This window comes from Flavobacterium potami (assembly GCF_020026915.1).
In the GTDB taxonomy this organism is placed as follows: Bacteria; Bacteroidota; Bacteroidia; order Flavobacteriales; family Flavobacteriaceae; genus Flavobacterium; species Flavobacterium potami.
Genome location: NZ_JAINUY010000002.1, coordinates 403,700 through 519,042 on the forward strand (window position 1 = coordinate 403,700; position 115,343 = coordinate 519,042).

Genomic DNA, 115,343 nt, shown 5'->3' on the forward strand with positions numbered 1-115,343 from the left:
AATTCCAGGAGGAAGCATTGGTTCCCAGCCTGTTTTTCCTTGGTTGATCATTTTTAAAACTTCTCTAGAGAATACTTCTAGAATATTCGGATCGTAATCTTCAATGTCAACCACTTTTCCATTGAATTTAAAGAATTTGTACAATTCTTTCATTCTTGGGTGAACTTTCAAGTTGTTAGAATTCATTAAACTTCCATCTTCATCCAACATTGGATATAAGAAAACTTTCATATCGCGATAGAATAATTTTCCAAAAGCCTCCAAAATTCCTCCACTTAAATGGCGATAGTATTTCTCGTCAAAAATATCAACAAGGTTGTTTACACCCATCGCTAATCCCATACGTGCTTTGGTATAGTTGGCAAAGTATTCTACAACTTTATAGTATTCCTGGAAATTTGAAATCATAACCGTTTGACCCAATGAACAAAGTAATTCTGCTCTATCCATAAAGTCGCGCTCGTCAATTTCACCATCCGAACGTAAATTCGAAAGTGTGATTTCAAAAATAACAAGTGTGTTATTTTTTTCAACCTTATTTTCTTCGAGAAACATTTTTAGTGATTTCTCATACATGTCCATGTTTACTTTTGTAACCGGACGGAAACTTCCTCTTAAAGCTAAAAGGTTCTTTTTGTATAAAATTGCTGCCGGAAGAATGTTTTTTCCTTCTGGATTAAACATTACGGCATCTGTCATTCCGTTCTTAACCAATTGCAAACTCATCAAACGATTGTCTACATCGGCAAAACGAGGACCGGAAAAGTTGATGGTGTCAATCTCTAACTGATCTTTGTCTAAGTGATCATATAAATAACGCAGTAAACGTTTTGGATCATTATATTTGTAAAAAGCACCATAAATTAAGTTTACACCTAAAATTCCAAGTGTTTCTTGCTGTAATCTGGCGTCGGTTTCTTTAAAACGAATATGAAGAATAATTTCGTTGTAAGCTTCGTCTGGCTCAATTTGGTATCGAATTCCGACCCAACCGTGGCCTTTAAATTGTTTGGCAAAATCTATTGTAGCAACCGTATTGGCGTAACTAAAGAAAAGTTTTGTAGGGTGTTTTTCACGACTTAAACGCTCTTCGATGATTTGGCCTTCATGCGTAAGCATTTTTTTCAAACGCTCTTCGGTCACATATCTTCCGTCACTTTCAACACCATAAACGGCGTCACTAAAATCTTTATCATAGGCAGACATTGCTTTTGCAATTGTTCCCGATGAACCTCCGGATCTGAAAAAATGTCTAACTGTCTCTTGTCCAGCTCCAATTTCAGCAAATGTACCGTAAATATTCTCGTTTAAATTGATGCGTAACGCTTTGTCTTTTATAGAAGGAATCTGTTCGATGACCTTGTCACCTTTGAGTTTTATTTCTGTACCCATTTTATTTTAAATAGATTTGTTACAAAGTTAGCAAATTAGGCTTCTAATGAAAGAGAAATAATCCTATTTTTGTAAAAAAATTAAGTTCAATTGAAGGTTTATTTTTTAGGTACAGGTACTTCACAGGGTATTCCGATAATCGGGATCGATCATCCAGTTTGTAAAAGCACTGATGCTAAGGACAAAAGACTTCGCGTATCCATCTGGATTACGTGGAATGATCATTCCTTCGTAATCGATTGCGGCCCCGATTTCAGACAACAAATGCTTTCATGCGGATGTCGAAAACTCGATGCGATTTTATTTACTCACGAACATGCAGATCATACTGCTGGTTTAGATGATATTCGCCCTTTTAATTTCAGACAGGGAGAAATTCCGATTTACGGACATCAACGCGTTTTAGATAACCTAAGACGTCGTTTTGATTATGTCTTTGAAACGGTAAACAAGTATCCGGGAGCGCCAAGCGTAAAAACTATCGAAGTGCAAAATAATGCACCATTTGCGGTTGGAGACAAAACAGCGATTCCTATAAATGCTATGCATGGTGATTTGCAGGTCTTTGGCTATCGCATTGATGATTTTGCTTATTTGACAGACGTCAAAACAATAGAACAATCTGAAATTGAAAAACTTAAAGGTTTAAAGGTTTTAGTTGTAAATGCATTACGTGTTGAACCTCATGATACGCATTTCAACTTGCAGGAAGCTCTTGGTTTTATAAATCTCGTAAAACCTAAAAAAGCCTATTTAACGCATATTAGCCACGTTTTAGGTTTTCATGAAGAAGTACAAAAACAACTTCCGGAAAATGTCTTTTTGGCTTACGATAATTTAGAAATTACAATTTAATTATACCACAAAATGAAAAAATCCTTAATGCTTTATCTTTTTATTCTTGCTATTCTAATGAACGTTTTTACTTATGCGTTTTATAGCGGAGAGGTGAAATTTGCACAGAATAGATACGATAAGACAACTAAGAAACTAAGAGATAGCATCAATATCGTAAAAACTCAATTGGCTGAAGCTGATTATTTTTCTTTAGAACATAACGAAAATGCACAAAATTACTTTGATAACAGTGCTTCTGGCGGAAAAGTTATTTTGTATGAAAAATTAATTCCAGTCGTAACTGAAAAGTTGTTAGATTTTAATGCAAATCCAAAAGGAAATCCTTACACAGGTCAAGACCAAATTGGACCAACGAAATTTATTATAAACAAAGTAAAAATCTTAAACCACAGATGGATCATTGCAGATTACAGTAATGGAGAATTATGGGGAGAAGTCTTGTTAAAATACTTTGTTGATAACGACGATAATATTACCTTTGAAGTAAATCAAACTTGGTTATATCAAAAATAGGATTTTTTAAATCCTATTTTTTTTGACCTTTAAATTAATTAGGATTATGAAAAAGATGTTTTTGTTTTTGATTATGGCAAGCGCGTTTTCTTGCGCTAAAAAAGTTTCACAGGAAAATGCAACTAAAACTCCTGAAGAACCAAAAAAAGAAGTTGCTGTGGGCGGAGATTCTGATGCTCATGGATGTAAAGCTTCTGCAGGCTATACTTGGTCAGCACTTAAAAAAGAATGTATTCGAATTTTTGAAGGAACAAAATTGTCACATTACGATGACGGAAAAACATATACAACTGCATCTTACGTAATTTTTGACGGAAATAAAGCCGAACTTTTCTTGGATACTCAAAAAGAATCCATCATTTTAGAAAGAAAGTCTGAAGGTGATTCTTGGGTTAACGGCGATTGGCAATTGATTCCGTGGAAAGGATATGTTTTGAAAAAAGGGGAGAAGATTCTTTATACTGGACAATAGTTTTAGTTTTCAGTCACAGTTTTCAATTCTGAAACGAAACGGTTATCTTGAAAAACTTTGTCAAAGTTTCAAACTTTGACAAAGTTCTACTGAAAACTGCGACTGCGACTGCGACTGCGACTGCGACTGCGACTGCGACTGCGACTGCGACTGAATACTGAATACTGAAAACTTACAAAGAAAGCCAATTCTTAAAATCAAAGAAATTCTGCGGTGCAACTCCATGTCCGACAGGATATTCTTTGTAAACTACTGGAATATTTAATTTTTCTAAAATTGCTGGAGTTCTTCTAGCCCATTCAATCGGAATGACTTGATCTACAGTTCCGTGTGAAGCGAATATTTTTAGGTTTTTGAAATTGTTGTTTTCAAAACCTTCTTTGATGATTTCTTCATTAAAATAACCGCTCATAGCCACAACGCGCTGAATTTTTTCAGGATAAGAAAGTGCAGTTGCATAACTTAAAATAGAGCCTTGGCTGAATCCAATTAAAGTTACATTGTTAGCGTCAATAGGATAATTTGCTACTAATTCATCTATAAAAGAAGCAATGACATCTCTTGAAGTTCTGGCTTGTTCGTTATCTGAAAATTTATTTTGGTCTGCATCAAAATTGATTGCGTACCAAGCATATGCGCCATATTGTAAATCGTAAGGAGCTCTTGCAGAAATGATGTAATAATTATCGGGAAGTTCAGAAGCAAATGAGAATAAATCTTCTTCATTGCTGCCGTATCCGTGTAATAAAAGCAATAAGGGGTTTTTATCTAAAATTACTTTTGGTTCTCTTATTTTATATTCTAAAGATAGATTCATTTTAATTGTAAATTGTTAGTTCTAAATTGTAAATTTTCAACTGCATGAAAGATTGGAATTTTAAAAATTAACCAATCTTTTTAAACCATTTTTGAAATAATTCTCCAACCAAAGGAATGGGTTTCATTTGTCCTTGAATGGCATTGAAAATTCCGAAAGTCCATAGGATTGAAATACAGATCCACATTGGAAAAGTAATAAAGAAACTATCAAAATTACTGATGATCGCTCCTAACGAAATAAAAGTTAAAGACAAGCCTAAAGCCTGACGAATATGAAAAGAAGCAAAACTGTTTTTGTTTTCAGAATTCATGCTCATGGCGATTAAAACACCAATAATTAGAATATAACTGGTAATGGCAATTGGTTTTCCTTCTTCGACTGAATTATTATTCATTGTATTATTTTGTAACTAATTGATTTTGATTGAAAATTCCGTACACAGAACCTTTTAATTCAGTTCCTAAAAAAGCAGAATTTTTAGATTTTGAAAGAATGTTTTCTTTACTGAAAGTTGATTTTCCTTCTGTTGAAAACAAGGTGAAATTGGCTTTTGCACCTTCCTGAATTGTGTTGTCTTCTAAACCGAAAATAGTTCTTGCCGCAGTTAACTTTTTAACAATAGTTTCAACGGGTAAAACCGTCATTAGAGCTCCGAAAGCACTTTCTAAACCAATTGTTCCGTTCTTTGCTGTATCAAATTCCATTTTTTTGAATTCAATATCGATTGGATTATGGTCAGAAGTAATCATGTCGATTGTGCCGTCAGCAATTCCGTTTAATAAAGCCTGTCTGTCAACTTCTGTTCTTAAAGGTGGCGTTACTTTAAATCTGGTATCAAAGCCATCTAATTTTTCATCCGTTAAAACCAAATGATGTACAGATGCGCTGCACGTTACGTGTAACCCTTTTGCTTTTGCTTCTCTTATTAATTCAACCGATTTTGCTGTAGAAATAGTCGGAATATGAAGTTTTCCGCCGGTATATTCTAATAGGAATAAGTTTCTCGAAATTTGAAGTTCTTCTGCCAAATTCGGGATTCCTTTTAGACCTAATCTTGTCGAAACGATTCCTTCATTTGCAACACCATTTCCTTTGATGTTTGGATCTTGCGAATAAGCAATTACTAATCCGTCGAAATCCTGAACATATTGTAAAGCAATTTTTAGAATGTTAGCATTGTCGATACTTTTGTTGTAATCTCCAAAAGCAATCGCACCAGAGTTTTTCATATCAAAAAGTTCTGCCATATCTTTTCCTTCGCTGGCTTTTGTCAAAGCACCAATTGGGAAAATTTCTGTAGCAAAACCATTTGCTTTGTTTTTTACAAAATTGACCTGAGATTGATTATCGATAATTGGTAATGAATTTGGTTGCAAAGCAATAGCTGTGAAACCACTTTTTGCTGCAACATTTAACCCGTTTGCGATGGTTTCTCTGTCTTCGTAACCTGGCTCTCCCAGCGAAACGCTACTGTCAAACCAACCTTGAGAAACATGAAGATTATCAAATCTCACAACCGTTTCATCATTATCGTGTGGAAGAGAAACGCCTATTTTTTCTATTAAACCATCTGCAAGTAAAAGATCAACGGTCTGATTGTGAAACGGACTTTTTGAGTCGATAATTTTGGCGCTTTTGATGATTATTTTCATATTTAAGATATTTATTTTATCAAACATTAAATGTTTTTGTTTTCTACCATTAAGAAAATAAGTTCATAAAGTGAGGAACTTAATTCTCTGGACATTAAAAATAAGATCATAAAGAAAAAAACTTAATAATCTTAATGCCTTAATGGTTTAAAAACTTATTTTATAAATTTTATAATGGCCATTTCTAATGCTAAAAACAACAGTGCAAAGATAACAAACCATTTCCAAATTTGGCTGTCAGTTCGCTCTGTTTGTAAGGTATTAAAAATGGTCGAAATCGTGTCGGCAGTTTTAAAATCGGAAACCACATTAGTGTTTACCTGACTCAAATCACTTTCGGTTCTTTTATAGTTAAAGCTGATATTTTCAACCCACTCTTTTTTGTCAAAAATGCTGTAGTTTCCAGCTGTTTCAGGAAAATCATTAAACGTTAGTTTGACTTTATTATTTAAAATTTGCTGAATTGGTATAAAGGAATCGTCATTGCCTTTTACTTCTAAAATCGCATCTTTCGTCAATAAAACATCAACAAAATAGGGCTGATTATTTCCGATTGTCAAAGCATTTACACCTGTTTTCTGATTGTATTGTCCGATTTTATAGAATAACGGAACAATTAAAGGGGATTGCTGAAAATTAGAATTGGAGCTATTTATCGGAGCTGTAAAAACAGTAATTCCAGAAACCTGATTTTGAACTGCAGTAACAAAAGCAGATTGATCTTCAAATGAAAGTACAGAAGGATATGAACTCGAAACGTTAAACGAACTGTTTACTTTCGGATATTGAAAATTCGTGATTTTGTTTTCGAAAACTCCTGAAAATAAAGGGTGATCGAAATTAATTTTTGTGATTAATTTGGAATTGCTTTCGAAATTTCCAAATTGAATTTTTCCAAAACCACCTAAAAATGTATTCAAATTTGAAATAGAACTTTTCTCTGATGGAATTACAACTAAATTACCGCCTTTAGAAACAAAAGCTTTTAAAGTCGTTTGTAAAGCTTGCGGAATATCAATTAATTCGTTTAAGATAATAGTATTTTGTTTTTCCAAACTATTATAATCCAAAGAACCGATAGGGTAATTATGATAATTGAATTCACCAGAAGTATAAATTCTTGACAAAAAATTGCTTTTTTCAGGTTCTCCAATGCTGATAACGTTTGTTTTTTTGTTTTTGGAAATACTGAAAAACAATTTGTTGTCGTAAGTTAATCCGTTGTCTTCAATCGAAACATATCCGTGAAAAGCTTCTTTTGGAATCGTAAAATTGATTTTTTTCTTCTTTGTGTCAAAATTCACAATTGTTTTGGCAACCAATTTGTTCTGATTGTAAAGCGCCGTTGAAACTGGTTTAAAATCTTCACCATATGCCGATAGATTAATTCCGATTTCGTAGAAGTTTTCCAAAGTTTGATTAATATAAACACTGTCAATCGAAACATTGTTTTTTTGTTCTGCCTCTGGAACTATGAAATAAGGTTTTTCGTCAAAATCTATATTCTTGATGTCTTTTTCTTTTAAGCCAACAGCATCTGTGATAATTACAATATCTTTTTTATTAGCCGATTTGTGTGCTTTTATTTTTGCTGTAATTGCTGAAAGATCAAAAGAAGAAGCGCTGTATTTTAGATTTTGTAAAGCACTTTTAGACGATTTAATGTCGGTATTCCAAAAATTTTCGGTGTTGGTTAAAAGTGAAAATTGAGCGTTTTCTGGCGTATTTTCAAGCAATTCCTGAACAGCTCTTTTTAGTAGTTCGCCTTTTTTGCCTTTTGCCTGCATACTAAACGAATTATCCAAGACAATATACATTTCGTTGGATGCATTTTTGCTGTCTTTTGCTTGAAAAAAAGGTTGTGCAAAAGCCAAAATTATAAAGGTCAGTAATAATAAACGAGTTGCTAGTAAAAGTCTTTTTTTGATTTTGGAACTTTTACGAGTCTGAATTGCGAGTTCTTTTAAGAAACGAACATTGGTGAAATAGGAAGTTTTAAAACGTCTTAATTGAAATAAGTGAACCAAAATTGGAACGATCAATAAAAACAGAAAGTATAGAATTTCGGGATGTTTAAAATGCATTCTGGCTTCGATTTACTTCACTACGTTTTGTTTTTCGCGAAGATGCTGGTCAAAAATACGAATTAAAAATTATTTAAACCATATAAGTTTATTTAAGTCGAAAGTCAAAAGTCGAAAGTCAAAAGTCGAAAGTCAAAAGTGAAAAGTTGAATTTGGAATTTCCAGCTTAAATAACTTACATGAACTTATATGGTTCAAAAAAAATGTAATTTTTGTAATTTCTTGGAATTAAGTTGTTACTTCAAAACGATATTATTGCTTATTTTAGCTAATTCAAAAAAACAAACTATGAAAAAAATATATCTAGTATTATTTTCAGCTTTATCATTAACCGCGGTAAAAGCTCAAAATAAATTCAATTTATTAATTGGAACTTACACCAATACTTGCCAAAGCAACGGAATTTATGTTTACGAATTCGATGCTAATTCGGGCGACTTTAAATTGAAAAATTCTTCAGAAAATGTAATCAGTCCAAGTTATTTATCGGTTTCGGCAGATAATAAATTTGTTTATGCTGTAAATGAAAATGGAAGCCAAAGTGCAGTAAGTGCTTTTGGATATGATTCGGCTTCAGGAAAATTGAAGTTTTTAAACAGTAATGATGCTTTAGGAGCAGATCCTTGTCATTTAATAAATGATGATAAAAATGTGATTGTTGCAAATTATTCTGGAGGAAACATTGTGGTTTTTAAAAAGAAGCCTGATGGAAGTATTACAGAAGTACAGCAATTAATTCAACATGAAGGAAAAGGGCCGAATGCAGCGCGTCAGGAAAAAGCGCACGTACATATGGTAGTTTTTTCCCCAGATAAAAAGTTTATTTTGTCTAATGATTTAGGTTTGGATAAAGTTTTTATCTATAAATATAATCCAGATTCTAAAAACGAAATGCTGACTTTAAAAGGAAGTGTTGATGTAAAGCCCGGAAGTGGCCCTAGACATTTGACTTTTAGCAAAGATGGTAAATTCGTTTATTTAGTTCAAGAATTAGATGGAAGTTTAACAACTTTAAGCTATGATAAAACAGGAAATTTAAAAGTTGTTGCAGAAACAAGCATTCTGCCAAAAGGTTTTAAAGGCGGAACAGGAGCAGCAGCAATTAAAATTTCTCCTGATGGAAATTTTCTATATGTTTCTGATCGTGTAGATGCCAATGCAATTTCGGTTTATAAAATTCTTAAAGACGGAAAAATCGAATTGGTAGAACAACAAAGTACTCTAGGAAAAGGCCCAAGAGATTTCGCAATTGATCCAACAGGAAATTACCTTTTAGTGGGACATCAATATACTAATGATATTGTTGTTTTTAAAAGAAATAAAACAACTGGAAAAATAGAAGACACTGGAAAAAGAATCGAGTTATGCTCTCCAGTTGGTTTGGTTTTTACGAAAATCTAAAAAAAAGTTGCTAAGATACTAAGGTTCTAAGTGTTCAAAATATAAAAGGGTAAAGATTCAAAGAATCTTTACCCTTTTATATTTTGCATTATGTGAAAAACTTAGAATCTTAGCAACTTAGTATCTTAGAATCTTAAAAAAGTTATTTCTTTTTCTTCTTCTCGTTTCTTGTCTTCAACATATTTCTGTTGACTGAACCATGTGTTTTCTTTTTTGTTTTTGAAGGACCACCAAGATTGACTTTTTGGTTCTTTTTGGATTTTTCGTGAAAAGCGCCTTCTCCTTCCAGTTTCGGTTTTTTCATTAAAAACTTTCTTGGTAATTTGTCTTTTTCAGCTTCAATCAGCTTTATTGAAATTTCAACTTCTTCAGGGAAATCAGCGATTTCAAGTTCCTGATTCATTAAAAGTTCTGTTTCTATTTTAAATTCTTCTTCTCTTGGAGTAACAAAACTAATTGCTGTTCCGGTTGCATCTGCACGACCTGTACGGCCAATTCTGTGCATGTACAATTCTGGTTCTTCTGGAAGTTCGAAGTTAATTACGTGCGTAATATTCGAAATATCCAAACCTCTCGCCATAACATCGGTTGTAATTAAACCGCGAAGATTTCCTTCCTGGAATTCAGCCATGGTACTCAAACGGTAGTTTTGAGATTTATTAGAGTGAATTACACCAAATTGTCCGTCAAAAAGCTCGTCAATGCGATTGAAAAGCATATCTGAAATCTTTTTATTGTTTACAAAAACCAAAATACGACTCATGCTTTCGTCAGTTTCCAGTAAATGTTTTAAAAGGTTAACTTTTGTATTGAAGTTTGGAACGTTATAGGTAATCTGCTTGATTTTTTCTAGCGGAGTTCCTGATGGAGCTAAAGTTACTTCTTCAGGAAATTCAAAATAATCATTTAGTAAATCATCAACTTCATCTGTCATCGTTGCAGAGAACAGAATATTTTGACGTTTGGTTTTCATCATCGCAAAAAGTGAAGTAAGTTGTGGTCTGAAACCTAAATTCAGCATTTCGTCGAACTCGTCGATAACTAATTTCTGAGTTTCGTCAAAACGAACTACAGCGTCAAGTGCCAAATCCATTGTACGTCCAGGTGTTCCCACTAAAATGTCGACACCTTCGTAAACGGCTTTCTTTTGTGTATTGATGTTTACGCCTCCGTAAATACCCAAAGTTTTAACCGACATATAAGTAGTCAGTTTTTCTACTTCTTCAACCACCTGAACCACTAATTCACGTGTTGGAACAAGGATTACGATTTTTGGCGTATTGGTATGTGTAAATTTATAAAGCTTTAAAAGAGGCAGTAAATAAGCAAATGTTTTACCGGTTCCGGTTTGTGCAATTCCCATCATATCACGTCCAGACATGATTACAGAGAAAGATTTTTCCTGAATAGGAGTAGGCGTAACAAATCCTAATTCGTCAACTGCTTTTTGTAATGATTTTGGAAGATTAAATTTTTCGAAAGTGCTCATTTGCTTTAAATTTTGTGCAAATGTACGTTAAATTCATGGTTTTTCTATCAAATTCTTAAAATGATCTGATAATTTGTTAATCTAACTATTTAATTTTCAATGTTAAAAACCTTCAAAAACGCCTAATCCAAATAAAGCAAAATCGTATTTTACAGGATCGTTTGGATCCATTTCTCTTAATTTTGTGTCTAGTTCTAATAAGGCTTTTGCATCATTTTGTTTACGCGAAAGAATTTCCAGTTTACGGGCAACATTTCCCGAATGCACATCAAGCGGGCAAGACAAAACAGAAGGAGAAATGCTTTTCCAAATTCCTAAATCTACACCTTTTGCGTCTTGGCGCACCATCCAGCGCAAATACATGTTGATTCGTTTTGCGGCTGAATTGTTTAATGGATCTGAAATGTGTTTTTGAGTTCTTGGAAGATGATCTGTTTCGAAGAATATCTTTTTAAATTCACTGATACTTTTCTGAAGACTGTCTTTTTCCTGATTTTTAGCAAATACAGATTCCAGTCCGTCGTGGTTTTTGTAAATGTGTTGCAAACCTTTTATAAAACCAGCGAAATCATGCCCGTTGAAAGTTCTATGGACAAAAGTTTCTAATCTTGCTAAATCTTCATCAGAATGCGACATGACGAAATCATAAGGCGTGTTGCCCATTAATTCCATCATTTTGTGCGAGTTTTTTATAATCATTTTGCGATTTCCCCAAGCGATAGATGCGCTAAGAAAACCAGCAATTTCGATATCTTCTTTCTGAGTAAAGAGATGCGGAATTTGAACAGGATCACTTTCGATAAAATCCTGATTGTTGTATTGAATGACTTTCTCGTCGAGAAAATCTTTTAGTTCTTGTTTGTTCATCTTAAAATGAAATCGTCTTATTTATTCGAGTGCCCTAGCCCTGATGGGAGGGAAAATCCTTTTGTGGCGGGGTTCGCCACAAAAGATTTGGAAGGACAGCAGGAAATAGCTCCTAATTACCCTAATTGCTAATTTGTCCGTCAACCATAACTAACTTTCTGTCAGCCATGTTCGCCAATTCTTCGTTGTGTGTTACGATTACGAAAGTCTGTCCGAATTCGTCTCTTAACTGAAAAAACAATTGGTGCAGGTTTTCTGCAGAATGTGTATCTAAATTTCCAGAAGGTTCATCGGCAAAAATTACATCTGGCTTGTTGATTAAAGCTCTTGCTACTGCCACACGCTGTTGTTCTCCGCCCGAAAGTTCGCTTGGTTTATGGTTTATTCTGTGCGAAAGTCCTAAATAAGTAAGCAATTTTACAGCTTCTTTTTCTGTTTCAGATGGTTTTTTGCCTGCAATATGCGCTGGAATACAAACGTTTTCTAATGCTGTAAATTCAGGAAGCAATTGATGGAACTGAAATATGAAGCCTAAATTTAAGTTTCTGAAATCAGATAATGTTTTGTCCTGTTTGCTTTTCTTTTTAAAATAACGACTGTAAAATGTCACCATCATTAGAATTGGCGCAGCAAGTATTGCCCAAGTGGCATAGCCAAAAATGTCATTTTCAATTTTGTTTCGAAAAAATAATAAAAATACGGCCAATATCACAACATAGAAAGCACTTAACCAAGTAATGATTTTGAATATTTTTTCTTGTTTAGAATTGTTGTCTTTGATGTCTTGTAGCTCCAAAACATTCTTACCATTTATAGTTAGTGAAGAATCCGGATTATGATCTGGTTTGTCTAAAGTTCCTAAAATTTGCAATAAAGTTGTTTTTCCCGCACCTGAAGCACCAACGATAGAAACAATTTCGCCTTTTTTAATATGTAAATCAACTCCTTTTAAAACTTCAAGTTTGTCGTAGAATTTATGTATGTTTTTTGCGTGTATCATGTAGTGAAACTGTTTTTACAAAGAAACGAAGATTATAGACAATAATCAAATTACAAAATCAATGTCAAATATCAATGTCAAAACTCAATGTCAATTTCAAAAATAAAGCCCGAATTCCAAAAATGAAAGTCGCATTTTTTAATAAAAACTAAAAACTCAATCGGCATATTTATTGGTGTGGGAATCTTGAAATTTTAATTTAGAAAAGAAATAATGTTATTTAGAGGATAATTTTTAATTTCGATTAACTTAAAAATGAATTTGTTATGCAGGATTTAGAGGTTGAAGAAGATAACAGGGTGTCAAAATTGATTATCGGATTGGTTTTGGATGGAATTGGTATGATTTCTTTTTCAATTCCTTTTTTAGGTGAGTTTTCAGATGTAATATGGGCGCCGATTGCAGCTTTAATTATGTCTAGAATGTATAAAGGACGAGTAGGGAAGGTTGCGGGTGTTTTGACTTTTATTGAGGAAATATTGCCTTTTACGGATATTATTCCATCTTTTACACTAACATGGATTTATACTTATTTCTTTCAGAAAAAATAAAAAAAGGACGGTTTTTAAGCCGTCCTTTTTATTTTATTTATTGTACAATTATTTTTTTGACATATTGTGTTTTCTTGGTTTGAGGGTTTGTTACTTTAATTACAAAAACTCCTTTAGAATGCAGTTGAATGGTTTCTTGTGTGTTTCCTCTAATTTTTTGTTTCAATACTTCTTTTCCAGCAATATCATAGATTTTGACATCTGCAACTTCTGTTTCTTCACTGTCAATAAAAACAGAAAATGCACCATTGCTTGGAACTGGCCAAACGCTAAAATTATTTCTGATTTCTTTAGTTATGTCTTCTGTTCCTAAATTAATGCTTTGTCCGCTAATAATGTTTACTTTTCTTTTCATTGTACCTCCTTCAGAATCGGTTACAGTAAATTCAAAAGAACATAATCCGTTTGAAGCTGGTGTAAATGCCACAACATTGGTGTTTAATGTTGCGCCTCCATTTACAACATTTGAAATAGAATAAGAAACACCGCTAGTAAAACCTTGTGATAGTTTTTGAATGTTGATGTCTATTTTATTGCCTTGAGGAGATTCGTAATGAGGTAGTGACATCCATTGTAAATATTTATCCAAATTTGTATAACCGTCTAAATCTGTATCTGCATTAGAATCTGAGAAATCACCAGCGCCAGAATTTATATTCGTTCCAATAAGTTTCTCCCACCAATCAGGAAGTCCGTCTTTATCTGTATCCCAATTTGCATCTCTTGTTATGATTGGGTAAATTTCAAAACCTCCAACGTCGGCCTCGTTATCTGGAAAACCAGGTTTTTTAGTAACGCTTCCAACAGAAGAAGTTGTTCCGTTTAAGGTTTCGTTTATAATTCTTTGGTCGTGATCATCAAAAACAGGTTGTGTACATCCAACATCTGATAGAACAATTTTGTAGGCATTTTTAGCAGATTGTGTTGTTACGTAAGAAGGGAAAAAGGGTGTGTTTACAAAGTTTTCATAAGAAACAGTGTTTCCTGAAGCTTTTCTTCCAGCAGTTTGGTTGTTTTCATCGAAATATCCGGGCATGACATTTCCATTGAAATAACATTGTTGCATTCCTGTTCCAACTCCTTCGTTTTGTTGATTAAAAGCAACGAATATTTTAGATCCTGCTCCTGGTTTGTAATAGTTATTTACGAAGTTTACCTCTTTCGTTCCTCCGTCGGTTGTTCTGCCTCCCCAGTTGTATACAACATTGTTGGTAATGTCCATTCTTCCGGTATAAGCGCCACTTCCGTCCAAGCCACCACCAAGACTCCAGTTACGGCCGTAGCAATGTGCAAGTAAATTATGGTGGAAACTTCCAATATCACCACCAATAGTTGCTGCATAACCGTGTTCTGTACCGGCTGGATAATTTTGATGATTAGCAGCATTTAAAGCTTCAGAAATTAGTGTTCTCTGAAGTGTTATGTTTTTTCCGGATCTTGAACTGAAAGATTCGTCAATTGTCCAGCTGATAGAACAGTGATCAATAATACTGTTATCGGCGCCTGTTAATCCCATTCCATCGTAAGTTGGTCCAGCTCCAATTCGTACTCTTAAGTTTTGTACAATTGCGTCATTTCCTGTTACTCCAAAAGGGGCAGAACGAATACAAATTCCTTTTCCAGGTGCGGTTTGACCTGCAACAGTTACATAAGGCTGGCTCAAGACCAAGCGAGAATTTAATTGAATGATTCCAGAAGTATTAAAAACGATTGTTCTTGGTCCGATGTCGTTCGTAACAGCCTCACGGAAACTTCCAGGACCGCTGTCATCCAGATTGGTTACATAGACGACTTTTCCACCACGTCCTCCTCTTGCAAAACGACCATATCCTTCAGCATCTGGAAAAGCAAGTTGTGCAGGGCGAAAACGCCAGACATTTCCTTTTTCTATTCCGTTTGCTAAAACTTCGTCAATACGCCAGTAGTACGTTGCTCCGGTATATAATCCGTTTACTTGATAAGAATTGCTTGCTAAAGGTTGATTTCCTTTGTATTCTGGTGAAGAGGTTGTAGCCGCATCTACCGCAGCCTGATCTGTTCCGAAATAAATATTATGAGAAACGGCATTGGCAGCGCCAGTCCATTGCAATAATTTACCGCCTGAAGTCAATTCAACATGCTCGTCATTTTGTTTCGGATTTGGATTTGTTGCCTGATAGAAAATATTTGGGGTATTCAGTTCAAAACCATTAAACATGATGTTTTTTATGTTTTCTGTTCCCGAAGTTTCGGCAGCCATTAGTATAACGACATCATTTCCTGTGGTTGCCTGAAATTTTAGATAAACTGATTTTGCATCTGCAGTTTTGAGAGCTCTCACCGTTGGGATCAAGTTGTCTACTACTAAATTTCCATTAATAGAAATATCAATCGGGCTAAAGTTGTTTCCTTGAGGACTGTCAACAGCATTAAAAAAAGCTAAAAAGGTGTGTTCTCCAGTTGTTAATCCACTTATTTTAAGCTCGATTTGAGCGCCTAAATTTGCAGTTGTGCCTTTTACGGTAAGTCCGTCACTCACTAATCTTGCATAATATGGAGCTTGAATTCCGGCTTTATACCAGTTGGTTCCGAGAGCATCACCTTTGTCTCCAATTCTGGTTACGGTAAATGTTACTCCGTTTTCGGTATAAGTGCTCGTGTTTCCAGAAGCAACTACCCATGTACTGTAATCTGGATCGTTTACTTCTGTTTTAGGTCTTCCTGACTGATCAAAGTCAATTTTTACAATTGGATTTTGGGCAAAAATCTTTGTTTTCGGCGAAATGAGACACAGGAATGTCGCCATTACGGAGAGTTTTAAGTAGTTTTTCAGCATTTCAAATTGTGGTTTGGTTAGTAAGTAATTTTAGTTAGAAAGAAAAAAAAGTTTAAAACCTTGAATATCAGTTTTGAAGTGTATTCTAACTATTGTAAAGTTTGTTATTACTTAAAATAAAACTATCCTGTAGCGTCCTGTTCTGGTTGCTGATATGCTATTAATTTTGGAATAAAAAAATGATATGTGTTTTTTTATTGTAAAATTTTTAAAAAGTCAATATTTGATAAATAGGGCGATTGCTTCAAAAAAAGCTAAAATTATTACTTTTAAAAAACTGGGTGTTTTTTAGATGAAGAAATCGAAATAAAGTAAAAAATCATGATTAAGAAAGTATCTTAACCAGAACGGATTTTTAAAATTAAAAGAAGTTATGATGAAGGGTTAGTCTTTAAATAAAAATCCAAGTCCCATTCTTTTGAGCATTTTCTTTTCGAAATTCCAAAAAAAGCGGAATTGCCCAAAAATGGTTCCAATAGCAACCAATAAAACTTGATAAACAGGAAGTATAATTAATAAACGTATTAAGGTAAACCAAACAACACCTAAATCTTCTTTGTGGATTCCTACCCAATCACAAAAAGGTCTGGAAATCCATGCAGATGCCGATCCTGTGATGGCAAAAACAATTAGTATGATGATGGCTTGTAGGTTGGAAGTAATTCCCCAGCGTTCTTTTAGTTTGTTCATTATTTATTTATAACCATTACAAATATACTAACATTATCTTAATGGGACATAGCCCGCGAGCTTTTGTTTGTAAGTATTTTGAAAATAAATCATGTAGTTATAAATCAAATAATTTACTTCGTATCCATAATGAATTTGTGGCTGATAATCGATTCTCATTTCGTACAAATTTGGATTGTATCGATTGGGTTGCAAAACTCGATTATTCCATTCTGTAACATATTGATAATTTTTATTTTCAAGAAAAGCTAAACTGTGGTAATTTCTTGGTAGCGCTGTCGAGCTTAACCAATAATTAAATCCGTTATCAATAATGATGACTTCGTATTCGAGAGAATCGTTTGCTATTCTAATAGTGTCGTTTTCTGTTTTATTTGAAGGTGTTTTATGATTGTCCGCGATATTTTGCGAAGCCGTAGAACACGCAATTATCGTTGCCAATATAAATAATATAGAAATGCACTTTTTCATGATTTAAATTTACGAAGAATAGGCGAGAATGAGGAGAGGTTTAACAAGATTTTGAGGTTCAAAGAGGCAAAGTAACAAAGTGACAGAGTAGCAAAGTAGCAAGATTAAATCTTTAATGACATAAAGAAAAAAGCTGTTTGCAATTTATTGCAAACAGCTTCAATTATTTTTTAAGCCTTTGTCACTCTGTTACTTTGTAACTTTGAGCCTTATTTACTTCCAAACAATTTCCCGATAAATCCGGCAATACCTCCTTTGCTTTTGGTTACAACTAAAACATCTGCTACATCAACTTTTCCGTCGTTATTTTGATCTAGGCCGAATTGCATTCCGTATTTAGAGATTGTATCCATTATTCCAGATGCTTGGCCGCTGTTTCCTGAAATAGAATTGATAATATCTGAAATTTGAAAACTGTTGTCGTTGGGATCTTTTGCTTTATTTACTAAAGAGCCTAAAATTTGTGGGATCAAATTGGAAGCAACTCCGTTTGAGTCAGCGCTGCTTAAACCGAATTTTTGTCCAAGACTTCCGCTCAATTGTTGCTGGATTTGCTGTACTACTGGATTTGAGCTGTCAATAGCCGAATTTCCGTTAAATAATCCAGCGATTTGATCAGTTCCGCCTTCAGAAACAATTTTCTTTAATCCTTCAAAAATAGAATTGCTAGTTTCGCTTATAACGGCTTCATTGTGTTCATTGGGAACTGCGTTATTGTTTACGACAGCACTACCTCCGTATTGCTGTACTAATTGGGTTAATTGTTCAAACATGATATAGAGAGTTTAAAATTACACGCCAAAACTAATAAAAAGAAAGGGATTTACTACAAAAATGTAGTAAATCCCTTTAAAGATAATCTATTTTTTAATTACTTAGCTTAACAAAGTAATAATTTGTGATGCTAGTTCGGTACCAATTCTGTCTTGTGCTTCTCCAGTTGCAGCTCCGATGTGTGGAGTCAATGAAATTTTAGAGTGCATTAAGATTGCCATTTCTGGTTTTGGCTCGCTTTCGAAAACGTCTAAACCTGCAAAAGCAACTTTTCCTGAATCTAAAGCTTTTACTAAAGCAACTTCATCAATAACACCTCCACGAGCACAGTTTACGATTCCAACACCGTCTTTCATGATTTCAAGTTCTTTTTCTCCAATGATGTATCCCTCTTGAGCAGGAACGTGTAAGGTAATGAAATCTGCTTCTTTGAATAAAGATTCTAAAGATTGAGAAACGATTGTTGTAGTGATTGATTGTCCGTCGAAAAATTCAACTTTTACATCAACCTGTGGAATAAAGCTGTCAGCAGCGATAACTTTCATTCCTAAACCAAGAGCCATTTTTGCAGTAGCTTGTCCGATACGACCAATACCAACAATACCTAAAGTTTTTCCTCTTAATTCAGTTCCGTTAGCGTAAGCTTTTTTCAAACCGTCAAAGTTTGAATCTCCTTCAAGAGGCATATTTCTGTTAGAATCATGTAAAAAACGAACACCAGAAAATAAGTGTCCAAATACTAATTCGGCAACAGATTCTGAAGATGAAGCAGGAGTGTTAATTACATGGATTCCTTTGCTTTTTGCATAATCCACATCGATATTGTCCATACCAACACCACCGCGACCGATGATTTTGATTCCAGGACAAGCATCGATAATATCTTTACGAACTTTAGTTGCACTACGAACTAAAATTACGTCAATGTTGTTTTCATTAATATAGTTAGCTACTTGTTCTTGAGCTACTTTTGTAGTGATAACTTCAAATCCACCTTTTTCTAAGGCTAGAACTCCACTTTTAGAAATTCCGTCATTTGCTAATACTTTCATTGTGTGTATGTTGTTTGTTTGGTTAATCGTTAAATCGTTTATTTGTTTAATCGATTAAACCAGCTATTTGATTTTTCTTTTTTTGAGTTTGACGTTGTATCGGTTAAACGATTAACCAAATAAACGATTAAACTTTGCTTTCCAATGCTTTCATTACATCAACTAAAACCTGAACGCTTTCGATTGGCATAGCGTTGTAGATTGAAGCTCTATAACCACCAACAGAACGGTGTCCTGGTAATCCAGAAATGTTAGCTTCTTTCCATAAAGCGTCAAAAGTTGCAGTATGATCAGGGTTTGTTAGTAAGAAAGTAACATTCATGTTAGAACGATCTTCTACTTTTGCAGCACCTTTAAATAATGGGTTTCTGTCGATTTCAGCATAAAGCAATTCAGCTTTTGCATTGTTTAATTTTTCAACAGCAGCGATTCCACCTTTTTCTTTAATCCATTGTAAAGTTAAAAGAGAAACGTAAACAGAAAAAACAGGTGGAGTATTGTACATACTTTCTGCTTTAATATGTTTAGCGTAATCTAACATACTAGGGATAGTTCTTCCGTTTTTGCCTAAGATTTCTTCTTTAATTACCACTAAAGTAGTTCCTGCAGGTCCCATGTTTTTTTGGGCTCCAGCATAGATAATGTCAAATTTAGAGAAATCTAATTCACGAGAAAAAATATCAGAACTCATGTCGCAAACAACAGGAACATTTGTTGTTGGGAATTCTTTCATTTGAGTTCCGAAAATGGTATTGTTACTTGTGCAGTGGAAATAATCAGCATCTGCTGGAATTTCGTAACCTTTTGGAACATAAGTATAATTGTCTTCTTTTGAAGAAGCTACGACAACAGTTTCACCGAAAAGTTTAGCTTCTTTGATAGCCGCAGTTGCCCACGTTCCTGAATCTAAATAAGCCGCTTTTCCGTTTTCTTTTAATAAATTGTATGGTGCCATTAAGAATGCTGTACTTGCACCACCTTGTAAAAATAAAGCCTGATAACCTTTTCCTTGAAGTCCTAATAATTCTAAAGCAAGGGAACGAGCTTCCTCCATAACTGCAACGAAATCTTTGCTTCGGTGCGAGATTTCAAGGATAGATAACCCTGAATCATTAAAATTTAAAATTGCTTTTGATGCCTTCTCAAAAACTTCCTGAGGTAAAATACTTGGTCCTGCGCTGTAGTTGTGTTTTTTCATGGTTGTTGTTAATAGTCGAAAATTTTAAAGACGCAAATTTCGGCAATAAGAGCCGAAAAAGCGTTAAAATATTCGAAATAATTAAACAATTTATTACTTTGTTGTTAACAAAAACGTTATAGTATCGACATTATCTGCGTAATCCCACAATTGCGGTTTTTGTGTTTCTCCGAATGCAATGCTATTTTGTGTTAAATCATTGCTGACAATGCATTGAATTTGATCTGAGTCTGTGTGAAGGCGTTTTTCTAATTCTTCAAGACTTTCGTAGTATTCATAAAAAACGCTTGAAATAGGCGAGGCGTAGCTTGCGTCTTCTTTTAATGTTAAAAATCCGTTGTCTAATAACTTGAAATTACTCATTAAAAAAACAGCCTTATTATAATCATAATTATTAGCATATTTTTCATAATGAATGACATCCTGATATTTGAACATGGCTTGAAAAAAAGCATCAAACGAATAATCTTTTGGAATAAAAAGCTTAGAAACATTTCGGCATCCTAAACCAAAATATCGAAAAATATCTTCTCCTAAATTTTCTAATTGTTCGTTTGTTTCTTTTCCCGTTAAAATAGCGGCTGAATTTCTATTTTTACGAATAATAGAAGGTTTGTCTTTAAAATAATATTCAAAATATCTAGCAGTATTATTACTTCCCGTTGCAATTACGGCATCAAAATTTTCTAATTTTCCTTCTACAAAAGTGATTTTATCTTTAAAATTTTCATCAACAGCAATTAAGTATTTAGCTAAAAATGGTAGTAAATGCTGGTCATTTGACGAAGTTTTGATTAAAGCGCTATAACCTGTTATTAAAACAGATAAAAAATCATGAAAACCTACTAAAGGAATATTTCCGGCTAAAATCAAAGCAACGGTTTTTGATTTGTCGTTGTCCGGATCAATTTTATATGCCGAAAGCCATTTGTCTATATTTTCTGCTGTAAGAGCTTCAGCCCATGACTGTATAGAAAAATAAACTTGTTCAGGTGTATACCATCCGTTATGAGATTGCGATAAATATATCAGTTTTTCAAAATCTTCAAAAAAGATGTCATTATGCAATACGTCAGATTTTCGCTCAGATGCACCTTCAGAAAACTGACTTAAAAATTTTCCTAATTCAACAAAAACACTTTTTTTTGTTTCTAATGTCATAATGTTTGCTTATGAATTGTTTTGATTGTAATTTTGCACAAAAATAAGCATAATTAAGTCGAAAGTCAAAAGTCATAAAGTCAAAAGCTATACTTGTCTTTATTTTACTTAGAACTTTCAGGCTTTTAACTTTAAGACTAAGAAAACGATGGCAATTATTATAACTGACGAATGCATCAATTGCGGGGCTTGCGAACCAGAGTGCCCAAATACAGCAATATATGAAGGAGCAGATGATTGGAGATATAAAGACGGAACAAGTCTTTCTGGAAAAATTGTATTACCTGACGGAACTGAAGTTGACGCTGATGATGCACAAACTCCAATTTCTGACGAAATCTACTATATAGTACCAGGAAAATGTACAGAATGTAAAGGTTTCCATGATGAGCCACAGTGTGCTGCGGTTTGTCCAGTTGACTGTTGTGTACCAGATGATAATCATGTAGAAGATGAAGAAACGTTGTTGGAAAGACAATCTTTCCTACACGGAGAATAATCTTTCCTTTATTCATAATATAATCCTGAGCCAAAACTCAGGATTTTTTTGTGCCCTGAAATCAGGTATTTTTAAAAGGTACTTTGTTGATAGCTAATGTTTTATTTTTGAAGTGTTGCTTAATTGTTAAAAAAATAATACTTTAGTTGAAAAATTAACAATGCCTATGAAGAGATTGCTACTTTTATTTGTTGTTTTACTCAACTATGTAAGCGTTTTTGCACAAAGCGAAGAGTATTCTATTATTGTTAAGGATATAGAAACCTTGGAGCCAATACAAAATGCTACGGTTAGAATAATGAAAACCCAGCAGATTTTATTAAGTAATGAAGAAGGAAAAGTTACTTTTATGCTGACAGGGGGATCTAATGTTCAGGTTTCTGAAGCTAATTATGAAGATCTGACTGTACGTTGGACTTCTTTAAATGGAGAGCAAAAATTTGTTATTTATTTAAAGAGTAAGAACAATAAATTAGATGAAGTAGTTTTATCTAAGGAATCTCCAGAAAAAATACTGCAGAAATTGGTTAACAATTCTACTAAGAAAATTAGTGTTTCCCATAGACAGAAAGTATATGTGAGAGAGTTTTTTATGCTCGACAATCAGTATACATATTATAATGATGGGTTAGTGAATTTTCAATTTGATAAAAATAATAATGCAACAACTTTATTGGTTGAGCAAAATCGCTCCTACGGATTGTTGGAAGTAGATGTAAGTGCCGATTTGAAAGGATATAATTTGAATAATATAATGGAGAATTATTCGAATTTTAAATATTTTGATCCATTATTAGATTCAAAGTCAAAAAAATCATACGATTTTACAATAAAAGGGCATTCAAAAAACAAAGATTATTATATAATGACAGTTGTTCCGTTGGATAAAGCCAAAGAAGCAATTGATAATTTCGAAATCATTTATGATCCTTTGAAAAAAATTATTGTAGAATTTACAATTTCAACTACGCCTGCAACTCTTGATAAAGTAGAAGAAAAGACAAAAGAAGGCGAAAAAAACTTAACAAAATCTTTTGTAAAAGTAAATTATAGATGGGACGGAACTGATTATTATGTATTAAGTTCTAATGAAGAAATTGGTTATGATGTTGTTTTAAAAGACAGGACTAAAAATATTCAAGTTAGAAATAGCTTTGTGACAACAGGTTTTAATAAACAAAATTTCACTTATAATGAAAGTGATGTTTTTAAAGAGAAATCGCTTTTTAATAAGAAAAATAAAATCTTGACCAATTATTGGGATACTTCTGGTTTTACGGCTACTGATGAAGAAAAAGCCATTATTGCATCTTTAGAATTTAAATTGTAATTAAATAAATAGGAAAGAAAAATCCTGAACAATTAAGTTCAGGATTTTTTGTTTATGCTAATTGATAGAAGTTGAAGTCTAGAAATTAAATCCAAGTCTCGCATAGTAATAAGCTCCGTTGAATCCCATTTGTACGGCATCCCAGTAACCACCTGCTTCAACCCAATCATCTTGTTGATCAGGATAAATATTTAATAAGTTATTTGCTCCAATGCTAATTTTAGTTGATTTAGAAAGTTTAAATCCTAAAGTTAAATCGGTTACTATTTTTGCTCCGTAAGTATCTGTAGCTGATTTTTTCTGAATTGCATACAATTGATCTTCTGTTTGATCTGGAGAAGTTCTAAAATCTTCTGGGGTTAAATCACTCATTTGATAATCTAGCAATTTAACTTCACTAAATCTTGTAAAAGCTAATCCTGCATCAAACCATTTTCTACCATAATTTAGGTTTAAACCAAATTTGTTTGGCGGAGCAGAAGCTAATAAAAAAGCCCTGTCACGCTCTCCAAAGAAAGTCTTTTCGTCTAGGTTACCGTTTTTTACTTTATCAATTTTCATGTGATTAATGTTTCCTACCAGTGTAGCGCTTAATCGGTTTTCATTAAAACTCTTTTTCCAAGAAACTACCACATCCATACCAGTCGTTTTTGTGTCTACACCATTGACAAAAAATTGCGCTTTATCAACATTTGTCCCCAGTTGCGATGCGTCAAAGTATCCAGTTAATACGATTCTGTCATTTACATTAATTAAATATCCGTCTAAAGTTGCTGTAAAATCACCAAAACTAGCTGTGAATCCCAAAGATGCATTTACTGCTTTTTCTTCATTAAGTTTCTGAATTCCAAATGCTCTTGTTATTTCGCTGTCATTTGGCGCCAAAAGAACTTCTGTTGCCCCGCCAGAGCTAAAGTTTGTAAAACGTAGATTATAGTAAATTTGGGCTAAAGAAGGAGCACGAAAACCTGTACTAACAGAACCTCTAAGATTAATTTTGTCTGTTAGTTTTAGTCTAGAAGCGAGCTTACCATTTATTGTACTACCAAAATCGCTGTAATTTTCATAACGTACCGCTCCACTTACCATCCAAGCTTCAGTAACATCTAATTCTGCATCTGTGTATAAAGAAAAATTGGTACGGCTTTTATTTACTTCATTCAAAGGACTGTATCCAGGAAAACCCTGAGAACCTCCTGGTCGTGAAATTGTTGGAGAAGAATCTGGATCTGTTGGGTCATAATCCGGATTTGGAATTGTTGGTGCACTCTGTGTTGCAGGATCAGTAATAGGTACTCCATTTGTGTCATAAGTTGCATAAGAGCCAATTTCTCCCGCAAAAATCTCGAATTGCTCTACTCTAAATTCGGTTCCAAAAGCAATATTTAATCCGCCTAAAACGTCAGCATAATTTTTAGAAACATCTAAATTTGTAGTATTTTGAAGTAAGCTATGTCCACCGGCATCAAATTCTGTTGGCGAATTTTCTTCAAGAGAAGCATTGAGTGTTCCTTTAATATCATAATGAAATTTATTTTTTCCTAAGGTATTGCTTAAATCCCATTTCCAGCCGCCAGATGTTTCAGTTCTAATTCCAGCTGCAATAGAATTGTCATTTATTTTAGACGTAATTCTTGGCGTATAACCTCCTGGGTAGATTTCTTCAACCACTCTTTCTCCATCATTTCTGGTAAAGGCGTAGGCATCAGTATCTCTGAAATTACTTCCTCCAAAAGCATAAAATTGTGTTTTTTCAGAAATTGGAATAGCAAGATTTACAAATAAGTTTACTCCTTGAATTTCGGCCTCACCAAATCCTTTTCTAAAATCAAAACCTGGTCTTAATGTTTTGTTTTTGTTTAAAAACTCTCCGGTCACATTTACGTATCCTCCTTTATTTCCAATTGAAGTACCGTAATTAGCGGCAATTTTTACAGAGCCTCCATCAAAATCCTGATCTTTACCAAAAGAATTTCCATATCCCTTTTGGTCTAATCGATAGCCTTTTGTGTTGGCAGTGCCTTCAGGAAAATCTCCTTTAGCATGTGTGTTAAATGCGCCATACGTAATAGAGCCAGTAAATTCATCAACATTATCATTTGTTACAATATTTACGACACCTGCAATCGCATCAGATCCATATTGGGCGGCTGCACCGTCGCGTAAAATCTCTATTCTTTTAATAGATGCAGCTGGAATTGCATTTAAATCTGTTCCTGTATTTCCGCGTCCGCGTGTTCCAAATAGATTAATTAAAGAGGACTGATGTCTTCTTTTTCCGTTAATTAAAACCAAAGTTTGATCTGGTCCCATACCTCTTAAAGAAGCAGGATCTACGTGATCGGCACCATCAGAACCAGATTGTTTATTGGCATTAAACGATGGAGCAACATATTGAAGTAATTCGTTGATCTCTAATTTTCCACTTTGAGTTACTACGTCTTTTACGTTAATTACATCGATAGGAACAGCCGAATTTACTACGGTTCTTTTTGAATTTCTAGAACCAACGACAACGACGTCATTCAAAATTTGTCCATCACTTTCGCTAAGTGTGATGTCAATTTTATTAGTTGAAGCTATTTTTTCTACCGTTGAAAATCCAACATAACTAAAAATTAATGTTGCACCTTCTTTTACTTTTATTCTGTAACTACCCTCAAAATCAGTAGAAACGCCATTTGATGTTCCCTTTTCTAAAATATTAACGCCAGGAAGTGGTGCGCCAGACTTGTCTTTGACAAAACCGGAGACTTCTTTCTGTGCAAACAGAAATGCTGAATTTAGCAGAAATAGTAATAATGCAATCTTTTTCATGGTAAATGGTTTTTTGGTTTGTTTTTTGTTGATTAGGTTTATAAAATTAGCGTTTTTTAACAAAAAATTAATAAAATGTTTAAAAATTTTAAACGTGAGCTTTAAAATTATATTATTGAACATTTTTACTTCGCGCAAGAGGTATTAAATCTTATATTTGCAAAATTTTAAAGCCAAAAAATATCATTTTGGCAGAAAAGAAAAATGAGCATTAAAATCACAAAACATTAAAACACACTATTTAATGTTTTAGACCAAAGCATAAAAGGTCGAATAAATACTATAGACACAAACAGATGAAAGCAGGAATTGTAGGATTACCAAATGTTGGAAAATCAACATTATTTAATTGTTTATCTAATGCAAAAGCGCAAAGTGCAAACTTTCCATTTTGTACAATCGAACCTAATATTGGTGTTGTAAACGTTCCAGATCCAAGAATCAACAAATTGGAAGAATTGGTAAAACCAGAACGCGTTCAAATGGCGACTGTAGATATCGTAGATATTGCAGGTTTGGTAAAAGGTGCAAGTAAAGGTGAAGGTCTAGGAAACCAGTTTTTAGGAAACATTAGAGAGTGTAATGCAATCATTCACGTTTTACGTTGTTTTGACAATGATAATATCGTTCACGTTGACGGAAATGTAAATCCAATTCGTGATAAAGAAACTATCGACATCGAATTGCAGTTAAAAGATTTAGAAACAATCGAAAAACGTTTAGAAAAAGTAAAACGTGCTGCAAAAACAGGAAATAAAGAAGCTCAAACTGAAGAGGCTTTATTAAACAGAATTAGAGAAGCTTTATTGCAAGCAAAATCTGCAAGAACAATCGTTCCTCAAAGCAATGATGAGGAGGTTTTGATGGAAGGTTTTCAACTAATTACGGCAAAACCTGTTTTATACGTTTGTAACGTTGATGAAAGTTCTGCTGTAAACGGAAATAAATATGTGGATCAAGTTCGTGAATTAGTAAAAGACGAAGATGCTGAAGTTATCATTCTTTCAGTTGGAGCAGAAGCTGATATTACTGAATTAGAAAGCTATGAAGAGCGTCAAGTTTTTCTTGAAGATATGGGATTAACTGAGCCAGGAGCTTCAGTTTTAATTCGTGCAGCTTACAAATTATTGAAACAACAAACATACTTTACAGCTGGTGTAAAAGAAGTTCGTGCTTGGACTATTCCAATTGGAGCTACAGCACCGCAAGCAGCTGGAGTTATTCATACTGATTTTGAAAAAGGATTTATTCGTGCAGAAGTTATTTCGTATGAAGATTACGTTCAGTACGGTTCTGAGTCAAAAGCAAAAGAAGCTGGAAAATTCAAAGTAGAAGGAAAAGAATACATAGTGAAAGATGGTGATGTAATGCACTTCCGTTTCAACGTTTAATCTTTTTTTAGATAATAGAAGAAAGAGAATAGAAAAACTGCTGGAGAGATTCAGCAGTTTTTTTATGCTTTGAAATTTGTTAATAGGTTTGTCAGGCTGAGCGGAGTCGAAGCCCACGCAAAGATTGTCGATTTTCTTTGTTGCTTTTTGTAGTGTGATTGCTTCGTTCCTCGCAATGACAAAAAATCCGTGTAAATTCGCGCTTTTGCGAAAGCGAATCAGTAAAATCTGCGTTCCATTTCGCAAAACAAAATTTTTGGCTCAAAAATTGGTTACAGAAAAATAACCAATTACTAATCTAAAATCAACCAATTAAAATGCTAAAAAAATCATTCAAATTTCTAGGCTGGACACTTTTCGGAATCTTCGCTTTTCTGGCGCTTTACATTTCATCTGTTTTAATTATTTCAAAAATCACGGTTAATTCAGATGCAGATTTGATAAAACAAGAAAGAACAGTTCCTATTTATATTCTTTCAAACGGTGTTCATACCGATATTGTCGTTCCAATTAAAAATGAAATCAAAGATTGGCGCAATGCAATTCAGTTCAACCAAACAAAATCAAAAGATTCTTTAATGAATTATATCGCATTTGGCTGGGGCGACAAAGGATTTTATTTAGATACACCAGAATGGTCAGATTTAAAAGCAAGTACTGCCTTAAAAGCTGCTTTTGGAGTAAGTTCATCAGCAATGCATACGACTTTTTTTAAACAATTACGAGAAGGAGAAGATTGTAAGCGTATTTTAATTTCTAAAGAAAATTATCAAAAACTGGTAACTTATATTTCAGAAAGTTTTAGTGATCCAGTTCATCCACAATGGATTGAAGGCCATAGTTACGGTATGAAAGACGCTTTTTATGAAGCAAAAGGAAGTTATAGCCTTTTTTATACTTGTAATACTTGGGCAAACAATGCTTTAAAAGCGGCAAATCAAAAAGCAAGTTTGTGGACGGTTTACGACAAAGGGATTTTCTGTCATTATAAATGATAGAATAATTTACATGGAAAAAATGTAAAATCTTACTAAAATACAAGAAGCAACAGGCTTTTATTATTGCTTAAATTTGAGTGTATATCAAAAAATCAGCAAAATGAAGGTCAAAAATATTTTTTCAAAAACATGGTTTCTACTAAAGAATACTTTTTTAGAATTTAATGATGATAATGCCATCAAACTTAGTGCGGCCTTGTCTTATTATACCATATTTGCATTGCCTCCTTTATTAATTATTATCATTACAATCTGTGGTTTTTTCTTTGGTGAAGAAGCCGTTACAGGTCAGCTTTACGGACAAATAAACGGATTGGTGGGTAATGGTGCAGCAACGCAAATTCAGGAAGCAATAAAAAATGTACAATTGTCTGGAAATAATGTTTTTGCAACTGTATTTGGAGTTGTAATGTTGCTAATTGGTGCCTCTGGAGTTTTTGCAGAAATTCAGAGTTCTATAAATTATATTTGGGGACTTCGCGCTAAACCTGATAAAGGAGTTAGGAAATTTATACAAAACAGATTAATGTCATTCTCTATGATTGCATCTGTAGGTTTTTTAATGATCGTCAGTTTATTTATCAATACAGTGCTAGATTTAGTTAGTGCTCGTTTAAAAATATATTTTCCAGAAAGTACTGTTTACCTGTTTTATGTAGTCAATATAGTGATTGTATTGGCTAGTATCACGTTATTATTTACGATAATTTTTAGGACTTTGCCTGATGGAAAAATAAGATGGAAAGATGCTATTATAGGATCTAGTGTTACTGCCGTGCTTTTTATGATCGGTAAATTTGCTATCGGATTTTATTTGGGAAGTTCTACAGTTGCTTCAGTTTATGGCGCAGCTGGTTCTGTTATTATTATTTTGGTTTGGGTTTATTATTCGGCAATTATTCTGTATTTTGGAGCAGAATTTACTAAAGTCTATGCGAAATCTTATGGAGGGAAAATTTATCCAAATGAATACTCCGTAGAAATAGCAAAAGAAGTTTATGAAATCGAAAATGTAACATCAGAACCAGAACAATTAACAAAAGAAAAACCATGAAAATAGTAGCCTTTGGAGGAAGTAACAGTAAACAGTCAATCAACAAGCATTTTGCAACTTATGCAGCGAGTTTATTCGAAAACGCAGATGTTGAGGTTTTAGATTTAAATGATTATGAAATGCCTTTGTTCAGTGTCGATCTTGAAAAAGAAATCGGACAGCATGAAACAGCAAAAGCTTTTTTAAGTAAGATTGCTTCTGCAGATATTTTGGTTGTTTCTTTAGCAGAAAACAATGGGAATTATTCTGCCGCTTTTAAAAACCTTTTCGACTGGAGTTCCAGAATTAAAAAGGAAGTTTTTCACCAAAAACCAATGTTATTATTAGCAACTGCTCCTGGGCCACGTGGTGGGGCATCGGTTTTAGAAATTGCAAACAACGCTTTACCAAGATATGGTGCACAAATTAAAGCAACTTTCTCATTACCAACATTTGGCGCGAATTTTGATTTACAGGAAAATAAAATATCTAATGTTGAGTTAGATAAAGAACTGAAAGACATTATCAAATCAAATTTTTAAATGCCACAAAAAAAGATTTCATTTTTATTCCTTTTACTGCATATTATTTCTTTCAATTTCGCTTTTTCCCAAAAGATAAGCGAAGTTGATAAAATAGTTGCAAAATACCCTAAGAGCTTTAATACAACCGAAAAACTAGCAGAACGAATCGAAAAAGATTTTGATTCTGATGCAGAACGTGCACGGGCAATTTATGCTTGGATTGCTTTTAATATAAAGTACGATTACAATGCATTTTTGAATCCGCCGAGAGTTCAAGGTTTCAGCTATTCTTCAGAAGCTGAAAAACAAAGAAAAATAAAACAGCTTAATGATAATCTGATTCAAAAAGCTTTCAAATCGCAAAAAGCAGTTTGCGAAGGATTTACTGCTTTGTACCAAAATTTAGCAGAACAAGTTGGTTTGAAATGCGAAATAATTCGAGGAGATTCTAAAACAAGACTTGCAGATATTGGTAGAAAAAACACTTCATCCAATCATGCGTGGAATATGGTTTTGGTTGATAAAAAATGGCGCCTTATCGATGTAACTTGGGGGCAAGGTTATTACGACAGCAATAAAGGTAGAATGGTCAACGACTATGATCCAATTTATTTTGACACCGATCCTGATTATTTCTTCGCAAAACATTTTCCCGATTCTGGAACTTTCTTGGGAAACCGATTGAGTAAAGATGATTTTTTGAATGGCCCTTTGATTTATAATAAAACAATCGAAAATGATTATAAAATTAAAACTCCCGATTCTGGCATAATTCAGGCGAAAAACGGAGATAAAATTACGATTGAAATTAAAAATGTTTCTAAAGCAAATCAGGTTTTTTATTTAAATAGAAAGAATCAGCCCGTAAAGGTTTTAAATCCTAAAGAAAAGCGAGGAGGATTGGAATTTCAAATTCTTGTTGATAATAATATTGGGGATTATATCACCATTTTTATTGATACAAATAGTATTGTTTCGTTTAAAATTATTTAGAAATAATTAGAATTACATAATTTTCTTCTTTTACGAAATTGCTGTATCTTAGCGTGAAATGAAATGAATTTGACGCTATGGAAACAACTTTTCTGAAATCAATTTTAGACAATGATTTCTATAAATTTACGATGCAGCATGCTGTAATTAAACTTTTTCCCAAAGCAAAAGTTCGTTACGGATTTATAAATCGAGGGAAACATGTTTTTCCTGATGGATTTGCTGATTTACTTCGTCGTTCTGTCGATGCATTAGCAGATCTTCAATTGACTAAAGAAGAGAAAAGCTATCTAGCGCATTATTGTCCTTATCTCGATCCTACTTATTTAGATTTTCTACAAGGATATCGATATGATCCTTCTGAAGTCCACATTAGTCAAGAAGGTTCAGAAATAAAAGTTACTGTTGAAGGATTTTGGTATCGAACTATTTTGTGGGAAGTGCCTTTGATGGCTTTGATTTCGGAGCTTTTTTATAAAGCCAATCACTTAATTCGTTTGAATGATGAAGCTATAAAAAATCTTACCAAAGAGAAAATAGACAACTATAATAAATTAGGCGTTTCGGTTTTAGAATTTGGCACAAGACGCCGTCATTCCTATGAAGTACACGATTTGATAAACGAAACTTTACGAACTCATGGTGGACATAGTTTTATTGGAACTAGCAATGTACATTTTGCGATGGTCAATAATCGCAGACCTTTAGGAACACATGCACACGAATGGTTTATGTTTCATGCGGCACAATATGGTTTTAAAATGGCCAATTCTATAAGTTTGGAACATTGGACGCAAGTGTATGGCGGAGATCTTGGAATTGCTTTAACGGATACTTATACAACCGAAATATTTTTTAATCAGTTTGATAAAAAATATTCCAAGCTTTTCGACGGCGTTCGTCACGATAGCGGCGATCCGATAGAATTTGCTCAAAAAGTGATTTCACATTACACCAAAATGGGAATAGACCCCAAATCAAAAGCAATTGTTTTTTCGGATTCGTTAAATTATGAGAAAGTGAAAAAGATTGTCGATTTCTGTCAAGATAAAATAAAAATGTCATTTGGAATTGGAACAAACTTCACCAATGATGTTGGTCTCCCAGCTATGAATATGGTGATCAAATTAACAGAAACAAAACCCGATAATACACATTGGCAAGGTGTGGTAAAATTGTCTGACGAAAAAAACAAAAATACGGGAACGCCCGAAATGATTGCGCTGGCAAAAGAAGTACTTGGAATCAAATAGTTTTTTTTGCTGAAAAAGCAGTTTTTTATAATTTTATTGACCGTTTTATTTTAAAATCAATTTAAATAGGTTTTAAACTGTTATTATTCATAACAAAAAAGAAATACGCTTTTATTTTTTACCGATAAATGGTACATTAGCAAAAAATCCTAAATTCATTTATGCTAGAGCAAAATCAATACAACGAAGATAATATTCGTTCACTCGATTGGAAGGAACATATTCGTATGCGTCCGGGTATGTACATCGGGAAATTAGGGGACGGATCATCACCGGATGATGGTATTTATATTCTTTTAAAAGAGGTTTTAGACAACTGTATCGATGAGTTCGTTATGGGTGCCGGAAAAACTATCGAAGTAAGTATTAAAGACAAAACAGTTTCGGTTCGTGATTACGGACGTGGAATTCCATTGGGTAAAGTAGTCGATGTAGTTTCGAAAATGAATACCGGAGGAAAGTACGATTCTAAAGCTTTCCAGAAGTCAGTTGGTTTGAATGGTGTCGGAACAAAAGCGGTTAATGCTTTGTCTAACTATTTTCGTGTAGAATCGGTTCGTGATGATAAACAAAAAGCGGCAGAATTCTCTGCCGGAAATCTGGTTCAGGAAGAAGACGTTATCGATACTACAAAACGTAAAGGAACAAAAGTAATCTTTACGCCAGACGAAACGATTTTCAAAAACTATAAATTCCGTTTAGAATACGTAATTAAAATGGTCAAAAACTATTGCTATTTGAACAATGGTTTGACTATTATTTTCAACGGAGAAAAATATTATTCAGAAAATGGACTTCGCGATTTATTAGAAGAAACCATCAACGAAGAAGATTTAGAATATCCGATTATTCACTTAAAAGAGCATGATATTGAAGTTGCGCTTACGCACAGTAAAACGCAGTACAGCGAAGAATATCACTCTTTCGTAAATGGTCAGAATACAACGCAAGGAGGAACGCACTTAGCAGCTTACCGTGAGGCAGTTGTAAAAACAATCCGTGAATTTTACAATAAGAATTTTGAAGCTTCAGACGTTCGTAAATCGATTGTAAGTGCTATCAGTATTAAAGTAATGGAACCGGTTTTTGAGTCTCAGACCAAAACCAAATTAGGTTCTACCGATATGGGTTCTGATGATGGAACACCAGCAGTTTCTGTTCGTACTTTTGTTAACGATTTCATCAAAACGAAGCTAGATAATTACCTGCATAAAAATCCAACAACTGCTGAAGCTTTATTGCGTAAAATTCTTCAGGCAGAACGTGAGCGTAAAGAATTATCAGGAATTAGAAAATTGGCGACAGATCGTGCTAAAAAAGCCAATCTTCACAATAAAAAATTAAGAGATTGCCGTGCGCATCTTCCAGATACTAAAAACCCAAGAAACTTAGAAAGTACGCTTTTTATTACCGAGGGAGATTCGGCTTCTGGATCTATTACAAAGTCGCGTGACGTTAATACACAAGCCGTTTTCAGTTTACGTGGTAAGCCTTTGAATTCATACGGAATGAGTAAAAAAATCGTGTATGAAAACGAAGAATTCAACTTGCTACAAGCGGCGCTTGATATTGAAGACGGATTAGAAAAATTGCGTTATAACAACATCGTAATCGCAACCGATGCCGATGTCGACGGAATGCACATTCGTTTGCTTTTGATTACGTTCTTTTTACAGTTTTTCCCAGAATTAATCAAAGAAGGGCATTTGTATATTTTACAAACGCCACTTTTCAGGGTTCGTAACAAGAAAGAAACGATTTATTGTTATTCTGAAGAAGAAAGAAAAGACGCAATTGAAAAACTAAAACCAAAACCAGAGATCACCCGATTTAAAGGTTTGGGAGAGATTTCGCCAGACGAGTTCAAAAACTTTATTGGAGATACAATCCGCCTTGATCCGGTTATGATGGATAAACATACTTCGATTGAGCAGTTATTGTCTTTCTACATGGGGAAAAATACTCCAGATAGACAAGAGTTTATTATTAAGAACCTGAAGGTTGAGATTGATGAGCTTGAAGAAGCTTAAGATCATTTAAAAATCCGAGACAGTGTCTCGGATTTTTGAAGTATAAAAGCGCAGTCAGTGACTGTGGAATTGAAGAATACTTCTGTTAAGATTAAATAGAAAAAAATACTGAAATAAATTCAGCATAAAAAATGAAAGACGAAGAAGACGATAACATAATTCCAAACGACGACGAAAATCAGGATGAAAACCAGATTGAAGACAATCAAAATGGAGATGACGATGAGATTATCGACGTAGATGCTAAACATTTTGAAGGACAGCATTTTTACGAAAATCAGGAAGAAGAAGGAGAAGACGTTATTACGAAAGTAACCGGAATGTACAAAGACTGGTTCCTGGATTACGCATCTTACGTAATTCTGGAGCGTGCCGTTCCTGCTATCGAAGACGGATTCAAGCCTGTTCAGCGTCGTATTATGCACTCGTTAAAAGAGCTGGATGATGGTCGTTATAATAAAGTTGCCAATGTAGTAGGGCACACCATGCAGTATCACCCACACGGAGATGCGAGTATTGGTGATGCAATGGTACAAATTGGTCAGAAAGATTTGTTGATTGACTGCCAAGGAAACTGGGGAAATATCTTAACTGGCGACGGTGCAGCAGCGCCCCGTTATATTGAGGCACGTTTATCTAAATTTGCTTTGGAGGTTTTATATTCTCCAAAAATTACAGATTGGGGAGTTTCATATGACGGACGTCGTGCAGAACCAAACAATCTTCCAGTAAAATTCCCATTGCTTTTGGCTCAAGGAGCTGAAGGTATTGCGGTTGGTTTATCAACAAAAGTTTTACCGCATAATTTCAACGAATTAATTGACGCTTCGATTAAAATCTTAAAAGGAAAGCCGTTTACGCTTTATCCTGATTTTATGACGCAAGGTATTGCCGACGTTTCGAATTACAACGACGGAATGCGTGGCGGACGTGTGCGTGTGCGTGCCAAGATTGCACAATTAGATAAAAATACATTAGTAATTACGCAAATTCCGTTTTCAACCAATACGACAACTTTGATTGACAGTATTTTGAAAGCCAATGAAAAAGGTAAAATCAAAATCAAAAAAATTGAAGATAATACCGCTGCTGATGTTGAGATTTTAATTCATCTTTTCCCGGGAGTTTCGCCAGATAAAACTATTGATGCTTTATTTGCATTTACGGCTTGTGAGACATCTGTAGCGCCTTTAGGCTGTGTTATTGAAGATAATAAGCCTTTGTTTATCGGAGTTTCTCAAATGTTGAGAATTTCAACAGAAAGAACAGTTGATTTACTTCGTCAGGAATTAGAAATTCAGTTAGAAGAACTAAAAAATAAATGGCATTTCTCTACTTTGGAGAAAATCTTCATTCGTGAAGAAATGTACATTGACTTCAAATTATACGGAGATAGAGAATCATTATACAAATACTTGTATGATAGATTTGAGCCTTTCAAAAAATCATTCGTAAGAGAAATTAACGATGACGATTTACAGCGTTTGACTCAGATTCCGATGATTCGTATCACTCGTTTTGACTCAGATAAAGCTGATGAATTGATTTCGAAGTTAGAAGAGGAAATGAAAGAGGTAGAATACAATTTAGAACATCTTACAGATTTTGCTATTGCGTATTTTGCCAAATTAAAAGAGAAATACGGAAAAGGGCGTGAACGTCAAACAGAACTTCGTGTTTTTGATAACGTTGAGGCTACAAAAGTAGTTTTACGTAACACAAAACTATACGTAAACCGTGAAGAAGGTTTCGTGGGAACAAGTTTAAAGAAAGACGAATACGTAGGTGATTGTTCTGATATTGATGATGTTATCGTGTTTTTACGAGACGGAACAATGATGATCACAAAAGTTGATGCCAAAACTTTTATCGGAAAAGACATTATACATGCTGCGGTTTTTGATAAAAATGACAAACGCACCATTTATAATATGATGTATCGTGATGGTAAATCGGGTCCATCTTATATAAAACGTTTTAATGTTACAGGAGTTACACGTGATAAAGCTTACGATTTAACAAACGGAACAAATGGTTCTCAAGTGGTTTATTTTTCGCATAATCCGAATGGAGAGGCTGAGGTTGTAACGATATTATTACGTCAGATAGGAACAATTAAAAAGTTAAAATTCGATATTGATTTTGCTAAATTGGCGATTAAAGGCCGTGGATCAAAAGGAAATTTAGTTACCAAATATCCAATCAAGAAAATTGAATTAAAAGAGAAAGGAATTTCGACTTTACTGCCAAGAAAAGTTTGGTTTGATGATACCGTAAAACGTTTAAATGTTGATGCAAGGGGAGAGTTGTTGGGCGAATTTAAACCAAGTGATAAAATCTTAGTAATCAGTCAGAGTGGAAAATTGAAGGTTATTATACCAGAATTATCAACTCATTTTGAGGAAGATATGATTGTGTTGGAAAAATGGAAGCCTAAAAAACCTATTTCTGCAATTTATTATGATGGAGAGAAAGAGCGTTATTTCTTAAAACGTTTCCTTGTGGAAAATGAAGGTAAAGAAGAAAGCTTTATTACAGATCACCCAAATTCGCAGTTAGAAATTGTATCTACCGATTACCGCCCTGTTGCGCAATTGGTTTTTGCAAAAGTAAAAGGAGTTCAAAAAGACGATCTTCATATTGATGTTGAAGACTTTATAGCCGTAAAAGGTTTTAAAGCCTTAGGAAACCAATTAACGACTGATAAGTTAAGACAAGTTAATTTATTAGATCCGCTTCCTTATGAAGAACCTGTAGAAGAAGTTCCAGAGAAACCAGAAATCTCAGAAGATGATCCTGTAGAAACTGAATTAGATGATGATGGTCAGATTGGTTTGGTTTTGGATTAATATAATTGAAAAACGCTAAGATTGATTTCTTAGCGTTTTTTTTTATGATAGATTATATTCAATTAATTTTAAACTGGAGCAATTTCTTCTTTAATCCATTTTACTTCATTGTTGTCAATAATTACCGAAACGATGTCGCCATCTTTCACTTCTTCAGAAATTATTTTCTTTGCCAAAGGTCTTCTCAAATGACTTCTGATAATACTTTTAATAGGTCTGGCTCCATATTTGGCGTTGAATCCATTTTCAGCAAGATAGGTTTTGGCTTCAATCGGAATTTCAACAGTTATATTAATGTTTTTCAATAAATCTGTAAATTCTTTTTTAAGATGGATTTCAAATATTTTGAGAGCATTTTCTTTACTGATAGGCGCAAAAGGTACAATTTCGGTTAACCTTCCTAAAAATTCAGGACGGAAATAATTGCCCATAATCTCCATCAGTGAAGTTGAACTCGGAATCTGACCGTTGTTGAATGTCTCCACAATATGATCTGCGCCAATGTTTGAAGTAAAAAGGATAATTGCATTCGAAAAATCACCTTCTTTCCCTAAACGGTCGTGCAGTTTTCCTTCGTCCATAATTTGCAAGAAAACATCAAAAACCGAAGTATGTGCTTTTTCAATCTCGTCAAATAAAACAATAGAGTAGGGCTTTTGTCGAATTTTGTTTACTAATAAACCACCTTCTTCGTATCCTACATATCCAGGAGGCGCTCCATAAAGTAAAGCTGCTGAATGTTCTTCTTTAAATTCAGACATATCAAATCTTATAATGGCATTTTCATCCTGAAAAAGAAATTCAGCTAAACTTTTGGCTAATTCTGTTTTTCCAGTTCCTGTTGGCCCTAAAAAGAAAAAAGACGCAATGGGCTGACCTGCCTTGCTTAAACCTGATCGTGACTCTAAGATTGAACCTGCAACTGTCGCGATGCAATGATCCTGTCCAATAACTCTCTTGTTTAATACTTCTTCAATTGTGTTTAGTTTATTTTTCTCTTCTTCATTTAATTTGCCAGCGGGAATCCCTGTTTTTTGAGCAATTATTAAAGATAAATCAAAAGCTTCAATATGAACTCTTTTGTCTAAAGCTCTTTTTTCAATTAGTTGCAAAAGGTTTTCAATATGATTGATAATTGCCTCAGAGGATTCAAAGTTTTTTTGATTGTTATCCTCATCAGTGATCATTAAAAAAGCAGTTTTGTTTTCTATATCGGTTAAAAACCAGTTGCATTCTTTAATCAATTGTTCTTCTGATAAGTCTTCTTGATTTTGCTTTAATATCTCTAGTTTATTAATAAGTGCAAGTTTTTCTTTTAAAAAAGTTTCGCCAGAAGTTTTTAGAACAGACATTGTATGATCTATCAGATTTATGGCCGATTCCGGAAGACTTTTCTCTTTTAAATACCTTTTGGATAATCGAATAGATTCAGAAATCGTTTCGTTGTCAATTTGTATTTTATGATGTTCTTGATAAGATTTAATAGATTCCCTAATCATACGAAATAAAGTCTCATCATCTGATTCTTCTAGTTTCACAATTTCAAACATGCCTGAAAGACCTTGTTCTTTCTCTATTTTTTTTGAGAATTCATCAATTGTTGAAGTTGCTATAATGTTTAATCCTTTTGCTAATTCTCCTTTTAAAACATTGGATACTCCAGAGTCACCATTTTTATCGAGAAGCGTATGAATTTCTTCGATAATCAAAATAGCTTTCGGAAATTGCTCTAGTTCCTGAATGCAATTTTTTAAACGATCCTCAATTTCTCCCTTATAAGTTGCTCCAGCAATTAATGTTGATAAATCTAATTCAAAAAGCTGTACCTTATTTAAAACATCAGGAATTTGATTGTCTATTACATTTTGAACCAGAGTATCAATTAAAATGGTTTTTCCTATTCCTCGATCGCCAATTAATAATACATTTGGTTTGCAAATCAATCAATTGCTAGCTTCAGTTGAGCAACAGGCAAAAGAGAGTAGTTTCTCGAAAAATAATGATCCGTATTTGATGATTAAGCCCAAAAATGATGATACGGTTGGCAAAAGTTTTCACATTAATTATTGGTCAACCTGCGCAGAAGACGGAAACGACATTAAAGCAGGAACTGTTTTAGATTGTAAAGATTTAGCCTTTATCAGTAAAAATGCGATTTTAATGACCAATACTGTTGGCGGTTTAAACAAGCAAAATAATAAAGATCGAATTTTAGCTTATCGAAATGCTTTATTAACTAGAGGTAGGATAGTAACTTTTGCTGATATTAAGGCTTTCGGTTTTAATCATTTTAAGAATTCGATAACTGATATTAGTTTAGAAAAAGGAACCCGCAAGGAAATTTCTGTAAAATCAGGCTTTAGCCGAACGGTAGACATTCACATCAAAACAAATCCAGAAGAAAAAAAATATTTATCGGATTCAGAGTGGGAGTATTTGTGTGATAGCTTCTTGAAACAACTGAAAAATAGATCTTCTAATGTCTTTCCGTACCGAATATTTGTAGATTAGTAAAATAGAAAACGCCAGAACATCAAGTTTCTGGCGTTTTTGATTTACTGAAATCTATTTTGGTTTTTATTGGTATTTCTTATCTGTGAGTGTTTTCATAAAAGCTACCAAAGCCTTTTCTTCATTTTTGGTAAGTTTTAATTCATCAAAAGGTAACGTTTGGTTTTCTACTTCATAACCTAAACCTTGTCCGCCTCCTTTGTTATAAAAATCTACGACTTCTTCTAAGGTTTTAAAAACACCATTATGCATATAAGGAGCTGTTACAGCTACATTTCTAACCGTTGGCGTTTTGAATGCACCGACCAATTGAGGCATTTTGTTGTATAGATAACGTCCTTGATCTGCGCTAAGTTTCTTGCCAGATGCATCTTGAGGTGTTCCAATAACTTCATGTTCGCTTTTAGAATAACTTGGAGGAACGGTTCCGTTAAACAGAGGCGTAAAATGACACGTTGCACATTTTGCTTTTCCCATAAAAAGATTCATTCCTTGAATTTCTTCTACGTTTAAAGCGTTTTTATTTCCTCTCATATATTCGTCAAATCTAGAATCGAATGAATTTAATGATCTTACATAACTAGCTATGGCATTTTGAATCTGCCAGGCTTCGGGTTTTGTAGTTCTTGGATAGGCTTTTTTGAAAAGATTGATATATTCGTCATTCAATAGAATTTTAGCATGAATATCATCCATTGAGCCATGCATTTCATCTTTATTCTGAATAACATCTACACTCTGTTTTTCTAAATCTAACTGACGCATATCCCAAAATTGAGCATTTTGCAAAGAGGCATAGGTTAGGGTTGGGGTGTTTCTGGCTAAATTAGAACCTGTTAAGGAAACATTTGTTTTTAAACCGTCAGTAAAAGCTTTTTCGGGATGATGACAGCTAGCGCAGCTTCTGTCATTATTTTTAGAAAGACTGGTGTCATAAAACAGTTTTTCTCCTAGTTTTGCTTTATCAGCAGTAAAATTATAATCTTTTGAGAGTACAAAAGCATTCACATCGAAAGCATTTTTATCAAATAAAGTTTCAATATTTTGCTTTAAGGGCTTTATTTTGTTTACGTTTTTTATACTTTGCTCTTTCTGAAAAGCTTTTATTTTTTTTGAAATTGGATTTAAATATTCAGTAATAAAAAAAGCTCTGTCAAAAGAATTGAAATTGTTGTTCTTCTTGCAGTACAGTTTTGCTTTTGATGTCAAATTCTTTAATTCATCTGATGTTTTGCTATTTTCATTAATAATCTGAAGAGGCTCTGAAATAGAAATAAGACTTTCGCCTGCTTCAGGAATTGAGGATTGCAGAATTGGACTGTCAAACCCTGTAATTCCTAATGTAATTACTCTGAATACATTTTGCTGAATGGCATCTAAAACATAGTCGTCGCTTATAGCAATAACTTCAAAAGTGCTTTGTAATTGCTTGATATTCGACTGGAAAATATTTAATTCTCTGATAACATTTTCTTTGTCCTCAATTTTATATTCAGGATAAATCATTTCCTCTATAACCTGAAAACCATGCGGTTCAAATGATCTGTTTTCTTCCAATTCCATTTCATCCAAAGCGGGTCCGTTCATAAATCTTGCTGTTTCCGGAACAAAATATTCAATTGCCCATTCTACTTTTTTATAAAATAAACGGGATTTAGTGAACTGTTCAACAATTTGGTTAGACGAAGCGTTCGTATTGATAAGCTTTTGAAAATGTAAAATTTCATTATTTAGTTTGTTTAAATCAACAAGAAGATGTTGTTTAACAGTAGTTTTGGAAACTTCATTTTGTTTACAAGAAAAAAACAAACAAAGGGTAAAAAACAGAAAAGTAAAATGCTTTAATTTCATAATAGGATATTAATAGCAACAACCCTTATTGAAAAATAAGGGTTGTTATAGATTTTTTAAATTGAAATTATTATCGTTGTACGTTTCTAATAATTACAGTTTGACCACCTTCTTTATTAGTATTGATTCCAGAACCATCAGCATTTTTGAAAGCATCACTCTGCCAAGTATGAGGGTGAATATTTACTGTGAAAGTATCTGGAACTCCAATGATATCTGAAATATCTTCCATAGCACCAAATTCCCAGCTTCCTAGTCTCATTTCACCAGTTTGGTTGTAAAGAGTATTCCATGCTGCATCAGTTCTTTTGTGGTTCATGTTTAACCATGGTTTATTTTGTTTTGTAGCGATATTATATTGCCAGATGTATGAATCGTGCTTTGCATCTGCATAATAACTATCACCGTCTTCTTGAATATAAACGTAGTTCTCGGTTACACATAAGTTATCAGGATTGATGATTCCAGTTCCTGGAGTACTATCACCTTCAACGGCTAACTCTAAAGTTCCTTTTAAAGGATTAGTAGCATCCAATTTTAATTTGTAAACTCTTCCCCACATTGTATATCCTTGAACAGGAGCATTATTTGTAGCCTGACCTGTTGCAGTAAAATATACTTCTCTGTTGTTTGTTGCACTTCCTTTTCTGTAATCTACGTCTTCAACTCTCGAAAAACGAATTGCTTTTAAATCATTTACAGTTGTATTGATTACGGCTCCAGTTAAGTTTTTGGCATTTGGAATTTCAACAAATTCTACAGGATAAGAATTGTTTAATGTTATAGTAGTTTCAACCTGATTTCCGTCAGTTCTTTTTAAAGCATATAGTTTTCCGTTTGATAAATCACCAACCGTACTTACATACATAATTAATTGTCCTGCACTTACGTGTGAAGTACCGTAAGATTGGTCTTCTCCAATTAAAATAACTGTTTTTCCAGGATATGCTTCTTTTGGCAATGGTACAGCATTTTCCATACTTGCTTTTCCTAAAGCTGGTAAAACTCTGTCTTTTCTTGCTTTATCAGAAGATGCTCCAAGCGGATTGATTCCGTGAACCATACTTTCCTCACCACTTTCTCCAGCAGTTAAGAAAATTGGTCCAAATCCGTGAATTTCAGGAGTTGCTAATGTTGCAGAACACAAACGAGTTAAACCTCCAACTCCGTCAACCAAATAGTCACCTTTTACTGGTTTGAAAGTCTTGTCTAAATAAACTCTGGAAACAGATTGTAAAATCTCGTGGTTTGTAATTAAAATGTAACCATCTCCGTTTGGATCTTTCATTAATCCAGCACCATCAGGTTGAGCACCATAAACGAATGTTGGAGAATTTGGCAATACATCTGAACTTGCAATTAAAGTACTGATTTTTAAGTTTTCGAAACCAGCCATTGGGTAAACAAAAGCAGGTACTTTTGAATGTGAGGTAAAATCGATGCTGGCATTTACTTCATTTGAAGATTTTTTGTCATCATCCTGGCAACTGATTGCAAGAAGTCCTGCAATTCCCAACAAGGTAATTGATTGTAATAAGTTAGCTTTCATAAATTTTGTGTTTTTTTTGATCAGAGCAAAGCTATCTTTCAAAAACAACATACGTGTTATGACTGTCTTTCCTTATTGCTAATTTTTATAAGTCTTGTATTATTAAATGGTAAATTTAAGACGGTAAATGTAAATTTAAGACTCTTAAAAAAAACTTAAAGTGATTTAAAAAGCTGATTTAAATTGGTCGCCTTTTTGTCTTTTAACTTTCTGACAATTTTAAGAAAAGCCAAAGCAGTAATATAGGCATCGCCCAAAGCAGTATGACGATCTTTTTTTGAAATATCAAATTTATCTGCTAAATCATCTAACGAATAATGGTCCTTTCGTTCAAATAAGTGGGATTGAATTAAGGTCTTTTTATACAAATAAGCGGTGTCTAAACTTCTATTGGTTAGTTGAGGAAGACCATTTCTTTCTAAAGCTTTATTAATCATCGTAACATCAAAAATGGTATGATGTGCAATGATTATGGAGTCTCCCAAAAAATCTAAAAACTGTTGCAAAGCCTCTAATTCTGTGGGACGCGGAATAACAAAAGCCTTCAAAATTCCATGAATTTGAGCAGTAGATTTATCATAATGTTCTTGTTCTAAATAAACCTCGAAACTGTTTTGAATGGAGATAATTCCGTTTTGAAGGATTAGGGCGCCAATGCATAATATTCGATCATTATCATAATCAAAACCAGTAGTTTCGGTATCCAGAACCACAAAACGAGTTTCTTCGATAGAGATATTCTCATCAAATAAATCTTCCTCTTTTTTCCAAAAATTGAATAAACTCATGATTATACCAGATTTGAGATATTAAAACGTACAGAAATAAGTTCTTGAAGCTCTTTAATTGTTTTAAAAGTACGTTTCAGTTTAATTTTTTCCATTTTTGTTAAAGATTCTAGTTCAATAAACTGGCCCGAATCATGGTGTAAAAGACCTTGTTTGGTTCTGAATTTCAGTAATGCTTTAAATGAATAGGAGCAAGACAGATATAATTCTCGATTGTTAGGCTCTAATTCTGCTAATTTTTCGAAACGCTCTGCGGTATTACTGATTCCTTTAATAGAATGTGATAAAATTAAAACACGTGCAGCATCGGTAAGAGGCATCAAAGCTCTTCGTTTAATATCAAAATTATCCTTATTGGCACCATCTTGTTCTACCAAAAATTGTCTAAAGAAACCGGTTGGAGATGGGCTTTGCAAAGCTCCACTTACCAAATGCATATAAAAAATCGGATTGGCTTTTATGGTTTCAAAGATATAATCGGATAATTGACTTACAATCTCCGTATCGCCGTAAGTCGAACTATAATCAAAGAAAATAAAAGAAAGTAAAACCTCATTTTTACCAGGATTAGTAATCCAGTGATGCACTTGATCTTTCCATTCACCAAGGCTCATACACCATTTTGGGTTAGAAGCCATCATTTCTGCAGGGCAATAATCATAACCAATTTCAAATAAGCCTTTATTAACTAGACCTGCAAATTTTTGAAAATAGATTCTAGTTTCATCTCTAAAAACTTCATTAACATTTTCGTAAACAATTGCATTATCCTGATCGGTATGTAACATTTGTTCGCCGCGGCCTTGACTTCCCATTGCCAGCCAGGCAAACTTTACAGGTGGTGGACTGCTCATTTTTTCAATACAAATTTCGATTACGCGTGCAGTACAGGCTTCATTAAGTTCTGTAATGATTTTGGTAATCAGAGTCATCGGGATATTTTGATCCAAATAACCTTGCAGTAATTGCATAATTTGATTTCGAATTGGCTTTATTTCCTTGATTTTTTTGGTGCGTTTCAAGGCTTTAATTAAAACTGCCGGATTATTTCCAAGTGCCACCATAACATCATGCTTCGATAAAATACCGACTGCTTTTGTGTTTATAGTTCCATCTTTTGTTAGGCATAAATGGCTGATGTTGCTTTTCATCATCGCCATTTGTGCTTCGGTAACCGTCATTTTTTTGGGATATGTAATAACAGGTTTCGTCATTATCGTTTCGGCAGTGGTTGTAATTGGGAAATCTCCTGTAACAATCTTATTTCTAAGATCTTTGTCAGTCAAAATACCAATTGGAAGCATTTCATCGACTATCAAAATTGCACCGACTTTCTTTTTACTCATAATTGTGGCAATATCCTTTACGGTCGTAGAAGGACTGCAAGTCACAATTTTCTTAGAATATTTTATTGGAGTCAAATCAAAAGAATGATTGTTGGAATGCAGATGATCATCTAATAAATCATCACCATATAATTTATCTTTATGGATATCGGAATAAGGATTTCCGGTATTTGAAGCATAACTTTCAATAAGGAAATTACCAACATTTCTATTTTCCAAGGCATATGGTTTAAAAACCGCAATTGGAATAGCATATAAAATACTTTCTTCATGTGCGCTGGCTTCCATAATATAATTTTCTTGTGCTAAAAGAGGTCGAAGTCCAAAGATGTCACCTTCATCACACATATCTAAAACCGTATTTTTAGTACTTTTTTTTAAAGCCACAGCGCCCTTGTGAACAACATAAAAAGAATCATGAGTTTTGTCATTCTCCGCAAAGATTACGGCATCTTTTTCTTTGTAAATAATCGAAATCTGCTCAGACAGTTTTTCTAAATCTCTTTGATGTAGGAAATTAAAAGGCGGATAGTTCTTTAAAAAGTCTGCAACTCTTTGCGAAATGGTATTTTTCATAGGGTTAGATTAAGGTTCTAATGTACTATTTTAAATAGAAATGTAAAAGAAACACGTTACAATAATTTGCTTTAAAGGGACAAAGTAGCAAAGTGACAAAGGAACAAAGGTCTTTTATAGAAAAATTTTATTCATGTAGTTTGTCATTTCTCGTTCCTCGAAATGACAAAAATGAGTATAATAAAAAAAGCTCCTTTGGGAGCTTTTATATTTTTTAAAAGAGCATTTTTAATCTATTTTATAAACCGTACCGCGCTGTTTTTCTTCAGAACCAACCATTCCAAATTCAAAAGTGTAAGAATCTTTGGAAGTTGTTAAAATTTTCATGCTGATTGCTTTTTCTTCAGCCATGTTTTTTGGGTGTTTTTTTTGCAATACATATTCGCAATCGCTTACCCAACGTATCGTAGCAGTATCTGTTTTACCTTCAAAGGTTTCAATTTCGATATCTTCTTTACGTTCAAAAAGAGTCGTTTTTTTAACGCCATTTACTTCGTATTCGAATTTGAATTTTCCGGTTTTAAAATCTTTACAATTGTGTTCAGCATTATAACAAGAAACGAGAGCCAGAACGGGTAATAGGAATATAATTTTTTTCATTTTTAATAAGTTTTTTTAGGAGCTAATCCTGCTTTCCATTTCAATCAGGGTTAGGGCATTTGGTGTAACAATAGATAATGGTATTATAATTACACTTTTTGAATATAAAATTCTTTTAGTTTTTTTGATTCTTTGACTTCTTCTTTCAGCTCTTCTTTAGATTCGTTGCCTACTGCTTTGGGCCAGATATGAAAGCCACCAAATGTCATCGCTTTTACTTGTTGTTTAAATGCGGGCGAATATTCATCAAAAAAGCTTAAATCTTCTGGATTATCCCACATTCCCCAAATACCATTTTCATCAATATCTCCCTTGTAATTTATAGGATGCGTAGGGTAAGTTTTAACCATTTTGATCTTAAAATCTTCCAGATTATAACTGCCATTCCACTTGAAAGAGCCCACATCATCAGTTCCAGAACCAGAAACCTTCAAATTGGAAAAATTTAAACTGATAGACATTTTGTGCTGCTGTGGAGAGTTAGAATAACAATAAAAACCTTCCCATTCGCCACTAGGCAAAAAATGATGTGTTTCGTTGTTTTTTGATTTCATATTTTGGAAGATATGTTATTTCAATCTTTTTAGTTCATCGTCGGTAAAGTTCTTGATTTCTTTTTCTTTGGCAAACTTTTCAGCATTGTAATTTCCCGATTTATTCTTCGGAATCGACAAACTATTCCATTCGCTTTTTTTCAATTGTTTGGCGTAAAAAACAATCTGTCCAACATGATAGGGATAATGTGCCAACTGACGATTTATGGCTTCAATTACCGTATGACCTTCATTTCTAATATAAATGATATCAGAAAGTTGTTCTGGTTTCAAGCTTTCTAAAGCATTTTCAAGACAATTCCAACCTTTATTCCAAATTTCTAAAACCTCTTCTTTCGATTGTAAATCATTTTCAAATTCGGCATCGCGGTTGCGCCATTCTTTTTCTCCGTCAGAAGTTAAAAAATCAGTCCATCGCGAAAGCATGTTACCTGAAATATGTTTTATAATAGTGGCAATGCTGTTGGTGTCTTCGTTTACAGCAATAAAAAGTTGTTCGGGTTCAAGTTGGTCAATTGCTTTTTCTCCAAGTGTTTTGTAGTATAAAAATTGCTTTTTTGCACTTTCTAAATAAGAATTATCAGCACTCATAATTTATACAATTTTAATATCATATTTCTCTAAAAGCCCAACAATTCCTTCTGTAGAAAACTGGGCTTTTTTCATCGGATTGAATTCGGGATCAATTTTGTAATTGTAAGCTGTTTTAAAATTGACAGAGGCCAATTGTGTTTCGTTGAAAATCGCTCCATCAAGATCGCAATTGTCAAAAACAGAACTCGTTAAATTAGTTCCAATAAAGGTTACCTCGCGAACAGAAGAATTGATAAACTTGGTTTTAGGCATTTTTTTATTAGAAAAAAGGGCGTAATCTAAAACACATTCTTCAAAATGAACCTGGAATAAAAAGTCATCACATTCATTAAAAGCGATCCCTAAAAGTTTGCAATTTCTAAAAGTGACGTTTTTTAAACTCGTTCCTGCCAAACTGGTCATTGATAAATTACAATCGATAAATTCGCAGTCTAGAAAAGTATTAGAATTAAAATTACTATTTGAAAAATCACAGTTTTTAAAAACACAGTCTTCAAACTCGCGATTGTTTATTTTTTTATCAATATAAACAACTTTTTCAAATGTTTTCTGAATGTGAATTATTTCTTCCATGAATGTTTTTTTGATTTGCGAGCGTTATGACGAACACGTAATATGAAAATTGAATCGTTGGGTTATTTGATAAGAAACAGCGTAGTCATAAACAGAATAAACTCTAAAATTACCATCATTGTTGGTTTTTTGTTTATCAAGTTTGTAAATTTCAGGCTGCGTTTTTAGGATTTCGGTACTATCAAAAATGGTATTAATTACTTTATCTGCAATTCTAAGTGATTTACTTTCAAAGAAAATGTAAAAATGAATGTCTTCTAACTGGTTTAAAGCATCGCTTGACCAAATTATTTTCTTCCCCATTTTTTCGCAATTTCTTTGGCTTGATCTTCAGTATAAAAATTACCTTTTTTAATGTTTTCTAAGGCATTTTCAATATCTAAATTATAAGCTGTATCTGAGTCAATTGCGGTATTATTGATAGATTGTAGGAGGTGTTTTAGTTTTTCAACGAAAGAAGGATCTTTCATTTTATCAATTTCTTGATGAATCCAGTTTATTTCTGCTTGTATATCCATAATAAAGAATTTTAGTAAAGATACAAATTAGTCATTAAATATACCTTTCATAATGATTTTCAATCCAATAAAAATCAGTGCCATAGAACCTAAACAAGCTGCAATTCCGATTCCTAGAACCAGATAATGCCAGTTTGTATGCTGATTCATGAAAGCATTGTAAATTAATGTTGGACCAAGAAACATCAAAGGAAGAGCGCCAGTTAGATATTTAACTCCTTTTCTCAGTAAATCTTTATTTGTTGCCATTTGGTTTGTTTCAAGTTTCTTTTTGTTTCAAGTTGTTGACTTGTATTTAAACACAAAGGTCGCAAAGTTTTGTGAAAAAACCTTGCGAACCTTGGGTAAACCTTTGTGTGCTTTGCGGTAAAATATTGAAGCATTATTCAGCTCACATTTCACCAAAAAACTTCTTACTTTTTATAATTGTCAACAGCATTTCTTACGCTGCCATAATTTTTTAATAATTCTGATGCTTCTTCATAAGAAACAGGAATTTCTCCCATAATCATTTTTACGCCGCGATCAACCAGTTTAACGTTAGTCAGCTGCATATCGATCATTTTATTTCCCCTCACTTTTCCAAGCTGAATCATGGCTGCTGTCGAAATCATATTTAAAACTAATTTCTGAGCAGTTCCGGCTTTCATTCTTGAACTTCCGGTAACAAATTCCGGTCCAACCACCACTTCAATAGGAAATTGCGCGGTCAAAGCCAACGGACTTCCCGCATTACAAGTAATACAGCCTGTAATTATGTTGTTTTGATTACAAGTTTCTAAACCACCAATTACGTAAGGAGTTGTGCCAGAAGCCGCAATTCCGATTACTACGTCATTTGAATTGATATTATAATTTTGCAAGTCAATCCACGCTTGCGTTTGATTGTCTTCAGCATTTTCGACGGCACGTCTAATGGCTGTGTCTCCTCCTGCAATAATACCATTTACAAGATCAAACGGAACACCAAAAGTAGGTGGACATTCAGATGCGTCAACCACTCCAAGACGTCCAGAAGTTCCTGCTCCAATATAAAACAATCTGCCGCCAAGTTTAAGCTTTGCAACAATCTGCGGAATTAAAGCTTCTATTTGCGGAAGAGCTTTCTCCACGGCATAAGGAACTGTTTTATCTTCCTCATTAATATTGAACAACAATTCATGAACAGACATTTTCTCTAAATGTTCGTATTTGGATGCTTGTTCAGTGGTTTTAGTAAATGTCATTTTTAGTGTTATTTAGACTCGTCAAAATTAATATATTTTATCTCAATCTTGCAATGTCTCAAAGATTTATACTCTTTTTTTTCTTTTATTTTTTCTTTATAAGGACTACTTTGACCAAGCTTTGTTACAAAAACGAAAATATTATATTTGTTAAAATATTAATAGATAAATGGATAAAATAGATTTATTGCAGGGAATTGGTCGAATTTCGGTTTTTGTTTCGTTATTGCTTGCGTTTTTTTTATTGACGGTTAAAACAGAAAATAAACTCGCAAACCGATTATTTGCGTGGTTTTTTATCTTTTCTGCTGTCGATTTAAGCGGATTTTTTATTGATGCAGCTAACCGAATCCAGCTAAATTGGGAAATTTTCAGATCAACTGGATGTTTGTTAGGAATGCCTTTATTTTATCTTTTTGTATTGGCGGTCTGTTATTCTGATTTTAAACTGAAATGGAAACACTTGTTTCATGCATTGCCTTTTGTATTGGTAAATCTAGTTTTTATTCCTAGAATTTATTTAAGATATAATTTAACTTTAGAAGAATTTTTACCGCTTTTAAATCAAATGCCCGAGATCTATTTTATTCAGATTTTAGTTGAATTTCAATATGTATTTTACATTGTTAGTGTCTTTTTAATATTGAGAAAATATAGAGAAATCTATTTAGAAAACTATGCAAATCCGAGCACGGCAACTTACAAATGGCTTTTTCAGATAACCTGTGTTTTTCTTATCGCACACTCAATCGTAGCATTAAAGAATATATTGCGCTATAGTGGCTTCAGAGAAATATTTATGTGGGCAAATGTATTGGTCGGAAGTGTTGCTTTGTTTATAACTTGCTGGTTTATAATGAAAGCACTAAAACATCCTGAACTTTTTAGAGGAGTTAATTCCAAATTGAAATTAACAAAAGATATTCTGCCTGAGGTTGAAGACAAGTCGGAACCAATAAATGTGCAAAATGATTTGATTCAGTCACAAATTAAAGCTTTGAAAGACTATATGATAGAAAAAGAGCCATTTCTTGATCCTTCGTTGACTATTCAGCAGTTGTCGAATCAAATTGAAATTCCTGTTCGTGATTTATCGGTTTTAATTAATCATCATATCAATCAACATTTTTTTGATTTTGTGAATGAATATCGTATTCAGAAAGCTATGAATATCTTGAAAGATCCTTCAAAAAGTCAATTTACGGTTTTGGAAATTTTATACGAAGTAGGTTTTAATTCAAAATCTTCTTTTAATACATCTTTCAAAAAATATACTAATTTAACGCCAACAGCTTACAGAAACGCTTCATAATAAAGGTTTTGCTTTAAAACATACTTTAAATATTTAACTTTAGAATGATGTGTTTTTTTCTAAATAGTATCTTTACTAGATAATCGGATAAATGATGAATGTAGATTTTTTTTTAAGTGTAATGAGTTGGATATCAGTTTGTGTTTCACTATTGTTAGCCTTCTTCTTAATTACAGTAAAAACCCAAAATAAATTAGCAAACAGATTATTTGCATCTTATTTATTACTTTTTATAATTGATGATATCGGAATTTTTATCAATGATGATTTCATTCAAGGCTATCTCAATCTAGAATTTTTTAGATGGACTACTTGTTCTTTGGTAATGCCAATTTTCTTTCTCTACATTGTATCGGTATGTTTTGCAGGTTTTAGATTCAAGACTAAACATTTAATTCATACAATTCCATTTATCTTTACAAACGTTGTTTTCCTGTTTAGACTTTATTTGTTAAGTGATGTAGAAAAAATGCAATTTTACAACCATCGCAGTCAAATGCCAGAATTTTACTTTTTCCAGTTGTTACTGGCTGTACAAATAGTGCTCTATAGTATTGGAGTGTTTTTGGTTTTAAAAAAATATAAAGAATTGTATCAGGAAAATTATACGAATCCTAAAACGTCTATTTTTAAGTGGCTGTTTCAGATATCGTTGATCTTCTTTATTTTGTATTATCTGTCAATTGCTAAAAATGTTTTAAGATTTACAGATTTTGAACAGTTATGGATTTGGGCAAATGTAGTTATGCAATTTCTGTCTTTAATTGTTACTTGTTGGTTTGTTTTAAAAGCGCTGAACCATCCTGAACTTTTTAGAGGAATTGATTCTAAATTAGAATTAACACGAGATATTCTTCCAAAGAAAAGCGAAAATGTAATCGAAGTTTATGAAGAGAAAAGCGAAATCATTACAAGTCAAATTTTGGCATTGAAAAAATACATGACAGAAAAAGAACCATTTCTTGATCCTTCATTGACTATTCAGCAGTTGTCGAATCAAATTGAAATTCCTGTTCGTGATTTATCTGTTTTAATTAATCATCATATCAATCAGCATTTTTTTGATTTTGTAAATGAATATCGCATTCAGAAAGCTATGAATATCTTGAAAGATCCTTCAAAAAGTCAATTTACGGTTTTGGAAATTTTATACGAAGTAGGTTTTAATTCAAAATCTTCTTTTAATACATCTTTCAAAAAATATACTAATTTAACGCCAACAGCTTACAGGAACACGTTGTAAATGAGTGTTTTGTAAAAAGTCGTACTTCATACGCGAAAAAGTCGAACCAATTTCCTGAACAGAAAATGGTTCGACTTTTTTTTGTCGGTCGAATTCTGAAAATTTCTAAGGCAACTTTGCTTCAAATTAATCGAACAAGTTTAAAACTAGAAATTATGAAAACAATTAAAGTCCTTATTTTTTTACTATTGCCACTTTTTTGTATTGCTCAAAAAGATATTAAAGTAAATGGAAAAGTTACTGATGAAAAAGCGCCAATTGCGTGGACAGATGTAGTAATCTTAAATCAAGAAGGAAAAATTATAAACGGAACAACGACTAAAGAAGACGGAAGTTTCGAATTGTTATTGAACAAAGGATTTTTTAAAATTAAAATAAATCCGATGGGATATTCTGAATTCGAAAAAGATATTACTATTGAAAAAGATAGCGATCTGGGCGTAATCATCTTAAAAGAAAGTATGACAAGCTTGGGTGAAGTAGTGATTCAATCCAGGAAAAGTACAGTCGAACAGAAAATAGATCGTTTGGTTTATAATGTGGAAAATAACGTGACGAATGTTGGAGGGGATGCATTAAGCGCAATAAATACTGCACCTGGTGTCGTGGTTCAAAATGATATGATTAATATTTTAGGAAAAGGAGCTTCACGTGTTATGATCGATGGAAGAAGAATTGAGTTGTCTGGAGAAGAACTGAATGATTTTTTAAAATCTATTTCAGCAAGTGATATTAAAAGTATTGAAGTGATCAGTAATCCTTCTTCAAAATATGAAGCGGAAGGAACAGGCGGATTAATTAATATCATTATGAAAAAAGGTGCTCGAAATTCGTGGAAAAACACGACTACAGCTTCATACGACCAGAACAAATATGGAATTTTTACTTTGAGGGATAATTTTTATTACAATAAAAATAAGTTTCGATTTTCTGCCAGTGTTAATGGAAAAACGGGATATAAAAATCCAATAGAAGCTCTTGATATGTATTTTGCAGAAGGACCAACAAAAATGGATGCTACATCAAAATTTAATGAAGGTAGTCTATCAGGAAAAGCCTCTTTAGATTATGATTTTTCAGAGAAAACTACTATTGGTCTTCAATTTTTAAAAGACAAAACCACTCCAGATTTTGGTTCAGATATTAGAATTGATAAATACAACGCACAGAATCAATTGGAAAGTTATGTGCTTAATGAGAGTTTTTTAAATAGAGAAACAGGAAATCAGACATATAGTATGTTTTTGAATACAAAATTGGATGAACGTGGTCGAAAATTGTCATTTGATGTAGATTATTTTAATTATTATTCAAAATTCGATCGAGATTTTACAGCAAACAATTATACAGCTGATGGAACTTTTGTTGGTGTTAACCAATCCGGACGAAACATTTCGAATCAAGATATTGATAATTTAAGTTTTAAGGCAGATATGGAACATCCGTTTGAAACTTTCAATTTGTCTTACGGAGCAAAATTGAGTTTTACAAACAGTAAAAGTGATGCAGCATTTTATAATACAATTACCGGAACTCCAGAATTAGATACTAACCAATCTAACGTTTTTAAATATACCGAAAACAACCAAGCCGTTTATTTTAGTGCCGATAAAAAATTCAACGAAAAATGGAATTTTAAAATAGGTTTGAGATTTGAAAATACACAGACAAATGGTTTTTCTCAAACTTTAAATCAGGAAACGGTGAATGATTATTTTAAGTTATTTCCAACTTTTTTTGGTTCTTATCATAAAAATGAAAACAATGATTTTAGTTTGAGTTATGGAAAAAGAATTCGTAGACCTAGTTTTTCTCTATTAAATCCGTTTCGTGTTTACATTAGCAGTAACAGTTATTCTGAAGGAAATCCATTTTTAAAACCTTCTTTTAGCGATAATTTTGAATTTACGCATTCGTATAAAAAAATATTGAGAACAAGTGTTTTCTTAAACGTAATTAGTGATGGTTATGGTGTGATATTTACCGCAAATCCAGAAACATTGACACAAGTGGTAACAAGAGATAATTATTTTAAAGGTCTCAATTACGGAATTGGCGAAACCTATTCGGCTAGTTTTGCAGATTGGTGGGAAAGTGAAAACACCTTGTATTTTATAGGATCTGATATTAAGTTTACAAAAGATATAAATGCTGTTCCTGTAAACGGTCTTGAAGTCGATTTTTCTACAAATAATACTTTTATCTTAGGTAAAACGTCAAAATTGCAGGTAGATTTTAGTTATACAACACCATATAAAAGTGGTTTGTATGAAACGGGTTATGCATCGAGTTTGAATATTGGATTTAAACAGGATTTGTTTAATAAATCGCTACAACTTGCTTTATTGGTAAATGATGTGTTTAATACTTCGTATTTAAAAAATGATGTTTCGATTGTAAATGGGGTGAAACAAGTTTATAGTCAAAACGATAGTAATCGATTTGTGCGTTTGTCTGCAGTTTACAATTTTGGAAATAAAAAAATCAACGTAAATGAACGCGCTTTAGGTAATCAGGAAGAGAAAAAGAGGGCGAATTAAATTAGAAAATGTGTCAATTAGAAAATTATCTCATTATCTAATTGACACATTATCTAATTGTTACATTATAAAAAGAATGCCAAAAGAATCCCTAGAACGATCATAGATACTTTGGCAACGTTGAATTTATGTCCTTCGCTGCTTTCAAAAATAATCGTCGATGAGATGTGAAACAAAATACCAATTACGATTGCGGTTATTTCGGTGTAGTAATCGTTTAAAATTGGTAAAAATTCTGATGCAACTGTCCCTAATGGGGTCATAATGGCGAATGTAAGCATAAAAGCAAAGATGGCTTTTTTGTTCAAATCGGCATTGATGAAAAATGTGGTCAAAATTACAGCAATTGGTAAATGATGAATTGCGATTCCGATTGCTAAACCTTGATGATGGCTCACTGGAAATCCTTCCAAAAAGGCGTGAATACATAAGCTAATAAACAAAAGCCACGGAATTTGAGACATTTTTGCATGTCCGTGAACGTGTCCGTGTTCGGCACCTTTTGAGAAAAATTCGAGTACGATCTGAAATAAAATCCCGACCATTATAAAGATTCCGATATTATGATTGTGAGATTCGTAAACTTCTGGAAGAAGATGCATTACGGTTAACGACAATAAAAAAGAACCGCTAAAAGCAAGCAGTAATTTTAAATTGGTTTTGTTTTTCGGTTTTATAAACAAAGCCACACCATATCCTAAAAGTACAGAAAATAAGGGTAGTAGATAATTCATTTTTTATTGTTCAATCGTTGATCTGTTTAATCGTTTAATTGTTTAATTGTTTTTTGCGTACCGATTAAACGGTTAAACAAATAAACGATTAACCCATTTATTTAAAAATCATGATTAATCTTTCGCTTTCGGTTTTGTGGAATTTTTTCAGTTTATAATCTCCAAAAATGTCAAGTAGATAAATTCCGGCTTCGTCCATTAATTCCTGAAAGTCTTTCAAAGTTAGTGCTTTTACTTTTTCTGTAAAATGGAATTTTCTGCCTTGATCTTCAAAATCAATTTCTTTGAAGATATGTCCGTCTTCAACGTATCTTTTGATGTGAAAGTCAATTTCATCGACCGTTTTTACTTCTTCTGGAACTAAATTTTCGATTACGTTTGTCACGTTCATAAAATCGATAACGGCAAAACCATATTCTGATAAACTTTCTTTGATTGCTTTTAAAGTAGTCAGATTATCATCGTCGCTTTCGAAATAACCAAAACTGGTAAAAAGATTAAAAATAGCATCGAATTTTTCTTCAAACGGTTCACGCATATCGTGAACTTTAAAATGCAGTGTTTCGTTGCTGTTCTTGCTGGCCTCATTAATACTGTTTTCAGACAAATCTGCTCCTAAGACATTAAAACCTAACTGATTTAAATAGATAGAATGACGGCCTTTTCCGCATGCCAAATCCAAAACTTTTGCTTTTTCGGGCAAATTAAGATAGTGCGTCAAATTGTCCATGAAAATTTGAGCTTCACGATAATTTCGATCCTTATAAAGAATGTGATAATATGGCGTATCAAACCATGAAGAATACCAATTTTGATCGTCGCCTTCCTGATTTGGGATTGATGCGTTATGCTTTTCAGACATTTATTCTATTTCAATTAATTCAAAGTCCGGCAAATTTAGTGTATTTTTGCCGAAAAATAACTATTTCGCTATCATACGTAACAGCGATTGGCTTTTTTTAATTGAAAAGAAATGGAAGAAAATTTTAAAATGATTGCCAAATGCTTTTTTGGCTTTGAAGAAATACTAGAAAAAGAATTACGCGCACTTGGAGCTCAGGATGTTGAAAAAGGTGTGAGAATGGTAAGTTTTAAAGGAGACAAAGGTTTTATGTACAAAGCCAATTTGTCTTTAAGAACTGCACTTAAAGTGTTAAAACCAATTTATTCTTTTAGAGCCAATAACGAACAAGCACTATATAAAGGAATTTCTGGTGTAAACTGGTCGAAATTCTTAAATGCAAATCAGACATTTGTGATCGATGCGACGGTACATTCTACTTATTTCAATCATTCTGAATTTGTTTCTCAAAAATGTAAAGATGCAATTGTAGATCAGTTTAGAGAGAGAACAGGGCAACGTCCAAGTATCGATAAACAATATCCAGACTTGCGAATTAATATTCATATCGATAGAGATCAGGTTTCTGTTGCTTTGGATACTTCTGGAGCTTCACTTCATCATCGTGGTTATAGAACGGCAACAAATATCGCTCCTATTAATGAGGTTTTAGCAGCAGGAGTATTGTTGTTATCCGGATGGGATGGTCAAAGTCATTTCTTGGATCCAATGTGCGGTTCTGGAACTTTTCTGGCTGAGGCAGCAATGATTGCTTGTAATATTCCGGCAAACATTAACAGAAAAGAATTTGCTTTTGAAAAATGGAAAGACTGGGACAACGACTTGTTCGATACCATTATTGAAAGTTTAATGAAGAAAACAAGAGAATTTCATTATACCATTAAAGGTTTTGATAAAGCGCCAAGTGCAATAAGCAAAGCTAAAGACAATATTAGAAACGCCAATCTAGAAGATTATATAACGATTCACGAAGATAACTTTTTTGATACTGAAAAAGAAGTAGAAGGAAAGCTTCATATGGTTTTCAATCCGCCATACGATGAACGTTTGGATATTCACATGGAAAGATTCTACGCAAGTATTGGCGATACTCTAAAGAAAAATTACCCAGGAACAAATGCTTGGTTTATTACAGCAAACTTAGAAGCTCTTAAATTTGTAGGATTGAAACCTTCAAGAAAAATCAAACTTTTCAATGGTAGCTTAGAAGCGCGTTTGGTAAAATACGAAATGTACGAAGGAAGCAAGAGAACGAAGTTTCAGGTTTCTGAATAATATAGCAACAAAGTAACAAAGTTACAAAGTTGCAAAGGTTTAGGTTTTGAGGTAAAAACTTTGTCACTTTGTTACTTTGCAACTTTGAACCTCAAAAATAAAAAACATGTCAAAACTACAACTAAGAGCTTTTCTATATCAATTAGCCGCTTTTGCGGTTTTATTCCTATTATTCCGATATTTAATTGCTGCGTACACAGGATTAACAGGAATCTGGATTCCGATGACTGCATTTGTTATTGGAACTATTATCGGACCTAAATTTCAGGCCGTAAGAACAAAAGATGGTGAAAAACTTTTTATGAAATGGCTTTTCGTTAAAGGAATAAAAGAAATTAAGTAATTATTTCATTATGAAGAAAATTGGGCTTATTGGCGGAATTAGTTGGGTTTCTACATCAGATTATTATACTTTAATTAATAAAGGAATAAATGAAAAACTTGGCGGATTAAACTTCTCCGAATGTCTGATTTATTCTTTCAACTATGCTGATATCAAAAAGAATAACGATAATAATGATTGGGATTCTACCTTCGAAATGCTTTTAAAAGCAGCAGAAGTCTTGAAATCGGGCGGGGCAGAAGCAATTGTTCTGTGTGCTAATACCATGCATTTAATTGCAGATAAACTGGAGAAAGCGATTGGGCTTCCTCTTATTCATATTGCGGAAGAAACAGCAGTTGAAATTCAGAAAAAGAAAATCAAAAAAGTAGGCTTGCTGGGTACTAAATTTACAATGGAATTGGATTTCTTTAAAGATAAGCTATCAGAAAAAGAAATTGAAGCAATAATTCCGGATTCTGAAGACGATAAAGATTTTATTCATCATACTATTTTTGAGGAATTAGGTCGTGGAATCGTAACAGACGAAACCAAAAAACGTTACTTGGAAATCGCCAATGCATTAATACAAAAGGGTGCAGAAGGTATTATTTTAGGATGTACTGAAATTCCGTTAGTCATAAAAGTAGGAGATTTAAAAGTTCCTATTTTTGATACAACTTTGATCCATACCCAAGCAGCAATAAATTTTCAATTATCATAAAAAAAGGCGGCCAATTCAAATTTTGAATTGGCCGTCTTTTTTAAGGCGATTTTTTAGAAACGAAGTCTCTAAAAACTATTGCTTTTTCTTAGGAGCTTCTTTTATTGTTTCAGAAGCCATTGTTTTCTTTTTATAAATAGGAATAAAATACGAAACCGTGTAGTTGAATCCTACTCCAAAACTTCCATCATATGTTCTGTTGAAACCAGGGATGTATAAATTTTCAAAATTATCAGGTTCTTTATTCATAACTAAAAGTTTAAGCTGTACGCCAAAACCAACAAATACGTTTTTTACAACTTGAGCTTTTAATCCTAAACCAACTTCAATCCAGCCAGCAGTAAGACCGCTGTATTTTTGATCGGTACTTACAACAGGAAGTTCTCCCCAATACGGATTCGGATTATAGATTCTATAGCTATGCAATTCCTGACTGAAAGTACTAAAACCACCTCGCATTCCTATTGTGATGAGATTTTCCATATCCAGCCAGTTTTGATAAAAATTATAATCGAATCCTCCTTTGATATAGGTTCCCGTTGCAGAAGAATTTAATCTGTCATCATCGGTTGTTTTGTCTTCGTATCCTAATTCAGCTGCTAAATAATATTTTTTAGTCAATCTCCAGTCACCAACAAATTCGATTCCTTTGTAATCTTTGTCATAAAGACCTCGAGTCAATTTATATAAATCGACACCAACACGAAGACCATAGCGATCGGTTTTTACAACGCTGTCTTTTTTTACTTCCTGAATTTCCGGTTTTGTTTTAGGCTCAGGTTTAACAGTTTCAATTTTTGGTTTTTTAGGCTCTAGTTCTTTATTTTTCGAAATTTCTGGAACATCCTGAGCTTGCCCTAAAAATGTAGAAAACAATAAACAGATACTAGAAATAAACTTGAACGTGTGTTTCATCTTCTGAATCAATGTTAGGGTTAATTAATTGAACTCGAGTCGTCCAGATTCCATCAGCATTCGGATCATCTGTACGGGTAATAGAATTTACATGAAAAATAGTTTTAAAGCCACAAGCTCTCGAAACATATACATTTTGTGTGCTGTAATTAACCGTTAAAACATCATTGTTTCTGTCGGTCGGAATTGTACTGTTATACGTTAGATTAAACGTCGTAATAGAATCATTAACTTTTAGTGGAAGTTCAATACTGCTTACGGCATTAAAAGCAATTCCCGTACTCATTCCTTCGCCAGTAGCCAGCAAATTACTGACATTTCTCTCAACCGTTGGATCTGCATTATCGTAAAATGTAATAACCAATCTTGGTGTAGTTGGTGTATTGGCATCGCATATATCATCTTTCTCGCAGCTTGATAAGCCAAAAGTAAAAATCAATAAAAGAGAGATTAGTTTTTTCATTTATATTTTTCTATCGAAGTTCTAAAAGGACAACATTTTCAACATGGTGTGTCTGCGGAAACATGTCTACAGGTCTAACACGTGTAACTTTGTATTTTTCGTCCATTAAAGCCAAATCACGTGCCTGAGTTGCAGAATTACAGCTTACGTAAACGACTCTTTTTGGAGCAATTTTCAGAATTTGTTCTACAACATCTTTATGCATTCCGTCGCGAGGAGGATCTGTAATAATAACGTCTGGTTTGCCGTGTTGCGCAATAAAAGCTTCATTAAAGACAACTTTCATGTCTCCAACAAAAAACTCACAATTCGTAATATTATTGCGTTCTGCATTGGCTTTAGCATCAATAATAGCTTCAGGAACACTTTCTACTCCGATTACTTTTTTTGCTTTTTTAGAAACGAATTGTGCAATTGTACCTGTTCCTGTATATAAATCGTAAACAGTTTCGTTACCGGTAAGACCAGCAAATTCTCTTGTGATTTTATATAATTCGTAAGCTTGATCAGAATTGGTTTGATAAAAAGATTTAGCATTTATACTAAACTTTAATCCTTCCATTTCTTCTAAGATATAATTTCTTCCTTTATACAGAATAACATCCTGATCGTAAATTGTATCATTTGGTTTTCCGTTTACCACATATTGTAAAGAGGTGATTTGAGGGAATTTCTCATACAAATGATCTAATATTAATTCTCTGTTTTCTTTGTCTTCTTCGAAAAACTGAATTAAAACCATAATTTCGCCAGTTGATACCGTACGGATCATGACAGTTCTCAATAATCCTGAATGTTCTCTCGGATTGAAGAATGCTAAGTTGTGCTCGTTGGCAAATGCTCTAATTTCGTTACGAATAGCATTTGATGGATCTTCCTGTAAATGACATTTATTAATATCAAGAATTTTATCCCACATTTTTGGTATGTGAAATCCAAGAGCATTTCTGTTTCCTAAGTCTTCTGTACTTCCAATTTCTTTTTCAGTAAGCCAACGGCTGTTTGAGAAAGAAAATTCCATTTTATTTCTGTAGAAAAATTGTTTCTCAGAACCTAAAATGTCTTCAAATTCCGGAAGTTCAACTTTACCTATTCTTTGTAAATGATTTTTAACTTCATTTTGTTTGAATGCAAGCTGTTGGCTGTATTTCATGTTTTGCCATTTACAACCTCCACATACACCAAAATGTTCGCAGATTGGATCTACTCTATAATCTGATAATTCGTGAAATTTTACGGCTTTTCCCTCGTAATAAGCCTTTCTTTTTTTAAATGTTTGCACATCTACTACATCTCCAGGTACCACATTCGGAATAAAGATTACTTTTCCGTCAGGTGCTTTGGCTACTGAAACTCCTTTTGCACCAGCATCAAGAACTTGAATTTGATGAAAGACAACTTTGTCTGTATTTTTTCTTCCCATAGCGCAAAAATAAGCCTTTGAAAACTTTTACAAATTTTATTTATAAAATTTTTTAGATTTTCTTTAAAAAATTAGTTTAATTAAGTTTAAAAGTTAATTTTGTTAGTGTAATAAAGCCCCAATAATTACAATTTAACCTACAATATTGTTGTTATTTATGAAGTTGTATCACACACTCTCACAAATCAGCTTTCTTAAGAAAAGTTATGCCTTTAAGTTTTTATTCGTTGCATTTATCGGTATTCATATTCCCTTAATTGGAATTTTATTTTTTGTATTGTACTTCCAGCACAGTATTTCGCCAACATCGATTTTGGTTTTTTCTTTAATTATGACTTTACTGGCAACCGCATTAACACTTTTAGTTTTAAACCGGTTAATAAAACCTATTGCAACCGCTTCAAAAGCATTAGATGATTACAGAAGTTCAAGAAAATTGTCTGCATTACCAACAGAATATATAGACGAAGCAGGATTGTTGATGTGCAATATTCAAGAATCTATTTACGAAGCTGAGGGTTTTATCAATGAAAAGCAGGATTTGATTTATATGCTTTCTCATGATTTGAAAAATTTTGCTGGAAATCCGCAAGGTTTGGCAAAATTAATAATAAGTGAAGAACCTTCAGAATCGATTAAAAATCTGGCACAGTTAATATGCGAATCTACTGATCTGCAATTTAGATATATTGAAAATTTCATTAAACTTTTAAAAGAGCAAGATGACGTAGTTAGAGTAAATCAAGAAATAAAAACAGTGCTGTTTCCTAATATTCTTCCTTTTATTAATGAACAGGTAGAACAACGTTTATTCGATAAAAAAATAAAACTGAATTTGGTTTTAGAATGTGTCGAAGCTAAACTTAAAATCGACGAAGGTCTGTTGATTCAGGTTTTGGTAAATTTGATTAGTAATGCGGTTAAGTTTTCTTATTTTGATAGTGAAATTAAAGTCAGAATTTACTCTGAAGACTCAAAATTGATTTTAACGGTAAAAGACAATGGAATGGGATTTGACAGAAACCAAATTGAGGATTTGTTTAAAAAGTTTACCAAAATGAGTCGACTAGGAACAGCAAATGAAGGTTCTACCGGAATTGGTTTGTATCTGTGCAAAAAAATCATTGAAAGAAACAAAGGTAGACTAACAGCTTCAAGCGAAGGAAAAAATAGGGGAGCTGAATTTAAAATCGAATTCGATCTTTAACGTAACAGTAGAAAAAAACAAAGGTTACTAAAAATTTACTTTAGTAACCTTTGTTGTAAAATCTATCCAAAGGGATTTATTACCAAAGCTGATGAACAGCAGGTTTAATGAAATCATTGTAAACCTTATTCATAGCTGAAATTTGTTCTGCGGTTAATTTCGGAGTATCATAAACAGATAAATTCGATAAAACGTGATCAACTTTTGAGGCACCAGGAATAATACAGCTGATTTCATTAAAACTTAAAATCCATTGTAGTGCAATTGGAGCAAGATTTTGATTTTCTGGAAATAGTGCTTTTAATGCTTCAACAGCTTTTAAACCAAGTTCGTAATCAATTCCTGAGAAAGTTTCGCCTTTATCAAAAGCTTCTCCATTTCGATTGAAATTACGGTGATCTTGTGAATCGAAAGAGGTATTAGAATCAAATTTACCAGTCAAAAGTCCGCTTGCTAATGGAACTCTCGCAATAATTCCGATATCTTTCCTTTTTGCTTCAGAGAAAAACAATTCAGAAGGACGCTGGCGAAACAAATTGAAGATAATTTGAACAGTTGTCACGTTATCATATTCAATTGCTTTTAAAGCTTCTTCAACTTTTTCGACACTTACTCCAAGATTAAGAATTTTTCCCTGTTCTTTTAAACGGTCAAAAAGTTCAAAAATTTCTGGACGATAATATACTTCCGTTGGCGGACAATGGAGTTGAATCAAATCCAATGTTTCCAGACCGGTTCTTTTCAAACTGTCTTCTACAAATTTCTGAAGCACTTTTGGTGTATATCCTTCATTAACATGCGGGTTTATTTGACGTCCGCATTTTGTGGCAACAACAATTCGTTCAGAACGAGAGCGAACCAATCTTCCAACGGCAGTTTCGCTTAATCCATTTTCGTAAACATCAGCGGTGTCAATAAAATTAACGCCATTGTCTATCGCGGTGTTTAAAAGTTCGTCGGCAGTTTTATCATCAAAACCCGATCCCCATTTTCCTCCAACTTGCCAAGTACCAAGAGAGATTTCGGAGATGTTAAAGTTTGTTTTTCCTAGTTTTCTGTAGTTCATTTCTTTTTTAGATTCAAAGGTTCATAGTTGCAAAGGGACAAAGGTTTCTTGTAGGGACGTAAAAACTTTGTCCCTTTGTGCCTCAGTCCCTTTGTTCCTTTTTTAGTCAAATAAATCCGAAGATAAATAACGATCGCCTCTATCGCAGATAACGGCAACCACCACTCCTGATTCTAATTTTTCGGCAATTTTTAAAGCAACGGCAACAGAACCTCCACTGCTCATTCCTGCAAAAACACCTTCTTCTAAGGCTAATCTTTTGGTCATTGCACGCGCTTCGTCTTCGCTAACATCAATAACAGTGTCAACTTTAGAAGCATCAAATATTTTTGGAAGATATTCTTGTGGCCATTTACGAATTCCAGGAATCTGAGAACCATCGCTTGGTTGTGCGCCTACAATTTGAATATTTGGGTTTTTCTCTTTCAAATAAGTCGAAGTTCCAATAATAGTTCCTGTTGTGCCCATTGCAGAAACGAAATGTGTTACCGTTCCGTCGGTATCGTTCCATATTTCAGGTCCAGTCGTTTTATAGTGCGCTTTCCAGTTGTCATCATTTGCAAACTGATTCAGCATCAAATATCCTCCTTGAGCTACTTTTTTGTCGGCATAATCTCTAGAACCAATAATTCCTTCGCTGGCAGGCGTTAAAATAACCGTAGCCCCATAAGCGCGCATGGTTTGTGTTCTTTCTTTTGTAGAATCTTCAGGTAAAACCAATTCGATTTCAATGCCAAATAATTGCGCGATCATTGCCAATGCAATTCCAGTGTTTCCACTAGTTGCTTCAATTAATTTGTCTCCTTTTTTGATTTCGCCTCTTTCCAAAGCAGCAGCAATCATATTATAAGCCGCTCTATCTTTTACGCTTCCTCCCGGATTATTTCCCTCCAGTTTAAGTAAAAGTTTTACATTCTTATTTTGAACCAAATTAACCGTTTCCATTAATGGAGTGTTGCCAATAAGGTTTAGTAATTTATGTGAATTCATTTTATTTTTTTTCTTTGATTTTGACTTCAGTTGTAGTGGTGTTTAAAACGATAGAATCTTCTGGGATAGATTTGGTGATCCAAGCATTTCCTCCAACAACGCTATTTTTTCCGATGGTAGTTTTGCCTCCCAAAATGGTTGCATTGGCATAAATACACACATTGTCTTCAACAGTTGGATGCCTCTTTGCATTTTTCATGTCTTTGCTCACACTTAATGCACCAAGCGTAACACCCTGGTAGATTTTGACATGTTTTTTAATTACCGTGGTTTCACCAATTACGATTCCGGTGGCATGGTCGATAAAAAATGGAGATTCTATATTGGCTCCTGCATGAATATCTGTTCCTGTAATTCTATGTGCATATTCGCTCATTAAACGAGAAAACAGCAATAAATCCAAGTGATATAATTCGTGGCTCAATCTGTAAATGGCAATGGCGTAAAAACCAGGATAACCCAGATAAACTTCATCAATACTATTTGATGCGGGGTCGTTTTCTAAGATATATTCGGCGTCTTGGTTTAATTTCTCTAAAACTCCCGGAAGTTTTTCAAGAAATCTGTCCCAAATCGATTCGCATAAATTCTCAGGTTTTTTGCAAGCTAAAACAGCGATCTCTTTAAAACGGATTTCCAGTTCGTCAATACTTTCATCCAAAGAGGCATTCGAATCAAAAAGAGTATAAAAAAGCTTCTCTGTAAAATCTTCCGTTTTAGTTTTAATGCCGTAGTTTATGTTCGAATGGCTTTTTAAAGCCTTTATATTTTGTATGATAGTGTCTTTTGTCACAATGGTAAAAATGAATGAATAATTTTGGAACGTTAAAAGTAAGGTGTTTTTTGGAAATAAAGTCACGATTTAACGAAAGATATTTTCTTTGGAGGGGCATATTTGTGATAAAAAAGGAATGTCAGGACGATCTTTTTTATACAATTCTTAAGAAGTTAATTGCGTAAATTAGCTTTCAAAATTTATAAAAATGAAAAATAATTCAACGTTTAAAAGTGCGATTTCTGGACTTCCTTTTGCTGAAAGCGAGAAAATCTGCGGTAAATCTATTCATGATCCCATTTTAGGTTTAATAAAAAAAGAGTTTCCTGATTTTAATGATGATGATTGTATTGCTGTAAACGAGTTAAATGTATACCGTCAGAAGTATATTTCAAATTATCTTTCTACAGAAATTGGAGCACTTTCGGCAATGGAAAAAAGTGTTATTTCTTCTTTAAAAGACGATAAATCGATAGTAAGCAGTGTGGAAGATGAAGAAGAAACCCGTAACCTCGGACAAAGAGTGGCAGATAAAGTGGCAGATTTTGGAGGAAGCTGGACGTTTATTATCTCTTTTGTTGTTTTTATTACCATTTGGATCGGTTCCAATGTTTATATTTTTTTGAATAAAGGATTTGATCCTTATCCATTTATTTTACTGAATCTGATTCTTTCTTGTGTCGCTGCTTTGCAGGCTCCGGTAATTATGATGAGCCAAAATCGTCAGGAAGAAAAAGATAGAAATAGAGCTAAAAAAGATTATATGATTAATTTAAAATCAGAATTAGAAATTAGAATGATTCATGATAAAATTGATCATTTAATTATGCATCAGCAGCAAGAATTAATCGAAATTCAGAAAGTACAAATCGAGATGATGAATGATATTCTGGATCAGATTAAGAAATAAAAGGTGTTGGAAATTCCAAATTTTAAAATTCCAAATTCCAAAAGAGCGAAGCGATTTTTTAAAAACTAAAAACTAAAAACTAAAAACTAAAAACTAAAAACTAAAAACTAAAAACTAAAAACTAAAAACTAAAAACTAAAAACTAAAAACTAAAAACTAAAAACTAAATTCAAAAGTGTTTGAAGTAATAACCGCCAAGCATAAAAACAAGATTGACGATTGTCATTTTCCAAATCAGTTTTTTGTAATTTTTAGATTTGTCTAAATAATGAAGCGCTATCAAACCGAATAGTAAAAGACAAGAAAATATAGCCGGATACATTTTGAAAGCGGCTAAAAACTCTCCTCGAAAAAGTAAGAATAAAGAGCGTTGAAAACCACAGCCCAAACAGTCAAAACCAAAGATGTTTTTGAACAGGCACGGAATCATATATTTCTCTAAATTCATTGTGGTTCTTTTTTGCAATTTTACTAAAAAAATATGACAAACGTTTCGAGTAGGATAGAAGTACTATTTGAAAGTTTTATACTTTTGAAATCTTAAACTTTGAATTGATGAAAGCTTTTAAAATTATAATTATGATTCTTGCCATTTCGGTTGCCTTATATGAGCAAGTTTCAGAAGATAAAAATATTTATATCATGATTGTTGCAATCGTGGTTTTCATGTTTGGAATGATGCAGCTGAGCGCTAAAACACCAAGTAAAAATAACGATAAAGAAGAGTAGCATGCTGATAAAAGGAGATAAGGTTTCGGTTCTTGATGAAGCCATAAACGGAACAGTCGTTTCGGTCAAAAACAACGAAGTTTTAATAGAAACTACGGATGGATTCATGATGACATTTTTTGTCAATGAATTACTTAAAATTCAAGATTCCAGTGATTTAATGAATTCTATTAAAAGAATAGATTTAGATGAAGCTTCAAAAGAAAAAATTCAGCCAAAACCGAGAAGTTTTGTCAAAGAAAAGAAAGATAAACGGGATGTTGGTGTTCCAGAATTTGATTTACACATCGAAAAATTAGTTCCAAATAAACGCGGAATGTCTAATTACGATATTTTGACTTTGCAGACCGAAACGGCAAAAAGACATATCGAATTTGCAATCAGAAATCGCATTCCAAAAATCGTTTTTATTCACGGTGTTGGTGAAGGAATTTTAAAAGCCGAACTTGATTTTTTATTGGGTCGTTATGACGGAATCGATTTTCAGGATGCCAATTATCAAAAATATGGCCTTGGTGCAACTGAAGTTTATTTTAGGCAAAACAATAAATAAGATACATTTAAAGTCTATTAAAAGGCTCATTTTTGAGCATAAAAAAACGTCTGTTTTCTAGTGTGATTTGATCGTAAATCAGCTTCTGAAAAACAGACGTTTTTTGTAGGAAATATTTTTGGTTGGTTTTCTCTTTTCTAAGAAATCAATATGTTTTGGTAATGGTTCCAAGAAGGAAACTGTTTCCTAGTTTAAACGAGTTTTGTCCTTTTGTCCCTCTTTGTAAAGTTACATTTTTAAGTACGATTGTATGGGTATAAGTTTGAGTTTCTCCTAGTCTTGTTGTGGTTACTTGGATAATTCCACCGTTACTTTCTTTACTGCCTAATCGACCTGTCCATGTTTGATCAACTGTTGGTGTTGTTGGCTTTTTTTCTACGCAAATTGCATCTTCTGTAAAAGAACCAGTATCTTTTTTAGCCGTTCTGTAATAGACGTTGTTTTTTGCAGTTTCTATATAACTTTCTCTAGGTTGACCAGTTGGCGTGATTTCGGGTTTAATTAATTCAGTATCAATGTTTTCAATTGATAAATAAAGATTAGTGTTATAATTATAAATCCCTTTCATTACAGAACATTCAATAACTTCTTGATCTGCAGGAAAAGTTGGGCTGGGTATTGATGTAGTAGTTACATATTTTCCAAAAATAAATTCTGCGTTAGTCTGAATTCCGGATGGCTTTGCAAATGTGATATTTCTAAAGATGACACTATGAGTATATCCCGTTATTTTAGAACTTCCATCGGTTGCATTAGGAACTTCATTTGCGGTACTTTCAATTTCGATTACACCATCTGTTCCAAGCCATTCTTCTGTTACTTTTGGAGTACTCGGCGGAATGGTGCCGCAGATGTTTGTGCTTGCAACAGTCCCGTCATAAGCTCTATATACAACACGATAAGATCCATTGCCTTTTCCGTCAATAGTATAAGTATATATGGAATCATTTTCGTTTCTAAATGATCCCGCAGGCATTTGAAGTAAAAGTGCTTCCTGAGTTTTTAATTGATAGATCAGATTACTTGTCAAAGGATCACCACAGACCTGAGCTTCTTTATCTTCATCAAATGTTATATTGTCTACAGTTAAATCTCCATCATCGCAGCCATTTAGAAAAAGGGCGAATAGTAGGAGGGCAGTATATTTTTTCATTGTAAATTTTATTTTGGTCAAAAATAGTGAAAAAAATGCCAAATGATATTTAAGATTTCACAATTGATATTTCTTAACTTTGCAGCAATGAAAAAAGTATACCTAGATAACGCCTCAACAACTGCAATGCGTCCAGAAGTAATTCAGGAAATGACCAAAGTTATGGTTGAGGATTACGGAAATCCATCGTCGACACATAGTTTTGGAAGAAACGGTAAAACAATATTGGAGCTTTCAAGAAAAAGCATTGCAAAGCATTTGAACTGCACCGCTCAGGAAATAATTTTTACCTCTGGCGGGACCGAAGCCGATAACTGGATACTACGTTCTGCTGTCGAGGATCTTAAAATTGAAAGAATCATTACTTCAAAAATCGAACATCATGCTGTTTTGCATACTGTTTGGGTGCTTAAAGAAGAATTCAATATCCAGGTTGATTATGTAAATGTCAATTCTGATGGTAGTTTAGACTTGACTCATTTGTCTAATTTATTGTCTGAAGAGAAGAAGACTTTGGTAAGTTTAATGCATGTTAACAACGAAACTGGAGCTATTTTGGATCTGGATCGCGTAAGTTTGATTTGCAAGCAGTATAACGCATTATTTCATTCTGATACAGTTCAGTCTGTTGGAAAGACGGAAATCGATCTGCAAAAGACTCCTGTTGACTTTATTTTGGCTAGTGCACATAAATTTCACGGACCAAAAGGTGTCGGATTTGCTTTTGTTAGAAAAAATTCCGGTTTGCAACCTTTACTTTTCGGTGGTGAGCAGGAAAAAGGTCTGCGTGCAGGAACAGAAGCAGTACATCAAATAGCGGGAATGGCAAAAGCTTTGTCTGTTTCTTATGAAAAACTGGATCAGGAAAGGGCTTATATTTTAGATTTGAAAAACTATCTGATTGAGCAATTAGAGATTCATTTTCCAGATTTTAGGATTAACGGTAAAAAGGATGATTTTTACAATATCATCAATATTATTCTACCTTTTTCTTCAGATAAAACCTCAATGCTGCTTTTTAGTTTAGATATGAAAGGAATTGCAGTTTCCAGAGGAAGCGCTTGTCAATCTGGAAGTATAAAACCTTCGCACGTATTAAACGAAATGCTTTCGGAAACCGATTTAAAATTGCCAAATCTTCGAATTTCATTTAGTCATTACAACACAAAAGAAGATATCGATTGGTTGATTGAGAGTTTGAAAACGGTTTAGAGTTTCAAGTTTCAGGTTTCAAGTTTCAAGTTGCTGGACTTAAATGCAAAGTTCGCAAAGTTTTTTAGACAAAGCTTTGCGAACTTTGCGTTTTTAAGAAGTTCCGTAAAATAACCTTGCGGACTTTGCGGTAAAACGGCAAAAGTATTTCAATAACCTGAAACTTGAAACCTGAAACCTGAAACTAAAAAAACTATTTACGAATCACTTTTACTTGTGAGTCATTTGTCAATTTAATGATTGTAGAAGATTTTCCGTTGATTTTATCTTGGTTTAGTTTGACCACATAATCGACACCATTTATAATCTCTGGACTAATATCTTTGAAAGCAATTGGAGTTGGTTGTCCTGAAATATTAGCAGAAGTTGAAACTAAAGGCTTTTTCATTCTTTCCATCAATTTGTAGCAGAAAGGTTCTTTTACCAATCTAACTCCTAGTGATTTGTCGGCGGCAATAATATTTGGAGCAACGTTTCTGGCGTCATCAAGGATTAAAGTAGTTGGTTTGTCTGATAAATCCCAGATTTGCCAAGCTACTTCAGGAATGTTTTTAAAAACATTGTACATCATCTTTTCGCCATTCATTAAAACAATCATACTTTGTGTTTCTGCACGTTGTTTCAATTTGTAGATTTTAGCAACAGCTTCAGGATTGGTAGCATCACAACCGATTCCCCAAACGGTATCTGTCGGGTACAAGATTATACCTCCATTTTTAATTACTTCGTATGCGTTGATGATTTCCTCGTTCATTTTACAAATTATATTTTAAGATTACAAAGTTATAAATTTTACTTGTAATTGCTTTTTATAGTATTTGTAAATAGAAATTCTATTTGGTTTTTAAAGCTTTTTATAAAACTAATTGTTTATGCTTTAGAAGATGAAGATTTTGATTTTGCTTTCGCTAACTCCATCAATGGATGTTCGATATATTTAAATGTCAATTGACTAAAGAAGATTAAAGGAAAGACAGATAGGGCAATAATCGACCAAAATTCAAAATCAGTTAATTCTTTGGCTTCCTCTAAACCGATAATGAAATAAAACAGAATAAATAATAAAGTGCCATGCAATAGATAAATACTGTAGGTTATTTGTCCGAATTTTCGAGAAAAAGTACTTGATAAAAGTCCGAAAAAGTTATTTCCAGAAGCAATTATTATAAAGACGATTGACGTAATAATAACTGGAATTGGCTTTCTTCCGCTATTAAAGAAATAAATAGAACACGCAATTAGTAAAATGGCTAAAAAGGTATATTTCTTTTGCTTTAAAATGTTGCCAAATATGTTTTTACTGATTATTAGAGCTGCAATAATACCTCCAATAAAAGGGAGGAAATGTCTCAAAGAGGCACCGTTGATAATCATTATGGTGGTGGCTGCAAGAGTAAACAGCAAAATGACTTTGTAATTTACTTTAATCTTAAAAAAGAGCGCAATAAGAGGAAGTAAAAAATAGAAGGCCCACTCGTAAGGCAGTGTCCAAGTTACTCCCGCATTTAGCAAAGAACTGTTTTCAAATCCGTTGATGTTTAAACCCTTTTTGATATTAAAAAATATCCATGAAAGTATAGCTAAAATGTTTTCTGAGAAAGGGATTTTGGATTTGAAATTTGTTAAATAGCCAACAATAAGAAATATAATTCCAACAGAAAAAAGATACATAGGAAATAGTCTGTATACACGTGCATTGATATAGGCAGACCAGTTAATTTGTTTGTTTTTACTGTTTATCAATTTTAAAGTGAATAAAAAAGCTGTAATCACAAAGAAAAAAGCAACTGTGGTTTGTCCGAAGTGGTTAAATAGATTTACATCAGGTTCGTTCCATTCGTCACTTTGAAGAAAATACCTCCAAATATAACTATGATGTAAGAAAACAAAAAATGCCAGATAGCCTCTTAATCCATCGATTTCTGGATAACGGACATCTACTACATCTATTTTTACCACTTTATTTACCAATAAAACAGAGACAATTAAAGAAAGCAATATAATTAATAGAAAAGAACCAAAAGTAAATGTCATTTTTGAGGAAACAGAATTTTATTATAGTGTTTTTAACTAATTTTTTAACTTTTACAAACATAGTAAACCTATGTTTAATGCAAAAGTATTATGGTTAAAAATATATTAAATAAATTGAATCCTACAAGATTTAGGTTCTTGAATCAAAAATTACAGCGAATTTTCTTTTAGAATAACATGATTGGTCCAGCCCTTTAAAGTATATTTTTCTAGAATTGAATCAGGTATTTTTTCATATTCGTTTTCGAAAAATTCCATTGGTATAATTGGATTGTTTTCATCAATAATAAGAATGTTATTAGGATTGTAAAAATCGTAATTTTTAATATCCGCATTTGTGGTGATTAGTTTCTTCTCTAGGCCCAAACTTTCGAAAACTCTAAAAGTAAGTCCACTTTGGCCAAGTCGGTTAATGTCTAAAAGTACTTTTGAGCGGTTAATATAATCATTTACTTCGCTTAAAGGCATGTGACTTCTTATATAGGTAATATTTTCGTCATTGTCTTTTTGCTTTTTATCGTAAATGATAAACTTAAATTTTGAATTCTGTGAAGCCAAATTGGCTGCGATTCTTTTTAATATTGGAAGTCTCTTGTCGATTGAACTGATATTAAAAACGTCATATTCAAATTGATTTTCAACACTTGTGTTTTCTGAATTGTAAATCCAATTGGAGGCGAATTTTAAATTATAATTTGCGCAATCTTCTTTTTCAAATGAGTAAACTTCGTCAAAGCAATGGAGAACTCTTTTGATCTTTGGGCAACGGTAAATATTATCGTTAAAGAAGCCAATAGATTTTTCTGTATAATTTTTGAATTCCAAAATACTTTTCGGACTAATAAAATCGCCTTTAATAGTTAGAATAACATCCTGTTTCTGGTTGTTCTCTTTTAATTTTTTTAAGATTTCATTTCCATAATGCAAATGTTTAAGATTTGTTTTGAAAAAAGTTTTTAAAACAACATTATATGCTTTATGCAATATGGAAGGATACTTGTATTTGAATGCATTAAAGTCAATATGATGAACTGTGTGACCTTGTTTTTCCAAGCTTATGGCGATATGTTTGTTGAGTCCCCAGTTGTCAAGACTTATAAGAGTAATATGCATTATCTTTGAAATAGTTTTTATTAGTTGGTAAAACTAGCTAAATTTGCTGAAACAATTTTTATGATTTTAAGATTAAATCGCGGATACGAAAAATTTGAAAATATTCTTACTGAATATATTCGTTTTTTTAATACAAAAGGAGAAGACTTTGTAATTGGTCAGCGCAATCAGATAAAACTTTTCGATTTAGATGATAAAAAAATAAATATAAAATCGTTTAAGGTTCCCCATTTTATCAATAAAATCGCTTATAAATATTTCAGAAAGTCAAAAGCAAAGCGTTCTTTTGAGTTTGCAAATAAATTGTTAGAATTAGGTGTTGGAACTCCAAAGCCTATTGCGTTTGCTGAATTTTCATCAATAATAGGTTTAGAAAAAAGCTTTTATGTAAGCGAACAGTTAGAATGTGATCTTACATACAGAGAATTGGTAGAAATACCAGATTTTCCAGACCGCGAAAATATTTTAAGACAGTTTACTAAATTTAGTTTTGATCTTCATGAGAAAGGAATTGAGTTTTTAGATCATTCGCCAGGAAATACTTTAATAAAAAAGAATGCCGACGGAAATTATAGTTTTTATCTTGTTGATTTAAACAGAATGGAATTTCATAAAGAAATGCCTTTTGAAATGCGTATGAAAAACTTATGCCGTCTGACTCCGTTAAAAGAAATGGTGGCAGTAATGAGTAATGAATATGCTAAATATTATCCGGAATCTGAGCAGAAGATTTTTGAAACTTTATGGAAATATACAGCAGATTTTCAGGAACAGTTTTATAGAAAAAAACGCCTGAAAAAGAAACTTAAATTCTGGAAAAAGTAATTCTTTTTAATTCTTTATAGCGAATAAAAATACTGTAAGCGTTTAGATAACAGATTGTTATTCCTTTTGGTCCATCTAAAAAACCTAATCGAATTATAAATTGATATAAAAAAGTATATAAAGGATGAAAAATCATAAGTAACAATTGTGGTTTTTGTCCTTTTTTTCTTTTTTCATGAGCTTTTAGGACGCCATAATTGTACATTTTTGATTTATAATCTTGAAATGAAGTATATGAAAAATGTATTAATTTATTCTTTAAGATAGAAATGGGACCGTCAACAATTAATTTTTCATGAACCATTCTCTCTTCATTGTATCTGCACTTAGATTTGTCGAACAATCTGAAAATTTTATCTGTCTGCCATCCGCTAAAATGCAACTTGCTGTTTTTGAACATGAAAGTGCGGTATATAAAATAGGCACTACCAGCATCTTTATCGTTAATTGTAGCAACAATTTCTTTTTTTAACGCTACAGATAGCTGCTCATCAGCATCGATAAATAAAACCCACGAATTTTCAGCCTGATCTAAAGCAAAATTGCGTTGCGATGTATAATTGACAAATTTATTCTGAATCAGTTTTACAGTTTTAAACGATTTAACAATTTCAACTGTTTTGTCGGTGCTGTAGGAATCTATAACGATTATTTCATCTGCAAAATCAAGGTTTTCAAGAAGCGCTTTTATACGCTCTTCTTCATTAAGTGTAATGATTAAAACGGATAATTTTTGATTTTCATTGCTTTTCATTCGATGCTTTTACTTTTTTCAATTTTTATATTCTTGAAAATAAGCTTCTAATTTTTCAAGCATTAGAGCTAACGGATATTCAGCATAATATTCGAAAGTATGATCTTTGATATATTGTTCTGTATGCTTTTCGTAAATCTCTGGTTTTAGATCTTTTAAATGAATTGATGCGTTTTTTGCTTCATTTTCAAATAACTGCCATGTTTCCTTTCTAACAGAAGGTGTGAAAATAGAAAAAGTCGGTATTTCTAAGGCTTTTGCCATATTTACTGCGCCACCTTCATTTCCAATCAACATTTCACATTGCGAAAGTATTGCTAGAAACTGTCTTAAATCAGTAGCATATAAATCAAAAACAATATTCTTTTTTGTTTCTTCAGAACAATAATTAAAAACTTCCAAGGCCTGCTCTTTCTGGTTCGGAATATAATTAAAGAGAATAGTAGCGTTTGTTTTAGCTACTGTAAAATCTATAATTTTAGCCATTCCGTCAAGTGGATAAGTTTTATAGTGTTCGCTTCCTAAAATTCCAAACATAATAATTGGTTTTTCAGGATCAATATTGTGGTTTTTTAATAGAACTTTTGCTTCAGCAATTTCAGAATCTTTTAGAAAGATTTTCGGTTTTACGTTTGTTATTTTCTCAGAAAAAAATGGTTTTAAAAGCAATAATCGGTTCTCAATTGCAAGACCAAATTCAGATTTTATGGCATCAAAACGCTTATAGCTATAATTGTAAAAAATATTGGAATACCATTTATGATACGAAACTTTATATTTTGCACCAGAAAACAATGTAATAAGATTTGTTCCTAATTTACTGTAAACATCAATTACCGCATCATATTTTTTTCTTCGAATTTCAAAAATGAATTTAAAGAACCCAAGAGTAGATTTTCTGATTTTATTAGTTACAGGAATAATGTTGTCGATATTCGGATTTTCTTTAAGAACATCAATCGAATTAGGATAACACATATAATCAATCACAGAATCTGGAAACTTTGCCTTTAAGTTGTTGCAAATAATTGTACTGGTTAAGACATCTCCAATTCTTTTTTGCTGAATAACTAATATTCTCATTTTGTTTTAATATTCAATTTGAAGGCTAAAGTACAAACTATTTTATGAAGTGCACAAGTCCTAACATTAATAAGATCGAACTAAATTAAAAAGTTATATTTTTGTGCTGAATTAATTAAATTTTACAATGAAAATTAGCGGTTTGGTTATTACTTTCAATGAAGAAAAAAATATAGGGAAATGTATTGATGCTTTATTTAAAGTTTGCGATGAAGTTATTATTGTGGATTCTTTTAGTAAAGATCGTACAGTTGAAATAGCAAAAGAAAAAGGAGCACATGTGGTTGAGCAAGCTTTTTTAGGAGACGGGCCACAACGTACACATGGTTTGCCTTTTTGTAAAAATGACTGGATTTTGAATCTCGATGCCGATGAGTTTTTAGATGCCGATGCCGAAGATTTTATTGCAAAAGGAAAATATTTAGAAGGAAATTATGATGCCTTTAGTTTTAGAGTTAAAAATTTTTTAGGCAACAAATTAATAGATTTTTCAGGATGGTATCCAGATCATAAAGTTCGTTTTTTTAATAAACAGACAGCTCATCCTTCAGATTCTAAGGTACATCAGAAAATTATAACCCAAAACGAGAAAAAAGTTGCAGTACATATTCTACACTACGGATGGGATTCTTTAGATCAGATTATTGCCAAAAAGAACCAATATTCTGGCTGGCATGCTCAGCAATTATTTGATCAGGGAAAACGAATTAATGCTTTTAAACCTGTTCTTAACGGAACTGTGGCTTTTATTCGTTGTTACTTCTTTAAAAAAGGGATTTTTAATGGTCTTGATGGATTGTCAATTGCAATGATTCAGGCATTTTTCTCTTATATGAAATATGCTAAACTGATAAAACTTCAAAAAAAACAATAAATAGCAATAAACATCAAATAAAAAATTCCAAATCCCAATTATAAGAATTGGAGTTTGGAATTTTTTTTATAATTGATTTTTTAAAACCTATACAGCAACATCGTATTCGCGAAGTGCATTGTTTAAAGAAGTTTTTAAATCTGTAGATGGTTTACGAGTACCAATAATTAAGGCACAAGGAACTTGAAATTCACCAGCAGCGAATTTTTTAGTATAACTTCCAGGAATAACTACCGAACGAGCAGGAACAAAACCTTTCATTTCTACTGGCTCATCACCAGTAACATCGATAATTTTTGTAGACGCTGTCAAACATACGTTTGCACCAAGAACTGCTTCTTTACCAACGTGAACACCTTCAACTACAATACAACGAGATCCGATAAAAGCACCGTCTTCAATAATAACCGGAGCCGCTTGCAATGGTTCAAGAACACCACCGATACCAACACCACCGCTTAAATGAACGTTTTTGCCGATTTGAGCACAACTACCAACAGTTGCCCAAGTGTCAACCATTGTTCCTTCGTCAACATAAGCACCGATGTTTACATAACTAGGCATCAAGATAACACCACTAGAAATGTAAGCACCGTAACGAGCAACAGCATTTGGTACTACACGAATTCCTTTTTCTGCATAATTTCTTTTTAATAACATTTTGTCATGATATTCGAAAATACCAGATTCCCATGTTTCCATTTTTTGAATTGGGAAATACATTACAACTGCTTTCTTAACCCATTCGTTTACCTGCCATTTGTCACCAACTGGTTCAGCAACACGTAATTTTCCTGCGTCTACCAATTCGATAACTTCTCTAATGGCATCAGTTGTTGTAGTTTCTTGCAATAAAGCTCTATTTTCCCAAGCTTGTTCAATTATAGTCTGTAAAGAATTCATACGTTAAAATTTTTGGCAAAGATAAGGTATTTGTAGAAATGCAAAAAAGCAAAACGGCTGTAAAATGTTACATATTTAACTTTTTGTTTCTTATTTGTAAAACTTCAAAAACTCTTTAGTTTAAATTTTTATCTACTTACCTCTAAAAGTTTTTTTTATGTCAAAATATGACAAAAGTCAGATTTTATGCTTTTTGTTCTATCTAATTTCGTCCTGTTGAAAAACATTCCACTCAAACAAAATAATCATATTAAGCAGTAAGTATGAATCAAGAAAATCAATTTCAAAACAAAGTAATCATTGACAAAGAAGTAGCTTGGGATAAAACCCGTGTTATTATGAGTAAAACAAATGCTTTTGGTATTATAGAATATGCCAACGAAGTTTTTGTAGATGTTTGTGGTTACGAAGACTATGAATTAATGGGGCAGCCACACAATATTATTCGACACCCCGATATGCCAAAAGTTATTTTTAAGGTGCTTTGGGAGAATCTTAAAAACGGAAAAAACTTTCATGCTATTGTAAAAAATCGTGCAAAGTCTGGAAGGTATTATTGGGTAATTACAGACTTTGATATTGCCCGAGATGAAAATGATGTTATTGTAAATTATTTTGCAAGAAGACAAGCTGTCCCTCAGGAAGTAATTGCGGTTCATATTGAACCATTATACAAAAAACTCTTGCAGATTGAAGCAGCAAGCGGAGTTGAATTTAGCGAGAAGTACTTAATTGGTTTTCTGGAAGAAAAGAAGAGGACTTACGTTGAATATATTAAGGAGTTGATTTTTGAACATGAAAAAGCACATGCTAAATTTTCTAATTATGTAGAAGAAGAAGGTGAAGAAGAGGAGCATAGAGGATTTTTTAGTCGCCTGTTCGGAAGATAAATTGAGTTATTTTTTAGGTTTTTGAATATTTGGATAGAAAGTCCGTCTTGAAATTTTTCAGGGCGGATTTTTGTTTTAAGTTTAATTTAAAAAAAACATGAATTTAAAGGCCTATATTTGTATTGTAAAATGAAAGTATTATGGAAGCGATTAGATTAGAATTTCAACCAGAAATCAGAGAGAAAGTACTTAAGTTATTAAGTGAATTTTCTCCTAGTGAATTGACAATTATTGAAGAAGATTCTGATTTTGATAATGATAAAAGAAAGGTACATTCAGCTTATTCTAAATTGAAAAGTGGCAATGAAAAGTTATATTCAGTAGATGAAGTAGATTCAATTTTAGATAATACATTTTCGGAATATGACAATTAAAATTTCGAATGAATTTTTAGAATTATTAAAAGAACAAGTACATTATATTTATAAAGATAAACCTAGAGCAGCACTAAAGTTTAGGAAAGATTTACTTAGAAATATTAAAAAAGATTTAAAACATCCTTTTCTTTTTAAAAAATCAAGGTATTTTGATAATGAAAATATTAGGGATTATGTTTTTAAAGGTTACGTTTCTGTTTCTGAGGTTAATATCGATGAAAACATTGTTTTCGTTTTCAGTTTTATAAAATATAGAAACTCTCTTTAAAAATTATGATTTTACTTTCAAACCTTGTTTAAAAACTTTATAACATGCCAAGAATCCTCTCCATAGATTACGGACAAAAGCGCACAGGATTGGCTGTGACAGACGAAATGCAGATTATTGCTTCGGGTTTAACCACAATTCCGACGCATACTTTGGTTGATTTTTTGAAAGATTACTTCGCAAAAGAAAAAGTGGAAGCTGTTTTGATTGGAGAACCAAAACAAATGAACGGACTTCCATCTGAAAGTGCCTCAATAATTAATGGTTTTGCAAAACATTTCTCAAACATTTTTCCGGACATGAAAGTGATTAGAGTTGATGAGCGTTTTACTTCAAAAATGGCGTTCCAAACCATGATCGACAGCGGATTAAGTAAAAAGCAACGTCAGAATAAAGGTTTAATAGACGAAATTTCTGCTACAATTTTGCTTCAAGATTATCTTTCCGCAAAAAAATAACGCTGTACGTCGTATTTTTTGTTTATAATTTAAAGGTTTTTACAAAATCCTAACTTTTATCATGTAAAAATTAGTTTTTTTTTGCAATTAAAAAAGTACCTTTGCACTTTAAATAAAAATACTGTTATGCCTGACGAAACCATACGTTCAAATAGTGATGTAGTACTCATTGGCGCTGGAATAATGAGTGCCACTCTAGGGGTAATTTTGAAAGAATTACAACCCGATATAAAAATTGAAATTTACGAAAGATTAGATGTTGCTGCAGCAGAAAGCTCTGATGCTTGGAATAATGCTGGAACAGGACACTCTGCTTTTTGTGAATTAAATTATACTCCAGAAAAGGCAGACGGAAGCATAGATCCTAAAAAAGCAATAAGTATTGCAGAGTCATTTGAGATTTCACGCCAGTTTTGGTCTTACTTAGTGCAGGAAAACAAAGTTCCTTCTCCAGATAATTTTATTAAAAGCGTTCCTCATATGAGTTTTGTTTGGGGAGATAAAAACGTTGATTATTTAAAAAAGAGATTCGACGCACTTCAAAGCAATCCTATTTTTGCTGAAATGACTTATAGCACCGATTTTGAACAGCTTCAAAAATGGATGCCGTTAGTTATGGAAGGACGTAATGCCGATGAAAAACTAGCAGCGACACATATGGAAATTGGTACCGATGTCAATTTTGGTGCTTTAACAAGAAGTATGTTCAATTACCTAGAAAAGCTAGATGGTGTTTCTTTATTTTTCAATCACGAAGTTAAAAAACTAAGACAGCGTGAAGACAGTTCTTGGAGAATTAAAATTAAAGACTTGTCAACAGGAAATACTCGTAAAGCTTACACTAAATTTGTATTTATTGGTGCTGGTGGAGGTTCTTTACCTTTGTTAGAAAAAGCAAATGTACCAGAAGGTCATGGTTATGGTGGTTTCCCTGTAAGTGGGCAATGGTTGAAATGTACAAATCCGGAAGTTATTGCAAAACACGCAGCAAAGGTTTACGGAAAAGCAAGCGTTGGAGCTCCTCCAATGTCTGTTCCTCATATTGATACACGCGTTATTGATGGAGAAAAAGCACTTCTTTTTGGACCATTCGCGGGCTTTTCAACGCGTTTTCTTAAAAACGGTTCTTATTTAGATTTGCCTTTGTCAATTAAAGCTAATAATTTAATTCCGATGTTGGCTGCTGGATATCATAATATTCCATTGACTAAATATTTGATCGAGCAGGTTCGTCAGTCTCCAAAGGATAGAATGAAAGCTTTACGCGAATATTTACCAACTGCACGTTCTAAAGACTGGACACTTGAAAAAGCAGGGCAACGTGTTCAGGTAATTAAAAAAGATGAAAAAGAAGGTGGGGTTTTAGAGTTTGGAACTGAAGTAATCAATACGCATGACGGAACCTTGGCGGTTTTATTAGGTGCTTCTCCAGGTGCATCTACGGCTGTTGGTATTATGCTTGACTTGATTAGCAGATGTTTTACAAAACAAATCAAAACTCCAGAGTGGGAAACAAAATTAAAAAATATGATTCCTTCTTATGGTCAGACTTTAAATGATAAGCCAGAACTTCTAGCAGAGCTTAGAAAACATACGGCAGAAGTTTTAAAGATAAAATAAGCTTCTCAATAATATAGTAAAAACAAATCCAGATGAATTAATCTGGATTTGTTGCTTTTAAATCGGTTGTGTTTGTGAGAATTTTTTCGGCGAGATTACTCATCCATATCAATTGTTCAATTACCATTTGAGCTTCTTGCATTTTAGCCTGACGGGTTTCTTTATCCAAGTCATCATCTTCGGTCAAACGCGTGAAATTCTTTCGTTTTAACTCTTCAAATTGTAAAGTGACATCTTCTTTTTCAAAAAATGTATCTTGTAATATAACTTCATTTCTTAGCACAGAAATAGCATGATCTAAATTTGCTAAAATTGTTTTTATAATATAATTAAAGGATTCTGAAGCAGAAGTGGTCTGATGAGATTGAATATATGTTGAAAGTGAAGCTAATGCTGATAATAAAGAATGATTTAAGACCACTATTTTATTAACCAAAGGCATTGTTTTCTGTTTCGATTTTGGCTCCTGCATCATTCTTTGAAAAGAAGTCATTAAATTTCCAATTTCAACAAATGCATTTTTTCTGGCTAATCTATAAGACATTGGAACTTCTCCTTTTTTATTGTAAAAATCAGCAATTTCTTTTAGGTATGTTCTGTTGGCCCGAATCGAATTTTCTATATGAATTGGTGTATTGATAAATTCCCAAGCAGGCCACAAAAATTGATTGGCAATAAATGCTAAAATGGCTCCGGCGAGTGAATCTAATATTCTGTATTGAATTACTTCATTAATATCAGGAGTCAAAATTCCGTAAATAAAAACCACGTACATCGTAACAAATGTCGCACTGACTTTATAGTTGATTTGTGTAAACGAAATTCCTAAAAGCATACAGATAATAGAGAAAATACTTAAAGCAACATGATTCTGAATTACAGATACAATTCCAAATGCAAGAATTCCTCCTAAAACAGTTCCAAACATTCTGTTGTAAGATCGTTCTTTTGTTAATCCGTAACCTGGACGCATGATTACGACAATGGTCAGCAAAATCCAATACACGTTTTGAAAAGGAAGAATTTGTCCTAGGAAAAATCCAATCAAAATGGTAATTGTTAATCGTATTGAATGTCTGAAAATAGAAGAAGAATAACTTAAATTTTCAATCAAAGTACGAAGCGGATAATATTGTGGAGTTAAGAATTTTTCAAGCTCTTTATCTTTGTCTTTTAATTTGTATGACTGCATTGCTAAAGAAAGTGCACGCTGAATGGTTTTAATTTTTCCAACCTGATTTTTAGCGTATTTCAGCATATTAGTCAGCATCAAAACACCTTCTGCAGCTTCTTCTTTTCCTAAGGTTTTTTCGTAATCAAAAATAGCAAATTCCAGAGCGTCCAATTCATTTTTTAAGTCCTGCTTATCAACATAGACACTTATATGTCGAACATTTTTAGAAAGTTTCTTTAAGGTAGAAGCTAATTTATAAGCAACATTCTGATAAGTTCTTAAAACATCGGGATGTTTGTCAAATTTTTCGTGAAGTTTATTGTGATCAAATGATGTGTAAAGAGCCAATTCTTGAATTTCAACTAAAGTGATAAAAACCAAAAGCATTTTTCTGTTCTGACTTGTAGTTCCAGACGCATTCTGGTTTCCAATCAAAGACTTTCTTAAATCCTCGTGTATCAAATTCAAATCGACCTGAATTGCAAGTTGTTTTTCGATAATCGCTTCTCTGTCTGCTTCTGGACTCCATAAATCGCCTCTTAATTTTAAATATTTGGCTGTAAGTTTGATTCCTTCTGCAATCTGAAGTTCTACATATTTATAAGGTTGTACAAAATGAAAAACCAGAGATACTATTAAATAGAGAATTCCTCCAATAAATATAAAACCAGAATATTCAAAAGCTTCCCATCCTTCATGTAAATGTCCAAAAGAAAGAGAAATTGATAATAATGCCGAGAATGAAATTAAAGTTGCTCGTTGTCCATAAACCGAAATCATGGAACATAAAAATAGTAAACACCCTAAGAAAATATAGAATAGAAAAGGATAGGGATAAACGAGATTTACCAATAAATTTACTCCCGAAACAATAAAAGAAGCCGCAATTAACCCTTTTATTTTATGACTTAAAGAACTTGGGATATCGCTGGGATAAGTGTAAAATGCTCCAAGAGCGATTGTAAACCCAATTTCAAAATGACCCAAAAAATTTAAAACCAAAACAGGAACAACAGAAGCAATAGTTACTTTGGAAGCATTAAAAAATGAAGTACTGTTCGTAAATTTTGAAATTTTGTCAATCATAAATAGAGGTTTACTAACAAAGGTAAGAATTGTACCAGTGATTTTGGCATAATTATGGATGAGATTTTTAACGACTGGGAAAAAATATGATATAAAATAATATAAGAATTATTCATTGACTATTTTTTACTATTTTTGCCAGCTGAATTATCAGAACTTGAATTCTGTTTTTACAGCTTAAAAAATATAAACAAAAACAAATGATTTTACCAATTGTAGGATACGGTGATCCTGTTTTAAGAAAAGTAGGGCAGGACGTTACGCCAGAATATCCAAACCTAAAAGAAACAATCGCAAATATGTACGAGACTATGTATAATGCGTACGGAGTTGGACTTGCTGCACCGCAGGTTGGGCTTCCAATTCGTTTGTTTGTTATTGATACAACTCCTTTTAGTGATGATGAGGATCTTCCTTCTGAGGAACAAAAAGATTTGAAAGGTTTTAAAAAGACTTTCATCAATGCTAAAATTGTAAAAGAAGAAGGTGAGGAATGGGGTTTTAATGAAGGCTGTTTGAGTATTCCGGATGTACGTGAAGATGTTTACAGAAAACCAACCGTAACAATCGAGTATTGCGAGGAGGATTTTGTAATGAAAACAGAAGTATTTGATGGTTTAATTGCAAGAGTTATTCAGCACGAATATGATCATATTGAAGGAATTTTATTTACAGATAAAATTTCGTCTCTTAAAAAACGTCTGATCCAAAAGAAGCTTAAAAATATTACTGAAGGAAAAACGTTTCAGGAATATAGAATGAAGTTTTTTGCAGCAAAAAAAGGAAGATAAATTTCTAATGATTTAGAAATAAAATATAAAGAAAATTCTTAATACTAATTTTAATAAAAATGAATTTAACGAAAATTTTAGCCATTTCAGGAAAACCAGGTTTATACGAATTGAAAGTACAAACTCGTACAGGTTTTGTGGCAGAATCATTAATTGATGGGAAGAAGATTACTGTAAATCTAAAAAGCAATGTAAGTTTATTGTCTGAAATTTCGATTTACACTTATGAAGGTGAAAAACCATTAACTGAAGTAATGCAGCAGATTGCCGTTAAAGAAAACAAAGGTCAAGCCATTTCTCATAAAGAAGACAATGCTACTTTAGCAGCTTATTTTAAACAAATTCTTCCAGATTACGATGAAGAAAGAGTTTATCCATCAGATATTAAAAAAGTATTAAACTGGTACAACACACTTCAAGCAAAAGGTTTAGTAACAGATTTAGCTCCTGCGGTTGAAGAACCAAAAGAAGAAGCTCCAGTTGCTGAAAAACCAAAAAAAGCTCCAGCTGCAAAAAAAGCAAAAGCTAAAAAAGAAGAAGAATAAATCGTTTCTTTTTAAATATATAATATCCTGTTAAGATGTTTTCTTGACAGGATTTTTTATTTTTACAAAATCAAGTTTTAAATCTAAAGAACTTCAAAATGAGTAGAGAGAACCAATTAAAAGCGTTTGAAAGATTATTAAATATCATGGATGAACTTCGTGAACAATGTCCGTGGGATAAAAAACAAACCCTGCAGACATTGAGACATTTAACAATCGAAGAAACCTATGAATTGGGAGATGCTATTCTAGACAATGATTTAAACGAAGTTAAAAAGGAATTGGGAGATTTACTGCTTCACATTGTTTTTTATGCCAAAATTGGAAGTGAAACCAACGATTTTGATATTGCGGATGTTTGTAATGAAATCTGCGAAAAACTGATTCATCGTCATCCTCATATTTATGGAGATGTCAAAGTGGAGAATGAAGAAGAAGTCAAACAAAACTGGGAAAAACTAAAACTGAAAGAAGGTAAAAAATCTGTTTTAGAAGGAGTTCCAAGAAGTCTTCCTGCTTTGGTAAAAGCGAGCAGAATTCAGGATAAAGTAAAAGGAGTAGGTTTTGATTGGGAAGAACCTCATCAAGTTTGGGATAAAGTGCAAGAGGAATTACAAGAATTACAAGAAGAAGTTCAAGCCGGAAATCAGGATAAAATCGAAGACGAATTCGGAGATGTTTTGTTTTCTATGATTAACTACGCTAGATTCTTAAATGTAAATCCAGAAGACGCTTTAGAAAGAACCAATAAAAAATTCATTAAACGTTTTCAATACCTTGAAAGCAAAGCAAACGAATTAGGAAAACCATTAATGGATATGACCTTAACAGAAATGGATGTGTTTTGGAATGAAGCTAAAAAGCTCTAGTTATCGGCTAATTTCTTTAAAGCACGAATATCTTTAAGCATAATTTTTTTGCCGACTAATTCAATTAAACCTAATTTATTAAAATCAGATAATAAACGAATACAACTTTCGGTTGCAGTACCAATAATTCCTGCCAATTCTTCTCTAGTTAACTGAACTTTTAGGGTTTTGTCTGAGTCTTCGCCAAATTCATCGTGTAAATGAAGTAAAGTCTCTGCTAGTCTTTGTTTAACTGTTTTTTGAACTAAAGCAATTTTTTCATTTTCAGATTCTTTTAAATCTTCACAGACAGACTGCATCATATTTAAAGAAAATTGATTATTGGTATTAAAGAAATTAATGATTTCAGTTTTAGGAATAAAACAAACTTCCATGTCTGCAATTGCTTTTGCAGTTAAGTTTGCAGGTTCATTGCTAATCATAGAACGTTGTCCAAGAAGTTCGCCAGATTTTACCAATTTTACAATTTGATCTTTTCCGTTTGCGCTCAATTTAGACAATTTTCCAACACCATCTTTAACACAAAAAACACCATTGGTCACTTCGCCTTCTTCAAAAAGCGCTTCACCTTTTTTGATCTTATAAGTGGTTTTGCTATTCGCTAATTTTATAACTTCCTCTTTATTAAGGGCTTTTAACGAGCTTAATTGGCGTACAATGCATTGATCACATTTATTCATGACAATATTTGTTTGATGCAAAATTAAGCATATTTGAGACTTTTTGGCATTATTAGATGGTAAAATTATTATAAATAAGAATTTATACTAATTTGACTTCTCAAATTTTACTAAATTTAGAACTCAATTTCATTAGAACATGACAATTATCATCTTAATAATTGTGCTTTAATTGGAAATTTGCGACAAATAAAAACAAGTTTATGAGGGAGCAAAGTTGTTTTCATTGTGGTTTATCTATTGAACAAAATGAAGAAATTGAGTTTGATGATAAGAAGTTTTGTTGTACAGGCTGTAAAACGGTTTACGAAATTTTCAGCGTTAACGACTTAACCTCTTATTATGATTTTGAAAAGTCGCCCGGTGCCACTCCGCAAGACATCAAAGGAAAATATGATTTTTTAGAGAACGAAGCTATACTTTCTAAAGTTTTAGAATTTCAAGAAGGTAATACTGCAATCGTTTCTTTAAGTATTCCGCACATTCATTGCAGTTCTTGCATTTGGATTTTAGAAAATCTAAATAGACTTCAGCCGGGAATTAGCATTTCGCAAGTTAATTTTCATGAAAAGAAAGTTAGAATTACTTTTAATTCTGATGTTGTTTCTTTAAAAGATATCGTGTACCTCTTGAGTTCAATTGGTTACGAACCTTACATTAGTTTAGAAAACTATGAAACGGGAAAAGCAAAAGTAGACAGAAGTCTGACTTACAAATTGGGAGTAGCATTTTTTTGTTTCGGAAATATAATGCTGCTTTCGTTTCCAGAATATTTCGAAATGAAAGAGTTCTGGTTAGACAGTTACAAACCATTTTTCAGGTTATTGATTTTTCTTTTAGCCCTTCCAACCTTCTTGTATTCAGCAAGTGGCTATTATGTTTCAGCTTATCATAGTATTAGAACACGAATGCTAAATATCGATATTCCAATTGCTTTGGGGATTATTGTTATGTTCATTCGTAGTACTTACGATATGCTTATGGATCACGGTCCAGGTTTTTTTGACAGTTTAGCAAGTTTGGTGTTCTTCATGCTTCTTGGTAAAATGTTTCAAATTAAAACTTATAGTTTTTTAAGTTTCGAAAGAGACTTTAAATCCTATTTTCCAATTGCGGTTACTAAAATTAATAAAGATACTTCAGAAGATAATGTTGCCATTTACGATGTTCTAAAAGGAGATCGTTTATTAATTAGAAACCAAGAACTTATTCCAGTTGATGGAATTTTAATCAGCGAAAGTGCCGAAATCGACTATAGTTTTGTAACAGGAGAAGCGGTTCCAATTACCAAAAAATCTGGAGATAAAGTCTTTGCGGGCGGTAAACAAATTGGAAAAGTAATCGAAATGGAAGTATTGCATTCTGTTTCACAAAGTTATTTGACGCAGTTGTGGAGTAACGAAATTTTTCAGAAAAAAGTTGATCAAAAACATAAAACGATAACAGATGCAATAAGCCGTTATTTTACCCCTATCTTAATGCTAATTGCATCTGCTGGTTTTGGTTATTGGATTTCTATTGATGCTAATATTGCTTTTAATGTTTTTACAGCAGTTTTAATTGTAGCTTGTCCTTGTGCTTTGGCGTTGACAGCTCCTTTTACGTTCGGAAATATTTTAAGGATTTTAGGGAAAAAGAAATTCTATTTAAAGAATGCCGTTGTAATTGAACAGCTGGCCAAAGTGGATACTATTGTTTTTGACAAAACAGGAACTATTACAACCAATAAAAAATCGAATATACTATATGAAGGAAATCCTATTTCTGATTCAGATGTTATATTGATTAAGAATGTTTTACGAGGATCAAACCATCCTTTAAGCAGAATGCTTTATGATTTTCTTCCAGAAGTTAAACGAACTAATGTTGATGATTTTCAGGAAATTACAGGAAAGGGGATTTTAGCTGTTATTGAAGGTAAGGAAATTAAAATAGGCTCAGGGCAATTTGTAAATAATATAGTCGCAGATGGTTCTGAAATTGAAAAAACAGCTTTACATATAAAAATAGGAGAGGTCTATTTTGGTAAATATACATTTCAAAACCAATATAGAGAAGGTCTCGAAAAGCTTTTTGTGAATCTGAGTAAAGAGTATGAAATCAAAGTACTTTCTGGAGATAATGATGGAGAACGATCAAATCTAGAAGCTATTCTCCCTAAAAATACAGAATTGATTTTCAATCAGAAACCCGAACAAAAACTGGAGTACATCAAAAAGCTTCAAGAAAAAGGCAAAAATGTAATGATGGTTGGAGACGGTTTGAACGATGCTGGGGCATTGGCACAAAGCAACGTCGGGATTTCAATTTCGGAGAATGTAAATGTCTTCTCTCCCGCTTGTGATGCAATCTTGGATGCCTCAGAATTTTCGAAGTTAAATTACTTTTTAAAGCTATCCCACAAGTCGATATCTATTATCAAGATGAGTTTTACTTTATCGTTGCTCTACAACGTTGTTGGACTCGCATTTGCTGTTACAGGGAATCTGCTTCCTTTGGTCGCTGCAATCATAATGCCATTGAGTACAATTACTATAGTTAGTTTTGTTACGATAATGTCTAACTATTTCAGTAAGAGTAATTTAGATTAGTTTTAAATAATTCAAAGAATATTTTTTTTAATTTTAAGATTCTTCTTTGACCATGATAATTATCATGTTTTAAACGCCAATCGCCTAGTAATTTTGTTAACATAAATTTACGGTATGAGTGTTATTTATCTTTTAATTTCAGTAAGTATTTTCGTGGCAATTTGTTTCTTTATTGCTTTCATTATTGCTGTCAAATCTGGCCAGTACGACGACGATTATACACCTTCAGTCAGAATTCTTTTTGACGATGAGACCAAAATTATTTCCCAAAATAATAATTCACCAATCGAAGAAAAACAAGTATAATTATGGAAATGGAACAGTTTTATTACGACAACAAAATTGTAAAAAAATTCATTTACGCCACAATACTCTTTGGAGTTGTGGGTATGTTAGTGGGGCTTACCCTTGCGGTAATGTACCTTTTTCCCAACATGACAGATGGGATCTCATGGCTTAGTTACGGCCGTTTAAGACCATTACACACCAATGCAGTTATTTTTGCCTTTGTAGGTAATGCTTTCTTTGCTGGTATGTATTACTCACTGCAAAGATTACTAAAAGCCAGAATGTTTAGTGATTTTTTAAGTAACCTTCATTTCTGGGGTTGGCAGTTAATTATTGTTGCGGCAGCAATTACACTTCCGTTAGGTTATACTTCTTCTAAGGAATATGCAGAACTAGAGTGGCCAATTGACATTGCAATCGCTTTAATTTGGGTTGTAATGGGAATCAATATGATTGGTACAATGTTGAGACGTAGAGAGCGTCACTTGTATGTAGCAATCTGGTTTTATCTGGCAACATTTGTTACAGTAGCAGTATTGCATATTTTCAATAATATTGAAATACCAGTTTCTGCTTTAAAAAGTTATTCTGTTTACGCAGGTGTTCAGGATGCGTTGGTACAATGGTGGTACGGACATAATGCAGTAGCATTCTTCTTGACAACACCATTCTTAGGATTGATGTATTATTTCGTTCCAAAAATTGCAAACAGACCAGTTTACTCATATAGATTATCTATTATCCACTTTTGGTCTTTAATTTTTATCTATATCTGGGCAGGACCTCACCACTTATTGTATTCTGCTTTGCCAAACTGGGCTCAGAATCTTGGAGTTGCATTCTCTGTAATGTTAATTGCTCCATCTTGGGGAGGTATGATCAATGGTCTTTTGACTTTAAGAGGAGCTTGGGATAAAGTTCGTGAAGAACCAGTTTTAAAATTCTTCGTAGTAGCGATTACAGGTTATGGTATGGCGACCTTTGAAGGACCAATGTTATCATTAAAAAATGTAAATGCTATTGCGCACTATACAGACTGGATCGTAGCGCACGTACACGTAGGAGCGTTAGCTTGGAATGGATTTATGTCGTTTGCTATTATTTATTGGTTAATTCCTAGAATGACAAAAACAACGTTATTCTCTAAGAAATTGGCAAACTTCCATTTCTGGATTGGGACTTTAGGTATTATTGTATATACAATTCCGTTATATGTGGCTGGTTTTCAACAAGCTTCTATGTGGAAACAATTTAACCCAGACGGAACTTTAACTTATGGAAACTTCCTGGAAACAGTAACAGCTATTATGCCAATGTATTGGATGAGAGCTATTGGTGGATCTCTGTACTTAATCGGTATGTTGACATTGGTTTACAATATCATAATGACAATTAAAGCGGGTTCTCCAGTAGAAGATGAATTGGCTCAAGCACCTGCTTTACAAAGAATAAGCAGCGGAAGAGTAAGAGGAGAAAAATTCCACTCTTGGTTAGAAAGAAAACCAATTCAGTTGACAATCTTGGCTACTATTGCCATTTTAATTGGAGGTATTATTCAAATTGTACCAACGATTATGGTGAAATCAAATATTCCGACAATTTCAAGTGTAAAACCATATACACCTTTAGAATTAGAAGGACGTGATTTATACATCAGAGAAGGTTGTGTTGGATGTCACTCTCAATCTGTTCGTCCATTTAGAAGTGAGGTAGAACGTTACGGTGTTCAGGCAAAAGCAGGGGAGTTTGTTTACGATCATCCATTCTTATGGGGATCAAAACGTACAGGACCTGATTTGTTAAGGGTCGGAGGTAAGTACAACGACAACTGGCATTTTAACCACATGTGGAATCCGCAAAGTACATCTGCTGGATCAATTATGCCAGGATACAAATGGTTGTTTGATAATAAACCGATGGATATTTCATTGACGCAAAAGAAAATGCAAGCTATGATTTCTTTAGGTGTCCCATATTCTCCAGAAGATGTTGCCAATGCACAAAGAACTTTAAGAGAACAAGCGGTTAAAATAGAAAAAAGCTTAGAAAGTGATCCTGACTTTGTAAAAAGTTATGAAGACAGTCGTAAGAAAGCTGCTGCAAAAGGAGAAAAATTCATTCCAATGAATGAAAGGGAGATCGTTGCTTTGATTGCTTATATTCAAAGACTTGGTACTGATATTAAAGTAAAAGAAACTAAATAACAGCATTATGTTTGAACAAATAAAACACAATATGGAAACGATATCGGGTATAGAAATTTACCCGATTCTTTCCCTCTTAATTTTCTTCTTATTCTTTGTAGGATTAGGCTTTTGGGTGTTCTCTTATAGAAAAGAAAAAATTCAAGAAATGAGTAGTATACCTTTAGATGAAGGACTTATTATAACTTCAAAAGAAAAATAAAATGAAAAAGTTTTTACCAGTATATGTTAGAGTACCGCTGATTTTCTTTGCAGTATTCGCTTTGATGGAATATTTTGTAGACTCAGGCGACAAACCTGCTTTTATTAAATATCCAATGATTTCACTTTTTCTATTTGTCTTTCTTTTTATACTGATTGCAATTGAAATTACACTTAGTGCTGTAAATCGTGTGATGTTTGAATTATTATCGCCAGAAGAAAAAGCACAAAAAGAACTTGAAGAAAGTTTGAGTTTCAAAGAAAGCACTTGGTTTAAAAACCTTATGCACAAATTGACTCAAACAGCGCCAATTGAAAAAGAAGGCGAGTTGTTGATGGATCATGATTATGACGGTATTAAAGAGTTGGATAATAATTTACCGCCTTGGTGGGTGTACTTGTTTTACATCTGTATCATTTTCGGAGTAATTTATGTAGTTCGTTATGATGTTCTTGGTGCTGACGATCAAGAAATGGAGTTGAAAAAAGAAATGGCGCAGGCAAAGATTGATGTTGAAGAATACATGAAAACTGCTCCAGATTTGATGGATGAGAAAACAGTTGTGTTGCTTACTGACGAACCAAGTTTAGCCGTAGGAAAAGAAATTTTTACCACAAATTGTGCCGCTTGCCACCGAGCTGATGGAGGAGGGCAAATTGGACCAAACCTTACTGATGATAAATGGATTTTAGGAGGAGGAATTAAAAACTTATTCCATACCATTACAAATGGAGGTAGAGACGGTAAAGGAATGATTGCCTGGAAAGGAACTCTGAAACCGAAAGAAATACAAAAAGTTGCAAGTTATATTCTGTCTTTACAAGGAAGTAATCCAAAAGATCCTAAAGAAGCAGAAGGTGAAGTTTGGGTAGATGATAGTGCTCCTGCAACAGACACTACCCCAGCAAAATAATACCACTGAAGTTTAAAAAAAATAGAATACCATGTCAAATTTACCAGACGAAGCTTTTAGAAATACCATTGGAACAATAGATGAAGGTGGTAAACGGAAATTCATATTTCCTAAAAAACCGTCTGGTAAATTTTACGATTACCGCAAAATTGTCAGCTACGCTTTATTGGCAATTTTATTTATAAATCCGTTTATAAAGGTTAATGGAAACCAGTTTATGATGTTCAATATTATCGAACGTCGTTTTAATATCTTTGGATTTCCTTTTTGGCCACAGGATTTTTATCTCTTCGTAATTTCAATGCTTATTGGCGTTGTGTTTATACTCTTGTTTACCGTTGTTTTCGGTCGAATATTCTGCGGATGGATTTGCCCTCAGACTATTTTTCTAGAATTGGTTTTCCGTCGTATTGAATATTGGATTGATGGAGATCGCGGTGCCCAATCTCGTTTGGCAAGACAAGAATGGAACGCAGAAAAAATTAGAAAACGAGTAACTAAATGGACTATTTTCTTTTTGATTTCTTTCCTTATTGCAAATGTTTTTCTGGCTTATTTAGTTGGTAGTGATTCATTATTTTTAATGATAAAACAGGGACCAATTGCGCAAGCAAGTAATTTTATTGCACTTCTTATATTTACTGGAGTTTTCTACTTTGTATTTGTTTGGTTTCGTGAACAGGTTTGTATTATTGCCTGTCCCTACGGAAGATTACAAGGTGTTCTTTTAGACAATAAATCAATCAACGTTGCGTACGATTTCGTTCGTGGTGAAAAAGAAGAAGGACGCGCTAAATTCAATAAAAAAGAAGATCGGGCATTAACAGGAAAAGGAGATTGTATTGATTGTCTTCAATGTGTACATGTTTGTCCAATGGGAATTGACATCAGAAATGGTACTCAATTAGAATGCACAAACTGTACAGCTTGTATAGACGAATGCGATCATATTATGGAATCTGTAGGATTGCCAAAAGGTTTAATTCGTTATGCTTCTGAAGATGAAATTGCTAAAAAAGAACCTTTCAAATTTACAGCAAGAATGAAAGGTTATACAGCGGTTCTCTTTATTTTATTAAGTGTTTTTGTTGGAATGCTATTTTTAAGAACTGATCTTCAAGCCGTTGTTTTACGTTTGCCGGGTCAATTATTTCAGCATAATGGGGAGAAAATAAGTAATGTTTACACTTATAAAATTGTAAACAAAACAATGAAAGATTACAATGATATTCATTTCGAATTAATCGATCAAAAAGGAGAAATTAAAAATGTAGGTAAAAGACATTTTAAAGTTCTTAAAGAAGGAATTTCTCAAGGAACATTATTTATCGAAATAGATGAAGTTTTACTAGAAAGTGATAAAACAAAAGTAAAAATTGGAGTTTATAATGGTTCTGAACTCCTGGAAACCACAACTACAAATTTCTTAGGACCACGAAGTTTTAATTAAAATATAATTATCATGAAAATTAATTGGGGTACCGGAATTGTCATTGCATTTGGATTGTTTATGACGTTTATTTTATATTTTGTTTTTGAAGTACAATCAAATTCTAAATATGATAACGATTTGGTTGTCGAAGAATATTACAAACACGATACGCATTTTCAAGAAGAAATGGCTCGAATTCAGAATGCGCACGATTTACAGCACAAGCCATCGATTAAATATACAGGAAATGGTGTAGCAGTTGTTTTTCCTGTAGGATTTGAAAGTGATAAAGTAAAAGGAAATATACAATTGTACAGACCTTCAAACAAAAAATTCGATTTTAATACTCAAATTGTTTTAACCAATTCAGAATTAATTATTCCACAGAAAAAATTAATAAAAGGGCGTTGGGATGTAAATATGGAATGGCAGTACGAAGGCAAAAAATACCTCACTAAAGAAGTTATTTACGTAAACTAAAACACGATGTTATTCTCAGCTTTATTTTTAGGTTTAATTAGTAGTCTGCATTGTGTCGGAATGTGCGGGCCAATTGCTATGATGCTTCCTGTAGACAGGCAAAATGAAGCAAAAAAAGTAACACAGATTATGACGTATCATTTCGGTCGTTTAACGGCTTACGCCACAATCGGATTGATTTTTGGATTACTTGGAAGAGGATTTTTCTTAGCAGGACTGCAACAGAAAATGTCAATTATTATTGGTGTAATTATGATTGTTGTAGTTTTAATTCCTGAGAAAAAATTTGCTCAATACAATTTTTCCAAACCTGTTTATAAAATCATTTCAAAAATAAAAAGCAATTTAGGAAGCCAGTTTAAAAACAAGAGTTACAAATCTCTTTTTACAATTGGTTTGCTAAATGGTTTTCTTCCCTGCGGAATGGTTTATGTTGCTTTGTTTGGAGCAATTGCCATGCAAAGTGCAGGTTTCGGAATTCTTTACATGCTTTTATTCGGAATCGGAACTATTCCGTTAATGACCATTGTGGTTTATGTGAATACATTGTTGAGGTTGCCATTTCGAAATAAAATTCAAAAAGCAATTCCTTATGTTGCAGTAATAATTGGAGTTTTGTTTATTCTTCGCGGATTAGGATTAGGAATTCCTTATATTTCTCCATCAAACATAAGTTTGTTTGTACAGCAGACTCCAAATTGCCACTAAAAAATATATTTAAACTAACTAACTAGTTTTAGACAGTCATCGAAAACAGATTTGTTTCCGGTGACTTTCTTTTTAAATGTAAATCAAAAGCCATACAGATATTACGAACAAAAGGCCTTCCTTTTTCTGTGATTTTGATTTTGTTATTTTCGATTACAATTAAATGATCATTTTCAATTTCTTTTAACGCAATTAAAACTTCAGGAAGTTCGGTGAAATTAAGAGATTCGGCAGTCCAGGAAGTTTCTAATTCACAAGTTAAATTGAGAATGTGTTTTCTAATGATTAGGTCTTCATTATTTAAAATATGACCTTTAACAACAGGAAGCTGTTCTGATTCTAAAATCTCGTAATATTCTTCAAGATTTTTGGTGTTTTGAGCAAAACTGTACCAGCTGTCACTGATAGATGAAACGCCCAAACCAATCATAACTTGAGTTTTTGAGGCACTGTACCCCATAAAGTTTCGGTGTAATTCTCCGTTGTGAGCTGCTTTATACAAACTGTCATCTGTTAAGGCAAAATGATCCATACCGATTTCGTGGTAACCATTTTGTAGCAATAATTTTTTTCCTGTTTCGTACAATTTTCTTTTTTCAGCATCTTTTGGGAGGTTTTCATCATTAAATCCTCTTTGTCCGTTTCCTTTTATCCAAGGTACGTGTGCATAGCTGTAAAATGCTAGTCTATCCGGTTTTAACGAATTTGTTTTTTCAACCGTATCAATAACATCTTCGATAGTTTGAAACGGAAGTCCGAAAATAATATCATGACCAATTGAAGTGTAACCGATTTCTTTTGCCCAAAAAGTTACTTTCGCCACATTATGAAAAGGCTGAATTCTATTTATTGCTTTTTGAACTGTAGCAGAATAATCCTGAACACCAAAACTTACTCGGCGAAAGCCCAAATCATATAATTTTTTAAGTTGTTCGTGAGTTGTATTGTTCGGATGTCCTTCAAAACTAAATTCATGATGTTCTGCTTTTATAGCATGAGTAAAGATTCCGTTAATTAGGCTTTCTAAATTTTCTTTTGAAAAGAATGTTGGAGTACCTCCACCTAAATGAATTTCTTTTATAATTGGTTTTTCAGGAAGTAAATCGCAATACATTTTCCATTCTTTTAGAACGGCTTGTATATATTTTTCTTCTACAGAATGATTTTTTGTAATACGCTTATTGCATCCACAGAAAGTACACATACTTTCACAAAATGGAAGATGAATATATAAACTAATTCCGTTCTTCGAATTACTTTCTGTAAAAGATTTTTGTAAAGTTGTGATCCATTTTTGTGCTGTAAAATCAGCTTCATTCCAATACGGAACTGTCGGATAGCTAGTATATCTAGGACCTGGGACATTGTACTTCTGAGTCAAAGAAATTTTCATGACGACGGATTTAGTTTTCATCAAAATTAAAACTTCATCGAAAGAGATAAAATGACAAATATCATGAAAGCCATAAAAAAAGAGACCCAAAATTTGAGTCTCTTTAGTGAATTAAATAACTAACGTGAAATAGAATCTTGGATGATTTTAAGCCATTTTTTCGCAAACTGATGATCTTGATAGACACTTATCTGTTTGATTCGGTCGTCATCAAAATCATAGAATGGAATTGTTATCTTTTTAGATGAAGCTGCTTCCTGAAACTCAAAATCAATTTTGATAATAGTGTCAGAACCAGCATCTGTTGTCGGAATTAATTTGCATGAAGCAATCGTATTCAAATCGACATATATTGATTCTTGTTGATTCGGATTGAAGTTCATCAGAATAAATTTTTTGTTTTTCTGATCAATCGTTAAAGTCTTATTATTGATAGATTCAGTCAAATCGAAGCTTTCTGGATTTGTAGGATTGAATCTTTTCTTAATATTTAAAATTCTTGTTTTACTCGCCTTAGAAGAACGAGCAGAAAAATATACTGGAATTGCGACAATAATCAAAATCACAATACCCATAATTGTGGTAGTAGTTTCCATGATGTTTTTAATGAAATAAATAAAATGATGTAAACCTGCTTTCGTTAGAAAACGGTTTTAAATAAAATAGAAGAATGAATCTTCGATCGGAAATCAGATTTTATTTACCAGAAAAAATGGAAAGCATAGAGTATAACTAGAATCTTTTTACTTTGACTAGTAAATTCTTTAGTATAATCTATAGTGGTAGTAATGATTTGATGCTGAGGGATTAAAGGTAAAAGTACGTCAAAGCATCTTATTATTCCAATAGGATTTGTTTTGATGTTTGCCGCAAATTGATAACTTCCCTGAGGCTGTATAAATGCAGATGAATCTCCAATTTCTTTGCAGAAATTAGTGTCCGTTTTTTGTGTTTCAGTTATATGCACAGAAGCTGTGTCTGCTTGATAAGCAAACAAACCTGCAAGTAAAAGTGCAATAAAAACAACGGTTTTACGAATCCAATTCATGTCGGCGAATTTAAGTCATAAAACACAATTAATGAAATTTTATAGAATTAATTAACAAACAAAAATAATCCTCAGTTTTTTATAAAAATAAAACTGAGGATTTATAAGGTTATTGTTGCATTTTGAAGTAATAATCGGCAGAATGTTTGCCACTTCCATAAAATAAAAAGAATATACAGACCAATAAAACAATTAATGCTAAAACTAAACTTTCGGAATGCATTTTTCCCATAAAATTTACAAGAACAGCTCCGAACAAGATTGGTAATTGAGCCGCAATTGCCCATCTCGTTAAGAGTCCAAAAATAATCATTATACCACCAATCATATGAGCAGGAGCAATGTAATGCAGCATAAACATACCTCCTCCAAATTTATCAATAGGGGAAATCAAATCATGCAGGTATTGAACATTGGTGACAAACGAGACACCTTTCATAAATAAAAATCCACCCAAAACAATACGTACTAAATCAACTGGTAAATAAGTGTGCGAATTTGCCCATTTATTCAAACTTTTTACATTTTCCATGATGTTGTGTGATTAAAAATTATATACTAAGTTACTAATTTTTAATCAGATATTTATTTTTAACACCTTAAAAATAAGTTTTTTGCTTTTTATTTAACGTATTATTGAGAATTCCTAAATCGTTATACCTGAATAACTCCCAAATTAAATGGTTTTTGAATAGGAGAGTGGTTGGCAGCTTCAATTCCCATTGAGATCCAGGTTCTTGTATCTAGAGGATCAATTATAGCATCTGTCCACAATCTTGAAGCAGCGTAATATGGAGAAGTCTGCTCATCGTAACGTGCTTTTATTTTGTTGAATAATTCGGTTTCCTTTGCTTCGTCGACGGTTTCTCCTTTCGCTTTAAGCGAAGAAGCTTCAATTTGTGCTAATACTTTTGCGGCTTGAGTTCCACCCATTACGGCAAGCTCTGCACTTGGCCACGCAAAAATTAATCTAGGATCATATGCTTTACCACACATGGCATAATTTCCTGCTCCGTATGAATTCCCGACAATAACGGTAAATTTAGGAACAACAGAATTACTCACAGCATTTACCATTTTAGCGCCGTCTTTAATAATGCCACCATGTTCAGATTTTGAACCCACCATAAAACCAGTTACATCTTGTAGAAACACCAACGGAATTTTTTTCTGATTACAATTGGCAATAAAACGAGTAGCTTTGTCAGCACTATCAGAATAGATTACACCGCCAAATTGCATTTCACCTTTTTTGGTTTTAACGACTTTTCTCTGATTGGCAATAATGCCGACCGCCCAGCCGTCAATTCTAGCGTAACCAGTGATTAAAGATTGTCCGTAGCCTTCTTTGTAAGCTTCAAATTCTGAATTATCAACCAAACGTTTGATGATTTCCATCATATCGTATTGTTCGCTTCTCGCTTTTGGAAGAATTCCGTAAATATCATTGGGTTCTAACGCTGGCTTTTCAGATTTGATTCTGCTATAACCCGCTTTATCAAAATCACCAATTTTATCTACGATATTTTTGATTTTATCTAAAGCATCTTTGTCGTCTTTTGCTTTGTAATCGGTAACACCTGAAATTTCGCAATGTGTCGTCGCGCCGCCTAAAGTTTCATTATCAATAGTTTCTCCGATTGCGGCTTTTACCAAATAACTTCCTGCAAGGAAAATACTTCCTGTTTTATCAACGATCAAGGCCTCGTCGCTCATAATAGGAAGATAAGCGCCTCCTGCAACACAGCTTCCCATGACGGCAGCGATTTGAGTAATCCCCATGCTGCTCATTTGAGCGTTGTTTCTAAAAATACGCCCGAAGTGTTCTTTATCTGGAAAAATTTCGTCTTGCATTGGCAGATAAACTCCAGCGCTGTCTACAAGATAAATAATTGGAAGTCTGTTTTCCATTGCAATTTCCTGTGCACGAAGGTTTTTCTTTCCGGTAATAGGAAACCAAGCACCAGCTTTTACCGTTGCATCATTAGCAACAACAATGCATTGTTTTCCTTTGATGTAACCAATTTTCACGACAACACCTCCAGACGGACATCCGCCGTGTTCTGGATACATTCCTTCGCCAGCAAAACCTCCAATTTCAATACTTTTAGAATTTTCATCCAATAAATAAGCAATTCTTTCACGAGCTGTCATTTTTCCTTCAGAATGCAATTTTTCGATTCTTTTTTCGCCTCCGCCTAATTTGACTTTGGCAAATTTTTGTTTTAATTCTGAAAGAAGCAATTTATTGTGATCTTCGTTTTTATTGAAGTTTAAATCCATGATATAGTATTGATTTTATAAAATAGTGTTGGCTAATTTACAAAATCAATTGAAATAAAAGAAAGTAGTTTTATATTATAATTTGGGTTTAAGGGATCAATTTCTAAAAGTTTTAATTGAAATTATTTTCTTTTATTTGTTCTTCATACTAATTAGTATTTTTTATGTCAAAAGCAGCCAATACTCGACTTACAATTCTTCAGAAAGCATTTGAATTGATTTATACAAAAGGATATCAAACTACCAGTATTGATGAAATCATTGCGACTACAAAAGTTACAAAAGGTGCATTTTACTACCATTTTAAAACTAAAGATGAAATGGGAGTTGCTATTATCGAAGAGATTTTGAAACCGACAATGTTGGAGAATTTTATAAAACCAACAGAAAAATCTCAAAATCCGATCGATGATTTTTACAATATGATTTCTTATTTGCTAATGGAAGATCCTTTTCTTCAAGTAAAATATGGCTGTCCGGTTGGAAATCTAACGCAGGAAATGAGTCCGTGGAATAATAAGTTTAGTGAGGCGCTGACAGAATTGGTTAATCAATGGAAAACGACTATTATTAAAGCAATTGAAAAAGGGCAGAATGGAGGTTTTGTTAGAAAAGATGTTGTTCCCGAACAAGTTGCATTTTTTATTTTATCAGGTTACTGGGGGATACGGAATTTTGGAAAACTTCAAAATGATAAATCGGTATATGTTGTTTATTTACAGGAGTTTAAAAAATATTTAAATACTTTAAAATAAAAATATCTTCAAAAACATACTAAGTAGTATGTTTTTTGAATACATTTGCATTGTCTAAATCAAAAAACAATGCATCAATCTATTTTAATTGGCCATTCTTTTATGCGATGGCTCGTCTTGGCAAGTTTAATCTATTCGATTTACATTGCTTACAGAGGATATTCTTATCAGCTTTCTTTTACCAAGAAAGATAATCTCGTCCGACATTGGACGGCAACGATTGCCCATATCCAGCTTCTTTTTGGAATATTGGTTTATGTACAAAGTCCGATTGTGAAATATTTTTGGAGGAATTTTAAGGATGGAATTCAGAATATCGACACTGCTTTTTTCGGGCTTATTCATGTTTTATTAATGCTCATTTCAATTATTTTTATTACGATTGGCTCTGCTTTGGCAAAAAGAAGACTTTCAGATCAGCAAAAATTCAAAACCATGTTAGTTTGGTTTTCAATTGCTTTAATTATCATTTTTATTGCTATTCCATGGCCATTTTCACCTCTTGCAAACAGACCTTATTTAAGATAATTATGAAAAATTTACTTCAGACTAATACCGGACGTTTACGAATTATTGGATTTTTAGAAGGAACATCACTTTTAATTTTGCTTTTTATTGCAATGCCAATGAAATACATTTTTGCAATGCCATTTTTAACACGACCAGTCGGAACAATTCATGGCGCTTTGTTTTTGCTGTTTATTTTCAATACGATAAGTGTCGGTGTTGAACAGAATTGGAGATTTAAAGATACAACTTGGAAAGTACTTTTGGCTTGTATAATTCCGTTTGGGACTTTTTATATTGATTCTAAAATCTTAAGTAAAATCAATAACTGATAATTATGGTTTTTGTATTTAAAACAAACATTAATAGCCTTTCGAAAGTAAAGAAAGTTACACCAAAGCTGAATCAGTTGTTTCCGAATTCGAAATGGAATTTTGATTTGGAAGATTGTGATAATATCTTACGATTTGAATGTAAAGATGATATTATTGAAAAAGTAATTTTTTTAATGAAAGTAATTGGCTTCGAATGCGAACCTTTATAAAAGAAAAAAACAGAAGTTTTAGCTTCTGTTTTTTTATATGATTTAAATGATGCTATTTTTTAGGACTGCAAGCCATTCGTTTTAACGTTGCCCATTGTTTTAAAGCATCTCGAGCTTCAACTGCGGGATATCCTAACATGGTTTTTCCTGCGGGAACATCTCCAATTACCCCAGATCCTGCTCCAACAACAGCGCCGTCACCAATAGTAGTATGATCTTTTATAGAAGCGCTTCCTCCAATAATTACACCGTTTCCTAGCGTTACAGAACCAGCTAAACCGCTATTCCCGGCCATAATACAAAATTTACCTAATTTACTATTGTGTCCAATTTGCACTAAATTATCAATTTTGCAACCGTCTCCAAGAATTGTAGAACTGAATTTTCCGCGATCTACACAGGAGTTAGCGCCAATTTCAACTCCGTTTCCTATTATTACATTTCCAATTTGCGGAATTTTTACCAAACCTTTTTTGTCGCAAGGACGAAATCCAAATCCGTCAGCTCCGATAGTTGCATTGGGGTGAATAATGCAATCATGACCAATATGACAACGTTCACGAATTACAGTTCCTGACCAAATAGTAGTATTGTCTCCAATAGTACATTCGTCTAAAATAGTAACATTGGGATAAAGAGTTGTGTTTGCGCCAATATGAACTTTTGGTCCAATATAGCAGCCGGCACCAATTCTTGCGCCTTCTCCAATTATAGCAGTTTCATCAATAGTTGCTGTTTTATGAATGTTAGTACGAAAAACAGGAGTAGGAGGAGCAAAAAGGGCCAAAATTTGTGACATTGCCAAATCTGCATTTTTTACTTTAATAAACGCTCGGTTTTCTCCAGGCTCAATAGAAATGTCTTCATTTACAACTGCAATAGAAGCGTTGGAAGTGCACCAGTGTTTTTCGTATTTTTTGTTTCCTATAAATGAAATTTCTGAAGGTGTCGCTTTTTCCAGTTGTTCTGTTGCCGTAATGTTTTGTGAAGTAGTGCCGTAAATTTCACCATTAATAACTTCGTTAATTTCTTGAATTGAATAGGATCTCATTTATAAAATGTTAGGATATTTGGGGATTAATTTTCGCCAAATAAAATGAATTACATTTTAATTACCTAATATTTTTTTCGAGTTTAATTAATGAAAATTCAAACTAATAGTCTAAATATTACAAAATTAACATTTTAACTACTAAAAAAATGAATGTTTGTTAATGTTTTTTTCTTTTCTAAATATGAGATAAAAGACTTGTACAAGGTTTTAGTCGAGATAATATGGGTTTTGACGTAGTTTTTTTATTGATAATTAAGAACTTAAAAACTAATTTGTTAAATATTGGGCAAAAAAAAAGCGATTCACTTTTTTATAGGAATCGCTTTATTATTTTATTCTTTTACTTTATTCAAAGAGAGTGCATTAATGCAATATCGGAGACCACTTGGCGGAGGTCCATCAGGAAAAATATGACCTAAATGAGAGTCGCAAACATTACAAGTAACTTCAACACGAATCATTCCGTGCGATCTGTCTGCATGATATCCGACTGCATTTTCTTTTACAGGTTGTGTAAAAGAAGGCCATCCTGTTCCAGATTCGAATTTTTCGCTTGCATCAAACAATAAAGTACCGCAGCATTTGCATTCGTAAATTCCTGGTTCAAATAAACTACACATTTCAGAGCTAAAAGATCTTTCAGTTCCTTTTAAACGTGTTACTTGAAATTCTTCTGGAGTTAGAATCTGTTTCCATTCTGCTTCCGTTTTTTCCACTCTTTTATCTGGAGCTGGATTTCCTTTATTTGTAAAATGAATTACATCTGCCCATTTTATCATAACTTTTTGTTTTTTTGTTTCAAGTTTCAAGTTTCAGGTTTCAAGTTTCAGGTTTCAAGTTACTGTGACTGCAAACTGCGACTGTAAACTGTAAACTGTGACTGTAAACTGTGACTGTAAACTGTGACTGAACACTGAATACTATTCCTCTTCTTTCTGTCCCATCATCATCAGATAGGCTTTAAGGAAAGGATCGATATTTCCGTTCATTACACCGTCAACATCGCTGGTTTCATAACCGGTACGAACGTCTTTTACTAATTTATAAGGTTGCATTACGTAATTACGAATTTGCGAACCCCATTCAATTTTCATTTTTCCAGCTTCAATGTCAGCACGTTGCGCTTGTTGTTTCTTTAATTCGATTTCATACAATTGAGAACGAAGCATTTGCATAGCACGTTGTCTGTTGTCTTGCTGAGAACGAGTTTCAGAACATTGAATCTGAATTCCAGTTGGCTTGTGGACTAACTGAACTTTAGTTTCAACCTTATTCACGTTCTGTCCACCAGCACCACTCGAACGAGAAGTGGTGATTTCGATATCGGCAGGATTAATGTCGATTTCGATACTATCATCAACTAACGGATAAACATAAACGGATACGAAAGAAGTATGGCGTTTTGCGTTACTGTCAAATGGTGAAATACGAACCAAACGGTGAACACCGTTTTCTCCTTTTAAATAACCGAAAGAATAATCTCCTTCAAATTCTAAAGTAACAGTTTTAATTCCGGCAACGTCACCTTCTTGAAAGTTCAGCTCCTTAATTTTGTAACCATAACTTTCTCCCCACATCATGTACATACGCATTAGCATTCCTGCCCAATCACAGCTTTCGGTACCACCGGCGCCAGCAGTGATCTGAACAACGGCACTTAAACTGTCACCTTCGTCAGAAAGCATGTTTTTGAATTCGATGTTTTCAATATGAGATTGTGCTCCATTGTATTGTTCATCCAATTCTTCTACAGAAAGTTCTCCTTCTTTGTAAAAATCATAAGCAAGCTGTAATTCGTCTGTAAGAGAGACAGCTTTGTCATAATCTTCAATCCATTTTTTCTTATTTCGAAGATTTTTTACAATATTTTCGGCATCTTTAGGATTGTTCCAAAAATCTGGTGCAAAAGTTTTTTCTTCTTCGTTTGCAATTTCGATTAGCTTGGCATCAACGTCAAAGATACCTCCTCAACGCACCAAGGCGCTCCACAATACCTTTTACTTGTTCGGCTGTTGTCATAAATTAATTAATAGGTTTTAAATTTTTTAGTGAAAATTATTTGAATTGGTTTTGAACACCAGAAATAATTCTGCAACACAAAAATAATACATAGTTTTCAGAATACAGCATAAATTTATAAGTCTGTATCATTTCAAAATATAGCATTGTAAATAATTATAAATGACATTATTTAAGATGTTGAGTTTATAAATAATTAATTTACAAATCAAAAATCGTTTTTTGAATTATTAGTATTAGTTTTATATGTTTTTTGTAATAATTACGTTAATTTGGTTGTACAGTAATCGGAAGTTAAAATTTATTAAAACTTGCGATTAATAACTAACAGTAATATGTAATTTTGCTGTCCAAAAAAGATATTTTTTTATATGGAGATAAATTTAATCAGCGATACCATAACAAAGCCTACTTATGAAATGCTGCAATATATGTTCAACGCCCAAGTGGGTGATGATGTATATAAACAGGACCCAACGGTGATTGAATTGGAAAACAGAACAGCAGAATTTTTTGGTATGGAAGCTGGTCTATTTTTTCCGTCTGGAACTATGGCAAATCAAACTGCTATAAAATTGCATACGCAACCAGGCGAGCAGTTAATTGCTGATAAATATGCTCACGTTTATCATTATGAAGGAGGAGGTGTTTCTTTTAACAGTGGCGTTTCTTGCTGCCTGTTAGATGGAAATCGCGGTATGATAACAGCTGCGCAAGTTAAAGCTGCAATAAATGATCCTGAATTTTATCACAGTCCTTTAACGAGTTTGGTCTGTGTAGAAAACACGACCAATAAAGGAGGTGGCGCCTGCTATGAATTAGAAGATTTAAAAGAAATAAAAAAAGTTTGTGATGCCAATAATCTAAAGTTCCACTTAGACGGAGCAAGAATTTGGAATGCACTAGTTGCTAAGAGACAAAATCCGAGAGAATTTGGTGCTATTTTCGATACTATTTCAGTTTGTTTATCAAAAGGATTGGGTGCTCCAATTGGTTCAGTTTTGCTTGGAAGTAAAGCTGATATTTACAGAGCGTTGAGAATCAGAAAGATACTTGGTGGAGGAATGCGTCAAGTTGGTTATTTAGCAGCGGCTGGATTGTATGCTTTGGCTCATAATATTGAAAGACTGGCAGAAGATCACCGCAGGGCAAAAGAAATTGCGAAAATCTTAAGCACAAAACAATGGATTGCCTCTATTGAGCCAGTAGAAACAAATATTTTGATTTTCTCGCTCGCAGAAGGGTATAGCGACCAATTATTAATAGAGAAATTAAAACAGAAAAATATCCTTATAAGCTCGTTAGGGCATAATAAACTTCGCATTGTAACGCATTTAGATTATAAGGAAGTAATGCATACATATGTTTTAGAAACACTTTCGAAGTTTTGAAAAAAGGTACAAAGTAACAAAGCGGCAAAGGTTCAGAGGGTTTTATCAAAGCTTTTAAATCTTTGTCCCTCTGAACCTTTGAGTCTTTTGTTCCTTATTTAAACAAATTATCCATTCCAGGAATAGACGGCATATCCATTCTAGCAACAGCGTCTAATTCTCTTTCGTTTACATTTGTAGCTTTTTCTATGGCTTTGTTTAAAGTTACGATTAAGTAATCTTCCAATTGCTCTTTATCTTCTAGTAAAGAATCATCAATAGAAATTGTTTTTATTTTTCGGCTTGCTGTAATTGTAATTTTTAATAATCCGTCAGCGCTTTGTTCATCAATCAAAACAGTATCTAAGCGCTTTTTTGTATCTTCAATTTTTTGTTGGGTTTCTTTCAATTTACCCATCATTCCCATTAAATCCATTTTTGTTGATTTTTTAAATTATTTCAGACAAAATTAGTATATTGCTATGGTAATTCAATAGAATATTTTATGAAAAAATTAATTCTCTTCTATTGGGTTTGTGCTATTTTTGCGATTCCATATTTAAAAATTAATGCTCAATCAATGCAAAATGATATAAAAGCCCCAAAAGCTAACATTATTCCAAAAACATTAAAAAAACACAAAGAATCTAGGATTGACAACTACTTTTGGCTGAATGACCGTGAAAATTCTGAGGTGATAGATTACCTAAATCAGGAAAATTCTTATTATGAGAGTATGACTTCTCATACCAAAGAATTAAAGGATAATCTGTTCGAAGAAATGAAAGCAAGAATTAAAGAAGATGATTCTTCTGTTCCTTATTTCTACAACGGATATTTTTATATAACCCGTTTTGAGACAGGTCAGGATTATCCAATTTTTGCCAGAAAAAAAGGAAGCCTTTCTGCAGATGAAGAAATTCTCTTTAATTGTAATGAAATGGCAAAAGGACATGCTTACTTCAAGTTAGGAGGTTTAAGTATCAGCCCTGATAATAAATTTGCCAGTTTTGGAGTAGATATTGTTGGAAGAAGGATTTATACCATTCAGATTAAAAACTTAGAAACTGGAGAAATTTTAGAGGATAAAGTAAGCAATGTTACGGGCGCTTCAGTTTGGGCAAATGATAACAATACCATTTTTTATGTTAGACAAGATGAAACCACATTAAGAGCAGATAAGGTTTTTAGACATAAATTAAATACTTCATCTGAAAAAGATGTTTTGGTTTATGATGAAACAGATGATACTTTTAATGTTTCCATCAGTAAAGAAAAATCAAGAAAGTATATTGTTATCGGTTCTGGAAGTACCTTGACAACAGAATATAGAATTTTGAATTCGAATGATCCGGATGGAGAATTTGTTGTTTTTCAACCACGTGTACGCGGATTAGAATACAGCATTTCTCATTATGAGGATTCGTTTTATGTTTTAACGAATAAAGACAAGGCGACGAACTTCAAATTAATGAAAACGCCTGAAAACAAAACCGGAAAGAAAAACTGGGTAGATCTTATTCCGCACAGAGAAGATGTTTTGTTGGAAGATATTGAAATCTTTAAAAACTATTTAGTTGTAGAAGAGCGTTCAAACGGTCTAAATCATATACGTATCATGCCATGGAATGGAGAACCTGATTATTATCTTCCTTTTGGTAGTGAAACGTACAATGCATACACGACGACGAATGTTGATTTTGATACCGATATTTTGCGTTACAGCTATCAGTCATTGGCGACTCCGTCTTCTGTAATTGATTTTAATATGAAGACTAAAATCAAAGAAATCCTGAAAGAGCAGCAGGTTTTAGGCGGAAAATTTGATAAGAATAATTACATCGAAGAACGAGTTTGGGCAACAGCAAGAGATGGTGTAAAAGTGCCAATTTCTATGGTCTACAGAAAAGGATTAGAGAAAAATGGTAAAAATCCGTTGCTGCTTTATGCTTACGGTTCGTACGGAATTACGATGGATACTTATTTCTCTTCAACAAGATTATCGCTCTTAGACCGCGGATTTGTTTATGCAATTGCTCATATTAGAGGAGGAGAAGATTTAGGAAGACAATGGTATGAAGATGGAAAACTGTTAAAAAAGAAAAATACCTTTACAGATTTCATCGATTGCTCTAAATTTGTAATAGATCAAAAGTATACATCTCCTGAACATTTATATGCAGAAGGAGGGTCTGCTGGCGGACTTTTAATGGGAGTTATTGTTAATGAAGCTCCGGAATTATATAATGGCGTTATTGCTCAGGTGCCTTTTGTAGATGTAATTACCACAATGCTGGATGACAGCATTCCGCTTACAACTGGAGAGTATGACGAATGGGGTAACCCAAACAATAAAAAATATTATGATTATATGTTGTCGTATTCACCTTATGACAATGTAAAAGCACAGGAATATCCTAATATGTATGTGTCTACCGGATTACACGATTCGCAGGTACAATACTGGGAGCCAGCTAAATGGGTTGCGAAATTGCGAGATTTAAAAACAAATGACAAACTTTTGTTTTTGGATACGAACATGGATGCGGGTCATGGCGGGGCTTCGGGACGTTTTGAGGCTTTGAAAGACTTAGCAAAAGAATTTAGTTTTTTATTAGATTTAGAAAAAATTAAAAGCTAATTAGATTTTTTTTGTTAAATTTGCAACCTATCAAGGTTAATTTAAAAAGACCTTTGATTAACTATTTTTTTATGAAAGAAGAAATAACCGCTTATAATAATGTTTTAGAGTTAATAGGTAACACCCCGCTTATTAAACTAAATAAAATTACCGAGGAGTTAGAAGGAAATTTCTACGCAAAGGTAGAGGCTTTCAACCCAGGTCATTCCTCAAAAGACAGAATAGCGTTATATATTATTGAAGAAGCCGAGAAAAAAGGAATTCTTTCTCCGGGAGATACCATTATTGAAACAACATCTGGAAACACAGGTTTTAGTTTGGCAATGGTAAGTATTATTAAAGGTTACAATTGTATTTTAGCTGTAAGTTCAAAATCGTCGAAAGATAAAATTGACATGCTAAGAAGTTTAGGGGCTAAGGTCTATGTCTGTCCGGCTCACGTTTCTGCAGATGATGAAAGATCATACTATAATGTAGCAAAACGTTTACACGAAGAAACTAAAGGATCAGTCTACATTAATCAATATTTTAACCAATTGAATATTGATGCTCACTACAACACTACAGGTCCAGAAATTTGGGAACAGACAAAAGGACAAATCACACACTTAATCGCTTGCAGCGGAACAGGAGGAACTATCTCTGGAACTGCAAAATTCTTAAAAGAAAAAAATCCAAATATTAGAATCCTGGGGGTTGATGCTTTTGGATCTGTGTTGAAAAAATACCACGAAACAAAAGAATTCGACAGTAAAGAAATTTACCCATATCGTATTGAAGGTTTAGGTAAAAACTTAATTCCATCTGCTACGGATTTTGATATCATTGATAAATTCATGAAAGTAACCGACGAAGAAAGTGCACACTCGGCAAGAGAAATCACTAGAAAAGAAGGTTTATTTGTTGGATATACTTCTGGAGCAGTAATGCAGGCTATTAAACAGTATGCTGAAGAAGGAGAATTTACAAAAGACAGCAATATTATTGCAATTTTCCCAGATCATGGTTCTCGCTACATGAGTAAAGTATTTAGCGATGACTGGATGAATGAACAAGGTTTCTTCGATAGTGTTAATGAAGAAGAAGCACAAAAAATTGAATTCGTTAAGTAAATAAAATTACTTTAAAAATAATAAAACTCCATTCGAACTATCGAATGGAGTTTTTGTTTTTAGGATAAAAATGATTTAGATGTGAATAGGAGTATTTTACTAATTTACCGTATTTATACGTAAGATATTGTTAATCTGTTTGAAATAAACTTATAATTTTAATAATATTAAATTAAAAGTGCAAAATGCTTTTTGACGATAAAAATCATTATCATTTGTTATTTTAACGAGTATTTAGGTAAGTTGTCGGAATTTTTTTCGTCGAAATTCATAATAATCTAGTTTAGCAGTGTTAAAATAACCAAAGTTGTTTAATCCCAAAATCTAACTATTATGAAAAAATCACTACTTACATTATTGTTTGTATGTTATTTGAATGTTAATGCACAAACACCAATTCAGGAATTTAACTTTAATGGTACTTTAAACAATACCGCAAATACAATCTCATTTATGGGGTCCGACAATTTTGTTACCGATAGGGCAGGAGTTGTAAAAGGAGCTCAACGATTAAATAATAAAGCTCTTGAAGCTGTAATCGATAATCTTCCACAAGGAAGAGCCGCAAGAACAATTAGTATCTGGGTAAAGTTTAATGATATTGCTAGTGCAAATTATATCTGGGGCTACGGAAATGCATATAATGCACAATATTGTGGCATATTGCAACAAGGAACGGCTACTTCTAACTCAGATTTGAGTTTGGCAGCTTGGGGAGCTTCTAATGACGTTATCGTCTCTACGCCGCTTGAAAAGTATGTGTGGTACAATTATACCATTACATATGAGGGTGTAACTTCCAGAATATACCGTGACGGAAAACTATTGAAATATCTTGAAGGTATGGCAAGGTCTACAAATGGAAATGTTTTTAGATTAGGCGAGATCAATACCACAATTGGAATTAATGCTGATATTGATGATCTAAAAATTTATGATTACGCCATGACGCCAGACCAAGTTAAAGATTTGTATGAAAAAGAAAAACCTGTACTTCCGGTGTCTACAGCTTCAATTGAGCAAAAAGCAACTGTAGTAAAGGGGAAAGTAGTAAAACAAACGAGTGGAGCAATTATAACTTCAAGTGATGTAAACACTACTAAGAATGTTGAGATCTATTCGCAAGGACAAAAATTGGTAGGAGGAAATGCAATGAATATTAATGATCTTCCAGAAGGAACTTACTTGTTGAAAATTAGCAGCGGTCCATCTAAAAAAATAACTTCCAAATAATAGCTTTACTTAATTTTTAAATATTAGTTTTTATTGCGCAAGCAATCAAGTTTTTTGAATAGTAAAAGAAAAGTCTTCAGAAAATTCTGAAGACTTTTTTGATTGTACTGGTCTGAAAATTTTAAATATTTTTATAAAACATCGTTATAAGGCGTGTAGATTATTTTTTGTGAGAATTCGATATTTATGTGTAGGAATTGTTTGGTGATGCTGAATTAAAATTATAGTTTTAACAAAAAATATGAAAATAATAAAGTGAAATTTGGAAACGCAAATACGCATTATGAAATTTTATATTAATGCTATTTGCCCAATAAAATCCATTTATCCTGATAAAAGCTATAAATATGAAAAAAATATTACTCACTTTAATGTTTGTAAGTTTTTTAAATGCAAATGCACAAAATCCTGTGCAGGAATTTAATTTCAACGGAAATTTAAGTAGTGCTGATAATACAATTTCTTTTTTAGGCACTCCAACTTATGTAAATGACCGTTTAGGTGTTCCAAAAGGAGCTTTGCGACTCACAAATAAAGCTCTTCAGGCCGTTGTGGGTGAACTTCCGCAAGGTAATAAGCCCAAAACAATTTCTCTTTGGATAAAATTTAATGCTGTAAATACAGCTAATTATATTTTTAATTATGGAGCTCCCGTTAATGGACAATATTTTGCATTATTACAACAGCCGGCAGTAGCAGGTAATTCTGATGTAAGTTTGGTTGGATGGGGAGATGCAAATAATGTGGTAGCGAATGTTCCGCTTGCAAAAGATACCTGGTATATGTACAGTGTAACTTATGATGGAAATATTTCGAAAATCTACCGAAATGGAGAATTATTAAAGGTTGTAGAAGGCATTCAGCGTTCTGCAAAAGGTTATATTTTAAGTCTTGGAAAATTAAATACAACAACGACAATAAATGCTGATATTGATGATTTTAAGTTGTATAGTGTTGCTATGACAGACGAACAAGTGTTAGAGGCTTATAATAGTTCAAAACCTGCAACTGTCGCAGTCGCACAAACCACACCGGTTTCTAATACTGCTAAAAAAGCTACTCCTGCTCCTGCAAAAACAGTAGCTCCAGTTGTTGCAGCATCTGCTGAAACAAATAAAGGTGCAAAAAACATTGAAGTCTACTCTGAGGGGAAAAGAATTATGGAAACTAACACCATTAATATTGGCGATTTGCCTGATGGAACTTATTTAATTAAAGTAACCAATTCAGGTACCAAAAAATAGTTATAAATAAAAAGCCTTCTGAATTTCAGAAGGCTTTTTATTAGCTAATAACACTAATTACAATAAATAAGATTACAAGTGCTATTACAGCAAATTTCATAAATTTTGAGGACTGCATAAATGTAGGTTTTAAATTAATTTATTTCTGATATCAGCAAATATAATTTTTTTATTGAATTTAAAAAGTTAAAGTTCATAAAAACAAAAAAGCTCTAGAAAATCCAGAGCTTTTGTATATTCAATAAAGAAAAAACTATGATTCTTGCATAGTATGATAAACGTTCATAACGTCATCATCTTCTTCGATTTTTTCTATTAGTTTTTCAACATCAGCAATTTGAGCTTCTGTTAATTCTTTTGTAATTTGTGGAATACGCTCAAAACCAGAAGATAAGATTTCAAGACCTCTGTTCTCTAATTCTTTTTGGATTGCACCAAAGCTACCAAAAGGAGCATAGATTAAGATTCCGTCTTCGTCTTCAAAAACTTCCTCAGCACCAAAATCGATTAATTCTAGTTCCAATTCCTCAGCGTCAAGTCCGTTATTAGCGATTCTGAAGTTGCAAGTGTGATCAAACATAAATTCAACAGAACCTTGAGTTCCCATTGTACCGTTGCATTTGTTGAAATAACTACGAATATTTGCTACAGTTCTGTTATTGTTGTCAGAAGCCGTTTCAATTAAGATTGCAATTCCGTGAGGTGCATATCCTTCAAACAAAATCTCTTTATAGTTGGCAGTATCTTTGTTACTTGCGTTTTTAATTGCGCGCTCCACATTGTCCTTAGGCATATTTGCGGCTTTCGCATTTTGTATAACAGCTCTTAATCTAGAATTGGCATCTGGGTTTGGTCCGCCTTCTTTAACAGCCATTACGATATCTTTACCAATTCTGGTAAATGTTTTGGCCATTGCAGACCAACGTTTCATTTTTCTTCCTTTTCTAAATTCGAACGCTCTTCCCATTTCTAATTTTTAGTTTTGTGATGCAAAAATAAGGTTTTCCTAATTTTTACAAAAACAAAACAATTCTTTTTTATTGAATGTTTTTAAGTTTTTTGAGTTTCAAGTTTCAGGTTTCAAGTTGGTTTGCCAGAGCAAAGTTTCAAGTTTAGTTCAACCTGAAACTTGAAACTTGAAACCTGAAACCTGAAACCTGAAACAAAACTATTTTATCCCTCCATTAAATTCGTTAATAATATTTACGGCTTCATTTAGATATGGATTTGTTTTAAGATTGTCCATTTGATATTGATTAATCGTTTTATCGGTAGGATAAGCCCCTAATAGAAATTGATTGATACTAGAATTGTAAACGTCAAGAGGATTATTCTCATCATTAAAAGTGTTGATTTCCGTCCAAAGCGCATCAAATGTTTTTTTCTGTTTAAAAACAGCGTCTAAGGTCATAGGAAGTTCCGCTTTTGGAGTATTGACCAACTGATCAATTTTGAGATTGATTTTTTTGATATTATTAAAGAAATAATTGTCTGCAAGTCTTGCCGTACTATTTTTGGCAATTTTATCAATTAGATTACGCTTTACATAAGTTCTGTATTTCAGAAAGGGCTCGATGCTGTCATTTTTCATAGCGGTCGGAAAATCACTTTCTTTCTGGTAAATATCTTCGTAAAATTCAGGCAAAACCACATCCGGTTTTACGCCTACAAATTGATGACTTTTTCCGGTAATTCTATAAAACTTATTAATTGTGATTTTCAAGAAATCGGTATTTTTTTCTTCGTCAAGCGGAAGAATGGTCTGCATTGTTGCTTTGCCAAGCGTATTGCTGCCTAATAGTAAAGCGCGATTGTAATCTTGCATGATCGAAGCAAAAAATTCACTAGCAGAAGCCGTATTGCTATTAACTAAAACTACAATTGGACCACGGTAAATTACCCCTTTTATAGGATCCTGAATAACCACTTTTTCTTTTTTATTGTCGACTACAATCGAAATTGGGCCAGAATCTACAAACATTCCTGCTAGTTTTATAGCTTCTTCCATAGAACCTCCTCCATTATCAATTAAATCGATAACAAGTCCCTTCATATTATCTCTTTCCAGCTTTATTATTTCGCGTGCAACATCGTCGGCACAGCCTTTTCTACTGTTTCCATCTAAATCGGCATAAAAACTTGGAATTTTTATGTAGCCAATTTTACTTTCTTTACCAATCATAAAACTAAAAACCGAGTTTTCCTCGTCTTTCATCACTTGTTTTTCAATATATACATCAAAACTTTTTCCAGAATTGCGTTTTAAAGTTAAAGTGATGTGCTTATTGGTTTCCGATAAAATCATGGTCGAAATAGATTCTAATGATGAACAAGAGACCTGTAATGTTTCTTTTTGATTAGAAATGGAAATAATCTGATCGCCTTTTTTTATTTGACCCGTCTGATACGCCGGACCGTTTGGGTCTACCTCATCAATAATGATTTCATTTTTCTCGTTTAAATTGACAGTCATCCCAAGAGACAGATGCTCCTTAGATAAAGAAGCCATAAAACTGTTTTTAGAATCATCACTAAAATAAGCCGTATGTGGATCAAAATAAGTACAGAAGAAATTATAAAACTTCTCCTCCTGTTTTGTATTAGAATCTAATAAAGTGGTGAAACGACAGATTTCATTGGTCAGAATCTTATTTTTTGCAACAGCTTCAATAGATTTGAAATTGGTTTTTAAAGAATCCAGATTGTCACTCATATCCGCAATATCATCTAGTATTTGATAACGTAGTTTTTTAATCCAGACTTTTTCTATGTCTTCTTTTTTTAAGTAAAAGGAAAAAGATTTTTTATAAAATCGAATTGTATCTTTTTTGGCGTAATCAATCGGGACATTCTGAATTTTTTCCAATACTTTTTTAGTTCGTATAAGACCATTTACATAATTAGATT

At 33.0% G+C, this 115,343-nt stretch carries 110 protein-coding genes and 3 pseudogenes (2 of these 113 running past the window's edge); 54 read left to right on the forward strand and 59 right to left on the reverse strand.

Going from position 1 to position 115,343, the window contains the following annotated elements; all coding sequences use genetic code 11:
* A protein-coding gene (locus tag K6T82_RS07555) for a TonB-dependent receptor (RefSeq protein ID WP_223705326.1) crosses the window boundary here: on the reverse strand, positions 1-1,392 show its 5' portion. The gene continues 69 nt to the left of window position 1, outside the view; the window shows 1,392 of its 1,461 coding nt (coding positions 1-1,392); it begins with the start codon at positions 1,390-1,392; its stop codon lies beyond the left edge, outside the window.
* Between the two features lie 90 nt (positions 1,393-1,482).
* Here K6T82_RS07555 and K6T82_RS07560 point away from each other — a divergent pair, with 90 nt between their 5' ends.
* The 3 genes from K6T82_RS07560 to K6T82_RS07570 are packed head-to-tail and all read left to right on the forward strand — an operon-like array spanning position 1,483 to position 3,235.
* Positions 1,483-2,247: an MBL fold metallo-hydrolase gene (locus K6T82_RS07560; protein WP_223705327.1), complete on the forward strand. Its 765-nt coding sequence runs from the start codon at positions 1,483-1,485 to the stop codon at positions 2,245-2,247.
* Between the two features lie 12 nt (positions 2,248-2,259).
* Positions 2,260-2,763 (forward strand): hypothetical protein, encoded by a 504-nt coding sequence (locus tag K6T82_RS07565; RefSeq protein ID WP_223705328.1) that lies wholly within the window; start codon positions 2,260-2,262, stop codon positions 2,761-2,763.
* Between the two features lie 46 nt (positions 2,764-2,809).
* The gene (locus K6T82_RS07570) at positions 2,810-3,235 is read left to right on the forward strand and encodes a hypothetical protein (protein WP_223705329.1); all 426 of its coding nucleotides are present in this window, start codon (positions 2,810-2,812) and stop codon (positions 3,233-3,235) included.
* A gap of 172 nt (positions 3,236-3,407) precedes the next feature.
* Here the strand turns inward: K6T82_RS07570 and K6T82_RS07575 are convergent, their stop codons facing one another.
* From K6T82_RS07575 to K6T82_RS07590, 4 genes are all read right to left on the reverse strand, one after another.
* Positions 3,408-4,052, reverse strand: coding sequence for an alpha/beta hydrolase (locus tag K6T82_RS07575; RefSeq protein ID WP_223705330.1), 645 nt, complete (start codon positions 4,050-4,052; stop codon positions 3,408-3,410).
* A gap of 67 nt (positions 4,053-4,119) precedes the next feature.
* Positions 4,120-4,449, reverse strand: a complete 330-nt coding sequence (locus tag K6T82_RS07580; RefSeq protein WP_223705331.1) for a hypothetical protein — start codon at positions 4,447-4,449, stop codon at positions 4,120-4,122.
* Between the two features lie 4 nt (positions 4,450-4,453).
* Positions 4,454-5,707 (reverse strand): dihydroorotase, encoded by a 1,254-nt coding sequence (locus tag K6T82_RS07585; RefSeq protein WP_223705332.1) that lies wholly within the window; start codon positions 5,705-5,707, stop codon positions 4,454-4,456.
* A gap of 155 nt (positions 5,708-5,862) precedes the next feature.
* On the reverse strand, positions 5,863-7,791 hold the full coding sequence (locus tag K6T82_RS07590) for a vWA domain-containing protein (protein ID WP_223705333.1): 1,929 nt from the start codon (positions 7,789-7,791) through the stop codon (positions 5,863-5,865).
* 288 nt (positions 7,792-8,079) lie between these two features.
* Between K6T82_RS07590 and K6T82_RS07595 the strand changes: the two genes are divergently transcribed.
* Positions 8,080-9,192, forward strand: a complete 1,113-nt coding sequence (locus K6T82_RS07595) for a lactonase family protein (protein ID WP_223705334.1) — start codon at positions 8,080-8,082, stop codon at positions 9,190-9,192.
* A 142-nt stretch (positions 9,193-9,334) separates the two neighbouring features.
* Here the strand turns inward: K6T82_RS07595 and K6T82_RS07600 are convergent, their stop codons facing one another.
* From K6T82_RS07600 to K6T82_RS24590, 4 genes and pseudogenes are all read right to left on the reverse strand, one after another.
* On the reverse strand, positions 9,335-10,681 hold the full coding sequence (locus K6T82_RS07600; RefSeq protein WP_223705335.1) for a DEAD/DEAH box helicase: 1,347 nt from the start codon (positions 10,679-10,681) through the stop codon (positions 9,335-9,337).
* A 102-nt stretch (positions 10,682-10,783) separates the two neighbouring features.
* A complete protein-coding gene (locus tag K6T82_RS07605) occupies positions 10,784-11,548 on the reverse strand; it encodes a TIGR02757 family protein (protein WP_223705336.1) in 765 nt (254 codons plus the stop codon).
* Between the two features lie 121 nt (positions 11,549-11,669).
* Positions 11,670-12,119 (reverse strand): annotated as a pseudogene (locus K6T82_RS24585) (ABC transporter ATP-binding protein); the annotation flags it as partial.
* A gap of 213 nt (positions 12,120-12,332) precedes the next feature.
* A pseudogene (locus K6T82_RS24590) lies at positions 12,333-12,548 on the reverse strand (ATP-binding cassette domain-containing protein); the annotation flags it as partial.
* 266 nt (positions 12,549-12,814) lie between these two features.
* Between K6T82_RS24590 and K6T82_RS07615 the strand changes: the two are divergent.
* Entirely contained in the window at positions 12,815-13,099 is a 285-nt protein-coding gene (locus K6T82_RS07615; protein ID WP_223705338.1) for a hypothetical protein, read from the forward strand.
* A 37-nt stretch (positions 13,100-13,136) separates the two neighbouring features.
* Here K6T82_RS07615 and K6T82_RS07620 read toward each other — a convergent pair whose 3' ends face one another.
* From K6T82_RS07620 to K6T82_RS07650, 7 genes are all read right to left on the reverse strand, one after another.
* Complete coding sequence (locus K6T82_RS07620; protein WP_223705339.1) at positions 13,137-15,914, reverse strand: T9SS type A sorting domain-containing protein; 2,778 nt, start codon at positions 15,912-15,914, stop codon at positions 13,137-13,139.
* A 384-nt stretch (positions 15,915-16,298) separates the two neighbouring features.
* Positions 16,299-16,604: a DUF6787 family protein gene (locus K6T82_RS07625; protein ID WP_223705340.1), complete on the reverse strand. Its 306-nt coding sequence runs from the start codon at positions 16,602-16,604 to the stop codon at positions 16,299-16,301.
* 33 nt (positions 16,605-16,637) lie between these two features.
* Positions 16,638-17,075: a DUF6146 family protein gene (locus tag K6T82_RS07630; protein ID WP_223705341.1), complete on the reverse strand. Its 438-nt coding sequence runs from the start codon at positions 17,073-17,075 to the stop codon at positions 16,638-16,640.
* Positions 17,076-17,284: 209 nt separating this feature from the next.
* A complete protein-coding gene (locus tag K6T82_RS07635; protein ID WP_223705342.1) occupies positions 17,285-17,848 on the reverse strand; it encodes a DUF937 domain-containing protein in 564 nt (187 codons plus the stop codon).
* A gap of 102 nt (positions 17,849-17,950) precedes the next feature.
* Positions 17,951-18,901, reverse strand: a complete 951-nt coding sequence (locus tag K6T82_RS07640) for a D-2-hydroxyacid dehydrogenase (protein WP_223705343.1) — start codon at positions 18,899-18,901, stop codon at positions 17,951-17,953.
* Positions 18,902-19,028: 127 nt separating this feature from the next.
* Positions 19,029-20,099: a 3-phosphoserine/phosphohydroxythreonine transaminase gene (gene serC / locus K6T82_RS07645; protein WP_223705344.1), complete on the reverse strand. Its 1,071-nt coding sequence runs from the start codon at positions 20,097-20,099 to the stop codon at positions 19,029-19,031.
* A 93-nt stretch (positions 20,100-20,192) separates the two neighbouring features.
* Positions 20,193-21,260 (reverse strand): acyl-CoA reductase, encoded by a 1,068-nt coding sequence (locus K6T82_RS07650; RefSeq protein WP_223705345.1) that lies wholly within the window; start codon positions 21,258-21,260, stop codon positions 20,193-20,195.
* 148 nt (positions 21,261-21,408) lie between these two features.
* On the opposite strand from K6T82_RS07650, the gene K6T82_RS07655 reads away from it, so the two are divergent.
* Both K6T82_RS07655 and K6T82_RS07660 read left to right on the forward strand, forming a co-directional pair.
* Positions 21,409-21,759 (forward strand): 4Fe-4S dicluster domain-containing protein, encoded by a 351-nt coding sequence (locus K6T82_RS07655; RefSeq protein ID WP_223705346.1) that lies wholly within the window; start codon positions 21,409-21,411, stop codon positions 21,757-21,759.
* Positions 21,760-21,925: 166 nt separating this feature from the next.
* Positions 21,926-23,089, forward strand: coding sequence for a hypothetical protein (locus tag K6T82_RS07660; protein WP_223705347.1), 1,164 nt, complete (start codon positions 21,926-21,928; stop codon positions 23,087-23,089).
* A gap of 78 nt (positions 23,090-23,167) precedes the next feature.
* Here the strand turns inward: K6T82_RS07660 and K6T82_RS07665 are convergent, their stop codons facing one another.
* The gene (locus K6T82_RS07665; protein ID WP_223705348.1) at positions 23,168-25,906 is read right to left on the reverse strand and encodes a TonB-dependent receptor; all 2,739 of its coding nucleotides are present in this window, start codon (positions 25,904-25,906) and stop codon (positions 23,168-23,170) included.
* Between the two features lie 296 nt (positions 25,907-26,202).
* On the opposite strand from K6T82_RS07665, the gene ychF reads away from it, so the two are divergent.
* From ychF to K6T82_RS07705, 8 genes are all read left to right on the forward strand, one after another.
* Positions 26,203-27,297: a redox-regulated ATPase YchF gene (gene ychF, locus K6T82_RS07670; RefSeq protein WP_223705349.1), complete on the forward strand. Its 1,095-nt coding sequence runs from the start codon at positions 26,203-26,205 to the stop codon at positions 27,295-27,297.
* A gap of 317 nt (positions 27,298-27,614) precedes the next feature.
* Positions 27,615-28,292, forward strand: coding sequence for a TIGR02117 family protein (locus K6T82_RS07675; protein ID WP_223705350.1), 678 nt, complete (start codon positions 27,615-27,617; stop codon positions 28,290-28,292).
* A gap of 103 nt (positions 28,293-28,395) precedes the next feature.
* Positions 28,396-29,349 carry a YihY/virulence factor BrkB family protein gene (locus K6T82_RS07680; protein ID WP_223705351.1) on the forward strand — a complete coding sequence of 318 codons (954 nt, stop codon included), beginning with the start codon at positions 28,396-28,398 and terminating at the stop codon, positions 29,347-29,349.
* Positions 29,346-29,870, forward strand: a complete 525-nt coding sequence (locus K6T82_RS07685) for an NADPH-dependent FMN reductase (RefSeq protein ID WP_223705352.1) — start codon at positions 29,346-29,348, stop codon at positions 29,868-29,870. The genes K6T82_RS07680 and K6T82_RS07685 overlap by 4 nt, the downstream gene beginning before the upstream one ends.
* Positions 29,871-30,845, forward strand: coding sequence for a transglutaminase domain-containing protein (locus tag K6T82_RS07690; RefSeq protein WP_223705353.1), 975 nt, complete (start codon positions 29,871-29,873; stop codon positions 30,843-30,845). It begins immediately after the preceding gene.
* Between the two features lie 77 nt (positions 30,846-30,922).
* Positions 30,923-32,098 (forward strand): nicotinate phosphoribosyltransferase, encoded by a 1,176-nt coding sequence (gene pncB / locus K6T82_RS07695; protein WP_223705354.1) that lies wholly within the window; start codon positions 30,923-30,925, stop codon positions 32,096-32,098.
* 161 nt (positions 32,099-32,259) lie between these two features.
* Entirely contained in the window at positions 32,260-34,128 is a 1,869-nt protein-coding gene (locus K6T82_RS07700; RefSeq protein WP_223705355.1) for a DNA topoisomerase IV subunit B, read from the forward strand.
* 131 nt (positions 34,129-34,259) lie between these two features.
* The gene (locus K6T82_RS07705; protein WP_223705356.1) at positions 34,260-36,977 is read left to right on the forward strand and encodes a DNA gyrase/topoisomerase IV subunit A; all 2,718 of its coding nucleotides are present in this window, start codon (positions 34,260-34,262) and stop codon (positions 36,975-36,977) included.
* 68 nt (positions 36,978-37,045) lie between these two features.
* On the opposite strand, the pseudogene K6T82_RS07710 reads toward K6T82_RS07705, so the two are convergent.
* Positions 37,046-38,911, reverse strand: a pseudogene (locus K6T82_RS07710) (AAA family ATPase); the annotation flags it as partial.
* On the opposite strand from K6T82_RS07710, the gene K6T82_RS07715 reads away from it, so the two are divergent.
* Positions 38,910-39,488, forward strand: coding sequence for a hypothetical protein (locus tag K6T82_RS07715; RefSeq protein ID WP_223705357.1), 579 nt, complete (start codon positions 38,910-38,912; stop codon positions 39,486-39,488). The pseudogene K6T82_RS07710 and the gene K6T82_RS07715 sit on opposite strands and share 2 nt — an antisense overlap.
* Positions 39,489-39,554: 66 nt before the next feature.
* Here the strand turns inward: K6T82_RS07715 and K6T82_RS07720 are convergent, their stop codons facing one another.
* From K6T82_RS07720 to murQ, 12 genes are all read right to left on the reverse strand, one after another.
* Positions 39,555-41,339, reverse strand: a complete 1,785-nt coding sequence (locus K6T82_RS07720) for a cytochrome-c peroxidase (RefSeq protein WP_223705358.1) — start codon at positions 41,337-41,339, stop codon at positions 39,555-39,557.
* A gap of 70 nt (positions 41,340-41,409) precedes the next feature.
* Positions 41,410-42,888, reverse strand: coding sequence for a PhoX family protein (locus K6T82_RS07725; protein ID WP_223705359.1), 1,479 nt, complete (start codon positions 42,886-42,888; stop codon positions 41,410-41,412).
* Positions 42,889-43,043: 155 nt separating this feature from the next.
* Positions 43,044-43,676: a 3'-5' exonuclease gene (locus K6T82_RS07730; RefSeq protein ID WP_223705360.1), complete on the reverse strand. Its 633-nt coding sequence runs from the start codon at positions 43,674-43,676 to the stop codon at positions 43,044-43,046.
* A 2-nt stretch (positions 43,677-43,678) separates the two neighbouring features.
* Entirely contained in the window at positions 43,679-45,598 is a 1,920-nt protein-coding gene (locus K6T82_RS07735; RefSeq protein ID WP_223705361.1) for a DUF294 nucleotidyltransferase-like domain-containing protein, read from the reverse strand.
* Positions 45,599-45,826: 228 nt separating this feature from the next.
* The gene (locus tag K6T82_RS07740; RefSeq protein ID WP_223705362.1) at positions 45,827-46,198 is read right to left on the reverse strand and encodes a DNA topoisomerase IV; all 372 of its coding nucleotides are present in this window, start codon (positions 46,196-46,198) and stop codon (positions 45,827-45,829) included.
* A gap of 89 nt (positions 46,199-46,287) precedes the next feature.
* Complete coding sequence (locus tag K6T82_RS07745) at positions 46,288-46,752, reverse strand: hypothetical protein (RefSeq protein WP_223705363.1); 465 nt, start codon at positions 46,750-46,752, stop codon at positions 46,288-46,290.
* Positions 46,753-46,767: 15 nt separating this feature from the next.
* Positions 46,768-47,343, reverse strand: a complete 576-nt coding sequence (locus tag K6T82_RS07750; RefSeq protein WP_223705364.1) for a DUF1572 family protein — start codon at positions 47,341-47,343, stop codon at positions 46,768-46,770.
* A 3-nt stretch (positions 47,344-47,346) separates the two neighbouring features.
* Entirely contained in the window at positions 47,347-47,919 is a 573-nt protein-coding gene (locus tag K6T82_RS07755; RefSeq protein WP_223705365.1) for a pentapeptide repeat-containing protein, read from the reverse strand.
* A gap of 24 nt (positions 47,920-47,943) precedes the next feature.
* The gene (locus K6T82_RS07760) at positions 47,944-48,222 is read right to left on the reverse strand and encodes a type II toxin-antitoxin system RelE/ParE family toxin (RefSeq protein ID WP_223705366.1); all 279 of its coding nucleotides are present in this window, start codon (positions 48,220-48,222) and stop codon (positions 47,944-47,946) included.
* Positions 48,207-48,437, reverse strand: coding sequence for a hypothetical protein (locus K6T82_RS07765; protein ID WP_223705367.1), 231 nt, complete (start codon positions 48,435-48,437; stop codon positions 48,207-48,209). The genes K6T82_RS07760 and K6T82_RS07765 overlap by 16 nt, the downstream gene beginning before the upstream one ends.
* 27 nt (positions 48,438-48,464) lie before the next feature.
* Positions 48,465-48,686, reverse strand: a complete 222-nt coding sequence (locus K6T82_RS07770) for a DUF6095 family protein (RefSeq protein WP_223705368.1) — start codon at positions 48,684-48,686, stop codon at positions 48,465-48,467.
* A 164-nt stretch (positions 48,687-48,850) separates the two neighbouring features.
* Positions 48,851-49,663: an N-acetylmuramic acid 6-phosphate etherase gene (gene murQ / locus K6T82_RS07775; protein WP_223705369.1), complete on the reverse strand. Its 813-nt coding sequence runs from the start codon at positions 49,661-49,663 to the stop codon at positions 48,851-48,853.
* Positions 49,664-49,832: 169 nt separating this feature from the next.
* Between murQ and K6T82_RS07780 the strand changes: the two genes are divergently transcribed.
* The 3 genes from K6T82_RS07780 (at position 49,833) to K6T82_RS07790 (ending at position 54,758) form a co-directional block, all read left to right on the forward strand.
* Positions 49,833-50,975, forward strand: coding sequence for a helix-turn-helix domain-containing protein (locus K6T82_RS07780; RefSeq protein ID WP_223705370.1), 1,143 nt, complete (start codon positions 49,833-49,835; stop codon positions 50,973-50,975).
* 121 nt (positions 50,976-51,096) lie between these two features.
* Positions 51,097-52,218, forward strand: coding sequence for a helix-turn-helix domain-containing protein (locus K6T82_RS07785; protein ID WP_223705371.1), 1,122 nt, complete (start codon positions 51,097-51,099; stop codon positions 52,216-52,218).
* Positions 52,219-52,373: 155 nt separating this feature from the next.
* Complete coding sequence (locus K6T82_RS07790) at positions 52,374-54,758, forward strand: TonB-dependent receptor (protein WP_223705372.1); 2,385 nt, start codon at positions 52,374-52,376, stop codon at positions 54,756-54,758.
* Between the two features lie 65 nt (positions 54,759-54,823).
* Here K6T82_RS07790 and K6T82_RS07795 read toward each other — a convergent pair whose 3' ends face one another.
* Positions 54,824-55,492: a ZIP family metal transporter gene (locus K6T82_RS07795; RefSeq protein ID WP_223705373.1), complete on the reverse strand. Its 669-nt coding sequence runs from the start codon at positions 55,490-55,492 to the stop codon at positions 54,824-54,826.
* 97 nt (positions 55,493-55,589) lie between these two features.
* Positions 55,590-56,354: a class I SAM-dependent methyltransferase gene (locus K6T82_RS07800; RefSeq protein ID WP_223705374.1), complete on the reverse strand. Its 765-nt coding sequence runs from the start codon at positions 56,352-56,354 to the stop codon at positions 55,590-55,592.
* A gap of 111 nt (positions 56,355-56,465) precedes the next feature.
* Between K6T82_RS07800 and K6T82_RS07805 the strand changes: the two genes are divergently transcribed.
* From K6T82_RS07805 to K6T82_RS07815, 3 genes are all read left to right on the forward strand, one after another.
* Positions 56,466-57,629, forward strand: coding sequence for a THUMP domain-containing class I SAM-dependent RNA methyltransferase (locus tag K6T82_RS07805; protein ID WP_223705375.1), 1,164 nt, complete (start codon positions 56,466-56,468; stop codon positions 57,627-57,629).
* 106 nt (positions 57,630-57,735) lie between these two features.
* Positions 57,736-57,972, forward strand: a complete 237-nt coding sequence (locus K6T82_RS07810; RefSeq protein ID WP_223705376.1) for a hypothetical protein — start codon at positions 57,736-57,738, stop codon at positions 57,970-57,972.
* 10 nt (positions 57,973-57,982) lie between these two features.
* Positions 57,983-58,675: an aspartate/glutamate racemase family protein gene (locus K6T82_RS07815; RefSeq protein WP_223705377.1), complete on the forward strand. Its 693-nt coding sequence runs from the start codon at positions 57,983-57,985 to the stop codon at positions 58,673-58,675.
* A 75-nt stretch (positions 58,676-58,750) separates the two neighbouring features.
* Here the strand turns inward: K6T82_RS07815 and K6T82_RS07820 are convergent, their stop codons facing one another.
* From K6T82_RS07820 to rlmD, 3 genes are read right to left on the reverse strand one after another with little or no spacing between them, the layout of a single operon-like run.
* Positions 58,751-59,590 (reverse strand): DUF6048 family protein, encoded by an 840-nt coding sequence (locus tag K6T82_RS07820; RefSeq protein ID WP_223705378.1) that lies wholly within the window; start codon positions 59,588-59,590, stop codon positions 58,751-58,753.
* A complete protein-coding gene (locus K6T82_RS07825) occupies positions 59,562-60,053 on the reverse strand; it encodes a DUF6452 family protein (protein ID WP_223705379.1) in 492 nt (163 codons plus the stop codon). The genes K6T82_RS07820 and K6T82_RS07825 overlap by 29 nt, the downstream gene beginning before the upstream one ends.
* 10 nt (positions 60,054-60,063) lie before the next feature.
* The gene (gene rlmD, locus K6T82_RS07830) at positions 60,064-61,476 is read right to left on the reverse strand and encodes a 23S rRNA (uracil(1939)-C(5))-methyltransferase RlmD (RefSeq protein WP_223705380.1); all 1,413 of its coding nucleotides are present in this window, start codon (positions 61,474-61,476) and stop codon (positions 60,064-60,066) included.
* A gap of 157 nt (positions 61,477-61,633) precedes the next feature.
* On the opposite strand from rlmD, the gene K6T82_RS07835 reads away from it, so the two are divergent.
* Positions 61,634-62,683, forward strand: a complete 1,050-nt coding sequence (locus tag K6T82_RS07835; protein WP_223705381.1) for a sensor histidine kinase — start codon at positions 61,634-61,636, stop codon at positions 62,681-62,683.
* A gap of 79 nt (positions 62,684-62,762) precedes the next feature.
* On the opposite strand, the gene K6T82_RS07840 is transcribed toward K6T82_RS07835, so the two are convergent.
* The 3 genes from K6T82_RS07840 to epsC all read right to left on the reverse strand — a co-directional run bounded on the left by K6T82_RS07840 (position 62,763) and on the right by epsC (position 65,532).
* On the reverse strand, positions 62,763-63,749 hold the full coding sequence (locus tag K6T82_RS07840; protein ID WP_223705382.1) for an aldo/keto reductase: 987 nt from the start codon (positions 63,747-63,749) through the stop codon (positions 62,763-62,765).
* A 102-nt stretch (positions 63,750-63,851) separates the two neighbouring features.
* Positions 63,852-64,739, reverse strand: coding sequence for a cysteine synthase CysM (gene cysM, locus K6T82_RS07845; RefSeq protein WP_223705383.1), 888 nt, complete (start codon positions 64,737-64,739; stop codon positions 63,852-63,854).
* 1 nt (position 64,740) lies between these two features.
* On the reverse strand, positions 64,741-65,532 hold the full coding sequence (epsC, locus tag K6T82_RS07850; protein WP_223705694.1) for a serine O-acetyltransferase EpsC: 792 nt from the start codon (positions 65,530-65,532) through the stop codon (positions 64,741-64,743).
* 190 nt (positions 65,533-65,722) lie between these two features.
* On the opposite strand from epsC, the gene K6T82_RS07855 reads away from it, so the two are divergent.
* Positions 65,723-66,424, forward strand: a complete 702-nt coding sequence (locus tag K6T82_RS07855) for a DUF1003 domain-containing protein (RefSeq protein WP_223705384.1) — start codon at positions 65,723-65,725, stop codon at positions 66,422-66,424.
* 169 nt (positions 66,425-66,593) lie between these two features.
* On the opposite strand, the gene K6T82_RS07860 is transcribed toward K6T82_RS07855, so the two are convergent.
* Positions 66,594-66,872, reverse strand: coding sequence for a DUF2752 domain-containing protein (locus K6T82_RS07860; RefSeq protein ID WP_223705385.1), 279 nt, complete (start codon positions 66,870-66,872; stop codon positions 66,594-66,596).
* Between the two features lie 107 nt (positions 66,873-66,979).
* Here K6T82_RS07860 and K6T82_RS07865 point away from each other — a divergent pair, with 107 nt between their 5' ends.
* Both K6T82_RS07865 and K6T82_RS07870 read left to right on the forward strand, forming a co-directional pair.
* The gene (locus tag K6T82_RS07865; protein WP_223705386.1) at positions 66,980-67,153 is read left to right on the forward strand and encodes a hypothetical protein; all 174 of its coding nucleotides are present in this window, start codon (positions 66,980-66,982) and stop codon (positions 67,151-67,153) included.
* Position 67,154: 1 nt separating this feature from the next.
* Positions 67,155-67,706: a Smr/MutS family protein gene (locus K6T82_RS07870; protein ID WP_223705387.1), complete on the forward strand. Its 552-nt coding sequence runs from the start codon at positions 67,155-67,157 to the stop codon at positions 67,704-67,706.
* 145 nt (positions 67,707-67,851) lie between these two features.
* Here K6T82_RS07870 and K6T82_RS07875 read toward each other — a convergent pair whose 3' ends face one another.
* Positions 67,852-68,859 (reverse strand): hypothetical protein, encoded by a 1,008-nt coding sequence (locus K6T82_RS07875; RefSeq protein WP_223705388.1) that lies wholly within the window; start codon positions 68,857-68,859, stop codon positions 67,852-67,854.
* 87 nt (positions 68,860-68,946) lie between these two features.
* Here K6T82_RS07875 and K6T82_RS07880 point away from each other — a divergent pair, with 87 nt between their 5' ends.
* Positions 68,947-70,071 (forward strand): cysteine desulfurase family protein, encoded by a 1,125-nt coding sequence (locus K6T82_RS07880; RefSeq protein ID WP_223705389.1) that lies wholly within the window; start codon positions 68,947-68,949, stop codon positions 70,069-70,071.
* Positions 70,072-70,264: 193 nt separating this feature from the next.
* Here K6T82_RS07880 and K6T82_RS07885 read toward each other — a convergent pair whose 3' ends face one another.
* The 3 genes from K6T82_RS07885 to K6T82_RS07895 form a co-directional block, all read right to left on the reverse strand.
* A complete protein-coding gene (locus tag K6T82_RS07885; RefSeq protein ID WP_223705390.1) occupies positions 70,265-70,825 on the reverse strand; it encodes an L-threonylcarbamoyladenylate synthase in 561 nt (186 codons plus the stop codon).
* A gap of 116 nt (positions 70,826-70,941) precedes the next feature.
* Positions 70,942-72,105, reverse strand: a complete 1,164-nt coding sequence (locus tag K6T82_RS07890; protein ID WP_223705391.1) for an acyltransferase family protein — start codon at positions 72,103-72,105, stop codon at positions 70,942-70,944.
* Positions 72,106-72,255: 150 nt separating this feature from the next.
* The gene (locus tag K6T82_RS07895) at positions 72,256-73,218 is read right to left on the reverse strand and encodes a WaaS/CpsH family glycosyltransferase (protein ID WP_223705392.1); all 963 of its coding nucleotides are present in this window, start codon (positions 73,216-73,218) and stop codon (positions 72,256-72,258) included.
* A gap of 60 nt (positions 73,219-73,278) precedes the next feature.
* On the opposite strand from K6T82_RS07895, the gene K6T82_RS07900 reads away from it, so the two are divergent.
* Positions 73,279-74,043, forward strand: coding sequence for a lipopolysaccharide kinase InaA family protein (locus tag K6T82_RS07900; protein WP_223705393.1), 765 nt, complete (start codon positions 73,279-73,281; stop codon positions 74,041-74,043).
* Here K6T82_RS07900 and K6T82_RS07905 read toward each other — a convergent pair.
* Both K6T82_RS07905 and K6T82_RS07910 read right to left on the reverse strand, forming a co-directional pair.
* On the reverse strand, positions 74,024-74,797 hold the full coding sequence (locus K6T82_RS07905; protein ID WP_223705394.1) for a glycosyltransferase family 2 protein: 774 nt from the start codon (positions 74,795-74,797) through the stop codon (positions 74,024-74,026). The genes K6T82_RS07900 and K6T82_RS07905 overlap by 20 nt on opposite strands.
* 18 nt (positions 74,798-74,815) lie before the next feature.
* A complete protein-coding gene (locus K6T82_RS07910; protein ID WP_223705395.1) occupies positions 74,816-75,880 on the reverse strand; it encodes a glycosyltransferase family 9 protein in 1,065 nt (354 codons plus the stop codon).
* 127 nt (positions 75,881-76,007) lie between these two features.
* On the opposite strand from K6T82_RS07910, the gene K6T82_RS07915 reads away from it, so the two are divergent.
* Positions 76,008-76,754, forward strand: coding sequence for a glycosyltransferase family 2 protein (locus tag K6T82_RS07915; RefSeq protein WP_223705396.1), 747 nt, complete (start codon positions 76,008-76,010; stop codon positions 76,752-76,754).
* Positions 76,755-76,841: 87 nt separating this feature from the next.
* Here K6T82_RS07915 and K6T82_RS07920 read toward each other — a convergent pair whose 3' ends face one another.
* Positions 76,842-77,657, reverse strand: a complete 816-nt coding sequence (locus tag K6T82_RS07920) for a 2,3,4,5-tetrahydropyridine-2,6-dicarboxylate N-succinyltransferase (protein ID WP_125719511.1) — start codon at positions 77,655-77,657, stop codon at positions 76,842-76,844.
* 263 nt (positions 77,658-77,920) lie between these two features.
* Here K6T82_RS07920 and K6T82_RS07925 point away from each other — a divergent pair, with 263 nt between their 5' ends.
* From K6T82_RS07925 to K6T82_RS07945, 5 genes are all read left to right on the forward strand, one after another.
* On the forward strand, positions 77,921-78,547 hold the full coding sequence (locus K6T82_RS07925) for a PAS domain-containing protein (protein WP_223705397.1): 627 nt from the start codon (positions 77,921-77,923) through the stop codon (positions 78,545-78,547).
* Between the two features lie 140 nt (positions 78,548-78,687).
* Positions 78,688-78,921: a hypothetical protein gene (locus K6T82_RS07930; protein WP_223705398.1), complete on the forward strand. Its 234-nt coding sequence runs from the start codon at positions 78,688-78,690 to the stop codon at positions 78,919-78,921.
* A complete protein-coding gene (locus tag K6T82_RS07935; RefSeq protein WP_223705399.1) occupies positions 78,911-79,192 on the forward strand; it encodes a type II toxin-antitoxin system RelE/ParE family toxin in 282 nt (93 codons plus the stop codon). The genes K6T82_RS07930 and K6T82_RS07935 overlap by 11 nt, the downstream gene beginning before the upstream one ends.
* 44 nt (positions 79,193-79,236) lie before the next feature.
* Positions 79,237-79,650 (forward strand): Holliday junction resolvase RuvX, encoded by a 414-nt coding sequence (gene ruvX, locus K6T82_RS07940; protein ID WP_223705400.1) that lies wholly within the window; start codon positions 79,237-79,239, stop codon positions 79,648-79,650.
* Positions 79,651-79,776: 126 nt separating this feature from the next.
* Positions 79,777-81,270, forward strand: coding sequence for a malate:quinone oxidoreductase (locus tag K6T82_RS07945; RefSeq protein ID WP_223705401.1), 1,494 nt, complete (start codon positions 79,777-79,779; stop codon positions 81,268-81,270).
* Between the two features lie 37 nt (positions 81,271-81,307).
* Here the strand turns inward: K6T82_RS07945 and K6T82_RS07950 are convergent, their stop codons facing one another.
* The gene (locus tag K6T82_RS07950) at positions 81,308-83,530 is read right to left on the reverse strand and encodes an FUSC family protein (protein WP_223705402.1); all 2,223 of its coding nucleotides are present in this window, start codon (positions 83,528-83,530) and stop codon (positions 81,308-81,310) included.
* 200 nt (positions 83,531-83,730) lie between these two features.
* On the opposite strand from K6T82_RS07950, the gene def reads away from it, so the two are divergent.
* From def to mazG, 3 genes are all read left to right on the forward strand, one after another.
* On the forward strand, positions 83,731-84,321 hold the full coding sequence (gene def, locus K6T82_RS07955) for a peptide deformylase (RefSeq protein WP_223705403.1): 591 nt from the start codon (positions 83,731-83,733) through the stop codon (positions 84,319-84,321).
* Positions 84,322-84,380: 59 nt separating this feature from the next.
* Positions 84,381-84,866: a DUF5606 family protein gene (locus K6T82_RS07960; protein ID WP_223705404.1), complete on the forward strand. Its 486-nt coding sequence runs from the start codon at positions 84,381-84,383 to the stop codon at positions 84,864-84,866.
* A 98-nt stretch (positions 84,867-84,964) separates the two neighbouring features.
* Positions 84,965-85,735: a nucleoside triphosphate pyrophosphohydrolase gene (gene mazG, locus K6T82_RS07965; RefSeq protein ID WP_223705405.1), complete on the forward strand. Its 771-nt coding sequence runs from the start codon at positions 84,965-84,967 to the stop codon at positions 85,733-85,735.
* Here the strand turns inward: mazG and K6T82_RS07970 are convergent.
* Positions 85,732-86,415: a Crp/Fnr family transcriptional regulator gene (locus K6T82_RS07970; RefSeq protein WP_223705406.1), complete on the reverse strand. Its 684-nt coding sequence runs from the start codon at positions 86,413-86,415 to the stop codon at positions 85,732-85,734. The two genes, mazG and K6T82_RS07970, sit on opposite strands and share 4 nt — an antisense overlap.
* Before the next feature lie 203 nt (positions 86,416-86,618).
* Between K6T82_RS07970 and K6T82_RS07975 the strand changes: the two genes are divergently transcribed.
* The 8 genes from K6T82_RS07975 (at position 86,619) to K6T82_RS08010 (ending at position 95,233) form a co-directional block, all read left to right on the forward strand.
* Positions 86,619-89,006 (forward strand): heavy metal translocating P-type ATPase, encoded by a 2,388-nt coding sequence (locus tag K6T82_RS07975; RefSeq protein ID WP_223705407.1) that lies wholly within the window; start codon positions 86,619-86,621, stop codon positions 89,004-89,006.
* Positions 89,007-89,120: 114 nt separating this feature from the next.
* On the forward strand, positions 89,121-89,312 hold the full coding sequence (gene ccoS / locus K6T82_RS07980) for a cbb3-type cytochrome oxidase assembly protein CcoS (RefSeq protein WP_091491194.1): 192 nt from the start codon (positions 89,121-89,123) through the stop codon (positions 89,310-89,312).
* A gap of 2 nt (positions 89,313-89,314) precedes the next feature.
* Positions 89,315-91,498 (forward strand): cytochrome-c oxidase, cbb3-type subunit I, encoded by a 2,184-nt coding sequence (gene ccoN / locus K6T82_RS07985; protein WP_223705408.1) that lies wholly within the window; start codon positions 89,315-89,317, stop codon positions 91,496-91,498.
* Between the two features lie 7 nt (positions 91,499-91,505).
* On the forward strand, positions 91,506-91,700 hold the full coding sequence (locus tag K6T82_RS07990; RefSeq protein WP_223705409.1) for a CcoQ/FixQ family Cbb3-type cytochrome c oxidase assembly chaperone: 195 nt from the start codon (positions 91,506-91,508) through the stop codon (positions 91,698-91,700).
* Between the two features lies 1 nt (position 91,701).
* A complete protein-coding gene (locus K6T82_RS07995; protein WP_223705410.1) occupies positions 91,702-92,613 on the forward strand; it encodes a cbb3-type cytochrome c oxidase N-terminal domain-containing protein in 912 nt (303 codons plus the stop codon).
* Between the two features lie 31 nt (positions 92,614-92,644).
* Positions 92,645-94,063 (forward strand): cytochrome c oxidase accessory protein CcoG, encoded by a 1,419-nt coding sequence (gene ccoG / locus K6T82_RS08000; RefSeq protein ID WP_223705411.1) that lies wholly within the window; start codon positions 92,645-92,647, stop codon positions 94,061-94,063.
* Between the two features lie 12 nt (positions 94,064-94,075).
* Positions 94,076-94,525: a FixH family protein gene (locus K6T82_RS08005; RefSeq protein WP_223705412.1), complete on the forward strand. Its 450-nt coding sequence runs from the start codon at positions 94,076-94,078 to the stop codon at positions 94,523-94,525.
* A gap of 6 nt (positions 94,526-94,531) precedes the next feature.
* A complete protein-coding gene (locus tag K6T82_RS08010; protein ID WP_223705413.1) occupies positions 94,532-95,233 on the forward strand; it encodes a sulfite exporter TauE/SafE family protein in 702 nt (233 codons plus the stop codon).
* Between the two features lie 28 nt (positions 95,234-95,261).
* Here the strand turns inward: K6T82_RS08010 and hemN are convergent, their stop codons facing one another.
* The 5 genes from hemN to K6T82_RS08035 all read right to left on the reverse strand — a co-directional run bounded on the left by hemN (position 95,262) and on the right by K6T82_RS08035 (position 99,957).
* Positions 95,262-96,626, reverse strand: coding sequence for an oxygen-independent coproporphyrinogen III oxidase (gene hemN, locus K6T82_RS08015; RefSeq protein WP_223705414.1), 1,365 nt, complete (start codon positions 96,624-96,626; stop codon positions 95,262-95,264).
* Between the two features lie 119 nt (positions 96,627-96,745).
* A complete protein-coding gene (locus K6T82_RS08020; RefSeq protein WP_223705415.1) occupies positions 96,746-97,222 on the reverse strand; it encodes a hypothetical protein in 477 nt (158 codons plus the stop codon).
* 104 nt (positions 97,223-97,326) lie between these two features.
* On the reverse strand, positions 97,327-97,674 hold the full coding sequence (locus K6T82_RS08025; RefSeq protein ID WP_223705416.1) for a hypothetical protein: 348 nt from the start codon (positions 97,672-97,674) through the stop codon (positions 97,327-97,329).
* 109 nt (positions 97,675-97,783) lie between these two features.
* A complete protein-coding gene (locus tag K6T82_RS08030) occupies positions 97,784-98,206 on the reverse strand; it encodes a DoxX family protein (RefSeq protein ID WP_223705417.1) in 423 nt (140 codons plus the stop codon).
* Positions 98,207-98,328: 122 nt separating this feature from the next.
* Positions 98,329-99,957 carry an acyl-CoA carboxylase subunit beta gene (locus tag K6T82_RS08035; protein WP_223705418.1) on the reverse strand — a complete coding sequence of 543 codons (1,629 nt, stop codon included), beginning with the start codon at positions 99,955-99,957 and terminating at the stop codon, positions 98,329-98,331.
* Between the two features lie 164 nt (positions 99,958-100,121).
* On the opposite strand from K6T82_RS08035, the gene K6T82_RS08040 reads away from it, so the two are divergent.
* The 4 genes from K6T82_RS08040 to K6T82_RS08055 all read left to right on the forward strand — a co-directional run bounded on the left by K6T82_RS08040 (position 100,122) and on the right by K6T82_RS08055 (position 101,763).
* Positions 100,122-100,712 carry a TetR/AcrR family transcriptional regulator gene (locus K6T82_RS08040; protein ID WP_223705419.1) on the forward strand — a complete coding sequence of 197 codons (591 nt, stop codon included), beginning with the start codon at positions 100,122-100,124 and terminating at the stop codon, positions 100,710-100,712.
* A 69-nt stretch (positions 100,713-100,781) separates the two neighbouring features.
* Positions 100,782-101,240 (forward strand): hypothetical protein, encoded by a 459-nt coding sequence (locus K6T82_RS08045; RefSeq protein WP_223705420.1) that lies wholly within the window; start codon positions 100,782-100,784, stop codon positions 101,238-101,240.
* A gap of 2 nt (positions 101,241-101,242) precedes the next feature.
* Complete coding sequence (locus K6T82_RS08050; protein ID WP_223705421.1) at positions 101,243-101,551, forward strand: DUF3817 domain-containing protein; 309 nt, start codon at positions 101,243-101,245, stop codon at positions 101,549-101,551.
* Positions 101,552-101,556: 5 nt separating this feature from the next.
* The gene (locus K6T82_RS08055; protein ID WP_223705422.1) at positions 101,557-101,763 is read left to right on the forward strand and encodes a hypothetical protein; all 207 of its coding nucleotides are present in this window, start codon (positions 101,557-101,559) and stop codon (positions 101,761-101,763) included.
* Positions 101,764-101,815: 52 nt separating this feature from the next.
* Here the strand turns inward: K6T82_RS08055 and lpxD are convergent, their stop codons facing one another.
* The 3 genes from lpxD to prfB all read right to left on the reverse strand — a co-directional run bounded on the left by lpxD (position 101,816) and on the right by prfB (position 104,836).
* Complete coding sequence (lpxD, locus tag K6T82_RS08060; RefSeq protein WP_223705423.1) at positions 101,816-102,814, reverse strand: UDP-3-O-(3-hydroxymyristoyl)glucosamine N-acyltransferase; 999 nt, start codon at positions 102,812-102,814, stop codon at positions 101,816-101,818.
* A gap of 335 nt (positions 102,815-103,149) precedes the next feature.
* On the reverse strand, positions 103,150-103,596 hold the full coding sequence (gene msrB / locus K6T82_RS08065) for a peptide-methionine (R)-S-oxide reductase MsrB (RefSeq protein ID WP_223705424.1): 447 nt from the start codon (positions 103,594-103,596) through the stop codon (positions 103,150-103,152).
* Positions 103,597-103,737: 141 nt separating this feature from the next.
* A protein-coding gene (gene prfB, locus K6T82_RS08070) for a peptide chain release factor 2 (protein WP_223705425.1) occupies positions 103,738-104,836 on the reverse strand; the annotation gives its coding sequence in 2 pieces (ribosomal slippage) (positions 103,738-104,772 and positions 104,774-104,836; 1,098 coding nt in all).
* A 371-nt stretch (positions 104,837-105,207) separates the two neighbouring features.
* On the opposite strand from prfB, the gene K6T82_RS08075 reads away from it, so the two are divergent.
* Positions 105,208-106,227 carry a threonine aldolase family protein gene (locus tag K6T82_RS08075; RefSeq protein ID WP_223705426.1) on the forward strand — a complete coding sequence of 340 codons (1,020 nt, stop codon included), beginning with the start codon at positions 105,208-105,210 and terminating at the stop codon, positions 106,225-106,227.
* 94 nt (positions 106,228-106,321) lie between these two features.
* Here K6T82_RS08075 and K6T82_RS08080 read toward each other — a convergent pair whose 3' ends face one another.
* A complete protein-coding gene (locus tag K6T82_RS08080; protein ID WP_144214440.1) occupies positions 106,322-106,642 on the reverse strand; it encodes a YbaB/EbfC family nucleoid-associated protein in 321 nt (106 codons plus the stop codon).
* Positions 106,643-106,711: 69 nt separating this feature from the next.
* Between K6T82_RS08080 and K6T82_RS08085 the strand changes: the two genes are divergently transcribed.
* From K6T82_RS08085 to K6T82_RS08100, 4 genes are all read left to right on the forward strand, one after another.
* Positions 106,712-108,847 carry a S9 family peptidase gene (locus tag K6T82_RS08085; protein WP_223705427.1) on the forward strand — a complete coding sequence of 712 codons (2,136 nt, stop codon included), beginning with the start codon at positions 106,712-106,714 and terminating at the stop codon, positions 108,845-108,847.
* Between the two features lie 71 nt (positions 108,848-108,918).
* Positions 108,919-109,959, forward strand: a complete 1,041-nt coding sequence (gene capA / locus K6T82_RS08090; protein ID WP_184164601.1) for a cysteate synthase — start codon at positions 108,919-108,921, stop codon at positions 109,957-109,959.
* A gap of 333 nt (positions 109,960-110,292) precedes the next feature.
* Positions 110,293-111,192, forward strand: a complete 900-nt coding sequence (locus K6T82_RS08095) for a LamG domain-containing protein (RefSeq protein ID WP_223705428.1) — start codon at positions 110,293-110,295, stop codon at positions 111,190-111,192.
* Between the two features lie 347 nt (positions 111,193-111,539).
* A complete protein-coding gene (locus K6T82_RS08100; RefSeq protein ID WP_223705429.1) occupies positions 111,540-112,436 on the forward strand; it encodes a LamG domain-containing protein in 897 nt (298 codons plus the stop codon).
* A 253-nt stretch (positions 112,437-112,689) separates the two neighbouring features.
* On the opposite strand, the gene K6T82_RS08105 is transcribed toward K6T82_RS08100, so the two are convergent.
* Positions 112,690-113,403 (reverse strand): YebC/PmpR family DNA-binding transcriptional regulator, encoded by a 714-nt coding sequence (locus K6T82_RS08105; RefSeq protein ID WP_184164613.1) that lies wholly within the window; start codon positions 113,401-113,403, stop codon positions 112,690-112,692.
* Positions 113,404-113,604: 201 nt separating this feature from the next.
* On the reverse strand, positions 113,605-115,343 hold the 3' portion of the coding sequence (locus K6T82_RS08110; RefSeq protein WP_223705430.1) for a S41 family peptidase. 298 nt of this gene lie beyond the right edge of the window; the window shows 1,739 of its 2,037 coding nt (coding positions 299-2,037); its start codon lies off the right edge, out of view; it ends in the stop codon at positions 113,605-113,607.

What these genes read in the sequence shown, in the direction of transcription:
- K6T82_RS07810 (WP_223705376.1), top strand. Translation starts at nt 57,736, where the DNA reads ATGTCAAAACTACAACTAAGAGCTTTTCTATATCAATTAGCCGCTTTT.
- K6T82_RS07680 (WP_223705351.1), top strand. Translation starts at nt 28,396, where the DNA reads ATGAAGGTCAAAAATATTTTTTCAAAAACATGGTTTCTACTAAAGAAT.
- K6T82_RS08010 (WP_223705413.1), top strand. Translation starts at nt 94,532, where the DNA reads ATGTTATTCTCAGCTTTATTTTTAGGTTTAATTAGTAGTCTGCATTGT.
- K6T82_RS07580 (WP_223705331.1), bottom strand. Translation starts at nt 4,449, where the DNA reads ATGAATAATAATTCAGTCGAAGAAGGAAAACCAATTGCCATTACCAGT.
- K6T82_RS08095 (WP_223705428.1), top strand. Translation starts at nt 110,293, where the DNA reads ATGAAAAAATCACTACTTACATTATTGTTTGTATGTTATTTGAATGTT.
- K6T82_RS07865 (WP_223705386.1), top strand. Translation starts at nt 66,980, where the DNA reads ATGAAAGCTTTTAAAATTATAATTATGATTCTTGCCATTTCGGTTGCC.
- K6T82_RS07750 (WP_223705364.1), bottom strand. Translation starts at nt 47,343, where the DNA reads ATGAGTGCTGATAATTCTTATTTAGAAAGTGCAAAAAAGCAATTTTTA.
- lpxD (WP_223705423.1), bottom strand. Translation starts at nt 102,814, where the DNA reads ATGAGATCCTATTCAATTCAAGAAATTAACGAAGTTATTAATGGTGAA.
- K6T82_RS07675 (WP_223705350.1), top strand. Translation starts at nt 27,615, where the DNA reads ATGCTAAAAAAATCATTCAAATTTCTAGGCTGGACACTTTTCGGAATC.
- K6T82_RS08085 (WP_223705427.1), top strand. Translation starts at nt 106,712, where the DNA reads ATGAAAAAATTAATTCTCTTCTATTGGGTTTGTGCTATTTTTGCGATT.
- K6T82_RS07765 (WP_223705367.1), bottom strand. Translation starts at nt 48,437, where the DNA reads ATGGATATACAAGCAGAAATAAACTGGATTCATCAAGAAATTGATAAA.
- K6T82_RS07820 (WP_223705378.1), bottom strand. Translation starts at nt 59,590, where the DNA reads ATGAAACACACGTTCAAGTTTATTTCTAGTATCTGTTTATTGTTTTCT.
- K6T82_RS08035 (WP_223705418.1), bottom strand. Translation starts at nt 99,957, where the DNA reads ATGGATTTAAACTTCAATAAAAACGAAGATCACAATAAATTGCTTCTT.
- ccoG (WP_223705411.1), top strand. Translation starts at nt 92,645, where the DNA reads ATGTCAAATTTACCAGACGAAGCTTTTAGAAATACCATTGGAACAATA.
- rlmD (WP_223705380.1), bottom strand. Translation starts at nt 61,476, where the DNA reads ATGGGAAGAAAAAATACAGACAAAGTTGTCTTTCATCAAATTCAAGTT.
- K6T82_RS08105 (WP_184164613.1), bottom strand. Translation starts at nt 113,403, where the DNA reads ATGGGAAGAGCGTTCGAATTTAGAAAAGGAAGAAAAATGAAACGTTGG.
- pncB (WP_223705354.1), top strand. Translation starts at nt 30,923, where the DNA reads ATGGAAACAACTTTTCTGAAATCAATTTTAGACAATGATTTCTATAAA.
- K6T82_RS08055 (WP_223705422.1), top strand. Translation starts at nt 101,557, where the DNA reads ATGGTTTTTGTATTTAAAACAAACATTAATAGCCTTTCGAAAGTAAAG.
- K6T82_RS07905 (WP_223705394.1), bottom strand. Translation starts at nt 74,797, where the DNA reads ATGAAAAGCAATGAAAATCAAAAATTATCCGTTTTAATCATTACACTT.
- K6T82_RS07740 (WP_223705362.1), bottom strand. Translation starts at nt 46,198, where the DNA reads ATGAAAAAAATTATATTCCTATTACCCGTTCTGGCTCTCGTTTCTTGT.
- K6T82_RS07630 (WP_223705341.1), bottom strand. Translation starts at nt 17,075, where the DNA reads ATGAAAAAGTGCATTTCTATATTATTTATATTGGCAACGATAATTGCG.
- K6T82_RS07745 (WP_223705363.1), bottom strand. Translation starts at nt 46,752, where the DNA reads ATGAAATCAAAAAACAACGAAACACATCATTTTTTGCCTAGTGGCGAA.
- ychF (WP_223705349.1), top strand. Translation starts at nt 26,203, where the DNA reads ATGAAAGCAGGAATTGTAGGATTACCAAATGTTGGAAAATCAACATTA.
- mazG (WP_223705405.1), top strand. Translation starts at nt 84,965, where the DNA reads ATGAGTAGAGAGAACCAATTAAAAGCGTTTGAAAGATTATTAAATATC.
- K6T82_RS07735 (WP_223705361.1), bottom strand. Translation starts at nt 45,598, where the DNA reads ATGAAAAATACCATTTCGCAAAGAGTTGCAGACTTTTTAAAGAACTAT.
- K6T82_RS07970 (WP_223705406.1), bottom strand. Translation starts at nt 86,415, where the DNA reads ATGAATAAATGTGATCAATGCATTGTACGCCAATTAAGCTCGTTAAAA.
- K6T82_RS07855 (WP_223705384.1), top strand. Translation starts at nt 65,723, where the DNA reads ATGAAAAATAATTCAACGTTTAAAAGTGCGATTTCTGGACTTCCTTTT.
- K6T82_RS07595 (WP_223705334.1), top strand. Translation starts at nt 8,080, where the DNA reads ATGAAAAAAATATATCTAGTATTATTTTCAGCTTTATCATTAACCGCG.
- K6T82_RS07835 (WP_223705381.1), top strand. Translation starts at nt 61,634, where the DNA reads ATGAAGTTGTATCACACACTCTCACAAATCAGCTTTCTTAAGAAAAGT.
- K6T82_RS08030 (WP_223705417.1), bottom strand. Translation starts at nt 98,206, where the DNA reads ATGGAAAATGTAAAAAGTTTGAATAAATGGGCAAATTCGCACACTTAT.
- K6T82_RS07885 (WP_223705390.1), bottom strand. Translation starts at nt 70,825, where the DNA reads ATGAACGAGGAAATCATCAACGCATACGAAGTAATTAAAAATGGAGGT.
- K6T82_RS07815 (WP_223705377.1), top strand. Translation starts at nt 57,983, where the DNA reads ATGAAGAAAATTGGGCTTATTGGCGGAATTAGTTGGGTTTCTACATCA.
- K6T82_RS08040 (WP_223705419.1), top strand. Translation starts at nt 100,122, where the DNA reads ATGTCAAAAGCAGCCAATACTCGACTTACAATTCTTCAGAAAGCATTT.
- K6T82_RS08025 (WP_223705416.1), bottom strand. Translation starts at nt 97,674, where the DNA reads ATGAATTGGATTCGTAAAACCGTTGTTTTTATTGCACTTTTACTTGCA.
- K6T82_RS07925 (WP_223705397.1), top strand. Translation starts at nt 77,921, where the DNA reads ATGAATCAAGAAAATCAATTTCAAAACAAAGTAATCATTGACAAAGAA.
- K6T82_RS07930 (WP_223705398.1), top strand. Translation starts at nt 78,688, where the DNA reads ATGGAAGCGATTAGATTAGAATTTCAACCAGAAATCAGAGAGAAAGTA.
- K6T82_RS07870 (WP_223705387.1), top strand. Translation starts at nt 67,155, where the DNA reads ATGCTGATAAAAGGAGATAAGGTTTCGGTTCTTGATGAAGCCATAAAC.
- K6T82_RS07950 (WP_223705402.1), bottom strand. Translation starts at nt 83,530, where the DNA reads ATGATTGACAAAATTTCAAAATTTACGAACAGTACTTCATTTTTTAAT.
- murQ (WP_223705369.1), bottom strand. Translation starts at nt 49,663, where the DNA reads ATGACATTTACTAAAACCACTGAACAAGCATCCAAATACGAACATTTA.
- K6T82_RS07780 (WP_223705370.1), top strand. Translation starts at nt 49,833, where the DNA reads ATGGATAAAATAGATTTATTGCAGGGAATTGGTCGAATTTCGGTTTTT.
- K6T82_RS07800 (WP_223705374.1), bottom strand. Translation starts at nt 56,354, where the DNA reads ATGTCTGAAAAGCATAACGCATCAATCCCAAATCAGGAAGGCGACGAT.
- serC (WP_223705344.1), bottom strand. Translation starts at nt 20,099, where the DNA reads ATGAAAAAACACAACTACAGCGCAGGACCAAGTATTTTACCTCAGGAA.
- K6T82_RS07635 (WP_223705342.1), bottom strand. Translation starts at nt 17,848, where the DNA reads ATGTTTGAACAATTAACCCAATTAGTACAGCAATACGGAGGTAGTGCT.
- K6T82_RS07895 (WP_223705392.1), bottom strand. Translation starts at nt 73,218, where the DNA reads ATGCATATTACTCTTATAAGTCTTGACAACTGGGGACTCAACAAACAT.
- K6T82_RS07655 (WP_223705346.1), top strand. Translation starts at nt 21,409, where the DNA reads ATGGCAATTATTATAACTGACGAATGCATCAATTGCGGGGCTTGCGAA.
- K6T82_RS07880 (WP_223705389.1), top strand. Translation starts at nt 68,947, where the DNA reads ATGAAAAAAGTATACCTAGATAACGCCTCAACAACTGCAATGCGTCCA.
- ruvX (WP_223705400.1), top strand. Translation starts at nt 79,237, where the DNA reads ATGCCAAGAATCCTCTCCATAGATTACGGACAAAAGCGCACAGGATTG.
- K6T82_RS07575 (WP_223705330.1), bottom strand. Translation starts at nt 4,052, where the DNA reads ATGAATCTATCTTTAGAATATAAAATAAGAGAACCAAAAGTAATTTTA.
- K6T82_RS07840 (WP_223705382.1), bottom strand. Translation starts at nt 63,749, where the DNA reads ATGAACTACAGAAAACTAGGAAAAACAAACTTTAACATCTCCGAAATC.
- K6T82_RS07875 (WP_223705388.1), bottom strand. Translation starts at nt 68,859, where the DNA reads ATGAAAAAATATACTGCCCTCCTACTATTCGCCCTTTTTCTAAATGGC.
- K6T82_RS08045 (WP_223705420.1), top strand. Translation starts at nt 100,782, where the DNA reads ATGCATCAATCTATTTTAATTGGCCATTCTTTTATGCGATGGCTCGTC.
- ccoN (WP_223705408.1), top strand. Translation starts at nt 89,315, where the DNA reads ATGGAAATGGAACAGTTTTATTACGACAACAAAATTGTAAAAAAATTC.
- K6T82_RS07700 (WP_223705355.1), top strand. Translation starts at nt 32,260, where the DNA reads ATGCTAGAGCAAAATCAATACAACGAAGATAATATTCGTTCACTCGAT.
- K6T82_RS07570 (WP_223705329.1), top strand. Translation starts at nt 2,810, where the DNA reads ATGAAAAAGATGTTTTTGTTTTTGATTATGGCAAGCGCGTTTTCTTGC.
- K6T82_RS07785 (WP_223705371.1), top strand. Translation starts at nt 51,097, where the DNA reads ATGAGTTGGATATCAGTTTGTGTTTCACTATTGTTAGCCTTCTTCTTA.
- K6T82_RS07795 (WP_223705373.1), bottom strand. Translation starts at nt 55,492, where the DNA reads ATGAATTATCTACTACCCTTATTTTCTGTACTTTTAGGATATGGTGTG.
- K6T82_RS07915 (WP_223705396.1), top strand. Translation starts at nt 76,008, where the DNA reads ATGAAAATTAGCGGTTTGGTTATTACTTTCAATGAAGAAAAAAATATA.
- K6T82_RS07975 (WP_223705407.1), top strand. Translation starts at nt 86,619, where the DNA reads ATGAGGGAGCAAAGTTGTTTTCATTGTGGTTTATCTATTGAACAAAAT.
- K6T82_RS08100 (WP_223705429.1), top strand. Translation starts at nt 111,540, where the DNA reads ATGAAAAAAATATTACTCACTTTAATGTTTGTAAGTTTTTTAAATGCA.
- K6T82_RS08075 (WP_223705426.1), top strand. Translation starts at nt 105,208, where the DNA reads ATGGAGATAAATTTAATCAGCGATACCATAACAAAGCCTACTTATGAA.
- K6T82_RS07665 (WP_223705348.1), bottom strand. Translation starts at nt 25,906, where the DNA reads ATGAAAAAGATTGCATTATTACTATTTCTGCTAAATTCAGCATTTCTG.
- K6T82_RS07805 (WP_223705375.1), top strand. Translation starts at nt 56,466, where the DNA reads ATGGAAGAAAATTTTAAAATGATTGCCAAATGCTTTTTTGGCTTTGAA.
- K6T82_RS07935 (WP_223705399.1), top strand. Translation starts at nt 78,911, where the DNA reads ATGACAATTAAAATTTCGAATGAATTTTTAGAATTATTAAAAGAACAA.
- K6T82_RS07685 (WP_223705352.1), top strand. Translation starts at nt 29,346, where the DNA reads ATGAAAATAGTAGCCTTTGGAGGAAGTAACAGTAAACAGTCAATCAAC.
- cysM (WP_223705383.1), bottom strand. Translation starts at nt 64,739, where the DNA reads ATGAATTCACATAAATTACTAAACCTTATTGGCAACACTCCATTAATG.
- K6T82_RS07860 (WP_223705385.1), bottom strand. Translation starts at nt 66,872, where the DNA reads ATGAATTTAGAGAAATATATGATTCCGTGCCTGTTCAAAAACATCTTT.
- K6T82_RS07960 (WP_223705404.1), top strand. Translation starts at nt 84,381, where the DNA reads ATGAATTTAACGAAAATTTTAGCCATTTCAGGAAAACCAGGTTTATAC.
- K6T82_RS07565 (WP_223705328.1), top strand. Translation starts at nt 2,260, where the DNA reads ATGAAAAAATCCTTAATGCTTTATCTTTTTATTCTTGCTATTCTAATG.
- K6T82_RS07725 (WP_223705359.1), bottom strand. Translation starts at nt 42,888, where the DNA reads ATGAAAGCTAACTTATTACAATCAATTACCTTGTTGGGAATTGCAGGA.
- K6T82_RS07625 (WP_223705340.1), bottom strand. Translation starts at nt 16,604, where the DNA reads ATGAACAAACTAAAAGAACGCTGGGGAATTACTTCCAACCTACAAGCC.
- K6T82_RS07705 (WP_223705356.1), top strand. Translation starts at nt 34,260, where the DNA reads ATGAAAGACGAAGAAGACGATAACATAATTCCAAACGACGACGAAAAT.
- K6T82_RS07890 (WP_223705391.1), bottom strand. Translation starts at nt 72,105, where the DNA reads ATGACATTTACTTTTGGTTCTTTTCTATTAATTATATTGCTTTCTTTA.
- K6T82_RS07730 (WP_223705360.1), bottom strand. Translation starts at nt 43,676, where the DNA reads ATGAGTTTATTCAATTTTTGGAAAAAAGAGGAAGATTTATTTGATGAG.
- K6T82_RS08080 (WP_144214440.1), bottom strand. Translation starts at nt 106,642, where the DNA reads ATGGATTTAATGGGAATGATGGGTAAATTGAAAGAAACCCAACAAAAA.
- capA (WP_184164601.1), top strand. Translation starts at nt 108,919, where the DNA reads ATGAAAGAAGAAATAACCGCTTATAATAATGTTTTAGAGTTAATAGGT.
- K6T82_RS07945 (WP_223705401.1), top strand. Translation starts at nt 79,777, where the DNA reads ATGCCTGACGAAACCATACGTTCAAATAGTGATGTAGTACTCATTGGC.
- K6T82_RS07720 (WP_223705358.1), bottom strand. Translation starts at nt 41,339, where the DNA reads ATGAAATTAAAGCATTTTACTTTTCTGTTTTTTACCCTTTGTTTGTTT.
- K6T82_RS07995 (WP_223705410.1), top strand. Translation starts at nt 91,702, where the DNA reads ATGAAAAAGTTTTTACCAGTATATGTTAGAGTACCGCTGATTTTCTTT.
- K6T82_RS07790 (WP_223705372.1), top strand. Translation starts at nt 52,374, where the DNA reads ATGAAAACAATTAAAGTCCTTATTTTTTTACTATTGCCACTTTTTTGT.
- def (WP_223705403.1), top strand. Translation starts at nt 83,731, where the DNA reads ATGATTTTACCAATTGTAGGATACGGTGATCCTGTTTTAAGAAAAGTA.
- K6T82_RS07650 (WP_223705345.1), bottom strand. Translation starts at nt 21,260, where the DNA reads ATGACATTAGAAACAAAAAAAAGTGTTTTTGTTGAATTAGGAAAATTT.
- K6T82_RS07825 (WP_223705379.1), bottom strand. Translation starts at nt 60,053, where the DNA reads ATGAAAAAACTAATCTCTCTTTTATTGATTTTTACTTTTGGCTTATCA.
- K6T82_RS07585 (WP_223705332.1), bottom strand. Translation starts at nt 5,707, where the DNA reads ATGAAAATAATCATCAAAAGCGCCAAAATTATCGACTCAAAAAGTCCG.
- K6T82_RS07600 (WP_223705335.1), bottom strand. Translation starts at nt 10,681, where the DNA reads ATGAGCACTTTCGAAAAATTTAATCTTCCAAAATCATTACAAAAAGCA.
- K6T82_RS07605 (WP_223705336.1), bottom strand. Translation starts at nt 11,548, where the DNA reads ATGAACAAACAAGAACTAAAAGATTTTCTCGACGAGAAAGTCATTCAA.
- hemN (WP_223705414.1), bottom strand. Translation starts at nt 96,626, where the DNA reads ATGAAAATTTCTTTGACTCAGAAGTACAATGTCCCAGGTCCTAGATAT.
- K6T82_RS07760 (WP_223705366.1), bottom strand. Translation starts at nt 48,222, where the DNA reads ATGGGGAAGAAAATAATTTGGTCAAGCGATGCTTTAAACCAGTTAGAA.
- K6T82_RS08020 (WP_223705415.1), bottom strand. Translation starts at nt 97,222, where the DNA reads ATGGAAACTACTACCACAATTATGGGTATTGTGATTTTGATTATTGTC.
- K6T82_RS07620 (WP_223705339.1), bottom strand. Translation starts at nt 15,914, where the DNA reads ATGCTGAAAAACTACTTAAAACTCTCCGTAATGGCGACATTCCTGTGT.
- K6T82_RS07755 (WP_223705365.1), bottom strand. Translation starts at nt 47,919, where the DNA reads ATGGAAGAAATAATTCACATTCAGAAAACATTTGAAAAAGTTGTTTAT.
- K6T82_RS07920 (WP_125719511.1), bottom strand. Translation starts at nt 77,657, where the DNA reads ATGAATTCTTTACAGACTATAATTGAACAAGCTTGGGAAAATAGAGCT.
- K6T82_RS07770 (WP_223705368.1), bottom strand. Translation starts at nt 48,686, where the DNA reads ATGGCAACAAATAAAGATTTACTGAGAAAAGGAGTTAAATATCTAACT.
- K6T82_RS08050 (WP_223705421.1), top strand. Translation starts at nt 101,243, where the DNA reads ATGAAAAATTTACTTCAGACTAATACCGGACGTTTACGAATTATTGGA.
- K6T82_RS07615 (WP_223705338.1), top strand. Translation starts at nt 12,815, where the DNA reads ATGCAGGATTTAGAGGTTGAAGAAGATAACAGGGTGTCAAAATTGATT.
- msrB (WP_223705424.1), bottom strand. Translation starts at nt 103,596, where the DNA reads ATGATAAAATGGGCAGATGTAATTCATTTTACAAATAAAGGAAATCCA.
- K6T82_RS07590 (WP_223705333.1), bottom strand. Translation starts at nt 7,791, where the DNA reads ATGCATTTTAAACATCCCGAAATTCTATACTTTCTGTTTTTATTGATC.
- K6T82_RS07660 (WP_223705347.1), top strand. Translation starts at nt 21,926, where the DNA reads ATGAAGAGATTGCTACTTTTATTTGTTGTTTTACTCAACTATGTAAGC.
- K6T82_RS07900 (WP_223705393.1), top strand. Translation starts at nt 73,279, where the DNA reads ATGATTTTAAGATTAAATCGCGGATACGAAAAATTTGAAAATATTCTT.
- K6T82_RS07910 (WP_223705395.1), bottom strand. Translation starts at nt 75,880, where the DNA reads ATGAGAATATTAGTTATTCAGCAAAAAAGAATTGGAGATGTCTTAACC.
- K6T82_RS08005 (WP_223705412.1), top strand. Translation starts at nt 94,076, where the DNA reads ATGAAAATTAATTGGGGTACCGGAATTGTCATTGCATTTGGATTGTTT.
- K6T82_RS07640 (WP_223705343.1), bottom strand. Translation starts at nt 18,901, where the DNA reads ATGAAAGTATTAGCAAATGACGGAATTTCTAAAAGTGGAGTTCTAGCC.
- K6T82_RS07990 (WP_223705409.1), top strand. Translation starts at nt 91,506, where the DNA reads ATGTTTGAACAAATAAAACACAATATGGAAACGATATCGGGTATAGAA.
- ccoS (WP_091491194.1), top strand. Translation starts at nt 89,121, where the DNA reads ATGAGTGTTATTTATCTTTTAATTTCAGTAAGTATTTTCGTGGCAATT.
- K6T82_RS07690 (WP_223705353.1), top strand. Translation starts at nt 29,871, where the DNA reads ATGCCACAAAAAAAGATTTCATTTTTATTCCTTTTACTGCATATTATT.